99 protein-coding genes and 1 riboswitch (2 of these 100 only partly in view) are annotated in these 115,343 nt (G+C 69.6%); of the genes, 57 read left to right on the top strand and 42 right to left on the bottom strand.

The genetic code is table 11. The features are described from left to right. Positions 1-1,040: the 5' portion of a DegT/DnrJ/EryC1/StrS family aminotransferase gene (locus HRU81_10850; GenBank protein ID QOJ33377.1), read on the bottom strand. Its footprint begins 85 nt before the window's first position; the window shows 1,040 of its 1,125 coding nt (coding positions 1-1,040); it begins with the start codon at positions 1,038-1,040; its stop codon lies beyond the left edge, outside the window. 208 nt (positions 1,041-1,248) lie between these two features. Between HRU81_10850 and HRU81_10845 the strand changes: the two genes are divergently transcribed. Then, entirely contained in the window at positions 1,249-1,911 is a 663-nt protein-coding gene (locus tag HRU81_10845; GenBank protein QOJ32566.1) for an FkbM family methyltransferase, read from the top strand. Between the two features lie 68 nt (positions 1,912-1,979). After that, on the top strand, positions 1,980-3,587 hold the full coding sequence (locus HRU81_10840; GenBank protein QOJ32565.1) for a peptide chain release factor 3: 1,608 nt from the start codon (positions 1,980-1,982) through the stop codon (positions 3,585-3,587). A 13-nt stretch (positions 3,588-3,600) separates the two neighbouring features. On the opposite strand, the gene corA is transcribed toward HRU81_10840, so the two are convergent. Both corA and HRU81_10830 read right to left on the bottom strand, forming a co-directional pair. Then, positions 3,601-4,563 carry a magnesium/cobalt transporter CorA gene (gene corA / locus HRU81_10835; GenBank protein ID QOJ32564.1) on the bottom strand — a complete coding sequence of 321 codons (963 nt, stop codon included), beginning with the start codon at positions 4,561-4,563 and terminating at the stop codon, positions 3,601-3,603. Between the two features lie 14 nt (positions 4,564-4,577). Next, positions 4,578-7,289: a TonB-dependent receptor gene (locus HRU81_10830; protein ID QOJ32563.1), complete on the bottom strand. Its 2,712-nt coding sequence runs from the start codon at positions 7,287-7,289 to the stop codon at positions 4,578-4,580. Between the two features lie 142 nt (positions 7,290-7,431). Here HRU81_10830 and gltS point away from each other — a divergent pair, with 142 nt between their 5' ends. The 11 genes from gltS to HRU81_10775 all read left to right on the top strand — a co-directional run bounded on the left by gltS (position 7,432) and on the right by HRU81_10775 (position 17,355). Further along, positions 7,432-8,652: a sodium/glutamate symporter gene (gene gltS, locus HRU81_10825; GenBank protein ID QOJ32562.1), complete on the top strand. Its 1,221-nt coding sequence runs from the start codon at positions 7,432-7,434 to the stop codon at positions 8,650-8,652. 77 nt (positions 8,653-8,729) lie between these two features. Continuing rightward, complete coding sequence (locus HRU81_10820) at positions 8,730-9,482, top strand: methyltransferase domain-containing protein (protein ID QOJ32561.1); 753 nt, start codon at positions 8,730-8,732, stop codon at positions 9,480-9,482. Between the two features lie 15 nt (positions 9,483-9,497). Further along, positions 9,498-9,860, top strand: a complete 363-nt coding sequence (locus tag HRU81_10815; GenBank protein ID QOJ32560.1) for a hypothetical protein — start codon at positions 9,498-9,500, stop codon at positions 9,858-9,860. Positions 9,861-9,902: 42 nt separating this feature from the next. Beyond that, positions 9,903-10,382 carry a hypothetical protein gene (locus HRU81_10810; GenBank protein QOJ32559.1) on the top strand — a complete coding sequence of 160 codons (480 nt, stop codon included), beginning with the start codon at positions 9,903-9,905 and terminating at the stop codon, positions 10,380-10,382. Positions 10,383-10,408: 26 nt separating this feature from the next. Then, positions 10,409-11,497 carry an efflux RND transporter periplasmic adaptor subunit gene (locus HRU81_10805; protein QOJ32558.1) on the top strand — a complete coding sequence of 363 codons (1,089 nt, stop codon included), beginning with the start codon at positions 10,409-10,411 and terminating at the stop codon, positions 11,495-11,497. Then, positions 11,494-12,207, top strand: coding sequence for an ABC transporter ATP-binding protein (locus HRU81_10800; protein QOJ32557.1), 714 nt, complete (start codon positions 11,494-11,496; stop codon positions 12,205-12,207). The genes HRU81_10805 and HRU81_10800 overlap by 4 nt, the downstream gene beginning before the upstream one ends. Before the next feature lie 12 nt (positions 12,208-12,219). Further along, a complete protein-coding gene (locus HRU81_10795) occupies positions 12,220-13,443 on the top strand; it encodes an ABC transporter permease (GenBank protein ID QOJ32556.1) in 1,224 nt (407 codons plus the stop codon). Positions 13,444-13,462: 19 nt separating this feature from the next. Further along, entirely contained in the window at positions 13,463-14,698 is a 1,236-nt protein-coding gene (locus HRU81_10790; protein ID QOJ32555.1) for an ABC transporter permease, read from the top strand. A gap of 183 nt (positions 14,699-14,881) precedes the next feature. Beyond that, entirely contained in the window at positions 14,882-15,892 is a 1,011-nt protein-coding gene (locus HRU81_10785; GenBank protein ID QOJ32554.1) for an LLM class flavin-dependent oxidoreductase, read from the top strand. A 13-nt stretch (positions 15,893-15,905) separates the two neighbouring features. Continuing rightward, positions 15,906-16,340, top strand: coding sequence for an HIT family protein (locus HRU81_10780; GenBank protein QOJ33376.1), 435 nt, complete (start codon positions 15,906-15,908; stop codon positions 16,338-16,340). A gap of 142 nt (positions 16,341-16,482) precedes the next feature. Further along, positions 16,483-17,355, top strand: a complete 873-nt coding sequence (locus HRU81_10775) for a transposase (GenBank protein ID QOJ32553.1) — start codon at positions 16,483-16,485, stop codon at positions 17,353-17,355. A 25-nt stretch (positions 17,356-17,380) separates the two neighbouring features. On the opposite strand, the gene HRU81_10770 is transcribed toward HRU81_10775, so the two are convergent. Continuing rightward, complete coding sequence (locus HRU81_10770; GenBank protein QOJ33375.1) at positions 17,381-17,734, bottom strand: DUF192 domain-containing protein; 354 nt, start codon at positions 17,732-17,734, stop codon at positions 17,381-17,383. Positions 17,735-17,847: 113 nt separating this feature from the next. Beyond that, positions 17,848-18,405, bottom strand: a complete 558-nt coding sequence (locus HRU81_10765) for a hypothetical protein (protein QOJ32552.1) — start codon at positions 18,403-18,405, stop codon at positions 17,848-17,850. A gap of 235 nt (positions 18,406-18,640) precedes the next feature. Here HRU81_10765 and HRU81_10760 point away from each other — a divergent pair, with 235 nt between their 5' ends. The 3 genes from HRU81_10760 (at position 18,641) to HRU81_10750 (ending at position 21,557) form a co-directional block, all read left to right on the top strand. Continuing rightward, a complete protein-coding gene (locus HRU81_10760; protein QOJ32551.1) occupies positions 18,641-19,843 on the top strand; it encodes a GGDEF domain-containing protein in 1,203 nt (400 codons plus the stop codon). A gap of 131 nt (positions 19,844-19,974) precedes the next feature. After that, complete coding sequence (locus HRU81_10755) at positions 19,975-20,661, top strand: HAD family hydrolase (protein ID QOJ32550.1); 687 nt, start codon at positions 19,975-19,977, stop codon at positions 20,659-20,661. Next, the gene (locus tag HRU81_10750; protein QOJ32549.1) at positions 20,658-21,557 is read left to right on the top strand and encodes a hypothetical protein; all 900 of its coding nucleotides are present in this window, start codon (positions 20,658-20,660) and stop codon (positions 21,555-21,557) included. Before HRU81_10755 ends, HRU81_10750 begins: the two co-directional genes overlap by 4 nt. A gap of 3 nt (positions 21,558-21,560) precedes the next feature. On the opposite strand, the gene HRU81_10745 is transcribed toward HRU81_10750, so the two are convergent. Continuing rightward, positions 21,561-21,941 (bottom strand): OmpA family protein, encoded by a 381-nt coding sequence (locus HRU81_10745; GenBank protein ID QOJ33374.1) that lies wholly within the window; start codon positions 21,939-21,941, stop codon positions 21,561-21,563. A 1,037-nt stretch (positions 21,942-22,978) separates the two neighbouring features. On the opposite strand from HRU81_10745, the gene HRU81_10740 reads away from it, so the two are divergent. The 11 genes from HRU81_10740 (at position 22,979) to HRU81_10690 (ending at position 33,641) form a co-directional block, all read left to right on the top strand. Continuing rightward, entirely contained in the window at positions 22,979-23,176 is a 198-nt protein-coding gene (locus HRU81_10740; protein QOJ32548.1) for a hypothetical protein, read from the top strand. A 139-nt stretch (positions 23,177-23,315) separates the two neighbouring features. Then, positions 23,316-24,329, top strand: a complete 1,014-nt coding sequence (gene lipA / locus HRU81_10735; protein QOJ32547.1) for a lipoyl synthase — start codon at positions 23,316-23,318, stop codon at positions 24,327-24,329. 17 nt (positions 24,330-24,346) lie between these two features. Beyond that, on the top strand, positions 24,347-25,378 hold the full coding sequence (gene sohB / locus HRU81_10730; protein QOJ32546.1) for a protease SohB: 1,032 nt from the start codon (positions 24,347-24,349) through the stop codon (positions 25,376-25,378). A 34-nt stretch (positions 25,379-25,412) separates the two neighbouring features. Next, complete coding sequence (locus tag HRU81_10725) at positions 25,413-26,192, top strand: M48 family metallopeptidase (protein ID QOJ32545.1); 780 nt, start codon at positions 25,413-25,415, stop codon at positions 26,190-26,192. A 47-nt stretch (positions 26,193-26,239) separates the two neighbouring features. Beyond that, a complete protein-coding gene (locus HRU81_10720; protein QOJ33373.1) occupies positions 26,240-27,325 on the top strand; it encodes a L,D-transpeptidase family protein in 1,086 nt (361 codons plus the stop codon). A 32-nt stretch (positions 27,326-27,357) separates the two neighbouring features. After that, complete coding sequence (locus tag HRU81_10715; GenBank protein ID QOJ32544.1) at positions 27,358-28,071, top strand: rhomboid family intramembrane serine protease; 714 nt, start codon at positions 27,358-27,360, stop codon at positions 28,069-28,071. A 62-nt stretch (positions 28,072-28,133) separates the two neighbouring features. Next, positions 28,134-29,681: a hypothetical protein gene (locus HRU81_10710; GenBank protein QOJ32543.1), complete on the top strand. Its 1,548-nt coding sequence runs from the start codon at positions 28,134-28,136 to the stop codon at positions 29,679-29,681. Between the two features lie 140 nt (positions 29,682-29,821). After that, positions 29,822-30,430 (top strand): hypothetical protein, encoded by a 609-nt coding sequence (locus HRU81_10705; GenBank protein ID QOJ32542.1) that lies wholly within the window; start codon positions 29,822-29,824, stop codon positions 30,428-30,430. Positions 30,431-30,437: 7 nt separating this feature from the next. After that, positions 30,438-31,100: a hypothetical protein gene (locus HRU81_10700; protein ID QOJ32541.1), complete on the top strand. Its 663-nt coding sequence runs from the start codon at positions 30,438-30,440 to the stop codon at positions 31,098-31,100. Positions 31,101-31,192: 92 nt separating this feature from the next. After that, positions 31,193-32,149 (top strand): class I SAM-dependent methyltransferase, encoded by a 957-nt coding sequence (locus tag HRU81_10695; protein QOJ32540.1) that lies wholly within the window; start codon positions 31,193-31,195, stop codon positions 32,147-32,149. A 106-nt stretch (positions 32,150-32,255) separates the two neighbouring features. Further along, positions 32,256-33,641, top strand: coding sequence for an MFS transporter (locus HRU81_10690; protein QOJ32539.1), 1,386 nt, complete (start codon positions 32,256-32,258; stop codon positions 33,639-33,641). Between the two features lie 13 nt (positions 33,642-33,654). Here HRU81_10690 and ilvA read toward each other — a convergent pair whose 3' ends face one another. After that, positions 33,655-35,184 (bottom strand): threonine ammonia-lyase, biosynthetic, encoded by a 1,530-nt coding sequence (ilvA, locus tag HRU81_10685; GenBank protein QOJ32538.1) that lies wholly within the window; start codon positions 35,182-35,184, stop codon positions 33,655-33,657. A gap of 93 nt (positions 35,185-35,277) precedes the next feature. Here ilvA and HRU81_10680 point away from each other — a divergent pair, with 93 nt between their 5' ends. Further along, a complete protein-coding gene (locus HRU81_10680; GenBank protein ID QOJ32537.1) occupies positions 35,278-36,456 on the top strand; it encodes an aromatic ring-hydroxylating dioxygenase subunit alpha in 1,179 nt (392 codons plus the stop codon). 22 nt (positions 36,457-36,478) lie between these two features. Here the strand turns inward: HRU81_10680 and HRU81_10675 are convergent, their stop codons facing one another. The 7 genes from HRU81_10675 to HRU81_10645 all read right to left on the bottom strand — a co-directional run bounded on the left by HRU81_10675 (position 36,479) and on the right by HRU81_10645 (position 46,019). Next, the gene (locus tag HRU81_10675) at positions 36,479-36,811 is read right to left on the bottom strand and encodes a hypothetical protein (protein QOJ32536.1); all 333 of its coding nucleotides are present in this window, start codon (positions 36,809-36,811) and stop codon (positions 36,479-36,481) included. A gap of 157 nt (positions 36,812-36,968) precedes the next feature. Continuing rightward, positions 36,969-37,055, bottom strand: a riboswitch (cyclic di-GMP riboswitch). 59 nt (positions 37,056-37,114) lie between these two features. Beyond that, positions 37,115-38,275, bottom strand: coding sequence for a DUF4340 domain-containing protein (locus HRU81_10670; GenBank protein ID QOJ32535.1), 1,161 nt, complete (start codon positions 38,273-38,275; stop codon positions 37,115-37,117). Next, entirely contained in the window at positions 38,272-40,155 is a 1,884-nt protein-coding gene (locus HRU81_10665) for a Gldg family protein (GenBank protein QOJ32534.1), read from the bottom strand. Before HRU81_10665 ends, HRU81_10670 begins: the two co-directional genes overlap by 4 nt. A gap of 8 nt (positions 40,156-40,163) precedes the next feature. Continuing rightward, positions 40,164-40,898, bottom strand: coding sequence for an ABC transporter permease subunit (locus HRU81_10660; GenBank protein QOJ32533.1), 735 nt, complete (start codon positions 40,896-40,898; stop codon positions 40,164-40,166). After that, positions 40,895-41,833, bottom strand: a complete 939-nt coding sequence (locus HRU81_10655; protein QOJ32532.1) for an ABC transporter ATP-binding protein — start codon at positions 41,831-41,833, stop codon at positions 40,895-40,897. Before HRU81_10655 ends, HRU81_10660 begins: the two co-directional genes overlap by 4 nt. A gap of 203 nt (positions 41,834-42,036) precedes the next feature. Then, positions 42,037-43,209 carry an MFS transporter gene (locus HRU81_10650; protein ID QOJ32531.1) on the bottom strand — a complete coding sequence of 391 codons (1,173 nt, stop codon included), beginning with the start codon at positions 43,207-43,209 and terminating at the stop codon, positions 42,037-42,039. An 80-nt stretch (positions 43,210-43,289) separates the two neighbouring features. After that, positions 43,290-46,019, bottom strand: coding sequence for an insulinase family protein (locus tag HRU81_10645; GenBank protein QOJ32530.1), 2,730 nt, complete (start codon positions 46,017-46,019; stop codon positions 43,290-43,292). Between the two features lie 100 nt (positions 46,020-46,119). On the opposite strand from HRU81_10645, the gene pip reads away from it, so the two are divergent. From pip to HRU81_10630, 3 genes are all read left to right on the top strand, one after another. Continuing rightward, positions 46,120-47,100 (top strand): prolyl aminopeptidase, encoded by a 981-nt coding sequence (pip, locus tag HRU81_10640; GenBank protein QOJ32529.1) that lies wholly within the window; start codon positions 46,120-46,122, stop codon positions 47,098-47,100. Continuing rightward, a complete protein-coding gene (locus HRU81_10635; GenBank protein ID QOJ32528.1) occupies positions 47,097-48,443 on the top strand; it encodes a dihydroorotase in 1,347 nt (448 codons plus the stop codon). The genes pip and HRU81_10635 overlap by 4 nt, the downstream gene beginning before the upstream one ends. Before the next feature lie 180 nt (positions 48,444-48,623). Beyond that, a complete protein-coding gene (locus HRU81_10630) occupies positions 48,624-51,023 on the top strand; it encodes a TonB-dependent receptor (protein ID QOJ32527.1) in 2,400 nt (799 codons plus the stop codon). On the opposite strand, the gene HRU81_10625 is transcribed toward HRU81_10630, so the two are convergent. From HRU81_10625 to HRU81_10605, 5 genes are all read right to left on the bottom strand, one after another. Then, positions 51,020-51,418: a RidA family protein gene (locus HRU81_10625; protein QOJ32526.1), complete on the bottom strand. Its 399-nt coding sequence runs from the start codon at positions 51,416-51,418 to the stop codon at positions 51,020-51,022. The genes HRU81_10630 and HRU81_10625 overlap by 4 nt on opposite strands. A 59-nt stretch (positions 51,419-51,477) precedes the next feature. Continuing rightward, a complete protein-coding gene (locus HRU81_10620; protein QOJ32525.1) occupies positions 51,478-52,815 on the bottom strand; it encodes a UDP-glucose/GDP-mannose dehydrogenase family protein in 1,338 nt (445 codons plus the stop codon). 4 nt (positions 52,816-52,819) lie between these two features. After that, positions 52,820-53,947: an NAD-dependent epimerase/dehydratase family protein gene (locus HRU81_10615; GenBank protein ID QOJ32524.1), complete on the bottom strand. Its 1,128-nt coding sequence runs from the start codon at positions 53,945-53,947 to the stop codon at positions 52,820-52,822. 131 nt (positions 53,948-54,078) lie between these two features. Next, complete coding sequence (locus HRU81_10610; protein QOJ32523.1) at positions 54,079-55,407, bottom strand: patatin-like phospholipase family protein; 1,329 nt, start codon at positions 55,405-55,407, stop codon at positions 54,079-54,081. A 47-nt stretch (positions 55,408-55,454) separates the two neighbouring features. Next, positions 55,455-56,531: a nitrilase gene (locus tag HRU81_10605; GenBank protein QOJ32522.1), complete on the bottom strand. Its 1,077-nt coding sequence runs from the start codon at positions 56,529-56,531 to the stop codon at positions 55,455-55,457. 201 nt (positions 56,532-56,732) lie between these two features. On the opposite strand from HRU81_10605, the gene HRU81_10600 reads away from it, so the two are divergent. The 4 genes from HRU81_10600 (at position 56,733) to HRU81_10585 (ending at position 61,792) form a co-directional block, all read left to right on the top strand. Beyond that, on the top strand, positions 56,733-58,544 hold the full coding sequence (locus tag HRU81_10600) for an FAD-dependent oxidoreductase (protein ID QOJ32521.1): 1,812 nt from the start codon (positions 56,733-56,735) through the stop codon (positions 58,542-58,544). Positions 58,545-58,629: 85 nt separating this feature from the next. Then, entirely contained in the window at positions 58,630-60,441 is a 1,812-nt protein-coding gene (locus tag HRU81_10595; GenBank protein ID QOJ32520.1) for a 2-oxoacid:acceptor oxidoreductase subunit alpha, read from the top strand. Continuing rightward, positions 60,438-61,493, top strand: a complete 1,056-nt coding sequence (locus HRU81_10590) for a 2-oxoacid:ferredoxin oxidoreductase subunit beta (GenBank protein QOJ32519.1) — start codon at positions 60,438-60,440, stop codon at positions 61,491-61,493. The genes HRU81_10595 and HRU81_10590 overlap by 4 nt, the downstream gene beginning before the upstream one ends. 47 nt (positions 61,494-61,540) lie before the next feature. Beyond that, a complete protein-coding gene (locus tag HRU81_10585) occupies positions 61,541-61,792 on the top strand; it encodes a hypothetical protein (protein ID QOJ32518.1) in 252 nt (83 codons plus the stop codon). Positions 61,793-62,037: 245 nt separating this feature from the next. Here the strand turns inward: HRU81_10585 and HRU81_10580 are convergent, their stop codons facing one another. Beyond that, positions 62,038-62,205, bottom strand: a complete 168-nt coding sequence (locus HRU81_10580; protein QOJ32517.1) for a hypothetical protein — start codon at positions 62,203-62,205, stop codon at positions 62,038-62,040. 181 nt (positions 62,206-62,386) lie between these two features. Here HRU81_10580 and HRU81_10575 point away from each other — a divergent pair, with 181 nt between their 5' ends. Then, a complete protein-coding gene (locus HRU81_10575) occupies positions 62,387-64,210 on the top strand; it encodes a sigma 54-interacting transcriptional regulator (GenBank protein QOJ32516.1) in 1,824 nt (607 codons plus the stop codon). Between the two features lie 9 nt (positions 64,211-64,219). Here HRU81_10575 and HRU81_10570 read toward each other — a convergent pair whose 3' ends face one another. Further along, positions 64,220-65,314 carry a DUF3187 family protein gene (locus HRU81_10570; protein QOJ32515.1) on the bottom strand — a complete coding sequence of 365 codons (1,095 nt, stop codon included), beginning with the start codon at positions 65,312-65,314 and terminating at the stop codon, positions 64,220-64,222. Here HRU81_10570 and dacB point away from each other — a divergent pair. Continuing rightward, positions 65,289-66,716, top strand: coding sequence for a D-alanyl-D-alanine carboxypeptidase/D-alanyl-D-alanine-endopeptidase (dacB, locus tag HRU81_10565; protein QOJ32514.1), 1,428 nt, complete (start codon positions 65,289-65,291; stop codon positions 66,714-66,716). The two genes, HRU81_10570 and dacB, sit on opposite strands and share 26 nt — an antisense overlap. 78 nt (positions 66,717-66,794) lie before the next feature. Beyond that, positions 66,795-67,133, top strand: a complete 339-nt coding sequence (locus tag HRU81_10560) for a P-II family nitrogen regulator (protein ID QOJ32513.1) — start codon at positions 66,795-66,797, stop codon at positions 67,131-67,133. 30 nt (positions 67,134-67,163) lie between these two features. On the opposite strand, the gene HRU81_10555 is transcribed toward HRU81_10560, so the two are convergent. From HRU81_10555 to HRU81_10535, 5 genes are read right to left on the bottom strand one after another with little or no spacing between them, the layout of a single operon-like run. Beyond that, positions 67,164-67,787, bottom strand: coding sequence for a sulfoxide reductase heme-binding subunit YedZ (locus tag HRU81_10555; GenBank protein QOJ33372.1), 624 nt, complete (start codon positions 67,785-67,787; stop codon positions 67,164-67,166). 8 nt (positions 67,788-67,795) lie between these two features. Further along, positions 67,796-68,755, bottom strand: a complete 960-nt coding sequence (gene msrP / locus HRU81_10550; protein ID QOJ32512.1) for a protein-methionine-sulfoxide reductase catalytic subunit MsrP — start codon at positions 68,753-68,755, stop codon at positions 67,796-67,798. A gap of 30 nt (positions 68,756-68,785) precedes the next feature. Further along, positions 68,786-69,568 (bottom strand): DUF547 domain-containing protein, encoded by a 783-nt coding sequence (locus HRU81_10545; GenBank protein ID QOJ32511.1) that lies wholly within the window; start codon positions 69,566-69,568, stop codon positions 68,786-68,788. A gap of 54 nt (positions 69,569-69,622) precedes the next feature. Further along, positions 69,623-70,663, bottom strand: coding sequence for a zinc-dependent alcohol dehydrogenase family protein (locus HRU81_10540; GenBank protein QOJ32510.1), 1,041 nt, complete (start codon positions 70,661-70,663; stop codon positions 69,623-69,625). Beyond that, complete coding sequence (locus HRU81_10535) at positions 70,653-72,119, bottom strand: TonB family protein (GenBank protein ID QOJ32509.1); 1,467 nt, start codon at positions 72,117-72,119, stop codon at positions 70,653-70,655. The genes HRU81_10540 and HRU81_10535 overlap by 11 nt, the downstream gene beginning before the upstream one ends. Positions 72,120-72,225: 106 nt before the next feature. Between HRU81_10535 and msrA the strand changes: the two genes are divergently transcribed. Next, positions 72,226-72,876, top strand: coding sequence for a peptide-methionine (S)-S-oxide reductase MsrA (gene msrA / locus HRU81_10530; GenBank protein QOJ32508.1), 651 nt, complete (start codon positions 72,226-72,228; stop codon positions 72,874-72,876). Positions 72,877-72,903: 27 nt separating this feature from the next. On the opposite strand, the gene HRU81_10525 is transcribed toward msrA, so the two are convergent. Both HRU81_10525 and HRU81_10520 read right to left on the bottom strand, forming a co-directional pair. Next, positions 72,904-73,707, bottom strand: a complete 804-nt coding sequence (locus HRU81_10525) for a hypothetical protein (GenBank protein ID QOJ32507.1) — start codon at positions 73,705-73,707, stop codon at positions 72,904-72,906. A gap of 109 nt (positions 73,708-73,816) precedes the next feature. Further along, positions 73,817-76,276, bottom strand: a complete 2,460-nt coding sequence (locus HRU81_10520; GenBank protein QOJ32506.1) for a TonB-dependent receptor — start codon at positions 76,274-76,276, stop codon at positions 73,817-73,819. 210 nt (positions 76,277-76,486) lie between these two features. Between HRU81_10520 and HRU81_10515 the strand changes: the two genes are divergently transcribed. The 4 genes from HRU81_10515 (at position 76,487) to HRU81_10500 (ending at position 82,443) form a co-directional block, all read left to right on the top strand. After that, positions 76,487-76,786 carry a hypothetical protein gene (locus tag HRU81_10515; GenBank protein QOJ32505.1) on the top strand — a complete coding sequence of 100 codons (300 nt, stop codon included), beginning with the start codon at positions 76,487-76,489 and terminating at the stop codon, positions 76,784-76,786. A 162-nt stretch (positions 76,787-76,948) separates the two neighbouring features. Continuing rightward, a complete protein-coding gene (locus HRU81_10510) occupies positions 76,949-78,130 on the top strand; it encodes a PD40 domain-containing protein (GenBank protein ID QOJ32504.1) in 1,182 nt (393 codons plus the stop codon). A 93-nt stretch (positions 78,131-78,223) separates the two neighbouring features. Then, positions 78,224-79,348, top strand: a complete 1,125-nt coding sequence (locus HRU81_10505; GenBank protein QOJ32503.1) for an efflux RND transporter periplasmic adaptor subunit — start codon at positions 78,224-78,226, stop codon at positions 79,346-79,348. Continuing rightward, on the top strand, positions 79,345-82,443 hold the full coding sequence (locus tag HRU81_10500; protein ID QOJ32502.1) for an efflux RND transporter permease subunit: 3,099 nt from the start codon (positions 79,345-79,347) through the stop codon (positions 82,441-82,443). The genes HRU81_10505 and HRU81_10500 overlap by 4 nt, the downstream gene beginning before the upstream one ends. A 57-nt stretch (positions 82,444-82,500) precedes the next feature. On the opposite strand, the gene HRU81_10495 is transcribed toward HRU81_10500, so the two are convergent. Next, a complete protein-coding gene (locus HRU81_10495; GenBank protein QOJ32501.1) occupies positions 82,501-82,761 on the bottom strand; it encodes a hypothetical protein in 261 nt (86 codons plus the stop codon). 376 nt (positions 82,762-83,137) lie between these two features. Between HRU81_10495 and HRU81_10490 the strand changes: the two genes are divergently transcribed. Genes HRU81_10490 through HRU81_10480 form a run of 3 tightly spaced genes read left to right on the top strand, consistent with a single transcriptional unit; the run spans position 83,138 to position 87,180 of the window. Next, on the top strand, positions 83,138-84,691 hold the full coding sequence (locus tag HRU81_10490) for an acyl-CoA synthetase (GenBank protein ID QOJ32500.1): 1,554 nt from the start codon (positions 83,138-83,140) through the stop codon (positions 84,689-84,691). Positions 84,692-84,706: 15 nt separating this feature from the next. Beyond that, positions 84,707-86,938: an acyl-CoA dehydrogenase gene (locus HRU81_10485; protein ID QOJ32499.1), complete on the top strand. Its 2,232-nt coding sequence runs from the start codon at positions 84,707-84,709 to the stop codon at positions 86,936-86,938. A gap of 5 nt (positions 86,939-86,943) precedes the next feature. Continuing rightward, complete coding sequence (locus HRU81_10480) at positions 86,944-87,180, top strand: hypothetical protein (GenBank protein ID QOJ32498.1); 237 nt, start codon at positions 86,944-86,946, stop codon at positions 87,178-87,180. 28 nt (positions 87,181-87,208) lie between these two features. On the opposite strand, the gene HRU81_10475 is transcribed toward HRU81_10480, so the two are convergent. The 5 genes from HRU81_10475 to HRU81_10455 form a co-directional block, all read right to left on the bottom strand. After that, positions 87,209-87,955, bottom strand: coding sequence for a cytochrome b/b6 domain-containing protein (locus HRU81_10475; GenBank protein QOJ32497.1), 747 nt, complete (start codon positions 87,953-87,955; stop codon positions 87,209-87,211). After that, positions 87,952-88,311, bottom strand: coding sequence for a NirD/YgiW/YdeI family stress tolerance protein (locus HRU81_10470; protein QOJ32496.1), 360 nt, complete (start codon positions 88,309-88,311; stop codon positions 87,952-87,954). Before HRU81_10470 ends, HRU81_10475 begins: the two co-directional genes overlap by 4 nt. 63 nt (positions 88,312-88,374) lie before the next feature. Beyond that, positions 88,375-89,679: a sensor histidine kinase N-terminal domain-containing protein gene (locus HRU81_10465; GenBank protein QOJ32495.1), complete on the bottom strand. Its 1,305-nt coding sequence runs from the start codon at positions 89,677-89,679 to the stop codon at positions 88,375-88,377. Then, on the bottom strand, positions 89,676-90,332 hold the full coding sequence (locus HRU81_10460; GenBank protein QOJ32494.1) for a response regulator: 657 nt from the start codon (positions 90,330-90,332) through the stop codon (positions 89,676-89,678). The genes HRU81_10465 and HRU81_10460 overlap by 4 nt, the downstream gene beginning before the upstream one ends. Positions 90,333-90,458: 126 nt before the next feature. Next, positions 90,459-92,921, bottom strand: coding sequence for a hypothetical protein (locus HRU81_10455; GenBank protein ID QOJ32493.1), 2,463 nt, complete (start codon positions 92,919-92,921; stop codon positions 90,459-90,461). Between the two features lie 165 nt (positions 92,922-93,086). Here HRU81_10455 and HRU81_10450 point away from each other — a divergent pair, with 165 nt between their 5' ends. Beyond that, entirely contained in the window at positions 93,087-93,476 is a 390-nt protein-coding gene (locus HRU81_10450) for a DUF488 family protein (protein ID QOJ32492.1), read from the top strand. A gap of 57 nt (positions 93,477-93,533) precedes the next feature. Here HRU81_10450 and HRU81_10445 read toward each other — a convergent pair whose 3' ends face one another. Continuing rightward, the gene (locus tag HRU81_10445; GenBank protein QOJ32491.1) at positions 93,534-94,346 is read right to left on the bottom strand and encodes a mechanosensitive ion channel family protein; all 813 of its coding nucleotides are present in this window, start codon (positions 94,344-94,346) and stop codon (positions 93,534-93,536) included. A gap of 15 nt (positions 94,347-94,361) precedes the next feature. After that, positions 94,362-94,691 (bottom strand): glycine zipper family protein, encoded by a 330-nt coding sequence (locus HRU81_10440; protein ID QOJ33371.1) that lies wholly within the window; start codon positions 94,689-94,691, stop codon positions 94,362-94,364. Between the two features lie 133 nt (positions 94,692-94,824). Here HRU81_10440 and HRU81_10435 point away from each other — a divergent pair, with 133 nt between their 5' ends. The 10 genes from HRU81_10435 (at position 94,825) to HRU81_10390 (ending at position 108,792) form a co-directional block, all read left to right on the top strand. Next, a complete protein-coding gene (locus tag HRU81_10435) occupies positions 94,825-96,168 on the top strand; it encodes an HD-GYP domain-containing protein (GenBank protein QOJ32490.1) in 1,344 nt (447 codons plus the stop codon). 9 nt (positions 96,169-96,177) lie between these two features. Further along, entirely contained in the window at positions 96,178-97,479 is a 1,302-nt protein-coding gene (locus HRU81_10430; GenBank protein ID QOJ32489.1) for an EAL domain-containing protein, read from the top strand. A gap of 345 nt (positions 97,480-97,824) precedes the next feature. Next, a complete protein-coding gene (locus tag HRU81_10425) occupies positions 97,825-99,801 on the top strand; it encodes a serine protein kinase (protein ID QOJ32488.1) in 1,977 nt (658 codons plus the stop codon). Positions 99,802-99,818: 17 nt separating this feature from the next. Next, positions 99,819-100,991 carry a DUF444 family protein gene (locus tag HRU81_10420; GenBank protein QOJ32487.1) on the top strand — a complete coding sequence of 391 codons (1,173 nt, stop codon included), beginning with the start codon at positions 99,819-99,821 and terminating at the stop codon, positions 100,989-100,991. Between the two features lie 8 nt (positions 100,992-100,999). After that, a complete protein-coding gene (locus tag HRU81_10415; protein ID QOJ32486.1) occupies positions 101,000-102,367 on the top strand; it encodes a SpoVR family protein in 1,368 nt (455 codons plus the stop codon). Between the two features lie 74 nt (positions 102,368-102,441). Further along, positions 102,442-103,533: a PIG-L family deacetylase gene (locus HRU81_10410; GenBank protein QOJ32485.1), complete on the top strand. Its 1,092-nt coding sequence runs from the start codon at positions 102,442-102,444 to the stop codon at positions 103,531-103,533. Then, positions 103,452-104,267, top strand: coding sequence for a glycosyltransferase family 2 protein (locus HRU81_10405; GenBank protein QOJ32484.1), 816 nt, complete (start codon positions 103,452-103,454; stop codon positions 104,265-104,267). The genes HRU81_10410 and HRU81_10405 overlap by 82 nt, the downstream gene beginning before the upstream one ends. Further along, entirely contained in the window at positions 104,264-105,754 is a 1,491-nt protein-coding gene (locus HRU81_10400) for a hypothetical protein (GenBank protein ID QOJ32483.1), read from the top strand. Before HRU81_10405 ends, HRU81_10400 begins: the two co-directional genes overlap by 4 nt. Positions 105,755-105,908: 154 nt before the next feature. Further along, the gene (locus HRU81_10395; protein ID QOJ32482.1) at positions 105,909-106,598 is read left to right on the top strand and encodes a hypothetical protein; all 690 of its coding nucleotides are present in this window, start codon (positions 105,909-105,911) and stop codon (positions 106,596-106,598) included. Between the two features lie 133 nt (positions 106,599-106,731). Next, complete coding sequence (locus HRU81_10390; protein QOJ32481.1) at positions 106,732-108,792, top strand: elongation factor G; 2,061 nt, start codon at positions 106,732-106,734, stop codon at positions 108,790-108,792. A 15-nt stretch (positions 108,793-108,807) separates the two neighbouring features. Here HRU81_10390 and fusA read toward each other — a convergent pair whose 3' ends face one another. From fusA to HRU81_10360, 6 genes are all read right to left on the bottom strand, one after another. Continuing rightward, on the bottom strand, positions 108,808-110,952 hold the full coding sequence (fusA, locus tag HRU81_10385) for an elongation factor G (GenBank protein QOJ32480.1): 2,145 nt from the start codon (positions 110,950-110,952) through the stop codon (positions 108,808-108,810). A 226-nt stretch (positions 110,953-111,178) separates the two neighbouring features. After that, complete coding sequence (locus HRU81_10380; GenBank protein QOJ32479.1) at positions 111,179-112,387, bottom strand: class I SAM-dependent rRNA methyltransferase; 1,209 nt, start codon at positions 112,385-112,387, stop codon at positions 111,179-111,181. A 45-nt stretch (positions 112,388-112,432) separates the two neighbouring features. After that, a complete protein-coding gene (locus HRU81_10375) occupies positions 112,433-113,173 on the bottom strand; it encodes a hemerythrin domain-containing protein (GenBank protein QOJ32478.1) in 741 nt (246 codons plus the stop codon). Positions 113,174-113,293: 120 nt separating this feature from the next. Further along, positions 113,294-114,127, bottom strand: a complete 834-nt coding sequence (locus tag HRU81_10370) for a hypothetical protein (GenBank protein ID QOJ32477.1) — start codon at positions 114,125-114,127, stop codon at positions 113,294-113,296. A 132-nt stretch (positions 114,128-114,259) separates the two neighbouring features. Then, positions 114,260-114,949, bottom strand: coding sequence for a glutathione S-transferase family protein (locus HRU81_10365; protein QOJ32476.1), 690 nt, complete (start codon positions 114,947-114,949; stop codon positions 114,260-114,262). Between the two features lie 46 nt (positions 114,950-114,995). Next, a protein-coding gene (locus HRU81_10360; GenBank protein ID QOJ32475.1) for a DUF3391 domain-containing protein crosses the window boundary here: on the bottom strand, positions 114,996-115,343 show its 3' portion. 858 nt of this gene lie beyond the right edge of the window; the window shows 348 of its 1,206 coding nt (coding positions 859-1,206); its start codon lies off the right edge, out of view — the gene reads right to left on this strand; its stop codon occupies positions 114,996-114,998.

Here is a 115,343-nt window from a genome sequence, read left to right as displayed (position 1 = left end):
TAGAGGCCCTGGCGGGCGATGCGCTCGGCGACCGGGCAGCTGGTGCTGCCGAACAGACCCATTTTCCGGAACACCGGCTGCTCGTGCATGGGCCAGAAGAACGGCCGCGTGCCGACGCCGCGCGCGGCGAGCCGCCTGGCGAGGGTCTCGGCGTCGAGATCGTCGCGCCGGGACACGAGGCCGAACACCCACCAGATGTTCGCGGCGTATGCCGTGGCCGCCGGCTGCAGCTCTATGTCCTCGCGGTGGCCGAGCAGCTCGCCGTAGAGGCGGCCCATGCGTCGCTTGCGGGCGACGAACTCCTGCAGGCGCTCCAGCTGGGCGATGCCCAGCGCGGCCTGCAGGTTGGTCATGCGCAGGTTCCAGCCGAGCTCCTCGTGGACGAAGCGCCGCGCCGGGTTGAAGAACAGGTTGCGCAGCGAGCGGCAGCGCTCCGCCAGTTCCTCGGAGTCGGTGACGATCATGCCGCCTTCGCCGGTGGTCACGTGCTTGTTCGGGTAGAAGCTGAACACGCTGAGGTCGCCGAAGCTGCCGCAGGGCCGGCCGCGGCAGGTCTGGCCGTGCATCTCGGCGGCGTCCTCGATGACCCGCAGGCCGTGGCGGCTGGCCAGGTCGAGCACCGGGTCCATGTCCGTGGGCAGGCCGTAGATATGCACCGCCATGATGGCGCGGGTGCGCGGCGTCACGGCCGCCTCCAGCCGCGAGACATCCATGTTCCAGGTGACGGGGTCGGCATCCACCACCACCGGCGTGGCGCCGGCGCGCACGATGGCCGCGGCACAGGAAATGATGGTGAAGCTCGGCAGGATGACCTCGTCTCCCGGTCCGAGGCGCAGCGCCGCCACCGCCGCATCAAGCGCCGCCGAGCCGTTGCTGACGGCCACCCCGAAGCGGCGCCCGGCGGCAGCGGCCATGCGCTTCTCGAACTCGGGAATGAACGGGCCTTCGGAGGAAATCCAGCCGGTGTCGATGCACTGGAGCAAGAGGTCCCGTTCCCGGCCGTCGAGCAGCGGTTCGTTTACCGGTACGCGTTGCACGATGCCCTTCCTGCGCCAAAAGGCGGATTCTATGCGTACGGTCTCCCGGGAGCGAGCGGGGCGGAATTGGCCTGCACTGGCGTCGCCGTTACACTCATGGGATGGCGATCATCGTTGCTCTGGCGGTGCCAGTAGAGGCTGTTTCCCGGGTACAGGCCCTGAAGCGGGCAGGGTTGGTGTGTCCTGCGGGGTTCACGCCACCGGCGGGTTCATGATGACCTCCTTCGCTCGACGCTTGTTGCGACGTTTCCAGCGACCGAGCTTCGCGCTCAACGACCTGGATCGAAAGCTCCTGCGGTGGCTGGACCGGCGGGGCGGCTTTTTCATCGAGGCCGGCGCCAACGACGGCATCACACAGAGCAACACGCTGTATTTCGAGCGTTACCGTGGCTGGACCGGCCTGCTGGTGGAGCCGATCCCGGAACTTGCCGAGCGTTGCCGGCGCAACCGGCCGGGTTGCATCGTGGAGAACGCCGCGCTCGTTGCCCGGGGTGACCCGCGCGACGAGGTCTCCATGCAGTACTGCAACCTCATGTCCATCGTCGAGGGGGCGATGAAGTCCGAGGCAGCCGATCGCGAGCATCTGGAGCGAGGCCGTGCCGTGCAGCGGATTGATACCTATGAAGTCAAAGTGCGCGCGCGCACGATGGATGACGTGCTTGCGGAACATTGCATCACGCGGGTCGACTTCCTGTCCCTCGACGTGGAGGGCTACGAGCTGGAAGTGCTGAAGGGCATGACGAGCGTACGGCCTGACTACATGCTCATCGAGGTACGCGATCGGCCAGCAGTGGAAGCTTGGCTGAAGCCGGCCTACGACGCTGTTGCCCTGCTGTCGCACCACGACGTTCTGTTCCGCCGCCGTAGTCGGTAGCAGCGGCGCCTCCGGGTCGCCTATACTGCGCGCCCTGCGACCTCCGCCCCGGCGGCCCCACGCGCCCCATGCCCGACACGACGCTGCAGACCGAAATCGCCCGGCGCCGCACCTTTGCGATCATCTCGCACCCGGACGCGGGCAAGACCACGCTGACCGAGAAGCTGCTGCTCTTCGGCGGGGCGATCCGCATGGCGGGCTCCGTGAAGGCGCGCAAGGCGGCGAGCCACGCCACCTCGGACTGGATGGCGCTGGAGAAGGAGCGCGGCATCTCGGTGACCTCCTCGGTGCTGCAGTTCCCCTACCGCGAGCGCATCGTCAACCTGCTGGACACCCCGGGGCACGCGGACTTCTCCGAGGACACCTACCGGGTGCTGACCGCGGTGGACTCGGCGCTGATGGTGGTCGACGGCGCCAAGGGCGTGGAGGCGCGCACCATCAAGCTGATGGAGGTCTGCCGGCTGCGCGACACGCCCATCATGAGCTTCGTCAACAAGCTCGACCGCGAGGGGCGCAACCCCATCGAGCTGCTTGACGAGATCGAGCAGGTGCTGAAGATCCAGTGCGCGCCGGTGACCTGGCCGATCGGCATGGGCGGGCGCCTGAAGGGCGTCTACCACCTGCTCGAGGACGAGGTGCACCTCTACGAGCCCGGGCGCAACTTCACCCGCCAGGATTCGACCATCTTCAGGGGGCTCGACGACCCGGCGCTGGCCGCCGCCATCGGCGAGGACATGCTGGCCGAGCTGCGCGGCGAGCTGGAGCTGGTGCAGGGCGCCTCGCATCCCTTCGACGCGGCCGCCTACCTGGCGGGCCGGCAGACGCCGGTATTCTTCGGCTCGGCAATGGTGAACTTCGGCGTGCAGCCGCTGCTCGACTTCTTCGTCGACCATGCGCCGCCGCCGCGGCCGCGGCCGACCACCAGCCGCGTGGTGGATCCCGGCGAGGCGGCGCTCAGCGGCTTCGTCTTCAAGATCCAGGCCAACATGGACCCGAAGCACCGCGACCGCATCGCCTTCATGCGCCTGTGCTCGGGCCGCTTCGTGTCCGGCCAGAAGCTGTTCCACGTGCGCTCGGGCAAGGAGTTGCGGGTGTCCGATGCCCTGACCTTCATGGCTGCCGACCGCGGCCATGTCGAGGAAGCCTGGGCCGGCGACATCATCGGCCTGCACAACCACGGCACCATTGCCGTTGGCGATGCCTTCACCACCGGCGAGGAGCTGACCTTCACCGGCATCCCGAGCTTCGCGCCCGAGCTGTTCCGCCGCGTGCGCCTGAAGGATCCGCTGCGCATGAAGCAGCTGATCAAGGGCCTGGGGCAGCTCGCCGAGGAGGGCACCACGCAGTTCTTCCGGCCGCTGCTCGGCAACGACCTGATCCTCGGCGCCGTGGGCATGCTGCAGTTCGACGTGGTGGCTTACCGGCTGCGTGACGAATACGGTGTCGAGGCCGCCTTCGAGGGCGTGGATGTGCAGACCGCCCGCTGGGTCAGCTGCGCGGACGTGAAGCGGCTCGGCGAATTCCGCGACCGCTACCTGACCAACCTCGCCCATGATGCCGGCGGCAGCCTGGTGTACTTCGCGCCGACGATGATCAACCTGCGTCTGGTGCAGGAGAAGTGGCCGGAGGTGAAGTTCGCCGCCACCCGCGAGCACATCCCGCTGCTGGCGGCCTGATCCACGGCGCCGCTCAGCGCAGCCAGCCCTTGCGGCGGAACCAGATCAGCGGGGCGGCCACCGAGGCGAGCATCAGCAGCAGCGCGAAGGGGTAGCCCCAGACCTTGTCGAGCTCGGGCATGTTGCGGAAGTTCATGCCGTAGATGCTGGCGATCAGCGTCGGTGGCAGCAGCGCCACCGACACCACCGAGAAGATCTTGATGATCTTGTTCTGGTTGATGTTGATGAAGGCGACGGTGGCGCTCATCAGGAAGTTGATCTTGTCGAACAGGAACTTGGTGTGTGAATCCAGCGAGTCGATGTCGCGCAGGATCTGCCGGGCTTCCTCGAACTGCTCGGCATTGAGCAGGCGCCGCCGCATGAGGAAGCTGACCGCGCGGCGCGTGTCCATGACGTTGTGGCGGATGCGCCGGTTGAGGTCTTCCTCGCCGGCGATCGCCGTCAGCGCCTCGCCGGCCGCGATGTCGTCGACGTCCTTGCGCAGCACCCGCGCGCTGACCTGCTCCAGCACGTCGTAGATGTCCTCGAGGGCGTCGGCCGAGTACTCGACGTTGGCATCGTAGAGCTTCAGCAGCACGTCGCGCGCATCCTCGATCATCGCCGGGATGCGTCGCGCCCGCAGGCGCAGCAGGCGGAATACCGGCAGGTCCTCGCGGTGCACGGAGAACAGCACGTTGTCCGCGAGGATGAAGGCCACGCGCACGTTGCGCGCGGTGCGGTCGTCGTCGAGGAGGAAGTCCGAGCGGATGTGCAGCTCGCCGTTGTCCTCCTCGTAGAAGCGCGCGGATTCCTCCAGGTCGTCCTCGCCGGCGTCCTTCGGCAGCCGCAGGCCGAAGTGCTGCGCGACCCAGGCTTCCTCCTCGGGCGTCGGCGCATCCAGGTCGACCCACACGGGCCTGGCGGAGCCAGGCGGTGCGGGGACCTGGATGTCCTGCTGGTCGAGGCGGCCGTTGGCCAGCGTGAAGACGTTGAGCACGGGCCGCCGCCGGATCAGCGCTCCGCGCCGCCGAAACGCACCCGCGCCGTCAGGCCGAAGGTCCGCAGCCGCGGCTGGTTGATCGTCAGCCGGATGGGCGGGAAGTCACCCATGGAACTGGTTGGCGGGTTGTCGCGCGAGGACATGTCCTGGGTGTTGCTCCAGTAGATGTCGCGGTAGGCGCCGATCGGGTCGTCGTAGTCCAGCAGGTTGTCGACGTAGGCCTCGACGGTGTAGCGGCCCGACTCCACGCCGAGCTTCAGGTTGACGAAGGTGGAGGCCTCGATCCAGCTCTGGTTGTCGTTGCCGACGAACCACTTGTCCTTCCACAGCACGTCGCCGCGGCCGTAGAAGTCCCAGTCACCGAAGAGCGGGTGGCGGTACTGCAGCGTCGCGTTGACCGTCCAGGGCGAGACGCGGAGCATGTGGTTGCCGGAGATGTCGCCGGAATCGGCGGCGCAGGAGGCCTCCTTGGCGTCGCGCTGGTTCGCCGGCAGGTTGCGGATCTCCGCGGGAACGCAGCTCGGGTCGGTGGTGTAGAAGCTCGGGAAGAACTGGTAGGTGGCCTGCTTGGCCTTGTCCCAGGTCGAATCCGTGTAGGAGACACCGAGGCGGGCGCGCCAGTCGTCGTTGATCAGCAGGTCGGCCTCCAGCTCCCAGCCCCAGACCGTGGCATCGCCGGTGTTGCGCTTCAGGGTGAAGATTTCCGTGGCGGTCTTCAGCACGCCGTCGGTCGGGTCTACGTAGGAGCCGAGCACCTGCGGCAGCACGATATCGGTCCAGTCGATGCGGTAGGCCGAGAGATCGATGCCCAGGCGCTGGTCCGCGGTGCGGCCCTTGAGGCCGACTTCCACGGTCCAGTTCTTCTCCGGATCGTAGGCCTCGATGATCGGTACTTCGGGACCCTCTGCATTGGTGACCGGATCGAGGAACTTGACGGAATCGCCGTTGAAGCCGCCGCTCTTGGAGGCGTTTGCCAGCGAGGTGTAGAGCAGCCAGCCGTTGTCGGTCTTGTAGTCCAGGGTGATGCGGCCGCTCACCCAGTCCCAGCTGTTGCTCTCCTCGCTGGGCGGTTCGACATGGGGCTGGTAATGGCCCATGTCCTCGTACTTGATGTCGGGAGCGGACCACTGGGTGTAGTCCTTCTTCTCCCAGGTGTAGCGGAGTTCGCCGCGGATCTTCCAGCGCTCGAGGAAGTCCTGCTCCACCGAGGCAAAGCCCGCCCAGGAGCGGGTCTTGATGAGCTGCTCCATCGCCTCGTTGGCATAGCCGGGATCGGTGACGAACAGCCCGCTGCCGAAGGGGGCCAGGTACTTGCCGGGCGCGCCGGGGCCGCAGGGGCAGAAGGCACCGCTGCTGAGCAGGGGCTGCAGGTCGGGGGGCAGGGTGCCGGTCAGCAGGTTCTGGCCGGCCCGGCTTTCGTCGCGGATGTCGTAGAAGTAGGCGCCCGCCGACCAGCGGAAGGCCTCGGTCCCCGGGCTGGTGAAGCGCAGCTCCTGGCTGAACTCGCGGGTCTCGCTGCCGGCCTCGCGGTCGATGACGCCCGAGTAGAAGCGCTTCAGCGGGGTCGGTGTATTGCCGTTGTCGCAGATGACGTTGTAGGTGCCGATGCAGTACACGAAGGGCACGCTGTCGCCGAGGCCGCGGCTGAAGTCGAGGTTGCCGTCCTGCTTGGTGTCGGTGTAGCCGGTCAGCGCGCTGATGTCGCCGACGCCGATGTCCCAGTCGATGTTCAGGCTGGTGCGCAGCAGCTCGCGGTTCTCGCCGCCGGCGAAGATGTTCTTGGGGATGTCGTTGTTCGACATCGAGGGAATTTCGCCGCAGTAGTTGCTGTTGATCGGGTTGCGGTAGGGCACGCCGGCCGCATTGCTCAGGCGCGGGTTGTAGAGGGCGACGTTCTCGCAGTTGGCCTGGATCCCGGTGGTGGAGGAATCGGCGATGTCGTCGTTGGAGTAGTAGGCCTGGGTGAGGATGTCGAGGGTGTCGGTCGGCGTCCACAGCAGGCTGCCCTGCACGGTGCGGTAGGTGTAGCCGCCGACGTCATTGCCGTGCAGCGGGTCGTCGTAGGAACCGTCCCAGCCGTCGTAGCTCATGCCGAAACGGCCGTTGAGCGTGCCGTCGATGAGCGGGCCGCTGACCGAGCCGCTGGCGGAGAACTTGCCGCGGTTGCCGGCCGTCATGGCGCTCTTGGCCTCGAACACGTCGCTCGGCCGCTTGGTGACGAAATTGATGGCGCCGCTGAAGGCGTTGCGGCCGTAGAGGGCGCTTTGCGGGCCTTTCACCACCTCGATGCGCTCGAGGTCGAGCTGGCTGAAGTTCAGCCCCTCGCGGCCGGAGATGTAGACGCCGTCGATGAAGATGGCGGCGTTGTTCTCGCGCCCGAGGATGTCGGTGGGCGCCACGCCACGGATGATGGGGGTCGGCAGCGCTTCGCCGAGCGCGTTGTAGAACTGCAGGCCCGGGGTGAGGTTGGCGACATCCTTGAGGTCGGTGATGCCGGCCGACTCGATGGATTGCTCGCTGAAGGCGGTGATGGCCAGCGGCACGTCCTCGAGGCGCTCCTGGACCTTGCGCGCCGTGACGACGATTTCCTCGATGCCGGGGCCCTGGTCCGCGGCCGGTACGGCGATGGGCAGCAGCAGCGCGGCGGCGAGCCCCAGCCTCCGGACGATGGATGCGGGCGATGAGTCAGGGTGCCGGGTGTTCCCGGCCGTTTGCTTGGTCATGGCGTGGATCCTCCCCAGGGTGCGTGGCCGTGTCCCAAGTACGGCCAGCCGACGGATGATACCCATGTTTCGCCGGCAAGGGGACCACGGCGCTTTGCCGCAGCCGGCAGGACGGGCACGAGGCGGTGTAAAGTCCGGCCCCATGCTGGAACTCAGGCTGGACCTGCTGCAGACGCTGACCCTCGCCGCCGTGGTCTACTACGCCGGCGTAAAGCTGCGCCAGAGAGTCAGCTTTCTCGACCGGCTGAACATCCCCTCGGCCGTGGTGGGGGGGCTGGGGTTCGCGCTGCTGGTCTTCATCTGCCGCGACCGCGTGGTCAACCTGTCGCTGGATACCTCGGCGCAGCCGGTGCTCAACGTCGCCTTCTTCACCACCATCGGCATGGGCGCGAGCCTGGCGCTGCTGCGCCGGGGCGGACTGGCGGTGCTGGTCTTCCTGGCCTTCGCGGTGGCGGCCTGCTTTGCCCAGAACGGCGTGGGCATGGCGCTGGCCGCCGCCTTCGGCGAATCGCCGCTGCTCGGCGTCATGGCGGGCTCGGTGACCCTGGTGGGCGGGCCGGCCACGGGGCTGGCCTTCGCCCCGCTGTTCGAGGAGGCCGGGCTGGACGCGGCGGCCGTCATCGCCATCACCTCGGCGGTGTTCGGCATCGTCGGTGGCGGGCTCGCCGGCAACCCGGTGGGCACGCTGCTGATCCGCCGCCACGGCCTGCATGCCCGCCCCGGGTCGCCCCGGGAACTGCGGCAGGAGCTGGAATTCCCGGTGGAGTACCCGCGCCGCGAACTGACCGTGGACATGGAACGCGAGGACTCGCTGGTGATCCGCAACCTGGCGGTGCTGGCCCTGGCCATGGGGGCGGGCAGCGTGCTGAGCCACTGGATCCAGCAGGCCGGCCTGACCCTGCCGGCCTACATCGGCGCCATGGTCGTCGCCTCGCTGCTGCGCAACCTCGACGAGGCCAGCGGCTGGTTCGGCATCGACGAGAACGCCATGGAGTTCGTCGGTGGCGTGGCGCTGAACATCTTCCTGGTGGTGGCGCTGATGGACCTGCGGATCTGGGAACTGGCCGGCCAGGCGCTGCCGCTGTTCGCCATCCTGGTGGCGCAGCTGCTGCTGGTGGCCTTGCTCGCTGCGTTCGGCGCCTTCCGCGTCATGGGTCGCGACTACGATGCCGCCGTCATGGCCAGCGGCTTCATCGGCTTCGCCATGGGCACCACCGCCAATGCCGTGGCCAACATGCAGGCCCTCGTCGGCCGCTTCGGCCCCTCGCCACGGGCCTTCCTCGTGGTGCCGCTGGTGGGCGCGTTCTTCATCGACTTCGCCAACGCGCTGATCATCACGCTGTTCGTCAACTGGCTGCGCTGAGAAAATAAGAAAATATGTCAGGCACCTTTTTGCCGAGAAAATATGTCAGGCACCTTTAAGCGCTTATGATGGGCTGCATGGATGATCGTGCCCACCAGCACTGGGATCCGCGGCAGTACGCCGAGAATGCACGCTTCGTCACCCGGCTCGGCGCGGGGGTGGTGGAGCTGCTGGCACCGCGGCCCGGTGAGCGCATCCTCGACCTCGGCTGTGGCGACGGCCCGCTCACCGCCAGCCTGGCGGCCCTGGGCTGCGAGGTGGTCGGCGTGGACTCGAGCCCCGGGATGGTGGCCGCCGCCCGCGCGCTGGGGCTGGACGCCCGGGTGATGAGCGGCGAGGCGCTGGCATTCGACGCGGAGTTCGACGCGGTGTTCAGCAACGCCGCGCTGCACTGGATGCAGGATGCTGCCACCGTCGTCGCCGGCGTGCGGCGCGCGCTGCGCCCGGGCGGGCGCTTCGTCGGCGAGTTCGGCGGGGCGGACAACATCGCCGCCATCGTCGGCGCCCTGAACGCCGAGCGCGGCCGCCGCGGCCTGCCGGCCGTGCAGCCCTGGTTCAATCCCGGCCCGGCACAATATGCCGCGCTGCTGGAAGGCCATGGCTTCCGCGTCGAGACCATGCAGCACTTCCCGCGGCCCACACCGTTGCCCGGCTCGGTGCGGGACTGGCTCGCCACCTTCGCCGACGCCTTCACCGCAGGACTGGCCCCCGCCGGGGTCGACGGCTTCTTCGACGCCGTCACCGCGGCGCTGAGGCCGGCCCTGCAGCAGCCCGACGGCAGCTGGGTCGTCGACTACGTGCGCCTGCGCTTCGCGGCGCGCCTGCCCTGAACCCCGGGAGGAAGCGTGAGACCGGACACCGGACTGGCCATCACCATCGCACTGCTCGCCGCCACCCTCGGCGCCTGCGTCGCTTTCGACACGCCCGACACCTACAACCGCCACCGCCTCACCGACATCACCGTGCCCCGTGACCGCAGCGACCTGTTCTACTTCGATGCCTCGGTCAACGGCGAATTTCCCGAGGACAGCGCCGCCGCCGAGTCCCAGCGCCTGCAATGGCTGGACGACTGGCTGGAGCTGCGGCAGATGTGCCCGGGTGGCCACGAGGTGCTGAAGCGGCGCAAGTTCGATACGCTGGAGGACAATCCGGCCCACCGCGCGCTGCGCTACGAGGTGCGTTGCAAGCCGCAGGCCGCCGGTTCCTAGGCGCCAGGGCATCACATCGTCCAACACCAGGGAGAATCCGCGATGATCCACAGAACCGCATCCGTGCTCGTACTCGTGGCCAGCCAGCTGCTGGTTGCCGCCGCCATCGCTGCCGCCCCCGCCGATTTCAGCGGCAACTGGGCGCTCAACACCGACAAGGGCCAGAACCTCGGCATGGTCAAGGCGATCACCGAGACCGTGGCGATCAGCCAGTCGCCGGAGCGGCTCACCCTGGATTTCAGCACCACCTTCATGGGGAAGACCACCGCCCGCAAGGTCAGCTACGACCTCACCGGCAAGACCAGCGTGCCGAACGAAGGGCCCATGGGCGACAAGTCCGAGACCCTGGCGAAGTGGGACGGCAGCAAGCTGGTGGTGACCTGGACCGCGGAGGGCGCGGTGGCCGGCACCAGGACGGTGAAGACCGAGACCCGCACGCTGTCCGCCGACGGGAAGACCATGACGGTGCGCACCGAGCGCGCCGGCAAGGACCCCATGGAACTGGTGTACGACAAGAAGTAGGCGGTGCCTGCGGAGAAGCCGATCCGGTGAAGACAGGCGCAATCGTCGCGGGTGTGGTCGTCGCCCTCGGCCTGGCCGGGGGCGCCTGGTATGCCTACAGCCGTGCGGGTGCGACCGCCGAGGCCGGCGAACGCGTGTTCGCCACCCCCGAGCGGCGCACCATGGCGGCCAGCGTGCTGGCCACCGGCGTGCTGCGCCTGCGGGTCGGCGGCGAGGTGCGCGTCGGCGCGCAGCTCTCGGGCATCGTCGAGAAGCTCAATGTCGAGGTCGGCTCGAAGATCCGCAAGGGCGACATCATCGCCGAGATCGATGCCAGCGGCCTGGAGGCGCGCCTGGCGCAGGCCCGCGCCCAGGTCGCCGTCGAGGAGCAGGGTGTGCGCCGCGCCGAGGTGGAGCTGTCCCGCGCCCGGCAGCTGGACGAGCGCAAGCTGGTGGCGCGGAGCCAGGTCGAGGACGCGCAGATCGCGCTGGACGAGGCGCGGGCGATGCTGGTCAAGGCCCGCCGCGACATGGAGGTCGTGCAGACCGACCTGTCCTATGCGGTGATCCGCTCGCCCATCACCGGCACCGTGGCCTCGGTCGCCACCCAGGAGGGCGAGACGGTGGCGGCATCGTTCAACACGCCGACCTTCGCCACCGTCATCGAGGACGGCGCGCTGGAGCTCATCGCCATGGTCGACGAGACCGACATCGGCAATGTCGCCGTCGGCAACCCGGTGATGTTCACGGTGGAGGCCTACCCGAGCCGCGAGTTCGAGGGCCGCGTGGCGCGCATCGCGCCCAAGGGCAGCATCATCTCGGGCGTGGTGAATTTCGAGGTCATGATCCGCATCGACTCGCCGGCGGAGCTGCTCAAGCCCGACATGACCGCGAACGTCTCCATCCGCACCGCCGAGCGCGAGGCGCTGGTGGTGCCCAATGCCAGCGTCCAGCGCGAGGGCTCCGAGCGCTACGTCTGGGTGGAGCAGGGCGGCGAACTGGTGCGCAAGGCCGTCAGCATCGGCACCCGCGATGCGAGCTTCACCGAGATCCGCCAGGGCCTCGGCCCGACGGACCGCGTCCTCGTCAGCCCGCAACCGCAGTCCGGCGCCGCCGGCCAGGCAGGGAGATCATGATCGAAGCCAGCCACCTCGCCAGGACCTACACCCGGGGCGATGGCACGCCCGTGCCCGCCCTCAGGGACGTGTCGTTCACCATCCGCCAGGGCGAGTTCGTCACCATCCGCGGCGCCTCGGGCTCCGGCAAGTCCTCGCTGCTCAACATCCTCGGCTGCCTCGACACGCCGACTTCCGGCAGCTACCGGCTCGATGGCGAGGATGTCTCGCACCACAGCGACCAGCAGCGCTCGCACATCCGCAACCGCAAGATCGGCTTCGTCTTCCAGTCCTTCAACCTGCTGCCGCGGACCACGGCGGCGGAGAACGTGGAGATACCCGCGCTCTACACCGGCGGGCCTGTGGACCGGGCGCGGGCGCTGGCCATCCTCGGCAAGGTGGGCCTCGGCGGGCGTGCCGAACACTACGTCACCGAGCTCTCCGGCGGCGAGCAGCAGCGGGTGGCGATCGCCAGGGCACTGATGAACGACCCGCCGCTGCTGCTGGCCGACGAGCCGACGGGCAACCTCGATTCCGCCTCCGGCGATGCGGTGATGGCGCTGCTCACGGAACTGCATCGCGAGGGCCGCACCATCGTGCTGGTCACCCATGACGAGGGCGTGGCCGCCTACGCCCAGCGCGAGATCCTCATCCGCGACGGCCAGGTTGCCGCCGACCGCCCGCAGCCCGGCCGCGGCAGTGCCGCCGGTGCCGTGGCGACCCCGGCCTGAGGAGGCCTGCCCATGAACATCAGCCGCACCATCGGCCTGGCCCTGCGCACGCTGGCGCGCAACCGCCTGCGCAGCTTCTTCATGATGCTCGGCGTCATGATCGGCGTTGCCTCGCTCACCGCGCTGGCCTCGGTCGGCGAGGCGACCAAGCAGGAGACCCTGCGCCGCTTCAAGCGCATGATCGGCACCTTCGACGTGGTGATCATCAACCCCGGCGGAGCCAGCACCCGCGGCATGCCGTCGCTGACCAGCTCGCCGCCGGTGCTGAAGGAGGGCGACGCCCTGGCCATCGCCCGGGAAGTGGCGCAGGTGAAGCAGGTGGCGGTCACCCAGTTCGCCTTCGACGTCGACGTGAAGTACGGCGACCGCACGGCGAGCCCGTCGATCATGGGCGTGTCGCCCAACTGGACCGAGGTGCGCGGCGAGGAGATTGCCCTCGGCGAGGGCATCACCACCGCGGACAACGAGGCCATGGCCCGCGTGGCGGTGATCGGCGAGGACCTGCGCAAGACGCTGTTTCCCGCCGAGGACCCGATCGGCCGGCAGATCCGCATCGCCGACGTGCCGTTCCAGGTCAAGGGCGTCATGGCGCCGCGGGGCGTGGGGCCCGGCGGAGCCAGCATGGACAACACGCTGGCCATTCCGGTGGCGACGGCCTCGCGCCGGCTGTTCAACCGCGACTACTACACGGGCATGCTGGCGCAGCTGCGCGATCCGGCGCAGGCCGACCGCGCCATCGCCGACATCACCGCGCTGCTGCGCGAGCGCCATGGCATCGTGCCGCCTGGCGAGGACGACTTCACCGTGACCAGCCCGGCGGCACAGGTGGCACGGGTCACCGATGTCGGCTCGACCCTGTCGAAGGTGATGCTGGGCGTCGCGGTGATCGCCACGCTGATCGGCGGCGCCGTGATCATGAGCCTGATGCTCATCGCGGTCTCGGAGCGGCGCAGGGAGATCGGCGTGCGCCGTGCGGTGGGCGCGACCCGCCGGGACATCCTCGTGCAGTTCCTGGTCGAGGCAGCGGCGGTCTCCTTCCTGGGCGGCCTGCTCGGCATCGGCCTCGGCCTGGGCGGCACGCTGTTCGCGGCGTCGTTGACGAAGCTGCCGCCCGCGATCCTGTGGAGCGCCATTGGCGGCGCGGCGCTGATGTCCGTCGCCGTGGGGCTGGTGTTCGGCCTGCAGCCGGCCTGGCGGGCAGCCAACGTGGATCCGATCCAGGCGCTGCGTTCCTGACGGGCGGCCGGGCCGGGCGATGCAGGTCTCCTGGATCACCTGGCGGCACCTGGCGCGCGGCTGCCTGCGGCAGATCTGGCGCTCGCGGCTGCGTTCCACGCTGGTGGTGTTCTGCGCGGCGCTGGGCGTGGCCGGCGCCGTCACCTCGGTCAACTATGCCTCCGGCGGCCGCGCCCAGGTGCTGGAGAAGATCCGCCGGCTCGGCACCAACGTCGTGGTGATCAACGCCGCGCAGAGCCGCGCGGTGGCGGGCCGCGCCCGCACCGGGCAGATCGTCACCACGCTGCAGGAGCCCGACTACCAGGCGCTGCGGCGCGAGGTCGACGGCCTGCAGCGCTCCTCCGCGGTGGTCAGCGCCGCGTTGCGCCTGAAGGCCGGCTTCAGTTCCAAGGTGTCGCCGGTGCTCGGCGTGGAGCCGGAGTTCTTCCGCATCAAGTCCTGGGCCGTGGCCGAAGGCCGCCTGCTCGACGACGAGGACCTCAGGCGCTCGGTGCGTGTCGCGCTGCTCGGCCACGGCGTGGCCCGCGACCTCTATGGCGGGGAGTCGCCGGTGGGACAGCGGCTGTTCATCAACCGCGTGCCCTTCGAGGTGGCCGGTGTGCTCGACGAGCGTGGCCAGGGCCTGGATGCCATCAACGAGGACCAGCAGGTCTACGTGCCGCTGACCACCGCCATGCGCCGGCTGCTCAACGTCGACCACTACAACGCCATCCTGCTGGAACTCGAGGACTCCGCGCGGATGGCGCAGGTCTCGGCGCAGGTGGACGAGCTGCTGCGCGTGCGCCACCGCATCTCGGAGTTCCGCCCGGCGGATTTCACGGTGGGCAACCAGATGGAGCTCATCGAGACCCAGATCGCCTCGGCCAACCGTCTCGGCTTCCTGGTGCGCTGGATCGGCCTCTCGGGGCTGCTGGTCGCCGGGCTCGGCGTGCTGGCCATCGCCTGGATCGCCGTGCGCGACCGCACCACGGAGATCGGCACCCGCCGCGCGCTCGGTGCCACCGCGGCCGATGTCTTCTTCCAGTTCGCCTTCGAGGCGATGGTGCTCGCCAGCCTCGGTGCCACCCTCGGCCTCGGACTCGGCTGGATCGCCTCACGCATTACCGCGCAGCAGGCTGCGCTGCCCTTCATCTTCGAGACCGGCAACGCACTGCTCGCGCTCGCCATGGCGCTGTTGCTCAACCTGGTCTTCGCCAGCTGGCCGGCCATCCGTGCGGCGCGGCTCGATCCCATCCATGCGCTGAAGCATGAATAGGCCGGGACGGCGCCTGGCCAGCCCGCCCTGCGGGCCCGCCGCATCCGTCGAGCTCCCCCCGCGACTTGGGTAAACTGTCGCCCCGATCCGGTTGCCGGCCTGCAGGCGCCTGTCCCAAATCAAGACCCTTGCCGCAGGCCACCCTAGACTGGCCCATCGATTTCCTGCCCTGGAGCACAGCCCATGCGCGTAGACGTCCTGCTGGAACCCGACCAGACACCCGAGCAGCTGGTGGAGCTGGCCAGGCTATGCGAGAGCCACGGCATCGGCCGCATGTGGCTGCAGAACTACGTGTCCTGGCGCGACCCGTTCATGTCGCTGGTGCCCGCGGCGCTGGCCACGCAGCAGGTCGGCCTCGGCGTCTGCGTCATCAGCCCCTGGGAGATGCACCCGGTGAAGATGGCGAGCGCGCTGCTGACCCTGCAGGAGTACAGCCGCGGGCGCGCGGCGCTGGTCATCGGCGGCGGCGGCGAGTGGCCGGCGCGCCTCGGGCTGACCATCACCAAGCGCGTGCGCTGCGTGCGCGAGGCGATCGAGCTGGTGCACGGCGGCGTCTCGGGCAAGCCGCTGACCTACCAGGGCGAGATGTTCAAGGTGTACGGCTACAAGCCGCCTTTCGGCAGCGGCACGCCGCCGCTGGTCTACGCCGGCGCCAACCAGCCGCAGATGCTTCATGCGACCGTGCCGGCCGCCGATGGCGTCATGTACAGCGACATGACCCGCAGCCGCATCGTCGAAACCGTGCAGCGCACGCGCGGCGCGCTGGCGGACAAGGGCAAGGTGGAAGCGGGTTACCGCATCAGCAACATCTGGGCCTGGCACGTGAAGCCGGACCGCGAGGTGGCGCTGCGCGAGGCGCGCCGCGAGCTGCTGTTGCGCGGCCTGATGGACCGCTGGTACCTGGAGACCTTCCTGTCTCCGGAGGAGATCGCCATCGTCGAGAAGCGCAAGGATGCACTGTTCAAGGCCTACCGCAACCGCAGCGGTGTCATCGAGGGCATTCCCGCGCAGATCATCGACACCTGCCTCGCCAACTTCACCTTCACCGGCACGCCGGCGGAGATCGGGCCGCGCCTGGCGGAACTCACCGCGTTCCGCGATGCCGGCGTGAACGAGATCTGCTTCCGGCTGCACGATGACCCGGCGGATGCCATCCGCCTGATCGGCGAGCACGTCGTCCCGCGCCTGGGCTGAATCCGTGCAGCCCGTGGCCGGGGAGGCCGGTTGCCCGCTGTGTCTGGCGGCGGAGGAGCCCGCGCTCTGGCGCGACGCGCGCTGCCGCGTCGTGCTCGCCGGCGATGCCGATTACCCCGGCTTCTGCCGCGTGGTCTGGCAGGCCCATGTCCGCGAGATGAGCGACCTCGCGGCTGCCGACCGCGCCCACCTGCTCGCCGTGGTGCTGGCCGTCGAGGCCGCGCTGCGGGACCTGCTGTCGCCGCACAAGATCAACCTCGCCTCGCTTGGCAACCAGGTTCCCCACCTGCACTGGCACGTCATCCCGCGCTTCACCGACGACGCGCATTTCCCCGACGCCGTGTGGTCCGCACGCCGCCGCCCCGGCCACCCGCACTCCCTGGACATCCCCACCCTCCAGGCCCGCCTGTCCCAATTTGGTGCCAGGTCGGGCTTTTCGGGGGTTTGACATCGGTGACATCGGTGCCAGGTCGGGCTTTTCGGGGATTTGAGGGGCGCGCCGGTCCGGACGCGGAGGGACTTTCAGGGCCTTCCGCGCAGATCGCGGGCTCGCACAGCGGTGCCGGGGACCGGAACATGCATCCTCAACCATGGCCCGCCCGCTTCGAATCCACGTTCCTGGCGCTTTTCATCACGTCACCCTGCGGGGCAATCACCGGCAACCGGTGTTCTTCCAGGCCAGTGATCGCGAGCTGCTGGGCCGCCTTCTCGCGGCGGGCATCGCGGACTGCGGGGCGCGAGTCCACGCCTACTGCTGGATGACGAATCACGTTCACCTGCTCGTGCAGGTGGGCGATGTGCCGCTGGGCGTCCTGATCCATCGCGTGGCGAGCCGCTACGCCCGCACCGTCCAGGCCGGGCTGCAGACGACAGGGCACCTGTTCGAGAACCGCTTTCACGCGGTGATGGTCGCCGCCGATGCCCAGCTGCTCGCGCTGCTTCACTACATCCATCTGAATCCCGTGCGGGCCGGCATCGTGGACCACGTGGCGGCGTACGAGTGGTCCAGTCATCACGCTTACGCGGGCACGCGGGCCGAGCCCTGGCTGACGACCGCGTTCCTCCTTGGCATGCTCGATCCCCGCCCGGATCGGCAGCGCACGGCGTATGCGCTATCGCTGGGCGGAGAGCCTGCGGATGGCATCACCGCGGCTGTTGCACCGGCCGACGTGGAGACCGTGGTCGATCAGCATCCCGGTTGCCAGGCAGCCAACCCCACGGTTCCCTGCCGCCAGACGCTGTCCGACCTCCTCGATCAGGCGACCGAATGCTTTGGCGTCACCCGCGAGTCGATGCTGTCGCCATTACGGACGAGGGCGGTCACCAGCGCCCGCCAGTGGATCGTGCGCACGGCCCTCGATCGCGGCATCGCCAGCGTGTCGGAGGCAGCGCGATTCCTTGGGCGGCACGAGTCGAGCCTCCGCAAGGCCCTGGCTCGCCGGAGCCCGCGTCACGACCAATAAGCCCGAATCCCCCGACCTGGCACCATCATTCGATGAGGGAGAAGCGGTGGCCGGGGTGGACGCGGTGGCGGTCGGTGAAGCCGCCGTTGAGTTCGAGGACGGCGCTCACGGGGCCGGGCGAGGTGATGGTCGTCTCCGAGAGCGGTGTCGTGCGGGCGGTGATGCCGGCGATATGGCCGTCGGCACCGAGGAACAGCATGTCCAGCGGGATGTAGGTGTTCTTCATCCACATGCGCAGCACGGCGGGCTCGCGTCCCGGGAACAGCATGCCCTGGTGTTCGCCGAGCTCGTGGACGAACATCAGGCCCTGCGCGCGCTGTTCCGGGGTCACGGCGATCCAGATGTCGAGGAACTCGCAGGCGCGGGATGTCTCGATCATGGCGCTGGCGCGTGCGAAGCCCGCCAGCAGGCGGTCGGTGTCGCCGGCGGCGGCGACTGCGCTCCACGTCATCAACGCCAGCGATGCCGCGGCGAGCGAGGCGCGCAGCCTCCTCATGGCGCCTCCATCTCCAGGCGGCCTGCGTAGCGCGCATCGCCCAGCGTCACCGCGCGCTCGCCGGACACCGCGCCGATGGCGCCGGCGCAGAACAGCTCGCCGGTGACCCGGAACGCGCGACGCCGGGTGTCGAGCGGCGTGAGTTCCGTGACCTGCGTGAAGCAGCGGCCGGGCGCACTGTGGTAGATGCCGCTGCCGGCCTCGTCGATGACGGTGACACTGACCGGCCACTCGCGGCCGGGCAGTTCGGTGGCGCCGGCGGCGATGCCGAGCACGATGACCAGGCGATGCGCGTCGCCGCCGGCGGGCCCGGCGAAGAACAGGCGCAATCCCCGCCCGTCCGGCCTGCTGCTGCCGGCGCAGGCCAGCCCGGCACCGCTCCAGTCCAGCGCCAGGGGTTCCGATCCCGTGATGCTGCCGTGCCAGTAGCCGGCAGGATCCAGATCACAGGAAGCCAGCACCGGCGCGGCGGGCAGGCCGGTGCCCTCAGCCGGAGCGGCGGCCCGGGGCCGCGGCTGCAGGGCCAGCACGGTGCTGCCCAGGGCGAGTGCCACCACCAGGCCTGCGAGGGACGCCAGGCGATCCGGCCAGGGAGAGCGGGGCGGGTTGTGGGGCGGCATCGGTGTCGGGTGGGCTGTCCGGGTGGCGCGCAGCATAGCCGAGAGGCCCTGCCGCCGCGCGCCTTATGTAGAAGTGTGACCCCGGACGCAGCCCGGTCCGGCGCAGCGGGCTAATTTTCCGGTGTTTGCTGCGTTGGCGCGGCGCCGCGGGGGCCTGGTCCAGGTGACGGTGCAGGAACAACATTGGAGCACGCTGGTTGGTGAGCAGCGCCGGCGCGGGTTCTCGCGCCTGCGGTTCTCCGCGTTCGTCGAGGAGCAGTTCCGGCAGCACTACGCCAGCCTCAGCTATCCCAAGGTGCGCCCGCTGCTGGTGCTGGCGGCGTTCGCCGTCATCGTCATCACCGGCCTCGGCGTCGCCGAGCACAATGTCTCGGCGGTCACGGCGACCTTCGGCCTGGCGGTGATGATGCCGCTGCTGATGGCCACGCTCATCGCCTCCTACCAGCCCGAGCGTCACCTGATCTACCAGCATCTGCTCGCGGTGAGCACGCTGTGCGTCGGCCTGATCGTCACCTCGGTGACGCTGCGGGCCAGCCTGCACGGCACGCCGTATTTCTTCGGCGCCGAGATCGCCTGGATCTTCACCGTCTGGGCGATCCTCGGCCTGCGTTTCTGGCATGCGGCAACGATAAGCGGCGCGATCTCCCTTGCCTACGCCTGGGGCCTGGTGCACTGGAACTTCGGCAGCCAGGAGGCGCTGTTCACGGCCGTGATGCTGGTGGGCGCCAATGGCATCGGCGCGCTGGCCTGCTTCGAGTTCGAGGCCGTCTCCCGCCGTTCCTTCCTCGAGTCGCGACGCCTCAACGACCTCGCGGACCGCGACGGCCTGACCGGCCTGTACAACCGCCGGGCCTACAACAACTACATGGAGCGGATCTGGCGGCAGTCGCGTCGCGACGAGGGCCAGCTCACGATCATGCTCATCGATATCGACCACTTCAAGGCATTCAACGACTTCTACGGCCACCAGGCCGGCGACGACGCGCTCAAGCGCGTGGCCGAAGTGATCGCCATGGGCGCGCAGCGGCCGCTGGATTTCGCGGCGCGCTTCGGCGGCGAGGAGTTCGCGCTGGTGCTCTACGGGCCGGCGCAGGATTTCGGCCGCGACCTGCCCGAGCACATCCGCCGCCGGGTCGAGGAACTGGCCATCGCCAATGCACAGTCCGGCTGCCATGGCAGCCTCACGGTGAGCATCGGCGTGGCGATCGTCATGCCCGGCGCCGAACGCAGCCTGGCCGGCGCCATCCAGATGGCCGACGAGGCCCTCTACCAGGCCAAGGAAGACGGCCGCAACCGCGTGGTCGTCAAGGAATCCCGGCTCACCCACATCGAGACCGGGCGCTTCCGCGCCTCGCGCCGCGCCGTCGGCTGAAGGGCTGCCCGCCGCGGCCCCGTCCGCCTGCGGCAGGGGCCGCCGGCGCCATCGCTTGCCAAGTGAGGGGCCGCTCGGGGAAGCTAGGCCGTTGGTTCCAGCGGCCGCAGTGCCCGCGGTGATCCTGCTGCATGAAGCACATCCGGGCGATCTGCCTCGACCTCGACGACACCCTCTGGGACCTCGGTCCGGTCATCGGCCGGGCCGAGCAGGCCTTGCAGGCCTGGTTCGCCCAGCGCTACCCGCGGGTCACGGCGCGCTACAGCATCGAGGACATCCGCGAGCTGCGCTGGCGCATCGAGGCGCGATTCCCCGGCCGCGAGCACGACCTGGCGCTGCTGCGGCAGGCGACGTTCGCGCAGGTCGCGCGTGATTGCGGCTACCCGGAATCCATGGGCGAGGCGGCGTTCGCGGCTTTCCAGCAGGTGCGCAACCAGGTGACCCTGTATGCGGATGTGCGCCCGGCACTGGGCCGTCTGGCGCGCCGCCTGCCGCTGGTGGTCCTCACCAACGGCAATGCGGACCTCGGCACCATCGGCCTGCGGCACTACTTCAGCGCGGTCCTTGGCGCCGCGGCCCTCGGCGTCGCCAAGCCCGATCCGCGAGCTTTCGAGGCGGTGTGCGCGCGCCTGTCGCTGCGGCCCGCCGAGATTGCCCATGCGGGCGATCACCCGCAGAACGACGTGGCCGCGGCGCGCGCCATGGGCATGACGGCGGTCTGGGTGAACCATGGCCATCACGCCTGGCCGGACGGCCTGGCACCGGCCGAGCACGTGGTGAGGGACCTCGGGCAGCTGGTCCGGCTGGTGGGTGCGTGAGCGGCCCGGCCATCATCTACGTACCCGGCATCAAGCCGAAGCCGCCCGCGGCCGTGCACCGCGCGGCGCTGTGGCGCTGCCTGCTGGAGGGCGTGCGCCGTGCCGATCCGGGGGCTGCAGCGGAGATGGCGCGGTACGCCGGCTGCTTCAACCTGGTGTCCTGGGCCCACCTTTTCTACGACACCCAGCGCGACATCGCCCTGGACGAGCCGGGCATCGAGCGGCTGCTGGCGTTGCCGGGCCCGGAGGAGCGTGACCTGCGGGAAGCGGTGTCCCTGCGCCGCCGGCTGCTGCGCTCGCTGTACCTGCTGAGCGACCGCTTCCCGCCGCTGTTCGACCTGGTGGGCGAGCCGGAAATGCGCGCCGCGATCGCCGACACACGCCGCTACTTCGGCAACCAGGATGGCGTGGCCGTGGCGGTGCGCCACCTCGTCGCCGATGCGCTGCTGGAAGCCTGGCGTGACCAGCGCCGCGTGCTGCTGGTGGGCCACAGCCTCGGCTCGGTCATTGCCTTCGACGTGCTCTGGGAGCTGTCGCACCGCTTCGCGGAACCAGGCCGCGTGGACCTGTTCCTCAGCGTCGGCAGCCCGCTGGGATTGCGCTTCGTGCGCAGCCGGCTGCTCGGCGCGCGCGAGCAGGGCCGGCGGCGCTACCCCTGCAACATCCGCCGCTGGCTCAACCTGGCGGCGGTGGGCGAGATGACGGCGCTGGACCGGCCGATGGCGGCAGCCTGGGAGGAGATGCGCGCACTCGGCCTGGTGGAGAGCATCGGCGACCGACTCGACCTGCAGACCTATTTCCGTGGCCCGGAGGGACTCAACCTCCACAAGTGCTACGGCTATCTCGCCAATGCCGTGGTGGGCGGAAACCTCGCGCAGTGGTGGCGCGAGGGCTGAGGTTCAGGGAGTCGCCCCGGGTGGGGTGAAGACGAGCTCGATGCGCCGGTTCTGCCGCCGGCCCTCGGCACTGGCATTGCTGGCGACGGGCCGGGTGTCGCCGTAGCCGACTGCCGTGAGGCGACCCGGCGCGACCTGCAGCTGGCTGACGAGGTAGTTGCGCACGGCTTCGGCGCGCCCCTGCGACAGGCGCTGGTTGGCGGCGCTGTCCCCGCTCGAATCCGTGTGGCCCTCGATGGCGATGGCCGCACCCGGATAGAGCGCCACCGCGGTCGCCAGCCGCTCCAGCACCGGCTTTGCCGACGGGGCCAGGCGCGTGCTGCCCGGGGTGAAGCCCAGGCCCGGCAGTCGCAGCACGACGGCATTGCCCTGGCGCAGCGCCATGCCCTGGTCGGGCGGGAACGCGGCAGCCAGCCGGTCGAACTGCGTGCGCGCGTGATCATCCGCATCGAGTTTCTCGGCGAGGCTGCGGGTCGTGTCGCTGGCGCCGGCGAGCCGCGTGTCGAGATGACGGATCTCCTCCTCGAGTCCGGCGACCTGAATGTTGCGCTGGCGCAGCTCCTCGGCCTGCTGGTCGGCGCGTTCCTTCAGCACGCCCACGCCGGTGGCGAGCGCCTCGCCCGCGGCATCGGGCCCCGGCGGCAGGGCCTCGAGGCCGGCGGCCGCGGCGGCGCGGGCCAGTGTCGCCTGCCACTGCAGGGCGAGGTCCTCCGCCGTCGCATCGCGCTCGTCGGCCGCGCGCAGCAGCCGTGCCAGCGCCTGGGCCTGCGCCGCTTCGGCGATGGCCTGCCTGGCCAGGTCCGTGGCGGCCGCCACCTGCCGGCGATCGGTGTCCAGGGTCGCTTCGGCATTGCCCAGCAGCTCCTGCGCCCTGGCGGTGGTACGCGGCGCGAAGCGCGCGGTGCCGGCCGACTTCAGTGCCAGCACCCGCTCGCGCGCGACGGTGAGCAGTGCCGCTTTGATGGCGGTGAGCTCCGCTCCGGCGTACAGCGTGCGCGCCTTCTCGCCGTCCTTCGCCGCGGACCTGGCATCGCCTTTCTCCAGGCGCCGGGTGGCCGCCTGCAGGCGCTCCTCGGCCTGGATCCAGGGGGCGGTGGCGAGGCGGGGCGCTTCGGCATCGAGTGCCGCCTGGCGCGCTGCCCTGGCGGCCTGCAGCGGATCGTCCGCGGCGTGGCCGGCCGTGGCCATGAGGATGAGGGCGCATAGCGCGAGGAGGGCAGGAGCAGGTCGGCGGGTCATGGGTTCTGGTCGCTGTCCGGGGTGCCGGGCCGGACATATAGCACAGACGGCCGCCGCAGCGCCCGGCCCCCGGCAGCCACTGGCACCGCGGCAAAAGCCGTCGATCGCCGCGGATTCGCGGCCTCGTGATTCTGTGGCGCCCCTCACAGAATGACTGCCGGGCCGGGCGGTATGTTTGGGCCATGCACGCGAAGTACTACACGCGCTTCATCCTCAGGGCCGGTGAACCCGGCTGCGCCGACGAGTACACCGGCGTGGTGGAGCTCAACCAGCCCGCCAACTCGGTGCTCGACCCGCAGGAGATCGAGGCGATCCTCGCCCGCAACTTCAAGGTCGAGGCCAACGCCGTGGAGCTGCTCAACTGGTCGCGCGTGCACTGATTTCAGCAGATGTCGACGGGGCCCGAGCTGGCCCTGGATCGTGAGAGTCTTCCCCCTGTATTGCCCGGCCTCGTGCCGGGCTTTTTTTCGCCTGCGGGAACGGGCAGCGGCGGGAGGTCCGTGCCAGAATAGCCACCCCATGAGCGACTCCCGCCGCAGCGCCGCCAGCGATCCCAGCCCGAAGAGCGGCGAGAAATACCGCACCGCAGCCGGCTTCACGGCCATCCGGAACGGCATCAAGGCGCAGGCCGGGCGTGAGGGCCAGGCCGGCATCGACCTGTCCGCCGGGCCCAAGCCACCGTGGCTGCGCGCGCGTGTGCCGGGCGGCGGCCGCTACGGCGAGCTGCGCGCCACCGTGCGCGAGCACCGGCTGGCCACGGTGTGCGAGGAATCCCTGTGCCCCAACATCGGCGAGTGCTGGGGCAGCGGCACCGCCACGCTCATGCTCATGGGCGCCGTCTGCACCCGTGCCTGCCGCTTCTGCGCGGTGGATACCGGCAACCCGCGCGGCTGGCTCGATCCCGCGGAACCCGGCAATGCCGCGCGCACCGTCGAGCTGATGCGCTTGCGCTACGTGGTGCTGACCTCGGTCGATCGCGATGACCTCGACGACGGCGGCGCCGCCCACTACGCCGCCTGCATCGCCGCCATCCGCGAGCGCAATTCCGGCACGGCGGTGGAGGCCCTCACCCCGGACTTCCGCGGCGACGCCGCGGCGGTGCGCACGGTGGTGGCAGCCGACCTCGCGGTGTTCGCCCACAACCTCGAGACCGTCCGCCGGCTGACCCCGGGCGTGCGCGACCCGCGCGCCGGCTACGACCAGTCGCTGGAAGTGCTGCGCATCGCCCGTGCCGCGCGCCCGGACCTGCTGACCAAGAGCAGCCTGATGCTCGGTCTCGGCGAGGAACCGGCGGAGATCGTCCAGGCCATGCGCGACCTGCGCGCCGCCGGCGTCGACATCCTCACGCTCGGCCAGTACCTGCGCCCCACGGCGAACCACCTGCCGGTGCACCGCTACGTACCGCCAGAGGAGTTCAGCGCGCTGCGCGACCAGGGCCTCGCGCTGGGCTTCACCGAGGTGGTGGCCGGCCCGCTGGTGCGCTCGAGCTATCGAGCCGAACGCGCCCTCGAGCGCAACAACGTCGGGCTGTAGGAGCGCCAGCACGGGCCATGGCCGAGTTTTTCTTCCAGTACGGGCTGTTCCTCGCCAAGGCCGTCACCTTCGTGATCGCGGCGGGTGTCGCCACGGCGGTGGTCGTCGGCCTGTCGCGCAAGGGCGCGGCGCCCGGTGGCCTCAGCGTGGAGAAGCTCAATGACCGCTTCCGCGAGACGGCCAGCGAACTGCGCCGCGCCGTGCTCGGCAAGGCCGGGTGGAAGAAGATCGCGAAGCAGGAGGCGAAGGAGCGCAAGGCCCGCGACAAGGCGGTGGCCAGCGGCGCCGAGCAGCGGCAGCGCGTCTTCGTGCTGGACTTCAAGGGGGACATCCGCGCCACCGCGGTGGCCTCGCTGCGCGAGGAAGTGAGCGCCGTGCTGGCGGTGGCCACGGCCAGCGACGAGGTGGTGCTGCGGCTGGAGAACTTCGGCGGCGCCGTCCACGAGCACGGGCTGGCGGCCTCGCAGCTGGCGCGGCTGCGCAGCCGGGGCATCCCGCTGACCGCCATCGTCGACAAGGGCGCCGCCAGCGGCGGCTACATGATGGCCTGCGTGGCGAACCGCATCATCGCCGCGCCCTTCGCCGTGGTGGGCTCGATCGGCGTGGTGGCGCAGATCCCGAACTTCAACCGTGCGCTTGCCGATCGCGGCGTGGATTTCGAGCAGGTCACCGCCGGGCGCTACAAGCGCACGGTGACCATGTTCGGCCGCACCACCGAGGAGGACCGCGCCAAGCTCAGGGAGGAGCTCGAGGAGGTGCACGCGCTGTTCAAGGGCATGGTGGCGCAGAACCGCCCGGCGCTCGACATCGAGGCGGTCTCCACCGGCGAGCACTGGTACGGCACGCGGGCGCTGGAACTCGGGCTGGTGGATGCCCTCGGCGCCAGCGACGACTACCTGCTCGCTGCGGCCGCGCGCGCCGACGTCTTCCGCGTCAGCTACCGTGCCCGGCACAGCCTGCCGGAGAAGATCATGGCCGCGGTGCGGGCGACCGCCGAGCAGGTCGATCTCTGGATCGGCCAGCGCCGGCAGGAGCGCTCGCTTCCCTGACCAGGCCGCTATAATCCGGCCCGTGGGTTATCGCATGTTGTCCGCATCCAGGCGCCTGATGGCCGTGGCGACGCTGCTGACGTCGCTGTCGGGCCTCGCGGGCTGTTCGCTGCCGCTCGCCAGCAGCAGCGAGATCGATAGCCAGGGCGATGCCGAATTCCAGAAGATCCGCGCGAAGACACCGGTGAGCGCGGATGCCGGCGAGCGCGCCTACGTCGACTGCGTGGCCAGGGCGATCATCGCCCAGCTGCCGCCACCGTTCGTCGACAAGGACTGGGAGATCGAGGTGTTCGACAGCGAGCAGATCAACGCTTTCGCGCTGCCGGGCGGGCACATCGGCGTGTTCAACGGCATCTTCAAGGTGGCCGAGAACCAGGACGAGCTCGCCACCGTGATCGGCCACGAGGTGGCGCATGTCACCCAGGAACATGCCCTGAAGCGCTACAACCGCGAGGCCACGACGCAGATCGGCGTCGTCGGCGTCGCGATCGCCACCGGCACCGGCCAGGCGGGGGCGGACCTGCTCGGCATGGCCACCAGCCTCGGCATGTCGCTGCCCTTCAGCCGCGGCGAGGAGAGCGAGGCCGATACCGTCGGCCTGCGCTACATGGCCGCCGCCGGCTTCGACCCGCGCCAGAGCGTGGCGCTGTGGAAGAACATGCAGAAGAAGGACAAGCTCGGGCCGCCGGAGATGCTGTCCACGCACCCGTCCTCGGAGCACCGCATCGACGACCTCGTGGCGCAGTTCCCCGAGGCGCTGGCGCTCTACAACACCGCCCGGGCAGCCGGCAGGAATCCGCAATGCCAGCGCTGAAGCGACCCGCCCTGGCAGGTCGCGCGCTGGCGGCGCTGCTGCCGGCCCTGCTGCTGCCGGGTTGCGCGCTGCTGCAGGCACCGGAGCCGCCCGCGCCGCCGCCGGCTCCGCCGCCGTTGCAGGAGCCGCTGGAGACCACGCGCTTCGTGCTGCCCGATGCCGCGACCAGCGTGGTCGGCGAATTGCAGGTGGTGCGCCTGCGCGGGAAGGACACCTTCATCGACGTGGCCCAGGCCTATCACCTCGGCTTCGACGAGCTGGTGGAGGCCAACCCGGGCATCGATCCCTGGCTGCCCGGCGAGGGCCGGGAAATCGTGCTGCCGAGCCGCTTCGTGCTGCCCGACGTGCCGCGCCAGGGCATCGTGCTCAACGTGCCGACGAAGCGGCTGTTCTACTTCCCGAAGCCGCAGAAGGGCGAAGCGGCGGTCGTCTACACCTTTCCGATCAGCATCGGGCGCGAGGGCTGGGCCACGCCGCTGGGCCTCACGCGCATCGTCTCGAAGAAGAAGGACCCGGTCTGGCGGGTGCCGGCCTCCATCCGCAGGGAGCATGCGGAGAACGGCGACCCGTTGCCGCCGGTGGTGCCGCCCGGCCCGGACAATCCGCTGGGCGCCTATGCCATGCGCCTGGCGATCCCGGGTGACTACCTCATCCATGGCACCAACAAGCCGGCCGGGGTGGGCATGCGCATCAGCCACGGCTGCATCCGCATGAATCCGGCCGACATCGAGTGGCTGTTCCAGCAGGTGCCGGTGGGCCTGCCGGTGCGCATCGTCAACCAGCCGCTGCTGGTGGGCGTGGCGGGCGGCGAGCTGTTCCTCGAGGCGCATCCCGCGCTCGAGGAAGACAAGACGCGGCGCAATGCGGCGCTGTTGCGCGATATCGAGAAGAAGCTGGCGAAGTCCGCGGCGAAGGGCGCCAGGGTCGATTACGAGCGGGTTGCCCGCGCGGGCAGCGAGCAGCGCGGCATGCCGGTGTCCATCATGGCGGGGGCCCCGGACCTGGCGGCAGCGGTGGCGGCGGCACCGCGGGTCAGCAATATCGTCAGCTACGACTGGTTCGAAGAGGGCGAGGCCACCCGCGAGGCGGCGGCGCCGGCTGCCGGCGGCGCGGCACCCGCCCGGGCGCGCTGAACATGGCGTCCTGGCCCGGCTGAGGGCGCGCCGTGCTGCCTGTCGCCGATGACCGCATGCTGCGCCACGCGCCGGTGGCCAGCCGCACCATCATCCTGGTCTGCTGCCTGGTCTACCTCTGGCAGGTGCTCGCCGGCCCCTGGGGTGTGCTGGCCACCCAGGCCCTCGGCTTCTCGCCGGCGGATTTCTTCGCCGGCGGCACGCAGGATCCGCTGCGCGCCTGGACGCCGTTCGCCGCCACCATCATCACCTACGCCTTCCTGCACGGCGGCTGGCTGCACCTCGGTGGCAACATGCTGTTCCTCTGGATCTTCGGCGACGACGTCGAGGACGCCTTCGGCCAGCCGGGCTTCATCGTCTTCTACCTGCTGGCCGGCATGGCCGCCGCGCTGGCGCAGGCGCTGCCCGGACCCGGGTCGGCCGGAGCGATCGTCGGCGCCAGCGGTGCCGTATCCGGCGTGCTCGGCGCCTACCTCGTGCTCCACCCGCGGGCGCGCATCAACGTGCTGGTGCCGGTGTTCGTCGTCATCGACCTGGTGAGCCTGCCGGCATTCGTGGTGCTGCTGTTCTGGTTCGCCGTGCAGCTCGCCTACGAATTCCTCGCGCCCGGCCTCGCCGGCAACGTCGCGCTGCGGGCACATATCGGCGGCTTCGTCGCCGGCATGGCCATGGCGCCGGTGTTCGGTTTCATCGCGCGCCACTCGCAGCCACGCCTGTCCGTCGCTGCATCGACGCTGCTAAGATGACGGCGTGGTGATGAACAGCGCTGGTCGCCGGTGATGCCGGCTGCCGGCAGGGGCGACGAGGATTGGATCCACGCACTGACGGCATCTCGGTGATCGAGATTCCAGCCCGCGGCCAGGCCATCCCGGCCTCGCGCGAAAGCGTCACCGCCTTCATCGGGCCCGCTCCCCGCGGTCCGGTCAACATTCCCGTCGCCATCCGCAGCCTGGAGGAATTCCTCGCGCGTTTCGGCGTGCCCGGCTACCTCAGCCGCATGGAGTTCCTGCTCTACCAGTACTTCGAGAACGGCGGCACGCTCGCCATCGTCGTGCGAGTGTGCCGTTCGGGCCACCGCAACCGCATCACGCTGCCCGGCCCGGAGGGCAGCCTGCTGCTTGACGCGCTGAATCCGGGGCCGCTGGAGTACCTGCGCGCCGCCGTCGACTACCAGGATATCGGCGCCGACGAGCCCCAGCGCTTCAACCTCGTGATCCATCGCTGCCGCGCGCCGTCGCAGCCGCTGGTGGAGGAGCAGGAGAGCTTTGCCGGGCTCTCGGTCGATCCGCAGGCGCCGGAGTACGTGGGCGATGTGCTCGCCGGCTCGTCGCTGGTGCGGCTGGCCGCGGCTGCGCCGGCCGCGCGCCCCGCGCCGACGCAGGAGGGCTGGCCGGGCGTGCGCTACGTGTACAGCCGCGCCACCTGGCAGGGCGACAACACGCCGACCGACTACGACCTCATCGGTTCCCGCGAGGACTGCACCGGGCTGTTCGCCCTGGAGCAGGTGCCCTGGGTCGACTTCGTCTGCCTGGTGCCCGGCGTCTCCGGCGCAGCCCTGGGGCCGGTGGCGCTGTTCGCCGCCGATCGTTACTGCCGCGAGCGGCACGCGCTGCTGCTGCTCGATCCGCCGCCCTCCTGGGGCGGGATGCGCGACGTGGTGCGCGCCCAGCGCGAGCGCGGCTTTGCCAGCGCCAACGCCCTCACTTACTTCCCGGGGCTGGAGAGTCCACCCCATGCCGCGCCGGCGGGCATCCTCAGCGCGGCCGGCGCCATCGCCGGCCGGCTCTGCGCGGCGGGCCTGGAGCTGCGCGACCCACCGATGCTGTCGCTGGGCCGGACGCGGCCCTGCCTGGAACTCGAAGCCGACGAGGTGCGCGGCCTCGCGCATCTGGGCGTGAACGCGCTGCTGCGTGCCGGGCCCGCTGCGGCCATCGAACTCGCGGGCCTGGTCACCATGGCCCGCGGAGGTGGCGTGGCCACGTCCTGGAACAGCCTGCGGCGCCGGCGGATTGCGCTGTTCGTGCTGGACAGCGTCGGGCGCCATACGCGCTGGGCCGCCTACGAGTCGCCGTCTCCCGCCCTCTGGCAGGAGGTGCGCGACCAGGCCGCCACGTTCCTCGGCGCCCTGCAGGCACGCGGCCTGCTCGCCGCGGAAGCCGGCGGCGAGGCCTTCTACGTCAAGTGCGACGTGGACACCCACGGCGGCGCGCGCAGCGGAGGTCCGCGACTGGTGCTCGTGCTGGGCCTGGCGCTCGCGCGGCCCGGCGAGTTCGTGGCCTTCGAGATTGCCCACGACGCCGACGGCTGCCGGGTGGCGGAGCTCGGCTGGCAGCCCGGACTGGCACTGGCCAGCTGAGCCGGATGGCCGTTGCTGGCAGCCGCGTCCGCTGGCTGCCAGTTGCGACCGCGTGACGCCCTTCACGGCCAGGCCGGCCGCGGGCGTCATAGATTCGGAAGCGGGAGGCCGATGTGAACCAGCGCCCAGCATCCGGTGGCATGCCCCTCGTGCCGGTGGCCAGCCTCGAGGAGTTCTTCCGCGACTCCGTCGATGCAGCCCTCGCTGCCAACCATGTCGTCGTCGACCACGGCACATCGCACTACGTGGTGCGGCTGCTGACGCTGTTCGCGCGCGCCGACGCCTGCTACGACGCCGGCGAGGGCGCGGGGCACCGCCCGCTGGCACTGATGCTCGCCGATGCGCTCGATGCGCCGGGCAGCGAGGAGCGCGCCGTGGCGCTGCAAAGGCTCGGCGACGTCTCGCTGTTCACCGCCGGCTTCTTCGCCGAGACCCTGCGCGAGCGCAGCGTCGGCCTGGACTACTACATCAGCATGGGTGGCGGCGCCTACAGGACGCTCGCCTGCAGCGGACGGGTCAGCCCGCGCCTGGAGGCGCTGGCGGCGATCTTTGCCGAGCTGGCCGCCAAGTTCCTCGCCATGGTGGATGTGCTCCACGAGGTGCGCGATTCGGCGCGTGGCGCCACCGACCACGACATCCTGCGCCTGTACGAGACCTGGCTGCGCACCGGCAGCCCGCGGGCGGGACGGCTGCTGCGGCAGGTCGGCGTCGAGCCCAGCCAGCAGGCGCGCACGCCCTGGGCCCACTGATCCGGCCGTGGAACCGCGCGACCTGCAATGCCTGCTCGGCGCGCTCTACGGCATCGACCTGCAGGTGGATGTCCGCGACTTCCTCGTCACCGACCGCCGCGCGCTCTCGCCCTGGCAGGCGGATGATTCCCGCGGCGATACGCGGGAGGAACTGCTGATCGAGGAGGGCGGCAGCGAGCTGGGCGTCGCCCTGTACCTGGATGCGGCCCTGGTGCGGCGCCTGGCCTGCATGGATCCGCGCGAGCTGCTCAGTGGCCGGAACTTCGCCGACTACTGCACGGCGATCGAGGGCGTCAGTCACTTCAACTACGTCGCCTGGAACGCGGCCAGGGAATGCCAGGTGACCCTGCTCGAACTGGAAATGCAGGCCGAGGTCGACAAGTACGCGAGCGCCCGCCTGCTGCTGGCACAGCTTGCCGGCGACACGTCGGCCCGGAAGCTGCTGCCACGGTTGTTCGCCGACGCGGCATTCGATCCGGCACTGGCTCCCGCGGCTCTGCGCCGCTACGAGGATGCCTGGGGCCTGGCCGCCCGCTACTGCCTCAGCCTGGATGCGCGTTACCCGGCAGGGGTTCCCGCCGGGGCGATGTTGCGGGAACTCCGGCAATTCTTCCGCGCGCCGCGGCCGGCGAAGGTCAGCCACATCCATACAGTGGTGCTGGCTTCCTGAGGGACGCGGGGCCGGTTGCGATTTGCTAGAGTGGCGGCCGGGCAGGGCCCGGGTCCGGTGACCCGGGTGCCCGATACCCGGGGAGGGCCACCATGGCAAGTCGCCAGGCCAGACTGCTGATCGTTTCCGCCCTGGCCGGATTGGCCGCGGCCTGCAGCGGTGGCGAATCGCCCACCGCCACCACCCCGCCACCGGCGGCCGCGCCCGCCGCGCCGGCTGCAGCCAGCGTCGCGCCGCAGGCAGACGCGGCCCTGCAGGCCGCCATCGCCGGCGATTGGCGCAGCCCCGAGAACCGCGCTCGCGACACCTATCGCCATCCGCGCGAAACGCTGGAGTTCTTCGGCATCCGCCCGGACATGGCAGTAGTGGAGATCTGGCCGGGTGCGGGCTGGTACAGCGAGATCCTCGCCCCCTACCTGCGTGATGACGGCCGCTACATCGCCGCCCACTGGGATCCCGAGGCGAAGCAGGAGTTCTACCGCAAGGGCGTGCAGGCGTTCAGGGACAAGCTGGCGGCACGCGCGGATCTCTACGGCAAGACCGAGGTCGTGGTGCTGGCCCTGCCGGACAAGGCCGCGATGGTGGCGCCGGAATCGGTGGACATGGTCCTCACCTTCCGCAACATCCACAACGCGATGATGAGCGGCCAGGCGCCGGCGATGTTCGCGGCCATGTACCGTGTGCTGAAGCCGGGCGGCGTGCTCGGCGTGGTGGAGCACCGCGCCGGCACGGATCTGCCGCAGGATCCGCAGGCGAAGTCCGGCTATGTGCGCCAGGATTTCGCCATCGCCCTGGCGGAGCAGGCCGGTTTCGTCTTCGAGGCCGCCTCCGAGGTCAACGCCAATGCCAGGGACACCAGGGATTACCCGGGCGGGGTCTGGACCCTGCCGCCGACCTTGCGCGACGGTGACAAGGACCGGGAGAAGTATCTCGCCATCGGCGAGAGCGACCGTTTCACGCTGCGCTTTCGCAAGCCGGGCTCGGTGGCCGGTGTCGGCGAGGGCGCCGCACCGGTGAGCGACGAGGAGCCGTCCGCACCGGGCCCATAGCGGCACCCGCCGGCCCACCCGTTCCCTGCCGCTGCGGCGGGGGCGGGCCTGCTCGCGTCACGCGGGCCGGGCGGATCCGCCGCCGCTCCCTACCGGATACCCTGCCTTGAGTCCCAGCCAGTCCAGAGCCCTGCTTCCCCTGCTGTTCGTCGGCGTGCTGATGGGCGCCCTCGACCTGGCCATCGTCGGCCCGGCACTGCCGGTGATCAAGGCGGACCTGGCGATGGACGACCGCCAGGCCTCGGTGCTGTTCAACGCCTACGTGCTGCTGCAGATGATCGGCACGCCGCTGCTGGCGAAACTCTCCGACCGCTCCGGGGCGCGGCTGGCCTACCTGGTCGCCATCGGCTTCTTCGCGCTCGGCTCGCTCGTGGTGGTGGTGGCCTACGATCCCCTCACCCTGTACGTCGGCCGGGCGCTGCAGGGCTTCGGGGGTGGCGGCATCCTGCCGGTTGCCGCCGCGGTCATCGCCAGCACCGTGGCTCCCGAGAGGCGTGGTCCGGCACTCGGCACCCTCGGCGCGGTATTCGGCCTGGCGTTCCTGCTCGGCCCGGTGCTGGGCGGCCTGCTGCTGCCCTACGGCTGGCACTGGTTGTTCCTGATCAACCTGCCGATCAGCGCCGTGCTGGGCTTCGGTGCCGTGCGGCTGCTGCCTTCGGAGGGCCATCCGCAGCGCCATCCGCTCGACGTCGCCGGCATCGTCACGCTGTCGGTACTGCTGGTGGCGCTGGTGTACGGCCTGAGTGTCCTCGACGTCCAGGCCCTCGGCAGCAGCCTGGCCGAGTGGCCCACCGCGATCTCGCTGCTGCTGGTGATCGTGCTGGTACCGGTGTTCTGGGTGCTGGAGAAGCGCGCCGTGGATCCCATCGTCCGGCCGGGCCTCGTGGCCTCGCGACCGGTGGCGATCGCCGCCACGATCAGCGCGGGCGCGGGCGCCATCCAGTCGGGCGCCGGCTTCTATCCGGCGCTCGCGGTGTCGGCCATCGGGGTGTCGGCGAGCACCGCCGCCTGGATGCTGCTTCCCGGGGTGGTGCTGGCGACGATCGCCGCGCCGGTGGCCGGACGGCTGGTCAACGTGTTCGGCGCGCGCAGCCTCATCCTGGCCGGCATGGTGCTGGTGGTGGTGAGCCTGCTGATCTACGGCCTGGCGCCCATGAGCATCCCGGTGTTCATTGTCGCCGGCATGATCGGCAGCGCCGGCATGGCCAGCGTCATGGGCGCACCGCTTCGCATCATCGTGCTGGACCACTGCGAGAGCAGGGAGCGCGGCTCCGCGCAGGGCCTGCTCAGCAATTTCACCTCGGTCGGCCGCCTCATGGGCGCCGCGGCCGTGGGCGCCATCGCCGCCTCTTTCGGCGGCGGCGGCCCTGGCTACCAGAAGGCGTTCGTGGTGCTCTCGGTGCTGGGCCTGGCGCTGGCGGCGCTGGGGCTCTCGCTGCGCCCGGCGGTGAAGGCCGCTCCAGCCGCCAGGACGGAGACGCGCGAGGGCTGAGTCCCGCGGGGCCTCAGCGGGCCGCGTCGGCCAGGAACATCCGGTAGGCCGGATTCGCCGACTCATCCCACCAGGGGTAGCCGAGGTCCGCGAGGTGGCGTTGGAACTCGCCGAGCTCCGCCTCGGGCACCTGCACGCCCGCCAGCACCCGGCCGAAATCCGAGCCGTGGTTGCGATAGTGGAACAGGCTGATGTTCCAGCGCGTGCCGATGGCGCGGAGGAAATCCAGCAGGGCACCCGGCCGCTCCGGGAATTCGAAGCGGCACAGGCGCTCGTCGGCGATCGCGGCCAGGCCACCCACCATGTGGCGCACATGGAGCGCCGCCATTTCGTCGTCGCTCATGTCGAGCACGCCGTAGCCAGCCGCCTCGAGCCGTCCCGCGATCTGCTGGCGCTCGGCCGCCCCGCCGCGCAATGCCAGGCCGACGAAGATGCGTGCCCGGCGGTTGTCGCCATAGCGGTAGTTGAACTCGGTGACGCTGCGGCTGCCGATGGCCTGGCAGAACGCCAGGAAGCTGCCGGGCGTCTCCGGGATTTCCACCGCGAACAGCGCCTCGCGTTCCTCGCCGACGGCGGCGCGCTCCGCGATGTGGTGCAGGCGGTCGAAGTTCAGGTTGGCGCCGCTGTTGATCGCCACCAGCACGCGGTTGGCGGGACCGCCGGCGGCGACGTGGCGCTTGAGGCCCGCCACGGCCAGGGCGCCGGCCGGCTCCATGATGCTGCGGGTGTCCTCGAAGATGTCCTGGATGGCGGCGCAGATCTCGTCGGTGCTGACCAGCACCAGGTCGTCGAGCAGCTCGCGGCAGATGCGGTAGGTCTCATCGCCGACACGGCGTACCGCGACGCCGTCGGCGAAGATGCCGACATGCCCGAGCGTCACCGGCCGGCCGGCGGCGAATGCCTGCTGCATGCTCGGCGATTCCGCCGCCTCGACGCCGATGACCTGCACCTGCGGGTACAGCGCCTTGATATAGAGGGCGACGCCGCTCGCCAGGCCGCCACCGCCCACCGGGACGAACACCGTATCGATGGGCTCGCGGCACTGGCGCAGCATCTCCACGGCGACGGTTCCCTGCCCGGCGATCACCGCGGGATCGTCGAAGGGGTGCACGAAGCTCAGGCCCTCGTGGTCCGCCAGCGCACGGGCATGCTCGTAGGCGTCGTCGTAGGCATTGCCGTGCAGGATGACCTCGGCGCCGAGCGCGCGTACCGCCTCGATCTTGATTTCCGCCGTGAGCGCCGGCATCACCACCACGGCGCGCACGCCGAAGTGCCTTGCCGACATCGCCAGGCCCTGGGCGTGGTTGCCGGCCGAGCTGCAGATGACGCCCCGCGCCCGCTCGGCGGCCGGCAGCCCGGCCAGCTTGTTGTGGGCGCCGCGCAGCTTGAAGGAGAACACCGGCTGGAGGTCCTCGCGCTTGAGCAGCACGCGCTGTCCGAGCCGCGCCGAGAGGCGCGGCGCAGCATCCAGCGGGGTCTCCACCGCGATGTCATAGACCCGGGCACGGAGGATTTCCCGGAGATAGTCGTGGGTGGCGGCCATGGGCGAATGGTAGCGTACCGGCCTATACTCGGGGGCAGGCACAGCAGGCGGCCGCGGTTGTCGCAGCCGCCTGGCAATCGAGGACGGGACGCCATGTACATCAATTTCTGGTATCCGGCCGGCCTGAGCGCCGACATCGGCTCCACGCCGGTCCGCCGCCGCATGCTCGGCCAGGACTTCGTGCTCTGGCGGGATTCCGCCGGCCAGGTGCACTGCCTCGCCAACACCTGCTGCCATCGCGGCGGCGCCCTGGCGGGCGGCAAGATCGTCGAGGACGAGGTGCAGTGCCCGTACCACGGCTGGCGCTTCGCCGGCGATGGCCGCTGCACGCGGATCCCGTCGCTCGGCAGGGAGGCGCGGGTGCCGGCGCGGGTGCGCGTCGATGCCTATCCCGTCGAGGAGCGCTATGGCCTGGTGTTCGCCTTCCTCGGCGACCTGCCCGAGGCGGAGCGCTGCCCGATCATGGACATCCCCGAATACCCCGGCAACGTGATCGCGCCAGGCTGGGCGGCGACGATCCAGCACTTCGAGTGGGACTTCAACTTCCAGCGCTCGATCGAGAACGGCATCGACGGGGCCCACAACGAGTACGTGCACCCGACCCACGGCTTCTCCGGCGACCGCGAGGATATCCGCATCGCCACCGAGGACTACCGCTGGCTCGACACCGAGTGGGTGACCGGCTTCTTCAGCAGCCGGCGCGCGCCACCGCTGGCCGACGCGAAGATGCGCGAGGCCTCGGGCCGCAGCACCGATGCCGTGATCAGCGGCGGCACCGGGCACCATGGCGTGTCGTCGCTGTGGACGCTGATCCATCCGACGCCGCAGATGAGCATCCACCAGTACCTGTTCGAGGCGCCGGTGGACGAGGGCAAGACCAGCCTCTACCTGGTCAACCTGCGCAACTTCCTCATCGACCCGTCCGAGGACGAGCGCATGAAGACGCGCAACGCCGTGGTCGCCGGGCAGGACCGCGACGTGCTCTACGAGGTGCGGCCCGTGCTGACGCCGGAAAGCCGCGCGAAGGAGTTCTTCACACCCTCCGATGCCGCCATCGGCAAGTACCGCGACAAGCTCAAGCGCTGGGAAGCCCGCGGCTGGCGCATCGACATGGACGAGGTGAACCGCAACGCCCGCAAGGTCGCCTACGCCATCCCCAGCCCGGCGCGCCGCGAGCACAAGGGCTGGATCCTCGACGCGGTGCCGCTGTACCCGGCGCGGCCGGAAGCGGCCGCGGCCGCGCCCGCGCAGGCGACCGGGCCTGCCGCCTAGGCAGGCTGCGCCGCCTGCCGCGTCAATTGCCCCAGCACAGGCGCTCGTCGTAAGCCGTCCAGCCGCCGGGATCCAGCTTCAGCACATTGCCCAGGCTGGCGCGCTGGCCTGGCTGCAGGCCGGTCAGCGCGGAATTGAAGCTGGTCCTGGAGAACTTCAGCCCATAGCGCTGGCTGCCATCCGACCAGCACAGGTAGTAGCGGGAGCGGTTCTTCGGGTCACGCACGATCTGTGTCTGGGGAACGCCCACCATCACCGCTTCCAGCAGCCAGTTCGTTGCCTGTGCCTGCACCCGCGGCAGCGCACAGATGCAGATGGACAACAGCATCATCGCGATCGTCATTCGCCTGCTCATCGATCACCCCTCCCTGGGCAACAACGGCGTATCGGCGCCGGCGTGCCATGCCGGCGGCTGACTCGTCGCACCGAAGGGGGAGAAGCGTTCCGCGCAGCGGACCGCCGGGATCGCCCCGGGGGAGGGACGATCGTGGTGATGGACAGTTGCCTGCCCCGCCGGCGGCCCCGCTGTCGTGGAGTCGGACTCCCTTAGACCGGTGGCTTTGCGTCCCCGGCTTTCGCCGGGTTTGCCCTTGTCAGCGGCTCGCAGTCTAGACGCAGTGCGTGCCCGGGAAGGCGGGTATTCACATAAGTGCCGGCATCAGCCGGACCCGGCGCCGCCAGCAGCCGGTCGGCCGGTGCCAGCCGCGGGCGCCGCGGCCTTCTTCGGTGCCAGCAGGTCGTCGAGCCGGTGGGTGAGCTGGTCCACCTTGTACGCCGGCACGGTGTAGACCCAGGCGCCGGCCCGGGCATCGAGCTGCTCGGCCTCGGCCTGCACGCCGGCGAGGTCCTTGCGGGTGGAGCTGGCGATGGCATCGGCAGCCGGCCCGGACTCCGGTGTGGTGCCGGGCGGGGGCGCGTGGCGCGCCGCCAGTGCCGCATCGGCATGCGCCGCGAGGCGCAGCCGCGCGCCGGCCGGCAGCTTCCAGGTGCTGACCTCGACCACGAGGCCGTCGAAGGTCTCGAAACGCGCCACCGTGGGTCGCACATTCCCCGGCGCGAAGCCCGCTGCCGGCTCGACCGCGTCGAGGCTGAGGTCGGCGAGCGCGGCGCCGATGTTGTTGCCGGCGCCGGGGAAGGAGAGTTCCCGGCCGGCCGGGATGCCCGAGACCTGGAAGTCGGCTTCGCCGGCACGGGCCTTGTCGATCTTCAGCGTGGCGCCGTCGGGCTGGGTGATGCTCACCGCGGCGATGCGGCTGGCGGGGATGCTGGTGATGGCCTTGTCGAGCCAGCCGCTGGTCTCGCGCGGCAGGTCGAATGCGCCCCGGACCAGCCAGCTCTGCGCCTCGCCGGCACGGCGCACGTAGGCGCTGTCGCTGCCGGCCACCGCGGTGCTGCCGACGATGACGCTGGCGACCGTCTTGCCGCCAATGCCGATATCCAGGCGCAGGCCGGCGGCGCTGTCCTTGTCGATATCGTCCACGCGCAGGCGTTCGTAGAACGCGGGGTTCGAGGTCTTCTCCTCGGTGATGGTGGCCTCGGCCAGCGACACCAGGTTCTTGCGCAGCCGGCCGAGGTCCGCCGGGTAACCGTCGCGTTCCCTGACGGTCCAGCCGGCCTTGCCCCGCTCCAGCGTGGCGACGACCTTGTTGCCGCCGCTGCGGACCACCACGCTGTCCACCTCGTCCAGCTGGTCCCTGAGCCCCGGGTACAGCAGGGCGCCAGCGGTGCTGCCCGGGCGCTGCGATACCGACACGGCGATGGCCAGCGCCACCAGCACTGCCAGCGCGGCCAGCAGGATGACGAGCGTGCGGCTTTTCATGACGGGTGGCCTCCGCTGCGGCGATGCCGGCGCACCAGCACGACGATGATGCTGGCGATGGAAATGAGCAGCGGCACCAGGCCGATGTTGATGACCTTGAGGATGGTTCCCAGCCGCTCGATATCCTGGTCGAGGTTGCGCTGCACCTGGCGCAGCTCCTTGCGGATGTCGGCGCGCTGGTTGCGGAAGCGCTCGATCTCCTGCTGCTGCTCGGGCGTCATGATCAGGGTATTGCCGTCCTTGCGCCCGGCCTGGATCCCGGCGAGCTTCTGCTCGGTATCGCGCAGCTCCTGCTGCAGTCGTTCCTCGCTGTCGCGGAAGCGGACCTCGGCATCCCGGCGCAGGTCGCGCACGCGGGTGAAGGGCCGGCTGAAGGTGGCGCGGGCGCGGATGCCGATGAGGTCATTGCTGCCGAGCAGGTTGTCCAGGGCGTTGACGACGAAATCGCCGTTGTTGGCGAAGGCATTGGCGACGCGCTGGCCGAAGAAATTCTGCGTCTGCACCCAGAGACGGTCCGTGAGCAGGTCGGTGTCGGCAACCACCACGATGTTGACGGGTTCGGCGGACTCCCTGATCTGCGCCGGGCCACCGGCCGGCATCCCGGGTGGCGGCCCGTCGGGGAAGGCGGTCGGCACCTTGCCGGACAGCCTCGCGGCCAGCGTGTAGCGCTGGCCGGTGGGCTTGAAGTTCTCGAGCAGCACCGTCGGGTCCTGCATGAAGGCCAGCGCCGCGGTGCCCAGCGGTGCCGCGAGGTCGCTCGAGCGCACCAGCGGCGTGACCGTCACCGGCGCCTTGTCGCGGATGCTGATGGCCCCGGCGAAGCCCATGTTGACCAGGCTCAGCCCTGAGGTGACGACGTCATCCTGGTCGAGGCCGTCCTGGCCGATGCCCAGCAGGCCGATGTCGCGCACCGGGCGGCCGTCGGGCCCCATGACCTGCAGGGCAAAGCGGTTGTCACCGACGAAGCTGTCGCTGGCGACGCTGATGCCCCAGGCGTTGAACAGCCGCTCGAGGTTGGAGCTGCGCTGTCCCGCGGCCCCGGTCGGGTCGGCTGGATCGGGCGCGCCCGGATCGGCCTCGGCCCAGGGATCGACGAACACCATGAGGCGCCCGCCGCGCAGCACGAACTGGTCGAGCGCGTAGAGGGCCTGGTCGCCGAGGTTCTTCGGGTGCACCAGCATGACCACCTGCACGTCGTCGGCGATCTTCGTCAGCCCGGGCTCCAGCTGGCGGATGTCGAACACCTGGCGCAGCTGGTTGACGACGGCCCAGGGCTGGCGGATCTGCTGCGTCATCGGGTCGAAACCCGCGCTGATCGGCAGGCTGCTCAGCAGGCCCACCACCGGGTGCTTCGGGTTGGCGAGCGAGTACACCAGCTTGGCGAGGTCGTACTCGAGGAATGCCTCCTTGCGCGGGTCGACGAAGGGGATGACCTGGTCATCGCCGACGCTGTTGGTGCCGGCGATGCCCATGAAGATCGGGTCCGCGCTGTTGTCCAGGCGGATGCCCTGGAGGCCGAACTGCGTGGCACGGTCTTCCTCGTCCGAGAACGGCACCGGGTCCACCTCGGTGACGGTGATCCTGCCGTTCGACCGCTGGGCGAAGTCCTGCAGCATGTCGCGGACGCGCCCCGCATAGGTGCGGAAGAACGGCGTCTTGCCGGTGGCGGTGCCGGAGAAGAAGAAGTACAGGTGGATGGGCTCGGGGATGTTGCCGAGGATGTGGATGGTGCCGGGCGAGAGCGTGTAGAGCTGGTTCTCGGTGAGGTCGACGCGGGCGCCGCGGAGGATGACGTTGGCGAGCGGCACGGCCACCAGGAAGATCACGGCCACGGCCACCAGACCCAGGTGGCCGAAAGCGGTACGCGATTTGCTGCTCATGGATGCTCCTAGTCGGCCTTCTTCAGCTCGATGACCACCACCGTGGCGTAGAGCCAGGCAGCGATCACCATGGCGAAGTAGACGACGTCGCGCAGGTCGATGATGCCCTTGCTGATGGATTCGAAGTGGGTGCGGAAGCTCAGGCTGGCGATGGTGTCCACCAGCGCCTGTGGCGCCCAGCCGGCGAAGAAGTCCAGCACCAGCGGGAAGCCGGCCAGCAGGAACAGGAAGCAGATGACCACGGTGACGATGAAAGCGACCACCTGGTTGCGGTTGGCCGCGGAGATGCAGGAGCCGATGGCGAGGAAGCCTCCGGCCATGAGCAGGCTGCCGACGTAGGCGGCGAGGATCACGCCGTTGTCCGGGTCACCCAGGTAGTTGACCGTGAGCCAGATGGGGAAGGTGAGCGCCAGCGCCACGGCGGTGAAGGCCCAGGCGGCCAGGAACTTGCCGACCACCGCCTGCCCGGTGGAGACCGGCAGCGTCATCAGCAGCTCGATGCTGCCGCTCTTGCGTTCCTCGGCCCACAGCCGCATCGAGATCGCTGGCACCAGGAACAGGTACAGCCAGGGATGGAAGTTGAAGAACGAGCTGAGATCGGCCTGCTCGGCCTCGTAGAAGCCGCCGATGTAGAAGGTGAAGACACCCATCAGCGCCAGGAAGATGACGATGAACACGTAGGCCAGGGGCGTGGCGAAATAGGCGCGCAGTTCCCGCAACGCGATGCTGCTGACACCATTCATCGGGCGGCCTCCTGCTCGGTGATGCTGCGGAAGACTTCATCCAGGCGGCCGGACTCCAGGTGCAGCTGCTCCAGCGGCCAGCCCTCGGCTCCGGCCAGGTCGGCCACCGCGGTGATGATCATGCTGCCGCCCCTGGGGAAGGCGGTGATGCTGCGGCCCGCCTCGTCCGCCTCGATGTGATCCACGTCCGGCAGGGCGCGCAGGCGGGCGCTGGCGGCCTTCAGCGCGCCCGCCGCCTCGAACCGCAGCGTCACCGCATTGTGGTAGCGCGAGCGGCGGACCAGGGCGTCAGGGGTCTCGTCGGCGACGATGCGGCCGGCGGCAATGATGATGGCCCGCGTGCAGACGGCGTTGACCTCCTCGAGGATGTGGGTGGAGATGACGATGATCTTGTCCTTCGCCATGGCGTTGATCAGCTCGCGCACCTCGTGCTTCTGGTTGGGGTCCAGGCCGTCGGTGGGTTCGTCGAGGATCAGTACCGGTGGATCGTGGATGATGGCCTGTGCCAGGCCGACGCGCCGGCGGAAGCCCTTGGAGAGCGTCTCGATGCGCTGGTCCATGACGCCGGCAAGGTGCAGCCGGCCGACGACGTCGTCGAGACGGCTCCTGCGCCGCTCGCCTTCGAGTTCGCGCACCCGGGCGATGAATCCGAGGAACTGCCGCGGCGTCATCTCGCCATAGGAGGGAGCGCCCTCGGGGAGGTAGCCGAGGCGGCGCTTGGCCTCCAGCGGCTGGTCCTCGACGGAGAAGCCGCAGATCTCCGCCCTGCCGCTGGTGGGCGCGACGAAGCCGGCGAGCATGCGCATGGTGGTGGTCTTGCCGGCCCCGTTGGGGCCGAGGAAGCCAAGCACCTCGCCAGGCTGCACGGTGAAGCTGATGTTGTCGACGGCAGTGAGCGGGCCGTACTGCCTGGTCAGCGACTCGGCTCTGATCATGCTGGATCCTCTGCTGGCTTGCGTGCCCGGTGGCCAAGCGCCCGGGGGCGCGCCGGTATTGTGCATGGGGCAGGGGGGCAATCAAGCATTGTTGCGCCGGCCGGAATGCACCGGCTCCGGGCGGATTTCCCGGGCGAATTTCCGTTGACCACGGCCGGCGCGGAAAAGTTCGCCGTCGCCTGGCGGTGGCCGCGCGGGGCCTGTCAGTCCGGTCGCACCGGACGGATGAGCAGCACGTTGGCGACGGCGATGAGCGCCACCAGTGTGACCACGGCGAACGGCGCCAGGTAGGACCCGGTCGAGGTGGCGAGCTGCCCCGCCACGGCCGAGCCCGCGCCGCCGCCGAGGGCATCGATGAAGGTCACCACGCCGAGGATCTTGCCGAGGTCGCGCTGCCCGAAGCTCTCCACCACCGTCAGCTGGATCATGGTGAAGCTGCCACCGAAGCCGAGGCCGAACACCACGGCAAACAGCCGCAGGCGGCCGGGATCGGTCACCAGGCCGGGGCCGTCGCCGCCGGGCTCGAACAGCAGCAGGCAGCCGGCCAGCAGCGTCAGGCTTGCCGCCAGCATGATCCGCCGCTTGGTGAACCAGTCGCTCACCGCCCCGTAGAGGAGCTTGCCGGCGAAGCTCATGGCGAACATCAGCGAGAACAGGCTGGTCGCCGCTGCCGGCGTGAACCGTGCCTCGTGCTCGAGGAAGATGGTGGCCTGGCTGATGACGGCCTGGATCGAGAACCACAGGCAGGCGGAGCCGAGCGCGAGGCACCAGAGGGTGCGCGAGCGCAGCGCGCGGCGCAGCGCCACGCCGTCGGTGGCCCTTGCCCCGCTGCCGGGCGCGCTGGCTGCGCCATCCGCGTGCTGGCCCACCGCGGCGGGGCTTTCCCGCAGCACCAGCAAGCCGGGCAGCAACGCCAGCAGCAGGAATGCCGCCGCCAGCATGCCATAGCCCCAGCGCCAGCCGAGCGCGGGATCCGTGACCAGCGGCGAGATGGCCAGGGGCAGGGTTGCCCCCGCCAGGCTCGAGCCCGATGTCAGCACGCCCACCACCAGCCCGCGGCGGGCCACGAACCAGCGGGACAGCAGCACCACGTTCACCAGCAGGCCGCAGAGGGCGAGCCCCGCGCCGAATGCGGCGTGCAGGACGTAGAGCTGCCCGAGGCTGCGGGCGAAGGGGTAGGCCGAGACGGCGAGGGCCAGCACCAGCAGGCCGGCGCGCAGCACGCGCAGGACCCCGAAGCGGTCCACCAGCCCGCCGGCGAACGGTGCCAGGCAGGCTGCCACCGTGAAGGTGATCAGCGAGCTCCGGCTGATGCCGGCCGCGGTGGTGCCGAAGGACTCCATCAGCCGCGGCGCCAGGCCCTGCGGCACCATCACCGTGAGGCCGTTGCTGAAGAAATAGATGGCCAGCGCGGTGGCGGCGATCCACCAGCCGTAGAAGAACGGCCGGCGTTCGCTCAGGGCGTGTCCCCGTCCGCGTTGATGGCGCTGATGCGCGCGAAGCCGAGCTTCGACAGCGCGGGCTCGATCTTCGCCCGGTCGCCGACCACCACGAAGACCTCGCGGTCCGGCCGCAGGTATTCGCGCGCGGCGCGATCGACGTCGGCGAGGCTCACCGCGCGGACCTTGGCGGCATAGGTCTGCCAGTAGTCATCCGGCAGGCCGAAGCGCACGCTTTCCGCCAGCGCACCGGCTACCGCGCTGGCGGTTTCCCAGCGGCCGGGCAGCTGCAGCACCTCGGTGTTCTTCACGCGATCGAGTTCCGCGGCGGTGGGCGGGCGGCTGCCGGCGATGGCCTGGAGCTCGCCGCGCAGCTCGCGCAGGGCTTCGGCGGTCTTGTCGGTCTGCACCGGCGCATAGGCGAAGAACGGCCGCTGGCCCCGTGCATCGCGCAGCACGCTGTAGGCACCGTAGGACCAGTGCTTGTCCTCGCGCAGGTTCATGTTGATGCGCGCCGAGGACTGGCCGCCGAGGATGTTGTTCATGGCCTGGATGGCGAACTCGTCCGGGTTGTCCTTCGGCGGCATGAGCTGGCCGACGAAGATCACCGACTGGTCGGCACCCGGACGGTCGAGGATATGGAGCACGTTGTCCGCCGTGCCGCGGGCAGGGCCGACCTGCCGCACCGGCACGCTGCCCGCCTGCCAGTGCCCGAAGAGCCGTTCGAGCAGGGGCTGCAGCTGCGCCATGGTGGTGTCGCCGGCTACCACCAGCGTGGCGTGGTTCGGCCGGAACCAGGCGTCGCGGAACGCCACCAGCTCGTCGCGGGTCATGGCCTCGATGGCCGCTTCGGTGCCGGTGCCGGTCAGCGGCTGCGCGTAGGGGTGTCCGGCGCCGTAGAGCAGCTTGGGCAGCACGCGCAGCGCCATGGCGTTGGGGCGGTTCTTTTCCTGTCGCAGCCCGGCCAGCGCCAGTCCGCGCAGGCGCTCGAGTTCGGACTGCGGGAAGCTGGCATTCAGGATGACGTCGGCGAAGATGTCGAAGGAGGGCGCGAGCTTGTCGCTCAGCGCCGAGAGGCTGACCGCCGCGTTGTCGAGGCTGACCGAGGTGCCGAGGCTGGCGCCGAGCAGCGCCAGCTCCCCGCTGATCTGCATGGTGCTGCGCGAGCGCGTGCCCTCGTCCAGCATCGCCATGGCGAGGCTGGCGGTGCCGGGGTGGCCCGGCGGATCGGTGGCGAAGCCGCCGTCGAGCACCAGCTGGGCCTGGACGAAGCCGATGCCGGGCCGTGGCACCAGTTCGATCTTCAGGCCGTTGGCGAGGCTCGCCCGCTCCACCGCGGGGAAGCCGACCGCCGGTGCCGGACCGGGTGCCGGCATCCGGCTGCGATCTGCACCGCCGGCGTCCGCCACCGGCTTCCCGTAGGGCAGCACGCGCAGCGTGACCGAACCGCCGCCAAGCCACTCCCGCGCCACGCGCCGCAGGTCCTCGGGGCTTGCGGTATCCAGTACCGCCAGGTCCTGCTTCCAGGCGTCCGGGCTGCCGCCGAGCGTCATGCTTTCGGCGAGGATGCCGGCCTTGCCGTTGAAGCCGCCGACCTGCTCGATGCCGTGGAGGAAACCGGCGCGATACTGCGAGGCGACGCGTTCGAGTTCCTTGCGGGTCGGGCCCTTGCCCATGAAGGCGTCGAGTTCCTCCTGGATCGCGGCCTCGATGGTGGCGGGCTCGACGCCGGGCTGGGCGGTGACCTCGAGGTCGGTGATGCCGGCCATCTCCAGCGGCAGCACCTCCAGCGCCACGTCGCTGGCGATGCGGTCCCGGTAGACGAGGCGCTGGTAGAGGCGAGAGTTCTTGTCGCCCGCCAGCACCGCCGCCGCCAGCGTCAGGTGGCGCGAATCGGCCGTGCCCCAGTTCGGGCCGGTCCAGGCGCGGTAGATGCGGGCCTGCGGCACGCGATCCTGCATGGTGATCAGGCGGTTCCCCGCCAGTCGCGGGATCCACACGCCGGGACGCGTGATGGGTGGCACGGGCGCCAGGTCGCCGAAGTAGAGCTTCGCCTTGGCGAAGGCCTCCTCGGCGGTGATGTCGCCGGCGATGGCCAGCACCGCGTTGTTGGGCCCGTAGTAGGCCTTGAACCAGTCGCGGACGTTGTCCAGCGTCGCGGCGTCGAGGTCCTCCATGGAGCCGATGGTCTCCCAGGAGTACGGGTGCTGCGGCGGGAACAGCGCCGGCTGCAGGTAGTCCCAGACGCGCCCGTAGGGCTGGTTGTCACCCTGCCGCTTCTCGTTCTGCACCACGCCACGCTGCTCGTCGAGCTTGGCCTGGGTGATGGCGCCGAGGAAGTGTCCCATGCGGTCGGATTCGAGCCAGAGGATGGAGTCGAGGGCGTTCTTCGGCACGGTCTGGAAGTAATTGGTGCGGTCGAACCAGGTGGTGCCGTTGAAGTCGGTGGCGCCGAGGTCCTCGAGGGCGGTGAGGAACTCGCCGTCGTGGTGCTCGGAGCCCTGGAACATCAGGTGCTCGAACAGATGGGCGAAGCCGGTGCGGCCGCGCACCTCGTTCTTCGAGCCCACGTGATACCAGATGTTCACGGCCACCACCGGTGCCTTGTGGTCCTCGTTGACGATGACCGTGAGGCCGTTGTCGAGCACCTGCATGCGGTAGGGAATGTCGATGCCGGCGGCAGCGGGGGCGGCATTGCCCAGGGCGGCGAGGAGACAGACGAAGGCGATGCGGGCGGTGGGTTTCATGTGCACACTCGGCCTGGGCGGGGAAAGAGGCGGCGATTCTAGCAGGCGCGCCGCCGGCGCCCGCGGCCGCCGCGCGGGGGATGCGGCTATACTGCCGGCGATGTCTTCCATTGCTGCAGATGCCCGCACCGTGCGCCGTGGCCTTTATCCGGAACTCGAGCCCTGCCGGAGCGGCTACCTGCGCGTCTCGCCGCTGCATGACCTCTACTACGAGGAGTGCGGCAACCCGCATGGCAAGCCCGCGATCTTCGTCCACGGCGGCCCCGGTGCCGGCGGCGATCGCAATGCGCGGCGCTTCTTCGACCCCGCCCGCTATCGCATCGTCCTGCTCGACCAGCGCGGCTGCGGCCGCAGCCGCCCGCACGCGGAGCTGCGCGACAACACCACGGCGGCGCTGGTGGCGGACATGGAGCGCCTGCGCGAGGCGCTCGGCATCGACCGCTGGCTGGTGTTCGGCGGCTCCTGGGGCAGCACGCTGTCGCTGGCCTACGCCGAGGCGCACCCGCTGCGTGTGACGCAGCTGGTGCTGCGCGGCATCTTCATGCTGCGTCCCGCGGAACTTGCCTGGTTCTACCAGCACGGCGCGAGCGAGCTGTTTCCCGACCGCTGGCAGCAATACCTGGCGCCCATCCCGCCCGAGGAGCGTGGCGACCTGCTTGCCGCCTATCACCGGCGCCTCACCGGCGATGACCCGGCGGTGGCGCAGGCGGCGGCGCGGGCCTGGTCGGTCTGGGAGGGCGCCACCAGCCACCTGTTGGAGTCGCCGGCGACGGTGGAGCGCTTCGGCGCCGACGACTTTTCGCTGGCATTGGCGCGCATCGAGGCCCACTATTTCGCCCATGGCGGTTTCCTCGACGCTCCCGACCAGCTGTTGCGGGACGTCGGACGCATCCGCCACATCCCGGGCGTCATCGTCCAGGGGCGCTACGACGTGGTGTGCCCCATGACCACCGCCTGGGACCTGCACGAGGCCTGGCCGGAGGCCGACTTCCGCCTCGTCCCGGATGCCGGCCACTCGGCCTTCGAGCCCGGCATCACCCACGAACTCATCTCAGCGACGGACCGCTTCGCCACATCATGACCGGCAAGACCCTGCTCATCGTCAACGCCAGCATCGTCAACGAGGGACAGATCACCCAGGGCGACGTGCTCGTCCGCGACGGCCACATCGAACGGGTGGGCTTCGGCTTCACCGGACAGCAGGTCGACAGGGTCATCGATGCCCGCGGCCGCCACCTGCTGCCCGGCATGATCGACGACCAGGTGCACTTCCGCGAGCCCGGCCTGACGCACAAGGGCGACATCGCCACCGAATCGTCCTCGGCGGTGGCCGGCGGCATCACCAGCTTCATGGACATGCCGAACACCATCCCCAATGCCACCAGCCGGCCGGCGCTGGCGGACAAGTACCTGGCGGCGGCCGGCCGCGCCCGCGCCAATTTCGCCTTCTACCTCGGCGGCGCCAACGACAACATCGACGAGATCCGCGCGGTGCGGCCGGAGCAGACCTGCGGCGTGAAGGTGTTCATGGGCGCATCCACCGGCAACATGCTGGTCGACGACCCGGCGACGCTGGAACGCATCTTCGCCGAGTGCCCGGTGCTGATCGCCACCCATTGCGAGGACAACGCGGTGATCCGCGCCAACGAGCAGCGCCTGCGCGGGCAGTACGGCGACGACGTGCCGGTGAGCGCGCACCCGCTGATCCGCTCCGCCGAGGCCTGTTACCAGTCCTCGTCGCTGGCCGTCAGCCTGGCGCGCAAGCACGATGCGCGCCTCCACGTCCTGCACCTGACCACGGCCAGGGAGATGGAGCTGTTCACGCCGGGTCCGGTGCAGGGCAAGCGCATCACCGCCGAGGTCTGCGTCCACCACCTGTACCTGGACGACAGCCGCTACGAGGACCTGGGCAACCTCATCAAGTGCAACCCGGCGGTGAAGACCGCCGCAGATCGCGCGGCGCTGCTGGCCGCGCTCCAGGAAGACCGCATCGACGTGGTGGCGACCGACCACGCGCCGCATCCGCTGCGCGAGAAGGAGCAGCCCTACCTGCGGGCGCCGGCGGGCCTGCCGCTGGCCCAGCACGCCCTGCCGCTGATGCTGGAGCACTTCCACGATGGCACGCTCGGCCTGGAGACCATCGCCCGCAAGACCAGCCATGCGGTCGCCGACCTGTTCGGCATCCGCGACCGCGGCTATGTCCGCGAGGGCTACTGGGCCGACCTGGTGCTGGTCGACCTGCAGCACGGGGAGGAGGTCCGCGGCGACGACCTGCTCTACAAGGTGGCCTGGTCGCCGTTCGAGGGCATGCGGTTCCGCTCCCGGGTGGCGATGACGCTCGTCAACGGTGTGGTGGTCTGGGAGGATGGCGCGCTGACCGGCGAGATCCCCGGGCGGCGGCTGGAGTGCCACGCCGCCCGCTGAGGCCTGCGCCGCCCTGCCCGGCCCCCCCGCGGAAAATACCTATCCGGCCCCCGCTGGAAACCTCCTGTTGTCATGTCAATATGCCAACCGGCCATTCCCGGTGGGCCGCCTGCGCGCGGCAGCGGCCGGGGATGCAGCCGGAATCACAGGGGATTCTTCGCCAGACCGAGGGGGTTCGCCTTGAACGCAGACAACAGCCGTGCCAGCAGCCACGCCGCGCGTGCCAGCATCCTGGCCCTTGCCATCGCATCGGCCTTGCCGCTCTCCGCGCAGGCAATCGAAGAGGTCATCGTCACTGCCAAGCAGCGCGAGCAGGACCTGCAGGAAGTGCCGCTGTCGATCTCGACCATGAGCGAGTCCCAGCTCGAGCACGCACGGGTCACCGAGCTGCGGGCGCTGGCGGAGATCACGCCCAACCTGGTGTTCACCTCCGGGCAGGGCCGGGAGTCCCCGAGCACGCTGGCCATCCGCGGCGTGGCGCCCAATACCGGCGACATCCGCCTGCAGGGCGTCAGCGTGTTCCTCGACGGCGTCTATGTCGGTGGCGCGGTGCAGAGCCTGGACCTGACCCAGCTGCAGCGCGTGGAAGTCCTGCGTGGTCCGCAGGCGACGACCTTCGGCCGCCAGACCTATGCCGGCGCGCTGAACTACGTGACCCGGTCGCCGCGCACGGAGTCCTTCACCGGCGTCGTGAAGATGAGCTACTCGGGCAACGATGGTGCCGACGAGGACAACTGGCAGCTCACCGGCAGCGTGCAGATGCCATTGCTGACCGACCGCCTGTGGCTGGAGATCGGCGGCACCAGCAAGGTGATGGGCGCGATGTCCGAAAGCGGCTCGATCGTCGGCCGCAACACCGCGAGCCAGTACTACCGCGAGGTCGACATCGGTCGCGAGGAAACCCGGTCGCTGACCGCGGCCCTGCTGTTCGAGCCCACCGAGAACCTGTCGATCAGGCTGCGGGGAATCATCAGCGAGGACCGCGACGGCCCGCCGCTGACCGTGGCGCTGCACCCGCAGGAGTGGGCCGCGGCCGGCCTCAACGTCGTGCAGCGCGGCGCCGGCATCGTCACGCCGACGGATGCCGGCCTGCTCTGGCCGGCGGATGACCTGGTGGCGCCATCGGCCCGGGCCGGCAGCTGCGATGCCACCAGCGGCCGCCCCATCAAATGCGGCGTCGACCGTGACCGGAACTTCTTCTCCTCCAACATCACCTACAGGCTCAACGACTACCAGCTGACCTACCTCGCCGGCTGGGCGGATGACCAGCGCTGGAGCAATTCAGACCTGTATTTCCGCGGTGCGAGCCCCGACCCGTTCTTCGGCAGCGCGCCCTACAACCGCCCGGTGCCGCCGTCCGGGTCGCCGCTGGCGAAGAACGCGAGCTTCTTCTCGGCGCAGGAGCAGTACTACACCAACCAGAGCCACGAGTTCCGCGTCCTCTCGCCCGTCGGCGACGTGCTGACCTGGCGCGCCGGCCTGTACTACTTCTCCGAGAAGGAGCGCTTCTACCTGCAGACCATCAAGAGCCCGGCCAACCCCAAGGGCAGCTTCCGCGGCCCGCAGGAAGTGGAGAACTACGCGGTGTTCGGCGGCCTGACCTACCAGTTCGCCGAGCAGTGGTCGGTCGAGCTCGAGGGCCGGCTGCAGCGGGAGAAGAACCGCCTCGAGGAATGCCCGCCGGGCCGCTGCCAGGCCTCCAACGCCCGCAGCTGGACCACCACGGAGGAGGATGACGATTTCCTGCCGCGGGTGACGCTCATGTACCGGCCGGATGCCGGCATGATGTACTACGCGCTGTTCTCGCAGGGCACGAAGGCAGGGCGTTTCAACACCAGCATCGCCACCAACTTCCTCTACGTCGAGCCGGAGGAGCTGAGCAACTACGAGATCGGCGCCAAGACCGAGTGGCTGGACGGCCGCCTGAAGCTCAACGGCGCCGCCTACATGCTCGACATCAAGGACCAGCAGTTCTCGGTGGTGTTCCTCGACACTTCGGTGGATCCGGCGGTGCCGCGCACTGCCTACCAGAACATCGGCAAGTCCGAGGCCTGGGGCTTCGAGTTCGACGCTGCCTTCCAGATCGACGATCGCTGGAGCGCCGCAGCCGGCATCGGCTATGCGACGCACGAGTACAAGAACAACTTCTATCCGGACGACACCAACCTGCGGCGCCTGTTCAACGGCGAGGGTTTCGAGGGCAAGACCTCGGTGAACCTGCCGGAATGGACCGCTTTCCTGTCGACCCAGTACGTGCTGCCGCTGGGCGAGGGCAGGGACCTGATCCTCGACGGCAACCTCACCTATACCGGTGATTCCTATGCCGACCAGGCCAACCTCGCCAAGGTCCCGGACATCACCCGCGTCAACCTGCGCAGCACCTATGCGACCGGCCACTGGGAGTTCGCGGCCTTCGTGCGCGACCTGTTCGACAACAACAGTCCGGTCGCGGGCCTGACCAACGCCACCAACACCTGCACCTACCTGCCGGTGCCCAATGCCTATCCCAGCCAGCGCTGCGTCGGCGTGGTGCTGGACCGCGGCCGCGAGGTGGGCGCGCAGGTGAACTACCGCTTCTAGCGGCCGGCGAGCGCCACCGCGTCGATCTCGATCTTCAGCTCGGGCAGCGCGAGCTGCCCGACCTGGACGATGGTGTCGGCCGGGTAGGGCCGGGAGAAATGCTTCTCCCGCAGCCTGACGATAGTCGGGAAGTTCGTCATGTCGGTCACGTAGATCGTGACCTTGACCACGCGGGCAAGGCTCGACCCGGCGGCATCGAGGACGGTCGCGAGCATGGCAAATGCCTGCTCGGCCTGCGCCTCGAAGTCATCGCCGCCGACCAGCCTGCCCTGCAGGTCGAGCGCCGCCTGGCCGGAAACGAAGACGAAGCCGCCCGCTTCGATGGCCTGCGATATGCGGAAGGGGGCGTAGGGGTCGGGTTGCGTGGCGACCTGGCGCAGGGGATAGGCGGGCATGCAGCTCTCCGGGCTGGTGGGCAGCCGATTATGCCACCCGGCCCGGCCGGAGCCTCTGCCTACAGGCCAATGCCCTCGTAGCGGGCGACCGCGTGCTTTGGCAGCATGCGCCTGCCGTCCACCACCACGGGTTGCGAGGGCAGCTTCTGCAGCAGCGCCGGCAGCCCGAGGAACTCGTCCCAGCGCGTCACCAGGATGATGGCGTCGACGTCCCGCACGACCGCCGCCAGCGAGGCGGCGTACTCGATCGGCAGGCCGGCGAGGATCCGGCGCGCTTCGTCCATGGCCGCGGGATCGTAGGCCTTCACGCGGGCGCCTTCGGCCACCAGGCCCCGGGCGACGGGGATGGCGGGCGACTCGCGCATGTCGTTCGTGTCGGGGCGGAAGGCGAGCCCGAGCAGCGCGACGCGCAGACCCTCGAGCTGCGGATGGTGCTTCTTCAGCAGCTCGATCAGTTGCGCGGGTCGGCCCTGATTGACGCGCAGCACGGCCTCCAGCAGCGGCATCGGCGTGCCGGCCTGCGAGCCGTGCACCGCCAGGGCGCTGACATCCTTGGGCAGGCAGCTGCCGCCGAAGCCGCAACCGGCGTCGAGGAAGGAGACGATGCCGGGGCGGTAGTGGCCGCCATCCTTGCCCTCGGCGGTGAGGTAGCGGCTGGCATGCACGCCGGCCATGACATCGACAACATCGATGCCGCCGATGCGCGTGCAGAGGTTGGCGATCTCGTTGGAGAAGGAGATGGCGGTGGCCAGCAGCGAGTTGGCGGTGTACTTGATCATCTCCGCCGTGGCGTTGTTGGTGCGGATCACCGGCACGTTGCTGAAGCCGGCGTAGAGTTCCGCCTGGGCATCGAGCGTGCGCGCATCGATGCCGCCGATGACGATGCGGTCCGGGTTCATGAAGTCCCCGACCGCCTCGCCTTCGGTGAGGAACTCGGGGTTCATGCCGACGCCGAAGTCGCGGCCGGCCTGCCGGCCCGATGCTTCCTCGAGGATGGGCCGCACGACGCCGTCGGTGGTGCCGGGCACCACGGTGCTCTTGACCACCACCACGTGGTAACCCGGCTTGCGGCGCAGCGCGGCGCCGATCTGCCGGGCAACCTCGCGGATGAAGCCGAGGTCGATCTCCCGGCCGTTGAACGGCGTGCCGACCGCGATCAGCGACAGGTCTGTGGCGACCACCGCGCCGGCGAGGTCGGTGCTGGCGGTGAGGCGGGTGCCGAGCTGGGCGCGCAGCAGCTCGTCCAGGCCGTTCTCGTAGATGGGCGAGCGGCCCTGGTTGATCATGTCGACCTTGGCCTGGTCGACGTCGACGCAGGTCACCTCGTGGCCCTTCGCGGCGAGGCAGGCGCCGGACACCAGTCCCACGTAGCCGGTGCCGATCACGGAGATCTTCATGGGTTCAGGCGTCCTCGGCGATGCGGTTGTCGCCGTACCAGATCATCGAGCGGCGCAGGCCCTCGTCGAGCGGCACCACCGGGTCGTAGCCCAGGTGGCTGCGCGCCTTGGCGATCACCGGGCAGCGGCGGTTGGGGTTGTCGACGAGGTAGGCGGCTTCCTGGCTGGTCTGGCGCACCACGCGGCCCTGGTAGCCGAACAGCTCGCGGCCCAGTTCCGTGAGTTTCCCGGCCAGGTCGGCCATGGAGATCTCCGGCTTTTCCACGCCGATGTTGTAGGCCTCGCCGGGCTGGCCCTTCACCAGCACCTTGAAGTAGCCGGTGACCGCGTCCGCCGAGTAGCAGAAGGTGCGCTTCGGCGAACCGTCCGAGAGCATGACGATGTCGCGGCCTGCCATGATGTCGCGGGCGAAGTCGGGGATGACCCGGCGGTCGCTGATCTTCAGGCCCGGGCCGTAGTTGTTGAAGGGCCGCGCCACCTTGACGGGTACGCCGTGCTGGGCCGCGAAGTTGACGCAGAGCGTCTCGCCATAGCGCTTGGCCTCGTCGTAGCAGGCCCGCGGGCCGGTGCAGGACACCAGGCCGCGGTAGGTCTCGGGCGTGGGAATCGCATCCGGCGAGGGGTCGCCGTAAATCTCGCTGCTGGAGAAGAACAGGAAGCCCTCGACCGGCCTGCCGGCATCGGCCTGCCGTCGTGCGTATTCGAGCAGCATGCGCAGGCCGTTGACGTTGGCATCCATGGTGCCGATGGGATCCTTGCGGTAGTAGGTCGGCGAGGCGATGGATGCGGCATGGATGATGAACCGGAAATCGCCGAGGTCGGCCGGCAGCGGGTCGCGGATGTCGTGGCGGACCAGGCGCAGGTGGCGGTTGCCTTCCAGGCGCGAGAGCCAGGCCGGCATGCCGCGCACGAAGCTGTCGTAGACCACGACGTCGATGGGTGCCGAGCGCCCGAGCCCGTTCCAGTGCAGGGCGGCCTGCACGAAATAATGGCCGAGGAAGCCGGCACCGCCGGTCAGCATCAGCCGCTTGCCGGCCATGCGGCCGAATTCCTCGCCGAGGTGGCTGCACATGGTGTCCAGGTCCAGCCTGACGACATCCTGGGCGTTCAAGGGGTTTTTCGTGCCTGTCATGGTGTTGAAGCGACCGCCGGCGTGGGCCGGGCCGCGGTTATCGTTGGTGACGGGCCGACATTAAAGCAGCTTTGTCCTGCCAATTCCTTGACCGGCCGCACGGATCGCCCCCGGCCCGGGGGCGGCGTGCCTCAGGGGGCCTGCATTTCAGCCAGCAGGCGCCTGAAGCCCGGTGCCTCGCGCAGCAGGCGGCCACCGACCTCACGGAGCTTGTCGACTTCTTCCGGTGGCAGCGCCAGGCTGGTCTTCACGCCGTCGAAGTAGCGACGCTCAGCGGGGTTCTTCAGGGCATCGAAGGTCACCTGCGCGAAGTAAGCCTGGCGTGGCCTGCCATCGGCAGCTGCTTGGCGTTGCCAGTCCGCCAGCCGGTCGCGTACCTGCTCGACGGTGTCGAGCGAGATGCGATCCACCGGGATGGACCACATCTGCTCCTCGAGCGTGCCGGTGCCCGGTGGCGCCGCCGAGCCGTCCCAGTCGACCCTGGGGAAGCGCAGGGCATTGACTGCAATGACCACCAGCCTGTGGGCCTTGCCGAAGGCCGGCAGCACCGCGTCATCGGCGGCCACCTTGCGCAGTTCCATGGCGCGCAGCAGCTCCGCCAGGCCCAGGTTCTCCGACAGCCCGCCGTCGAAGACGTGCACGAAGGGGCGGGCCGGATCTGCATAGGACTGCAGGGCGCGGGCGCGGAGCAGGGCGCGGCCGGGCGACTCCGCGTTGGCGCCGGCTGCGGCCGCGGCCAGCTCCCAGGGCGCCGGCTTGCGGGCGCAGGTGCCGCCCCGGTTCTCGAAGGTGACCGGCGTGAGCAGCGGCGGCAGCGCGGTCGAGGTGGCGATGGCCCGGCCCAGGCTGACCTGCGAGAGATCCCCGCAGAGCGCATCGAACTGGTCCTGGGTGAAGGTGAAGCGGGCGCCGGTGGTGACGTCGGTGCCGTTGATGATCAGGAACGGACCGCCGGCCTGCTGCAGCTCCGCGAAGCGGGCATGGTCGAACACCGTCTCGTCGTAGAGCTCGGCGAACAGGTCGGACTTGCCGAAGGTCGACGATGGCAGGCGAAACCAGTTGGCGGGCGAGAAGATGCGCAGCGCCAGTTCCCGCTCGAAATTGCGGGCCAGCACCTGCTGCGGGAACTCGTCGAACACCCGCTCGCCACGCCAGGCGTAGTAGGTGGCAGGCAGGGTGCCGCCGGAAACGGCGGAGATCACGTCCACCTCGTCGAGCAGGCGGCGCCGGCGGCCGTCGACCACAATTTCCGTGCGACGCAGTTCCTCGAGTACGCCGAAGCCCAGCGCGGCGGCGCGCATGCCGCCACCGGAAATCGCCAGCACCACCAGCAGGTCGTCGGAGCGGCCGGCGGGCGCGGAGTCGGCGAGGCGGTAACCGGGCTGGCCCGCCTGCTGCAGGGCCGGCGTGGCCGGCCAGTGGGCGCAGCCGCCGGCCAGGGTGACCAGCGCAGCCAGCACGACGCAGGCCGCAAGGCCGGTTTGGCGCCCTGGCTGCGGTTCGCGGCTCAGATCAGGCCCCCCTTGTCCAGCCGCTCGATGTCGGCGAGCTGCCAGCGGGTGGTCTCGCCTTTTTCCGGCAGGCGCACCTGGCCGTCACGCAGCAGCAGGTTCGCGGGATGGAAGACGGTGCGGGCATAGTTGTCGGCGTAGATCTGGAAGGGCTGGCGCACCAGCATGTTGGTGAGCCCGCCCTTGCGGCGGGCGGCGCGCAGCGCCTCGATGTCGATGGTGGCGGTGGCGACCATGGATTCGCCGCCGGCAGCGGCCTCGGCCAGCACGTCGCCCTTGTAGTCGATGATCTTCGACATGCCCGTGGACGATTCCGCCGGGATGGCGATGTGCTCGAGCCGCGCGGAGTTGGCCGAAATGACATAAGCGAGGTTCTCGGCGGCCCTGGCCCGGCGCGCGATCTCCTTGCCGGTCATGAGCGGGCTGCCCACCTCGCTGGTCGGATGCAGGAACACTTCGGCGCCGCGCATGACATGGCAGCGGGCGATCTCCGGGTACTGGATCTCCTCCGAGGCGATGGCTGCCAGGCGGCCGATAGGCGTGTCCGCCACCGGGAAGACCTTGTCGATGCCGTGGACCTCCAGGTAACGGTCCCAGACGTCATAGGGCGTGGGAGCACTCAGCGACACCAGTCGCCGATACCGCAGGATCACCGCGCCGCTGGGCTCGATGATGAAGCAGCACTGGAAATAGAGGTCCGGGAAATGCGGATCCACCTCGTAGGCATTGCCGGCGAGGTACAGGTCCAGGTCCCGGGCGATGGCGCCCAATGCCTGGTACTCGGGGCCGTCGATCTGCAGCGCGGCCTTGTCGCGCCATTCCGGCACCGACTCGCCCATCGGGAAGCCCGTGAGGAAATATTCCGGCAGCACCACCAGGCGGGCATCCATGCCGCTGTACTGGCGCAGGAAGGCCTTGCTGCCGGCAACGGCCTGGCGGACCCGGCGGATGCTGTCCGCCATGCGCTGGCGTGCGGTGGCGCGATCGGCACAGTCGTTGACGCAGGCGGTGGCGAGTTGCAGGGCGATGGCTGCATAACGCGGGATCGGCGTGGACGGAGTATTGTTTGACATCAAGGTTTCTTCCCGGGAGGGCGATGCGACGGGGCTGCCGCGTTGCCGCCGGCGGATTCTTCACCGTCCGGCGAGGCGGTGCAAGCCACGATTTGCTTTGCAGGACCGGTATGTATAATCCGGTGCAATTCCGCAGCCAGTCACTTTCAACCTGACCGTTTTCATCGGGCCCGGAGCCTCCGGGAAGCGCATCCCCTCGCCATGCAGCCCACCGATACCAAGAACCCGGACTACTTCCACAAGGTCGTCGATTGCCAATGGGGCTGTCCCGCCCACACCGACGTACCTGGCTACATACGCCTCATCGCCCAGGGACGCTACACCGACGCCTACATGCTCAACCGGCAGGCCAACGTGTTCCCGGGCATCCTCGGGCGCGTCTGCGACCGCCCCTGCGAGCCGGCCTGCCGCCGCGGTCGCGTGGAGGAAAAGCCGGTGGCGATCTGCCGCCTCAAGCGCGTCGCGGCCGACCTGCGTGACGATGTCGCCGCGTTGCTGCCCCGGGCGCCGGCGCAGAAGAACGGCAAGCGCGTCGCCCTGGTGGGTGCCGGCCCCGCTTCGCTGACGGTCGCCAACGATCTGCTGCCGCTCGGATATGAAGTGGTGATCTACGAGGCCCTGGGTGTGCCCGGCGGCCTGATGCGCAGCAATATTCCCTCGTTCCGCCTGCCCGTGGAGGTGCTGGACGAGGAGATCGACATGATCATCGGCATGGGCGCGGACCTGCGCCTCGGCACGCCGGTGGAGAGCATGCGGGCGCTGCTGGCGGAGAACTACGACGCGATCTTCGTCGGCAGCGGCGCGCCGAAGGGCAAGAACCTGCGCCTGCCGGGGCGCGAGGCGGCAGCGGCCAACATCCACATCGGCATCCAGTGGCTGGAGTCGGTGGCCTTCGGCCACGTCGAGCGGATCGGCGAGAAGGTGCTGATCATCGGCGTGGGCAACACCGCCATGGACTGCTGCCGCACCTCGCTGCGGCTGGGCGCGAAGAGCGTCAAGGTCATGGCGCGCAAGCCGCGCGAGTTCTTCAAGGCCTCGCCCTGGGAGCTGCAGGATGCCGAGGAGGAGACGGTCGAGATCGTGGTGAACCACGCGCCGAAGTCCTTCGTCGTCACCGGTGGCAGGCTCACCGGCATGATCTTCGAGAAGATGGCCTACGAATTCGACGCCCGTGGCCGCATCACCAGCGAGAAGGTCATCGGCGAGGAGCTGTTTCCCTGTGATGACGTGGTGCTGGCGATCGGCCAGGAGAACGCCTTCCCCTGGATCGAGCGCGATATCGGCATCGAGTTCGACAAGTGGGACGTGCCGGTGGTGGACGCCGGTACCTACCAGGGCACGCGGCCGGGCGTGTTCTTCGGCGGTGATGCCGCCTTCGGCCCGAAGAACATCATCTGGGCGGTGGAGCATGGCCACCAGGCCGCGATCTCCATCCACCGTTACTGCCACGGCGAGGACATCGCCAGCCGGCCGCCCTACGGCATGAACCTGGCCACCTCGAAGATGGGCATGCACGAGTGGGCCTTCAGCAACGCCTACGATGCCGCCGAGCGGCGCCTGGTGCCGCACGTCGCGCTGAAGGAGCGCTTCCAGAAGCTCGATCTCGAGGTGGAACTTGGCTTCACCGCCGAGCAGTACACCCGGGAAGTCGAGCGCTGCCTGAACTGCGACATCCAGACGGTGTTCACCGACAAGCTCTGCATCGAGTGCGATGCCTGCGTGGACATCTGCCCGACACGCTGCCTGACCATCACCCCCGACGGGGCCGAGGACGAGCTGCGCCAGCGCCTGTCGGCGCCGTCGGCCAACCTGGAGCAGGCGCTGTTCGTCTCCGGCCCGCTGCCCCAGACCGGTCGCGTCATGGTCAAGGACGAGGACCTCTGCCTGCACTGCAGCCTCTGTGCCGAGCGCTGCCCGACTGGCGCCTGGGACATGCAGAAATTCACCCTCAAGGTGCCCTACGCACGCGATGAGCCCGCTCCGGCCCTGCCCCGGGTCAAGACCGGAACCTGAACCCGCTGGCGCCAGCGCCCGCCGCCGGCCCCGGCCGGCGGCCATGGCAGCCGGCTGAGCCTGACAACCAGCTGCAACGAGCCCCATGAGCCACACACCCCGAGACAACGACTTCACCGTCAAGATCGCCAACGTCAACGGCACCGGCTCGGCCAGCGCCAACACCCTGCTGATGAAGTCCTTCTTCCGCATGGGCATCCCCGTGGCGGGCAAGAACTACTTCCCGTCCAACATCCAGGGGCTGCCCACCTGGTACGAGATCCGCGCCAGCAGGGATGGCTACATCTGCCGCTCCGGTCGCGTCGATGTCATGGTGGCGATGAACGCCCAGACCTACCGCAAGGACCTGGCGGAAGTGGCGGCGGGCGGCTACCTCATCTACGACTCCACCTGGCCCCGGGACCGGCAACTGGCCCGCGAGGACATCACGGTGCTCGGCGTGCCCCTGGCCCGCATGTGCAACGAGCGCTTCAGCAGGGCGCGCGAGCGCGTGCTGATGAAGAACATCGCCTATGTCGGCGTGCTGGCGGCCCTGCTCGACATCGACATGGGCGTGGTGCGCAGCCTGCTCCAGGAGAGCTATGGCGCCAAGCCGCAGCTGCTCGATTCCAACCAGGCCGCCTTCGACCTGGGCTACCACTATGCGAAGGAGCACTTCGCCTGCCCCCTGCCGTTCCGGGCGCAGGTGATGGACGAGACCGGCGGCCACATCATGATCGACGGCAACTCCACCGCCGCGCTCGGTGCGCTGTTTGCCGGGGCCACGGTGGTCGGCTGGTACCCGATCACGCCCTCGACCTCCGTGATCGACTCCTTCAAGCGCTACGCCGAGCGGCTGCGCAAGGACCCGGAGACCGGGCGCAGCAACGTGGCCATCATCCAGGCCGAAGACGAGCTCGCGGCGATCGGCATGGTGCTCGGGGCAAGCTGGAACGGCGCGCGATCCTTCACCTCGACCAGCGGGCCCGGCATCTCGCTGATGGGCGAGTTCCTCGGCTACGGGTATTTCACCGAGATCCCGGCGGTCCTGATCAATGTGCAGCGCTGCGGGCCCTCCACCGGCATGCCGACGCGCACGCAGCAGGCCGACATCATGGCCTGCGCCTACGCATCCCATGGCGACACGCGCCACGTGCTGCTGTTCCCGGCCAACCCGGAGGAAGCCTTCTATCTGAGCGCCGAGGCCTTCAACCTGGCCGAACGGCTGCAGACGCCGGTGATCGTGCTGACGGACCTCGACATCGGCATGAACGACTGGATGTGCCGCGAGCTGAAATGGGATGCCGGCTACCAGCCCGACCGCGGCAAGGTGATGAGCGCCAGCCAGCTGGAGGCGATCGAGAAGTTCCACCGTTACCTCGACGTCGACAACGATGGCATTCCCTGGCGCAGCCTGCCGGGCGTGCACCCGAAGGGCGCGTACTTCACCCGCGGCTCCGGGCACAACATGTACGGCGCCTATACCGAGGACGCGAAGGAATACCAGCATGTGGTGGACCGGCTGCGCCTCAAGTGGGAGACCGCGAAGACGCTGGTCCCCGGGCCGGTGGTCGACCAGGCCGGGCACCACCGCATCGGCATCCTCTCGGTGGGCAGCTGCGACGGCGCGGTGCGCGAGGCGCGCGACCGGCTCGCCGCGTCCGGCGTCGGCACCAGCTACCTGCGGGTCAGGGCATTCCCGTTCGGCAAGGCCGTGCAGGAGTTCCTCGACGCCCACGACCGCATCTACGTGGTCGAGCAGAATCGTGACGCCCAGCTGCGGGCGCTGCTGCTGCTGGAAACACGGGTCGAGCAGGACAAGCTCGTTCCCGTGCTCCACTACGACGGCTTGCCCGTCACCGCGGCGAGCATCGTCGACGGCATCAACCAGGACATGGCCAGGGGCAAAGCCGCATGAGCTACATCGCCAAGCCGAAGGTGGTCCACCCGGGGCTGCCGCGTAACGAACTCGGGCTCTCGCTGCGCGACTACGAGGGCGGCATGTCCACCCTCTGCGCCGGCTGCGGCCACGACTCCATCACCGCCGCGCTGGTGCAGGCCGCCTTCGAGCTGTCCATTCCGCCGCACCGCATGGCGAAGCTCTCCGGCATCGGCTGCTCCTCGAAGACCCCGGCCTACTTCGCCTCGGCATCGCATGGCTTCAATTCGGTGCACGGGCGCATGGCCTCGGTGGCCACCGGTGCCAGTGCCGCCAACCGCGACCTCACCTACATCGGTGTCTCCGGCGACGGCGACACGCTGTCCATCGGCCTCGGGCAGTTCTGTCATGCGATCCGCCGCAACCTCGACATGCTGTATGTCATCGAGAACAACGGCGTGTATGGCCTGACCAAGGGCCAGTTCTCGGCCTCGGCCGATGTGGGCAGCAAGGCGAAGAAGGGCGAGGTCAACCAGCAGCCCCCCATCGACCCCTGCCTGCTGGCGCTGTCGATCGGCTGCACCTTCGTGGCCCGCAGTTTCTCGGGTGACAAGGAGCACCTCGTGCCGCTGCTCAAGGCCGGCATCCGGCATCGCGGCTTCGCCATGATCGACGTGATCTCCCCCTGCGTGACCTTCAACGACCACGAGGGCTCGACCAAGAGCTACGACTTCACCCGCAAGCATCGCCAGGCGGCGATTTACGCGGACTACGTGCCCCCGGCCAGGGAGATCCGCAGCGAACAGGTGGCCGGTTCCGTCCAGTCCGTGACCCTGCATGACGGCAGCCGCGTGCTGCTGCGCAAGGTGGGTGCCGACTACGACGCGAGAGACCGCATGGCGGCATTCGGCTACCTCTCGCAGCGCCAGGCCCAGGGCGAGATCGTCACCGGCCTGCTGTTCATCGACGAGGGCCAGCCGGACATGCACGAAGTCCAGGCGACGCCGGCACAGCCGCTCAATGAAGTGCCCTATACCCGCCTGAATCCCGGCCAGAAGGCGCTCGATTCCATCCAGACGCGCTTCCGCTAGGCCATGAAGGGTGATCAGCGGCGGCGCGCTGGTCACGGGATGCGGCAGTGTTCGCGGAACTAGGCAGGCGCGGTTACCAGCTGGCCCGGCGCATCGTGGTCGCGGTCATCGGCGGAACCGTGGTGCTTGCCGGTGTGGTCATGCTGGTGACACCCGGTCCCGGGCTGGTGGTGATTCCGCTCGGCCTCGCCATCCTCGCGCTGGAGTTCGCCTGGGCAAAGCTCTGGCTGGAACGCCTGAAATCCCGCCTCACCAGGGAGCAGCTCAACGGGCTGCTGGAGAAGACCCGCAAGTGGTAATTCGGTGCCGGTGTTACGGTTTCGGTAACACGTGCTGCGAATCCGGTGCGTTTGTGCCGTTACCGAAACCGTAACACCGGCACCAAAAAACAAAAAAAAGGGCTCGCGAGGCGAGCCCTTTGGCGGCAGGATCCTGGAGGGGGGGAGCCTGCGGCTGACGGCATGTCCTGCCGTCGTTTCCTGGTCGTGCCGCCGAGGGGGGGAGGGACTGCGGCGCGACCGGGAAGTTCGTTGCTGTTGTGGCCCTACAGGCTGAGCGGCGATGCACCCAGCACACGGCTGGCGACGTGAGCCGCATGCGGCGTGAAGCCGGCATTGATGGCGGCAAAGACCATCACCGTGGCGGCAACGGCGAGGAGCAGCGCCGACAGGCGCTCGCCTGAAAAGTGGAAGTGTCCGTTCCTGGTGTCCATACGCTTGCCTTTCCTGCGTCATTCGGGCCCACCCTTGGGCCTACCCAGCTATTGCAGGATCCATGCCAATTCGTCATTGTGTTTACAAACAATGAATTAGAACATCTCAGGTCATTACGAAAAAACGTAATACACGAATTATCGTGACTTCAGTACACGGAATACCGTAAACTCTCTCCCCGTGACCGACCCCAACGAACAGAACACGGTGCTGATTCGCAGCCTGCCGGTGCTGCTCGCCCTGCTGGATGGCGAGGGGCGCTTCCTCGACGTCACCGATGAATGGGAGCGGCGCATGGGTTACGGGCGGGCCGAGTTGCGCGGCCGGCGACCGGATGACCTGGCGACACCGCCCAGCGCCAGGCGGATCCTCGAGGAGCACCTGCCCCGGTTCCGGCGCACCGGCCGCCTGGACCACGTCCCCGTCGAGTTTTTCACGAAGGACGGCCGCGCCCTGCCGCTGCTGGCGACCACGGTGGCGGTGTATGCGCCCGATGGCGGCAGCCTGCGCTACTCCGTTTCGCTGTTCGAGGAGCCCTCCGACCGCGAGCGGCTGGAGCGGCGCTACCTCGATCTCTACGAGTCCACGCCGGCGATGCTCCATACCATCGACGCCGACGGGCGTATCACCGCGGTCAGCAACCACTGGCTCGCCAAGCTGGGCTACCAGCGCAACGAGGTCATCGGCCGCTCGATCCTCGAGTTCATTGCCGATGAATCGCGGCGCGCCCTGCTGGACGGCAAGCTGCGCGAGCTCATCAGCCAGGGGGACGTGCAGAACGTGCCCCGGCAGATGGTCTGCAAGAACGGCGACGTGATGGACGTGCTGCTCTCCGCCCGGGCGGAACGCAACGAGCAGGGCCAGGTGATCCGCCTGCTGGTGGCCAGCAAGGACGTGACCGAGCGCAATCGTTCCGAGGCCCGCCTGCGCGATGCCTACGGGGAGATCGCCCGGCTCAAGGAGGAACTCGAGCGCGAGCGCGACTACCTGCGCGAGGAGGTCAACGTCTCGATGAACTTCGGCCGCATCGTCGGCCAGAGCCCGGCACTGGCGGCGATGATGGCGCGCATCGAGGCCGTGGCGGCCACCCCGGCCAGCGTGCTCATCATCGGCGAGACCGGCTCCGGCAAGGAACTCGTGGCGCACGCGATCCACGCCCGCAGCCAGCGGGCCAGTGGGCCGCTGGTGAAGGTCAATTGCGCGGCGATCCCCCACGAGCTGTTCGAGAGCGAATTCTTCGGCCACGTGCGTGGCGCCTTCACCGGCGCCCACCGCGATCGCGTCGGCCGCTTCGAGCTGGCCGACGGCGGCACCATCTTCCTCGACGAGGTCGGGGAGATCCCCCTGTCCCTGCAGGGCAAGCTGCTGCGCGTCCTGCAGGAGCGGGAGTTCGAGCGCGTCGGCGACGACCGCACGCGCAAGGTGGATGCGCGGGTCATCGCCGCCACCAACAAGGACCTCGAGAAGGCCGTCGAGGCCGGCGAGTTCCGCGAGGACCTGTACTACCGCCTCAGCGTGTTCCCGGTGCAGGTGCCGCCGCTGCGCAAGCGCGGCGACGACGTCATCCAGCTGGCGGCCCACTTCCTCGAGCAGGTCTGCCGGCAGTTCGGCCGGCCGGTGCCGCAGTTTACCCAGGGCCAGGTGGAGGCCCTGCGGCGCTACGACTGGCCCGGAAATGTCCGCGAGCTCAAGAACGTGATCGAGCGCGCCGTGATCCTCTCCCGCGGTGCCAGCCTGCGCCTGGACCTGTCGCTGTCGGAGGCCGGTGTCTCCCCGGCTGCGGCCGTGCCCGAGGCAGCACCGGCGGCGGATCCCGCCACGGGATTCATCACCGAGGAGCAGATGCGCGACCTGCAGCGGCGCAACCTGCTCTCGGCGCTGCAGGCGGCGGGCGGGCGGGTGTCCGGCAAGGGCGGTGCCGCCGAGCTGCTCGGCATCAAGCCGACCACGCTGGCCGATCGCATGCGGGCGCTCGGCGTCGAGCGGCCGCGCCGCAAGGCCTGAGCTGCCGGCTCAGGGCCGGTAGGCGAGCGCCAGCTCCAGGCCGAAGTCCGGCGCGCTGTCGACGCGCAGGTCCTCGAACACCCCGAAGCGCAGGCCGAAGCGCTCCGCGAAGCGCCAGTCGCCACCGAGGCCGAGTTGCAGCGAGTGGCCGCCGAGCATCCTCAGCTCGCTCTGCCAGGCACCGCTGTGCCCCATCGCCTGCATCACCAGGTCCAGTGCCGGCACCAGCCGCCAGGAGAGCGAGCCTTCGTAGTAGTAGACCTGTCCGGCCGCAGCGGGCAACGGCGCATCCACATCGCCAGGCCAGAGGATGCCGGCACGCAGCGACCAGCCCAGCCGCTCGCCGGCGACGCCACTGGCAGCGAGGCCGGCAGCGATGTCGGTCGAGCCGCTGCCGGTGAGATCGCGGGCATCGCCGGTGCCCCACTGGATGTCGGTGGTCAACTCGACCAGGGGCAGGGCCGGGTCCGCGTCAGCACCGGCCAGCACCCAGGCCGCCGAGGTGGTCACGTCGCCCAGGCCGGCCACCTGGCTGTGCAGGGCCAGCGATGGCGTGTCGCCGCGTCCGTAGTCGTAGCGCAGGTCCCCGGTGGGCAGGGACGGACGGATGCCCGGATCGAGCCCGAGGCCGTCATGCCAGGTGTCGATGAAGCGGTCGAGGAAACCGCCACCGTGGCTGATCCAGGGCAACTCCACGCCGAGGCTGAGCCGACTGCCGAAGCGCCGCCCCGCGCGCAGCGTCAGCACCTGCGTCTCCCCGTCGAAGAGCAGGAATTCCGCTGCGGACTCCTGGCCCACCGCATTGTTGGCCACCGACCAGGCCAGTTCGGCGGCGGGCATCGTGGCGCCGGTCCAGCCGGTGGGCACGCCGATCACGCCGGTGAGCGGGCCGCGGTCCGTCATGGGCAGGTGTGCGACGGGGCCGGCATCGCTGCCTGCCGCCGCCACCGGTCCTGCCAGTCCCAGCAGCAGCACGATGAGCCCCGCGTGCCTGCCGCGCCTGCGTGCTGGACCCGTGCGCCCGGGTTTCGGCACAATCACCGCCTTTGTTGTGTCCTCATCCCAGGCATCGCGATTCATGCGCTCCACACTACTGTGGCTCATGGCCCTCCTGCTGTGGCCCGCAGCACAGCCTGCTGCAGCCGGCCAGGCCACCGGCCTGCCGGATACGGTGAGTGCCGCGCTGGCACGCGCGAAGATCCCGCAGGAGCGCTTCAGTGCGTACGTGCAGGAAGTCGGCCACGACAAACCCATCCTCGCCTTCAATGCCGATACGCCGCGCAATCCCGCCTCCGCCATCAAGCTGGTCACCACCTACCTGGCGCTGGAAACGCTGGGGCCCACCTACACCTGGAAGACCACGGCACTGGCCTCCGGCGCGCCCCACGGCGGCGTGCTCGACGGCGACCTCTACCTCAAGGGCCAGGGCGATCCCTATCTCGTGCTGGAGCGCTACTGGCTGCTCATCCGCGAGATCCGCCTGCGGGGCGTGCGCGAGATCCGCGGCGACGTGGTCATCGACAACAGCTATTTCGATGTCGGCGACGCCGATCCCGGCGATTTCGACGGCCGCCCCTACAGCACCTACAACGTCATCCCCGACGCGCTGATGGTGAACTTCCAGGCCGTGAATTTCATGTTCAGGCCCGACGCGGCGCGCAACCGGGTGGAGATCGCTGCCGACCCGCTGCCCGCCAACCTGCAGATACGCAACCAGGTGCAGCTCGTCAACGGCAGCTGCGGCGGCACCCGCAACCGCATCAATTTCTCGGTGGCGACCGTCGGCAACCACGACGAGGCCACCTTTACCGGCCGCTTCAGCCGCCAGTGTGCCGAGTACCGGGTGACACGCAGCCTGATGAAGGCGCCCGAGTATGCCTACGGGCTGTTCCGCGCCCTGTGGGAGGAGAGTGGCGGCACCATCCGCGGCCGTTTCCGCCGCGCCACCACCCCATCGAGCGGCATGCGCACCCTGGCGACCCTGGAGTCCGTGCCGCTCACCGAGGTCATCACCGCGACCAACAAGCACAGCAACAACATCATGGCCCGCCACCTGCTGCTGACGCTGGGCGCACAGCGCTTCGGCGCCCCGGGCACGGTGGAGAAAGGGCAGCGCGCGGTCCAGGAGGAACTGGAGCGCCTGGGGCTGGCATTCCCGGAACTGGCCATCGGCAACGGCTCCGGCCTCACCCGCGACACCCGCATCTCCGCGCGCAGCCTGACGCGCCTGCTGCTGGCTGCCGAGCGTGGCCCCTACGGCTCGGAGTTCGAGTCCTCGCTGGCGCTCGCCGGGCTGGATGGCACCGCGCGGCGCCGCTTCGGCGGGGCCGAGTTCACCGGCCACATGCACCTCAAGACCGGCACGCTGAACAACGTGCACGCCCTGGCGGGCTACGTGCAGACACCGGGCGGGCGCAAGTTCGCGGTAACCATGATGCAGAACTCGCCCGGCTGGGCCGACGAATCCCAGCAGGCCCTGCTGCGCTGGATCTATCGCCAGCCCTGAACCCGCCCCCCGGCGGCGCGGCGCAACCTGCTAGAATCCCGGCAGTCCGTGCAGCGCAGGAAGCGGGAGAGGCCACGCATGAAACTGATCACCGCCATCATCAAGCCGTTCCGGCTGGACGACGTCCGCAACGCCCTCGCGGAGGTTGGCGTGAACGGCATGACGGTCACCGAGGTGAAGGGCTTCGGCCGGCAGCGCGGCCACACGGAACTCTACCGCGGAGCCGAGTACGTGGTCGATTTCCTGCCCAAGGCCAAGGTGGAAGTGGCGGTGGCCGATGAGCTGGTCGAGCGCGCCATCGAGGCGATCTCCACAGCCGCACGCACCGGCAAGGTGGGCGACGGCAAGATCTTCGTCATCGACCTCGAGCAGGCGCTGCGTATCCGCACCGGCGAGACGGGCGACGGCGCCCTCTGACGCGGGTAGCAGCCAGCCCACCCGGAAGTCTCAGGCGGCATCCGCCGCCTGCAGCGCCCGCGCCCGCCAGGCGCGCCATCCAAGCAGCACCAGCAGGATCAGGCAGTAGACCAGCGGCTCGGTGAAGTCCTTCTTCACCTGCCACCAGAAGTGCCAGCAGACCAGCAGCGCGGCCGGGTAGATCGCCTGGTGCAGCAGCTGCCAGCGCCGGCCCAGGCGCCGGCGCCAGCCGGCGGTGGAAGTCACGGCCAGCGCGGTGAGCATCAGCAGTGCCGTGGCGCCGACGATGATGTAGGGCCGCCGTGTGAGGTCGCCCAGGATCTCGTTGGTATCCAGGGCCCGGTCCAGCAGCAGGTAATTGGCGAAGTGCAGGGCGGCGTAGGTGAAGGCGAACAGCCCGAGCATGCGCCGGAACCGCAGCGGCCAGGCCTGGCCGCTGGCCTGGCGCAGCGGCGTCACGCACAGTGTCACCAGCAGCAGGCGCAGCGCCCAGAGGCCGGTGCTGTCCTGGATGGTCTCCACGGGGTTGGCCCCGAGCCCGGTGCCGCCGAGGCCCGTGGCGCCGGCAACCAGCCGCAGCAGCGGCAGCAGCGCGGCTGCGAACACCAGCGGCTTCCAGTACAGCCGCAGCTGCCGCAGGGTCGGCACGGCCAGCTCCCGGCCTAGAAGTTCCGCACCAGGTCCAGGCCCGTGTAGAGCGAGGCGACCTGCGCGGCGTAGCCGTTGAACGGCAGCGTCGGCTGCTTGGGCGAGAACAGCGCGGAGCCGATGCGCCTCTCGGTCGCCTGGCTCCAGCGCGGATGGTCCACCTTCGGGTTGACGTTGGCGTAGAAGCCGTACTCGTCGGCGGCAGCCGCCGACCAGGTGGTGCGCGGCTGCCTGGCGGTGAAGCTGATGCGGACGATGGACTTGATGCTCTTGAATCCGTACTTCCAGGGCACGACCAGCCGCAGCGGTGCGCCGTTCTGGCTGGGCAGTTCGACGCCATAGAGGCCCACCGCCAGGATGGCCAGCGGGTGCATGGCCTCGGCCATGGTCAGCCCCTCGACGTACGGCCAGTCGAGCACCGGGCTGCGCTGGCCCGGCATCTCGGCGGGCCGCAGCACGGTCTGGAAGGCGACGAACTTCGCCTGCGAGGTTGGCTCGAAGCGCCTGATCAGGTCGCCCAGCGGAAAACCCACCCAGGGGATCACCATGGACCAGGCTTCCACGCAGCGGAAGCGGTAGATCCGCTCCTCCAGCGGGTGCGGTTTGAGGATGTCCTCCAGGGTGAAGCGGCCCCTGATGCCGGCCTCGCCGTCGATGGTGACGGTCCACGGCTTCGGGCGGAAGTCGCCCGACAGCTCGGCCGGGTCGGACTTGTCCAGCCCGAACTCGTAGAAATTGTTGTAGTGGGTGATGTCCTCGAAGCTGTTGCCGGCTTCGCGGGTGCTGAGCGGGCTCTGCCTCACGCTGGTCAGGCGCCGGTACTGGCCCGGGATGTCCCCGGCCGGGGCCCCGCGGCCGAGCAGCAGTCCGGCACCGGCGAAACCCGCGGCGGCCAGCAGCCGGCGGCGGCTGCGGTAGACGGCTTCGGGCGTGATGTCCGAGGAACGGACAGGGCCAGGGCGCCTGATCAGCATGGCATGGGTGCTCCCGGGGTCGTGTGTCGCCTATGGCCTCGCCGGGCCTGCGTATCGGCCGTTCAGGTCCCAGTCGAAATCCAGGTAGCGCAGGGCCAGGCGCCCCTCCAGCAGCGCGGCGCGGCTGGCGGGCTCATCGACATGGCGCGCCAGCCAGCCGGGCAGGCTGCCGGCCGCGGCTTCGAAGTCGCTGCGGTGCCAGTCGAAGAGCGGCGACAGGAATGCCGTCCTGCGCGCGATGTCGAAGCGGTTGCGGCTGACGTCGTTGACGAAGCGCCTGCTGGCGGCATCGAGCTGCGCGTCCAGCGTCCCGGGCAGGTAGGCGTGGCTGGACAGGCGTGGGCCGGACAGCGCGGCGCGGGCCAGGGCAAGCTGCGCGCGGGGATCACCGAAAGGGCGCAGGCGCTGCTGCTCGATCTCCTCCAGCGTCACCTTGCCGCCGCCCAGCCCGAACTTCAGCGAGCCGAAGAAGCGCCGCCGGCCGGAGCTGGAATCGGGCGTATGGCCCTGGAGGATGCCCTGGATGGCGAAGGCGTTGTAGGCATTGATGTAGAAGGCCAGCGCCTCGTTGCGTTCCGTGGGTGCCTGCGCGGTCGCCAGGTCCGTGACGAAGCGGGCGAACTTCGGGTTGTCCGCGATGCCGTCGTAGTCGACGTAGCCGTCGCGGACGTTCTGCAGCAGCGCTTCCTCCAGCAGTGCGTAGTCGGGCGCGGCAGCCCTCCCGGCCGGCGCTGCCAGGGCCAGTACCAGCACCGCCAGCAGGCCGAGTGCCCGCATGAACCCGCGGCCTGCAATGATCTGTCCCCGTGGCATGTCACCCGTCCGTTGCGCGATCACCGCAAGCATAAACCTTCCGTGGCGACGCGTTCACCGGCCCGCCTGCTGTGGCGTGGCGGATGACGGTTCGCCGCAGAGGAGCACGGCCGTGCCGTGGACGGCGCCGGCGCGCAGGTCGTCCAGCGCCTCGTTGGCCTGCTGCAGCGGGTAGGTGCTGATGCGTGCCGTGACGCGGGCAGCGGCCGCGGCCCGCATGAACGACACACCGTCCTCGCGCGTCAGGTTGGCCACCGAGCGTACCTGGCGCTCGCCCCACAGCGTGGCGTAGGGAAAGGCCGGGATGTCGCTCATGTGGATGCCGCCGCAGACCACCGTGCCGCCCTTCCTGACGTCGCGCAGCGCCTTGGGCACCAGCGCGCCCACCGGGGCGAAGATCAGCGCTGCGTCCAGCGGTTCCGGCGGGGACTGGTCGGAACCGCCGGCCCAGTCGGCGCCGAGTTCGCGGGCGAAGTCCTGTGCCGTGCGGTCTCCCGGCGAGGTGAAGGCCAGCACGCGGCGGCCCTCATGGCGGGCGACCTGGGTGACCAGGTGCGCGGCCGAGCCGAAGCCGTAGATGCCGATGCAGCGCGCGTCGCCCGCCATGCGCAGCGCGCGCCAGCCGATCAGCCCTGCGCAGAGCAGCGGCGTGGCCTGCGCGGCAGCCAGCGTCCGCTCGAGCGGTATGCAGTAGCGGGAGTCGGCCAGCATGTGGCTGGCGTAGCCCCCATCCACATGGCAGCCGTGGAACGTGGCCTGGTCGCAGAGGTTCTCGCGGCCGCTGCGGCAGAACAGGCAGGTGCCGCAGGTGCCCGCAAGCCAGGCAGCACCGATCCATGCCCCGAGAGGCAGCACCGCCCCGGGTCCCCGCGCCACCACCTCGCCCACGGCCTGGTGGCCGGGCACCCGCGGATAGCTGGCGGCCGGCAGTTCGCCGTCCTGCAGGTGCAGGTCGGTGCGGCACACGCCACAGGCGTGGACGCGGATCAGCACCTGGGTGCCGCTGCAGGCGGGCAGGTCGCAGTGTTCCTCGCGCAGGCGCGCGCCCGGGCCATCGAGGACCATGCGGCGCAGGACTTCGGCCTCAGGTCCCATCGTGGCGGTCCCCATCCGACCCCGGGTAGGCGAGCGGGCCGCCCGGTGCGCCGCTTCCTGGGCCGGGCGACTGCAATGGCACGTCGGGGTGGCCGGGTGCCGGGCGCGGATAGCGGAAGGCATGGCGCAGCTGCACGTCCGGGCGGTCCACGGGCTCCCCCTCCGCCATGGCCGGGCGGAACGCCGCGGCATCCAGCATCCGCAACATCTGCCGGTCCATCAGCCCGGGCGGCGTGGATTCGATGATCCGGGCGCCATCGGCGCGACCGTCCGCGGTGACGGTGAGCATGGCGACGACCACGCCCTCGTCCTGGCCGGCCGTACCGCGGGCCGAGGCCTTGAGTTCCTTGCCTTCCACGTCCACCACGTCGGGCAGCTGCGGGCCGCCGATGCGCGAGGGCTGCGCGAAGTAGCGGTCGCGGTCCGCGAGCAGCGCATCGTCGCCGGACAGGTCGCGCCAGGCCTCCGCATAGCGCTGGCGCGCGGCCCGGGGCTGGCGCGCGACGATGTAGAGATCGCCCAGCGCGACCAGCAGCTGGGCCCGCTTGCGGTGGTCCACCACCTCCTGTGAGTCGATCAGGTCGAGGCCGCGCTTGAGCACGGCAGCCGAGGCAGGAATGGCGCCTTCGTTGCCATAGGCCAGCGCTTCGCCGAGATAGCTGTCCACCATCGCCGGGTCCTTGTCGCCGCCGCTGGCGCGGATGATGCGGCGGGCTTCCTGGAAAGCGGACTGCGCCTCCGGGTACTGGCCCGTCCGGTTGTACCAGCGGCCGAGCTTCTGCAGCGCTTCGGCCAGCGCCGCACTGTCCTCCGGTGCGTGGCGCTTGTGGATCGTCAGCTGGATGCGCTGCTGGCTGTTGGCCTTGGCCAGCTCTCCGATGCCCAGGAAGGTCTCGGACAGGCCGTCGCGGATCCTGAGTTGCTCGAGGTTGTAGAAGCCGGCACTCGTGTGATTGGCGTGCAATGCCTGGTGGTAGGTCTCGGCGGCCTGCTGGTAGAGCCCGCCGCGCGCGTAGGTGGCGGCGAGGCCGACCAGCGGGTTCACCAGGCGCGGCGACACCAGGCCGTCGCGCCGCTCGACGATGGCGATGGCCTGGCGGTAGCTGGACTCGGCGGCCAGCAGGTCGCCGTGCTGCATCTGCGCCGTGCCCAGGTTGGTGAGCGGCGTCACCATCTCCATGCTGTCCTGGCCATGCATGCGTGTTGTCAGGTCCACGACCTGGGCAGCGATGGCGATGGCTTCCTCGTAGCGTTTCTCGTCGATGAGACGCAGGAAGGTCTGCTGGGCCGCGTCGCGCAGGGCGGCCGCGTCCACTGCGGCTGCAGGTGCGGGTGCTGTCGCGGCAGCGGGGGGCGGGCTGGCTTCCGGAACCTGGCCGGACGCGGAGAGCACCACCGCCAGCAGGCAGGTGGCGGACCGTGCCGGAGCGCGGCCTGCCGATGGCTTGCGGGTCATGGTGGAGGAGGCGGACACAGGACCGTAATGTAGCACCGGTGCCGGCGCTGGCCGGATGACGTCGGCAGGCGCAACATGTTTGCCCTGGTGGCAGACGGAGCAGCCCATGCTGTGGCGCGAGAAGCGGACACTCATGCCGGATCCGAAGGAGGCGCTGCCGGGGCGCGCGATGCGCATGCCGGTGCCGGCCCGCCATGCCGTCAACGGCAATCCCCTGCAGCCGCCGTTCCCGGAGCGGATGCGACAGGCGCTGTTCGGCCTCGGTTGCTTCTGGGGTGCGGAGCGCCGCTACTGGCAGCTGCCTGGCGTATTCAGCACGGCGGCCGGCTATGCCGGCGGCTACACGCCCAATCCGACCTACGAGGAAGTCTGCAGCGGGCTCACCGGCCACAACGAGGTGGTGCGGGTGGTCTTCGACCCGGCGGCGATCAGCTACGACGAACTCCTGCGCAGCTTCTGGGAAGGCCACGACCCGACGCAGGGCATGCGCCAGGGCAACGACGTGGGCACGCAGTACCGCTCCGGCATCTACTGCTTCGACGAGGCGCAGCGCGAGGCAGCGCCGCAGTCACGGGACCGCTACGCCGGGGCCCTGCGCGCCGCCGGCCATCCGCCGGTCACCACCGAGATCCTGCCGGCGCCGGAGTTCTACTACGCCGAGGCGTACCACCAGCAGTATCTGGCAAAGAACCCCGGTGGCTATTGCGGACTGGGCGGCTGTGGCGTGCCCTTCCCGGGCGCGCTGGCGCGGAGCTGAATCCGCCGTCCACTGGCCTTGCGGTGCTCAGGCGACGCGGCGCCGCTGCCTTCCCAGCAGCGCGAGGGCGCTGGCGAACAGCCAGGCAGCGCCGGGCAGGGGCACGAGGGCCGGCGGTGCACCGCTGCTTGCCGCAACGTCGTCCCAGAACGCATCGCCGGTGAGCATCAGGTACTGCGACAGCGGCCCGGAAGCCGTGTAGTAGCGGCTGAAGGCGAAATCGACGTCGTCGCCGCGGATGCTGAAATCGATGCAGCGCCCGGCGATGCCCTGGCCGCAGTCATCCGCGGTGGAATCGTGGGCCATCTGCACCAGCACCCACCGGTCGAGGACGCTGCTGCCGAGCGAGGGCAGGCTGGCGGGTGGCTGGCCGGGGATGGCCGACTCCAGCGATGGCGTGCCCGCCCCGGAGATCTGCAGGTACCAGCCCCAGCTGGGCATCGCCAGGCGGGCGCCCGCGCCGCCCGAGTCCACGCGCACCCAGGCCTGTACCCACCAGTCGGACGCATAGCCGGTGGGAAACGTGACCGAGGCCGACGGGTAATCGCCCTGGTTTGCAGGATCGAGGGAATGGGTGGCGCCGAGGGTGAGGGATCCGCCCGCGCGCAATGACTGCGTGCCGCCGTGCGCCTGTGCATCGGAGATGGCGCCGGCCGAGTAGCCGCCCCAGCCGCCCTGGCCGGCGCTGTACGGCGGATTGCCGCCGATCGCGCCGATCGCAAAGTCTGGTGATTCGAAACCGACGGTGAGCGTCGTCACCGTCGCAGCCTGCGTGACGGCGCTGGGCGTGACAACCACGAGTACCAGCACGAGTAAAGCAATGTGCTGCATGGCCGGCCTCCATTCGGGCCACGAGGGCCCTGCGAGCTACGCTACGCCGCTGCAGCAAACGCCGCAATGCCGCTGGGGGCGGGGGTTACATAATCCCGGGCAAGCCGGCCTAGAAGTTCACCCTCACCGTCATGCCCCAGGTCGCCGGATCGCCCAGGAAGGCGTTGAAGGTCTGCGTCGAGCCCGGTCCGGTGCCGGTGCCCTGGAGCGGGGCGTCGAACACCACCTGCGCGTAGTCGCGGTCGAAGATGTTGTTGCCCCAGACCTCGAATACCCAGCGGTTGTCGTTGGTGCGGAAGCCCAGGCCCGCGTCGACCACCGCGTAGGAACTCTGCTCCTTCTCGATGTCGAGGTCCGAGCCGGTGTTCATGTCGCTGTTGAAGCGGAAGTTGCCGTGCACGAACCCGGTGAGCATGTCCGAAATCGGCTGCTCCCAGGTGGCCGCGGCGGTCACCACCCAGAACGGCGCATTGGTCAGGCGCTGGCTGCGCAGCGCGGCGGGCGTATCCGTGCCGTCGTCGTAGCGGGCGTCGGTGTAGGCCGCGCCACCCTGCAGCCGCAGGCTGTCCGTCAGCTGCGCGAGCACCTCCAGTTCGACGCCCTTGGAGGTCACCTTCGGCAGGTTGCTGACGGTGAAGCCGGTGCCGGTGAAGCTGTTGAGCTGGAAGTCGTCGAACTCCTCGTAGAACGCCGCGACATTGAGGGTGAGGAAGTCCCACAGCCGCGACTTGCTGCCGATCTCGTAGGCATCCACGGTCTCGTTGCTGAACTCGAGGTCCCTGGCCGAGGGCGTGATCACCGGCCGCGGCGGCGGGAAGGCCAGCGCCATCAGGGGGTTGGCGAATCCCGCCCGGTCGAGGTTGAAGCCTCCGGCCTTGTAGCCCCGGCCGTAGGAGACATAGGCGAGCCAGTCCGCGGTGATGTCGTAGGACAGGGCGATGGTACCGCTCCATTCCTCGTCGTCATGGGTGCCGGCATAGCTGCCGTCCACCAGCGAGTTGTAGAGCGGTGTGCAGACCAGCTGCGCGGTCGCCGTGAGGTAGGGCAGCAGAGCCGGCACGGCGGCCAGTCGCGCGGCGGCGGCCGTGCACGCCGGGTTGTCGGCGACCAGCCTGGCGTCGAGGTCCTTGCTCTCGTCGGTGTAGCGCAGGCCGATGGTGAGCCGCAGGTCGTCGCTGATGTTCCAGATGTTGTGCGTGAACAGCGCCCAGCTGTCGGCATCCTGCTTGAAGTGGTCGCTCTGCGCGCCGCGGCCGTCCACGAAGACGGAGCCGGGCGCCATCCCGGTGATGGTGCTGAGCTGGGTCAGGCCACCGCCGGGATTGAGGCCGTACAGCAGGAGGTTCGCATAGCCTTCATAGGCGTTTCCGGTGCGCACCGCATCGATGAAGGTCAGTTCCTCGTTGATGTAGTAGGCGCCCAGCAGCCAGTCCACCGGGCCGGTGGTGCCGGCGAGCCGCAGCTCCTGGCTGAAGGTCTCGAAGTTGTTCTCGTAGGTGCCCGGGGCGCGGTAGAGGATGTCGGCGTTGGTGAAGTCGATGTCCTGCGAGCGGTCGGAATCCCATTTCCGGTAGGCGGTGATCGAGGTGACCGTGCCGATGCCGATATCCCAGTTCACCTCCGCCGAGGCGCCCCATTCCTCCACGTCCTGGTCGTAGCCGCGCTGCGGGTTGCTGTACATCTGGCGCGCGTAGGGATCGGGCGGATTGACCACCTTGCCGCCGACGGCGGCGATGGCGGCCGCTGTCGGGCCGACCACGCGGCTGACGGAGGCGCAGCAGGTCTCGTCGCGGTTGGCGTAGTCGACGATCAGGCGCAGGTCCAGGTCATCGCTGATCGGCCCGCCGAGCTGGGCACGCAGCAGGTAGCGGTCGCGGTCGTTGTACTCGCTGCCCGAGGCCAGATCATCGATGAAGCCGTCGCGCTTGGTGAAGGTGCCATCGAGCCTGAAGCCGAGGCCGCCGAAGGCCGGACCGGTGGCGCCGGCGCTGAGGTTGTAATAGTCGTAATTGCCGAAGCTGGCATCGGCATGGGCGCTGTACGCGTCCAGGTCCGGCGACTTGGTGATGATGTTGATGACGCCCGCCGAGGCGTTCTTGCCGAACAGCGTGCCCTGGGGGCCGCGCAGCACCTCGATGCGCTCGATTTCCCCTAGGTCGGTCAGCGCCACGTTGTTGCGGTTGCGGTAGACGCCGTCGATGAACACCGCCACCGAGGATTCCAGGCCGAGGTTGTCGCCGGTGGTGCCGATGCCGCGGATACGGGCCACGGTGCCGGCGGTTTCCGACTGCGAACTCGACAGCACCAGGCTCGGCGACAGCACCGCCAGGTCGCGGATGTCGCGTACCCCGGCTTCACTCAGCGAATCGGCGCCATAGGCGGAGATGGCGATCGGCACCTCCTGCAGCGACTGCTCGCGCTTCTGCGCGACCACCACGATCTCGTCGATCTCGGCGGCTGCCGGGAACGCCGCCAGGAGGGCGGCCACGGCCAGCCCTCCCGCAGCCCTGCCTTGGGCGATGGTCGCGGGCTGGTGCTGTACGGCAAGGAATGCGCGGGTGCGTCGCATGGCACGACCTCCTGTTGACCGTGGGACCGGAAAGAGACGGGGGATCGCGGTGGCCGTCCGCATCAGCATCCCGATGCGGAGGTGTTGACCATGTTCAGAGGACCTGAGCGCATGGTGATCCACGATGTGGCCGACCATAACACAGGGCGATGCGGTTCAGGCAAGCGCAGGTGCCCGTTCGGTTGCCTGGGTTACACTTGCCGCTGCCGAATGACCCCATCCCGGAACCGCATCGCCAGGCAGCTGACCGCAGCGCTCGTCGCCACGGTGGCCATTAGCCTGCTAATGCTGGGTTTCGACGGCTTTCTCCGGAGCATGCACACGCTGACCCGTATCTACTTTGCACCCCGCGCGGCGCCGCCGCCGCCAGCCACCGAAGTGGTTACCGGGCCAGGCGTGGTACCGGCCTTCGTGGTACCGCCGGAAGATGTCGCAGCACCTGCGGCTGCGCCGGCCGACCCGGCCGGGCTGACCGGCCCGGTCCGGAAGGGCGGCGAGCCGCGCCGCTGACCGGGTCGTCATGCCGCCGGCGGGCGCCGGCACGGCCTTCGTGATGCCGGGCCTGGCAGCGGCCGTCCCTGCCTCGCACGGGGAAAGTTCCTGGAGTATGGTTGGGCGCAGGCGCGCCGCACCCCGCGGCGCTGCATGAAGGTCAAGTGCAGGAGGTGCACCATGGCCGGATTGTCTTCAGCCTCGCAGGGCGCAGGGGGATGCCTGCTGCTGGCCGTGCTCGCGGCCTGCTCCCCGGCACCCTCCCCGCAGCAATCGGCCGATACCGGCCCGGCGGCCAGCCCGGCCGCGGCAGCCACACCCGTGCCAGGCGTCGAGTTGCCGGTACGCAAGGTGCCCAACCTCCCGCCGGGCGGCGAAGCCTACTACGCCGCAGACAGCCTGCATCTGATCGCCAACATGGACGACCCGCAGGCACAGCGCGCCGAGGGTTCCGGTGGCGGTGGCTCCCTGACCTACGTGTTCACCGACGATGGCAGCGTCGTCCGCCGCATCAATGACCACGGCCAGGATGCCTGCTCATACTTCTTTCCCGACATGAAGCAGATCGTCTGGACCTCCACCCGCGACAACATGGACATGCCCTTCGGCAACTGGTTCGACGATGCCGACTATCCGCGCGGCGCGGAGCTCTATCTCTCCGACCCCGAAGGCGGGAATGTCCGGCGCCTCACCCATAACCAGTGGTACGACGCGGAGGTGTCCGTATCGCCGGACGGCAAGTGGATCGTCTTCGGGCGCCAGACCGACGGGCGCATGGATCTCTGGCGGATGCGCGCCGACGGCAGCGGGGAGCAGCAGATCACCCGCACCGATGACTGGCAGGAAGGCGCCCCGTTCTACATGCCGGACAACGAGACCATCATGTTCCGTGCCTGGCAGAGGAGCGTGAAGAACGAACTGCGCAAGCAGCAGCCGCAGGGGCAAAGGCGGTGGATCACGCCGATGACCGTCTTCACCATCCGGCAGGACGGCACGGGCCTCACCCAGCGCACTTTCGACCGCGACATGAACTGGGCGCCGTATCCGGCGCCGGATGGCCGTCACTATGTGTTCGTGCGCGTGGTCGACGGCAACAACTGGGAGGTCTTCCTCGGCGACCTCGCGGGCGATGCGCCCCGGCGCCTGACCTACAGCCCGGGATTCGACGGCTTGCCGTCGCTGTCACCGGATGGCCGGAAGATGGTCTTTGCAAGGCAGGCGGCAGGATTCTCGGTGTATGTGATGGATGTGTCTTCGCTCGGACTCGGGCCCGGGAACTACAAGGGCATCCCGGCCACTCCGGTACCCGACAATGCGGTGATTGCCGACATGCGCCCCGCCGCCAGCACATTATCGGAGTAATCCGCGCCCGTCCCGGCCTCGTCGCCGTTCCACAGGCGGCCAACGGCATGGCCCCGCATTTGCAGTGGCATGGGCAGCCCGTAGAATCCGGGCATGAACCGACGTGCCCTGCTTCTCATCGTCATCACCCTGATTGCCGTCGTTGCGGCACTCGGCAGCTACAAGTACTGGCGCGTGACCGCGGCGATCGCGGCGGGTGCCGCATTCGCCAATCCGGCGGAGTCGGTGAGCGTGGCGGTGGCGCACCCCATCAACTGGCAGGTCGCCGCCAGCGCCCCGGGCACCGTGGTGGCGCGCGAATTCGTCACCCTGAGCAACGAGCTGCCCGGAACGGTCGCGCGCGTCAGCTTCCATTCCGGCGAGGTCGTCGAGGCCGGCCAGGTGTTGCTCGAGCTCGACACGCGTTCCGAGCGCGCGGAGCTGCGCAGTGCCGAAGCGGACATCACGCTCGCCCGCCTCACGGCCGAGCGCACCCGCAAGCTGGTCGAGCAGCGCGCCGGCACGCAGGCGGAGGTGGACCGCGCCGAGGCGCAGCTGGCCCAGGCGGAGGCGCGCCGCGACGTGATCGCCACCACCATCCAGCGGCGCACCGTGCGCGCGCCGTTCCGCGGCCGCATCGGCCTGCGCGACGTGCACCCGGGCCAGTACCTCGCCGCGGGCAGCGAGCTGACGACGCTGGAGAGCGTGGCTGAAAGCGTGTTCGTCGACTTCCGGCTGCAGCAGGAAATCGCCGCGCAGCTGGCACCGGGCATGGAAGTGCGCCTGGCCGGCGCGGGCCTGCCTGCCGGCGCCACCGCCGTGGTCCGCGCCATCGACGCGCGCGCCGACGAGGCGTCGCGCACCGTGCGCGTGCGCGCCGAGGCGCCGGTCGCCGCCGGCCTGACACCGGGCGCCTTCGTCGAGGTGACGGTGGCGGCCGCCGCAGCCCGCGAGGTGCTGGCGGTGCCGCAGGCAGCGGTGCGCCGTGCGGCCTTTGGCGATCATGTCTACGTCATCCGCGAGGATGCCGGCGACGCGAAAGGCCCGACTGCCGAGCAACGCTTCGTGCGTACCGGGCCGACGCTCGATTCCGAGGTGGTGATCCTCGATGGGCTCGCCGCCGGCGAGCGCGTGGCAACCGAAGGCTCCTTCAAGCTGCGCCAGGGGTCGCGTGTGAAGATCATCGAGGCGGACGGGAAGGCGGGGGCGCCGGCGGCCGGGGCGCCGCGCGGCTCGTGAACCGGCTGCTCGAAGCCTTCGTCCGCAAGCCGGTGCTCGCCCTGGTGGCGAGCCTGGCCATCCTGCTGGTCGGCGGGCGGGCAGCGCTGAACCTGCCCATCCAGCAGTTCCCGCGCATCGAGAGCGCGGCGATCATCGTCCAGACCACCTACATCGGTGCCAGCGCCGACGTGGTGCGCGGCTTCATCACTACGCCGATCGAGCGCGCCGTCGCCACCGTGACCGGCATCGACTACGTCGAGTCGCAGAGCATTGCCGGGCTGTCGACGGTGACGGTACGGCTGAAGCTCAACGCCGACGCCAATGTGGCACTGACCGAGGTCGGCGCGCGGCTCGACCAGATTCGCGCCGAGCTGCCCGGCGATTCCGAGCCGCCCACCGTCGTCGTGCAGCGGGCGGACCGCCCCTACGCCAGCTTCTACATCAGCTACAAGTCCGACCGCCTCAGCCGCGCGCAGGTAACCGAGTGGCTGACACGCGCCGTGCAGCCGGCCCTGTCCACGGTGCCGGGCGTGCAACGCGCCGACATCGCCGGCGGTACGCCGCTCGCCATGCGCATCTGGCTCGATCCGGAGCGCATGGCGGCGCTCGGCGTCAGCGCGCGCGAGGTCTACGACGCGCTCCGCCGCAACAACTACCTGGCGGCGCTCGGCCGCACCGAGGGGCAGTCTGCGCAGGTGGACCTGCTGGCGAACACCGACCTGCGCTCACCGGAGGAGTTCGCCGATCTCATCGTGCGGCAAAGGGCGGGCGCGACCCTGCGGCTGCGCGACGTGGCCCGGGTGGAACTCGGCGCCGAAGAGGCTGCCTCCGAGACGCGGGAGAACGCCGAGCCCACGGTGTTCATGGCCGTGTGGACCCTGCCGGGGGTGAACGAGATCGAAGTGGCCGATGCGCTGTACCGCCGCCTCGCCGAGCTGGAGCCGTCACTGCCTGCGGGCATGCGGGTGCTGGTCGGCTACGACGGCACCCTCTACATGCGCAATGCCATCCGCGGCATCTTCACCACGCTGGCCGAGACGGTGGCCATCGTCGCGCTGGTGGTGTTCCTGTTCCTCGGCTCGCTACGCACCGCACTGGTGCCGCTGGTCGCCATCCCGATCTCGCTGGTCGGCGCCGCCATCTTCATGTACCTGCTGGGCTTCTCGCTGAACCTGCTGACCATGCTGGCGATCGTGCTCTCGGTCGGGCTGGTGGTCGACGATGCCATCGTCGTCGTCGAGAACGTGCAGCGGCTGGTCGACCAGGGGATGAGCCGGATCGACGCGGCGCTGGCCAGCGCCCGCCAGCTGTTCGCGCCGCTGGTGTCGATGACCATCACGCTGGCCGCGGTCTATGCGCCGATCGGCTTCCTCTCCGGTCTCACCGGGGTGCTCTTCAAGGAGTTCGCCTTCACGCTGGCGATGGCGGTGATCATGTCCGGCATCGTCGCCCTGGTGCTCTCGCCGGTCATGAGTTCGCAGCTGGTGCGCGAGCGCAGCGAGCGGCCACGGCTGGCGGCATTCGTCGAGGCACGTTTCACGCGACTGCGTGAACGCTACGCCCGCGTGCTGGACGCCACCCTCGCGCAGCGCAATACCACGCTGGTGGCCGGTGGCGCGGCGCTGCTGCTTCTCGCGCCGCTGTTCCTGCTGTCGCCACGGGAGCTGGCGCCCACCGAGGACCAGGGCGAGATCAGCATCTTCGTCGAGTCGGCGCCCGACGCCTCGGTGCGCTACACCGCCGAGCGCACGGCCGACGTCGTCCGCAGGCTGCTGGAACTGCCGGAGGCCTACCTGAGCTGGGAGGTGTCGCGGCGCAACGTCGGCTTCGGCGGCATGGCGCTCAAGGACTATTCGCAGCGCGAGCGCAGCGCCATGGAGATCCTGCCGCAGGCCTATGGCCTGGTGCGCGATATCACCGGTGCGCGCGCCTTCGTGTCGCTGGCAGCGGCGCTGCCCGGAGCGGGGCAGTTCGACGTCGAGATGGTGGTGACTGCCGCCGATGACATCGAGCGCATGCTGCCCGTGGCGCAGAGCCTGGTGAAGGCGGCGCGCGCCTCCGGCCGCTTCATGTTCGCCGACACGGACCTGAAGGTGGATATCTCGCAGGCCAGCGTGGTGATCGACCGCAACCGCGTGGCCGACCTCGGGCTCGACCTCACCCAGGTCGGCCAGGAACTCGGCGTGCTCCTCGGCGGCGCCTACGTCAACCGCTTCAACCTTGACGGGCGCAGCTACAAGGTCATCCCGCAGATGGGCGAGGCCGAGCGCCGCGATGTCAGCCGCCTGCTCGACCTCAAGGTCATGGGCCCTGGCGGGCAGCTGATTCCCGTTTCGAGCTTCGCCCGCGTCGAGAGCAATGCCGCGCCGCGCTCGCTCAACCGGTTCCAGCAGCGCAACTCGTTCCGCATCAACGGCGGCATCTTCCCGGGGCTGACCAAGGAGCAGGGTCTGGCGGCGCTCGAGGCGGCGGCCGCCGAGGTCCTGCCGCCAGGCTATGCGATCGACTACGCCGGTGAGTCACGCCAGATCCGCACCGAGGGCGCGACCCTGAGTGGCACGCTGGCCTTCGCCGTGGTGCTGATCTACCTGGTGCTCACCGCGCAGTTCGGCAACTTCCGCGACCCGCTGGTGATCCTGCTGGCTTCGGTGCCGCTGGCGCTGACCAGTGCGCTGGTGTTCACTTTCCTCGAGTTCACCACCATCAACATCTTCACCCAGGTGGGGCTGATCACCCTGGTCGGCCTGATCGCCAAGAACGGCATCCTCATCGTCGAGTTCGCCAACAAGCTGCGCGAGGCTGGGCAGGAGCGCATGGCGGCGATCCGCGAGGCCTCGCTGGAGCGGCTGCGCCCGGTGCTGATGACCACCGCGGCGACGGTGTTCGGCCACCTGCCGCTGGTGCTGGTCAGCGGGCCGGGCGCGGCGGCACGCAACAGCATCGGCATCGTGCTGGTCTCGGGGATGGCGATCGGCACGCTGTTCACGCTGCTGATCCTGCCCGCGGTGTACCTGTGGCTGTCCGGGGCGCATGAGGCCGGGCCGGCCGCGGCCGGCAGTGCCGCTGGTCGCGACGGCGCACCGGGGCGGACGGCGGCTTCAGCGAACTCGTAGCCGCACCGGGTGATCCATCATGCCGCCTGCCTGACGGCAGGGGGCCGAGCCATGGGACTAACGGGACCCTGGCGGCTGGAAGCCAGACTCGTTCTGCTTGCGCATCTGCCTCAGCTCCTGGCAGACATCATCCAGCTTGTCATTCGTCGATGCCTGCAGAGAGGCCAGAGTGCTTTGCTGGTCAACCAATCTTTCAAGCATCGCCAGGCGCTTGTTGATCTTCCAGTACCAGCAAACGGCTTCCCTGCATACGAGGAATACGGCGATCACGCCCACCAGAACGATCAAGACCATGATCAGGTTGGAACTGTCAGTCATGGCTTCCTCCTGCGGCGCCGGCAAGGCGCCTCGATATGCCCCGCGAGGTGGCTCCTGGCTACCACTCGGCGTGCAGCACCCGGCGGAGTTTCCCGCAGAGATCTCACCGGCTCACTGGCTCCATCATCGCTGAATCCCGACTCCGCAGCCCATCACGGCCAAGCGATTTTTGGTTCTTCCATCGCCGATCGCAAGGGATGGACCGCGGCCTGAAAGTGGCAGTTCGCACCGCTTCCGGTCCCGCACCCTCATCAGCCCGGAGCCCTTGCAACGCCCGCGCCCGGCAAAGATGATGGGTTGGCAGGTAGAAGCAAGGTTTCCGTAACCGTAAGCCCGGCACCCGGCACGGCCCGGGCACCCGGCAGGAGGACCGGCGATGTATCCAGGCAACTGGGCCCGCAAGTTTCCGCGGAAGGCGGCGTTCATCGATGCGGCCAGCGGCGCGACGGTGACTTATGGCGAGTTCGATGCACGCTCGAATCGCCTGGCGCAGCTGATGTGGCAGCGGGGCCTGCGGCCCGGCGACCATGTCGCGCTGTTCATGGACAATGACCTGCGCTATTTCGAGGGCATCTGGGCGGCGCTGCGCTCGGGGCTCTATGTCACGCCGATCAACCGCTACCTCACGGCGGAGGAGGCGGCGTACATACTCAATGACTGCGAGGCGCAGCTGCTGGTGGCGTCGGGCACGCTGGCCGGCGTGGCGCGGGAGCTGCCGCGCCTGGCGCCGCGTTGCCATACCTGGCTGGCGATCAACGGGGCGATCGAGGGCTACGAGGACTACGAGGCGCAGCTGGCGGTCCAGCCGGCGCAGCCGCTGGCGGCGGAGCCGGAGGGCCGCTTCATGCTCTACAGCTCGGGCACCACCGGGCGGCCGAAGGGCATCCTGCGCCCGCTGTCGGGGCTGCCCATCAGCGAGGGTGCGGCCCAGCTCGCGGGGCCGCAGCGCACGCTCTGGGGCTTCGACGAGGACACCGTGTTCCTGTCCACCGCGCCGCTGTACCACTCGGCGCCGACGGGCTTCGGCGTGGCGGCCACGGTGCAGGGCGGCACGGTGGTCGTGATGCCGCGCTTCGAGGAGATCGAGGCGCTGCGCGCCATCGAGAGGTTCCGCATCACCCACAGCCAGTGGGTGCCGACGATGTTCGTGCGCCTGCTCAAGCGCCGGCTCGCCGAGCGCAGCGGCTTCGACCTGTCCTCGCACCGGGTCGCCGTGCATGGCGCCGCGCCCTGCCCGGTGGTCGTCAAGCAGCAGATGATCGAGTGGTGGGGGCCGATCCTCTACGAGTACTACTCGGGCAGCGAACTGCATGGGCTCACCCACTGCGATTCCCGGGAGTGGCTGGCGCATCCGGGCACGGTCGGCAAGGCCGTGATGGGCATCCTGCACGTCTGCGATGAGGAGGGGCGCGAGCTGCCGCCGGGCGAGTCCGGGCTGGTCTACTTCGAGCAGTCCGGCAATCCGTTCGAGTACCACAAGGACGCCGACAAGACCCGCTCGGCGCGCCATCCGCAGCATGGCAACTGGAGCGCGCTCGGCGACGTCGGCCACGTGGATGCGGACGGCTTCCTCTACCTCACCGACCGCGCCACCTTCATGATCATTTCCGGCGGGGTCAATATCTATCCGCAGGAGATCGAGGACCGGCTGGTCCTGCATCCCGCCGTGGCCGACGTGGCCGTGTTCGGCGTGCCGGATCCCGGGATGGGTGAGGCGGTGAAGGCGGTGGTGCAGGCGGCGCCGGGCGCCACGCCGGGCGAGGCGCTGGCGGCCGAGCTCATCGGCTATGCCCGCGAGCACCTGGCGCATTACAAGTGTCCGCGCAGCGTCGATTTCGTCGACGAGCTGCCGCGCCTGCCCACCGGCAAGCTCTACAAGCGCATCCTCAGGGACCGCTACTGGGGCAATGCCGGCTCACGCATCGTCTGAGGCGGGGAGGGCGGCATGAACCTGCAACTGTCCGCCGAGCAGCTGCTGCTCGAATCCAGCCTCGAGCGCGTGTTCCAGGAGCACAGCAGCGGCGCGCGCATTCGTGCCACCGAACCGGTCGGCTTCGATCGCGAACTCTGGGACATCCTCGTGGACCTGGGTATTCCGGCGCTGCGGGTTCCCGAGGACCAGGGCGGCAGCGGCATGAGCCTGATGCACGCGCTGCTGGCGGCCGAACAGGCCGGGCGCGCGCTCGCCCCGGTGCCGCTGGTCGAGGCGGTGGTGGCCAACCGCCTGCTGGCACTGGCCGGTGGCAGCGAGGCTGCCGCATTGCTCGATGACTGCCTCGCGGGACGGGCCATCGCCACGCTGGCCCTGCACGATGCCGGCACCCGGCCGCGGCAGCTGGTGCCGGCGGGCGCGGTGGCCGATGCGGTGCTCTGCCTGCAGGGCGATGCGCTGTCGATACGTCGCGGCGTGGCGCGACTGCCGATGCCGGCGGATGGCGCCGGCCAGACACAGCATGGCGCGATCGCGGCGCAGCTTCTGGATCTCGATGCAAGCGATTCCCGGGTGGACCTCGCGGGTACCCGCGAAGCCTTCGCCGCGGCGCTCGCCGAATGGCAGCTGCTCGGCGCGGCACAGCTCGCGCTCATCGCGCGCCGCGCGATCGACAGCGCGGCGGAGTACGCCTGCGAGCGCGAGGCCTTCGGCCGGCGCATCGGCGAGTACCAGGCGGTCTCACATGTGCTGGCGGAGGCCTTCACCCGCGTCGATGGCGCGCGGCTGCTGGCCTGGCGCACGGTGGATGCCATCGCGCGCCGCGAGCCGGAGGCGGCGGCGCTGCTGGCGATGCTCTGGTGGTGGGCGGCGGTGAACGCCCACGAGGCGACGCTCGGCGCGCTGCGCATCTTCGGTGGCTACGGCACGGCGCTGGAGTACGACGCGCAGCTCTGTTACCGGCGCGCCGGCGCCCAGCTGCTGGTCGGCGGCGACCCGGAGAAGCAGCTGCTGCTCGCGGCGGACCTGCTGTATGGCCCGGCGACGGGGCGGGAGGCGCCCGTCGTGGCGCTGCCGGACGCGGGCGAGGTGGCGATCGATTTCGCCTGGGGCGCCGAGGCCGATGCGGCGCGCGAGGAAGCCCGTGCCTTCCTGCGCCGGCATGGCAGCGAGGCGCGCCGGCGCTTCATGCGCGATTCGCTGGACGGTTTCGACCCCGGGCTGCAGCAGGCGCTCGCCGCCGCGGGCCTGCTGTACCCGGAGCTGCCGCGGGAGTACGGCGGCCCCGGCCGGTCGCCGCGGGCCGCAGCGGCGATCCGCGAAACCCTCGCCGAGGCCGGCTGGCACATGCTCATGCCCGGGATCACCGACATGCTCTGGAAGGTGATCCACCACGCCGGCAGCGACTGGATGAAGCAGGAGCTGCTGCCGAAGATCGCCGCCGGGGAGGTCTACCTGGCCATGGGCTACACCGAGCCGACCAGCGGCTCGGACATCTTCGCGGCCCGGACGGCCGCCACCCGGAAGGGCGACGGCTGGCTCATCAACGGCCAGAAGATGTTCACCTCCTCGGGCCACCGCTCGGACTACAACCTGATGGTGACGCGCACCGCGCCGGACAAGCACCGCGGCATCACCCTGTTCCTGGCCCCCGTGCGCCAGGCCGGCTACTCGGTGACCGAGATCCGTACCATCGGCGACGAGCGCACCAACGTGACCTTCTACAACGACCTCGAGGTGCCGGACCGCTACCGCATCGGCGAGGTGAACGGCGGCGTGAAGGTGCTGGCCGCGGCGCTGGCGATCGAGCAGTCCGGCGGCGACCTCTATGTCAACTGGTTGCGTGAGCTCGGCAGGGCGGCGCTCGAATGGGCGCGCGAGCCGGGCGCGGAGGGCCGGCCAATCGACGACCCGCGGCTGCGGCTGGCACTGGCCGCAACCGCCGCGCGCATGCAGGTCACCGATGTGCTCTCGCGGCGCAGCCTCTGGGCCTTCGAGCATGGCCAGGCGCGCAAGCACGAGGGCCCGATGGTCAAGCTCATGGGCAGCGAGTCCTGGATGAACTGCAGCCAGCAGCTGCTGCGCCTGGCGGCGCCGGACACGCTCCTGCGCGGCTACACCGGTGCCGGCCTCATCGAGTGGTCGGCCCGGCGCAGCATTTCCAGTACCATCTTCGCGGGCACCAGCGAGATCCAGCGCAGCATCATCGCGGAAGCCGGCCTCGGGCTGCCGCGCACCCGGAGTTGAGGCCCATGACAGCAATCATCCTTCGTTCGGCCCTCGTCCTGGTCGGCATCTGGCTGCTGTTCGAGGCGCTGCGTTCCCTGGCCAGCGGCGAGACGGTTGGCCGCGAGGGGCGCAAGGAAGGCCCGCGATCGGTGGTGCGGCGCGGGGAAATGCCGGGCTACTTCCGCTTCCTGGTGGTGGTGCGCCTGGTGCTGGGCATTGTGGCCATCGCCGCGGGCAGCTACGCGCCGGCCGGCGCCTGAAGTCGATCGTGCAGCCCAGCCTCTGCGGCTACGGCTGATCCACCGGCGGCCGGTCGAGGGTCTTGCGGCCGTTGAGCATGGCCGAGACCAGCGAGCCGCCTTCGCGCAGCTCGGCCCTCACCACGGCAGCGATGTGCAGCAGGGCGGCACCGAGCAGCAGGTAGAAGACGACCTCGTGGGCCTGGATGAAGGGCTTGCGCAGTGCGCGCATGTCGGCCCAGGCGGTGGCGTCCACCAGGGTCTTGTCGCCGGGCACCAGCGTGGCCGGGTCCACGCCCGCGGCCGCCACCCAGCCGGCGATCCAGGCGCCGAGCGGCGGGTAGTAGATGTCGGTGCCGGCCAGCACCAGCCCGCTCACGGCCTGCACGGTCATGAGCAGCAGCAGCGCGGCGACCATGATGCGGCCGAGCGGGTTGTGGCCTAGGTAACGTGGCGCATCACCCGCGGCGCTGCCGGCCAGGTAGCTGCGCAGCGAGTCGACATAGCCGCGGCCGAACGGCAGCATGGCGCGCCAGCGGCCGAAGGGGCTGCCGACGAAGGCCCAGCCGAGCCGCACCGCCAGGTTCGCCGCGAACACGTAGCCGAACCAGACATGCACGGTTTTCAGCAGGACCTTGCCTTCGGCCGAGACGCCGAGCTCCTTGTCCCAGAGTATGGCCGTGCCGATCGCCACCAGCGCCAGCACGCAGCCGACGTTCAGCCAGTGGAACAGGCGCTGTACCGGGTCCCAGACCCGGTACAGCCGCAGCCCGATCGCCGCATCCGTCGTGTTCATTGCACGAGCCTCACGCCGTCGACTTCCACTTCCACCCCGGACCGGTACCAGTCCTTGTCGATCTCGCCCTGGATCTCGACCAGGGTGTCAGGTGTTGCTTCGACCCCGTTCCACTTCTCACGCTCTATTTCGACGGTGATCGTGCCGGTTTCGTCCCTGAACTCGTACTTTTCGTCGCCCAGCGCCTTGACGATGTGTCCCTGCAGCTTCACCGCGGTGTCGTCGCCGAGCTGACCCGCCTCGGCCACGGTCACGAGCCGCAGCGAGTCGGGTCCCCTGAAGCCGCCAGCCGGTTCCGCGGCGATGGCGCCGGAGGCGATGAGGGTGAGGGCCGCGCCGGCCAGGATCTGTTTCATCTGCAGTCTCCTCGATGAGTGATGGTACGACTGCAGTGTGGCGGCGTGCGCATTACGATTACCTTACGAGGCGAAACCGAGCCGGATTTTCAGTCCGGGCTGGCCATCGTCGTTGGCCAGGAACTCCAGGCTGGCGCCATGGACCTGGGCGATCCGCTGGCAGATGGCCAGCCCGATGCCGAGGCCGGTGCTGCGGCTGTCGAAGCGGCTGAAGCCCTGGCCCATCTGCTGGCGTTGCGGCTCTGCGAGTCCCGGGCCGTTGTCGCTGACATCCAGCACCGCGTGGCCCGCTTCCTGCCGCAACCGTACCAGCACCCGCGTGCCGGGCGGGCAGTGTTGCAGCACGTTGTTGAGCAGGTTCTGCAGCAGCGACTGCAGCAGCGTGGCCTCGCCGCGGACCGTCGCCGGGGCCAGTTCACTGACCAGTACCATGCCTGCGCGCTGCATCCGCTCGCGGTAGCGCTCGAGCTCCGGCGCATACAGGGCGTGCAGGTCGACGATCGTGAAGGCGTCCCGCCAGCGGCCCTGCTCGAGCCGGGCCAGGGTCAGCAGCTGTTCCACCAGGCGGGCCAGCCTGTCCACTTCGGCCTTCAACGCCTGCGCGTCCGGATTGGCTGTGGCGAGCTCGATCTTCAGCGTCGTCAGCGGCGTGCGCAGCTCGTGCGCCACATCGCTGGCGAACTGGCGCTCGCGCTTCAGCACCAGGTCGACGTCGGCAAACATGCGATTGAGCGTGTCGCGCAGCACGGCGATTTCCGCGGCGACCGTCGGCCTCGCCAGCGGCGCCAGGGAGTCGGCGCTGCGCGCGCCGATCTCGCGCACCAGCCGCGACAATGGCCAGAGGCTGAGGCCGATCAGCGCCGCCAGCAGCGCCAGGTTCACGGCGCTTCCGGCCAGCACCGGCAGGATGATGTCATCGAGGATGTCCGCGCCGATCTCGCCATGGCGATCCGCCCTGCGCAACAATTGCACCACGAGATGGCCCTCGCGATGCTGGTAGCCCGTCCACTCATGGCTGCCGAGCCGCAGGCTCAGCTGACGGGCCTGCGGGTCGGCAAGGGGCAGGGCATGCGGCAGGTTGCTGGCAAAGCCGCCGTCGGCGGTGTCGTAGACATTGACCCAGAGCGTGTCCTCGTCGTCCTCCCTGAAGGTCGCCCGGAGCAAGGTGCCCAGTTCCGCGGCCGGCAGCCCGTCATGCGTGGCGGCGAGCAGGCGCGCCAGCAGGCGGCACTGGCTCTCGAGGTCATCGTCGAGCACGTCGCGCAGCTCTTCGCTGGCTTCGTGGTAGGTGGCGACGACACCGGTCACGGCGGTGATGACCGTGGTCGCGGCCAGTGCCGCGGCCACCCAGGTCAGGCGCAGCTTCACTGTGCCACCAGCCGGTAGCCAAGGCCGCGCACGGTCTCGATCCGGTCCTTGCCGAGCCGGCGGCGCAGGCCGTGGATGCGCACCTCCAGCGTGTTGGAGTCCACGCCATCACCGAGGCCGTAGAGCTGCTGCAGCAGCCGCTCGCGACTGACGGGTCTGCCTGCGGCCTGGATCAGCACCGAGAGGATGCCGCGCTCCTGCGGGGAGAGGCCCAGGGGGACACCGTCGAGGTAGAACTGCTGCTCATCGGGCGCGTAGCTCAGGGGTCCGGCCTCGAGGCGTGGCTGCGCAGTGCCCGCCCTTCGACGCAGCAGCACGCGGATCCGCGCGAGCAATTCCTCGGGCTCGAACGGCTTGACCAGGTAGTCGTCCGCGCCCAGGTCGAGGCCCTTCACCCGGTCGTCCAGCCGGTCCCGGGCGGAGACGATCAGCACTGGCGTCTGGCAGCCCCCGGCGCGCAGCGCCTCGAGCCACTGCACCCCGTCGCCATCCGGCAGGCCGAGGTCGAGCAGCAGCACATCGTATGCGGCGGCGCCGAAGCGCTCCCGTGCCGCAGCCAGCGTGCGTACCCAGTCGACCTTGAAATGGTCGTGGAGGAGCTTGTGCAGCGCTTTGCCGAGGTTCAGGTCATCTTCCACCAGCAGCAGATACATTGGCGAGCCCGTGTTGCGCCCAGCCATTGTCCGTGCCGGGACCTGACAAACAGATTAACGCCGTGCGGGTCGCGCTGCCTGGCCGGCGCGGAGCGCCACGTGCCGGGTGGCCGAGGTGAGCGGTGGTCAGGCGCGGCGGCGACGTGCGCGCAGCAGCAGGGCGGCCAGCGCGGTGCCGGCCAGCGGCCAGGCTGGCGGCAGCGGCACCTCGGCGACGGTCAGCACCACCGAGTGGTCGAGGTACAGCACCTCGAACAGCAAGGCGGGGTCGAAGCCGGTGGCGGTGAGGCTGCCGAAGGTTCCGGTCAGGTCGGTGGCATCCGCGACCGCGTCATCGAAGGTGATGATGGTGAATCTGTCGCCGAGTACCGGGTTGTAGCCGTCGAGGCTGGTCACCTGCAGCACGCCCGCCAGCGCCAGGTTGCCGAGCACGTCCATGGAGTCGAACGCCGGCAGCGAGGCCAGGTTCACCTGGAACAGGCCGCCTGCGGTCTGGGTGTAGTTGCCGGCCATCGTCAGGCGGCCCACCGTCGTCGCGCTGCCCGGCCGCACTTCGCCGGCATTGATGACCGCGCGGCCGGCCGCAGGGTCATAGGTGCCGGTGCCCTGCAGGATGCCGTGGTTCTGCAGGTCTACGGAAGTCCCGGTCGTGGCGAACGTGCCGGCATCGGCGGTGGTGATGGTGCCCAGGTTGTCGAAGGCGTTGAAGACCTGGACAGTACCGGCATTGACGTTGAACTGGCCGGTATTGTTGAGGTTGACGCCCAGGTCGAACAGCGTCACCGAGTTGCCGTTCTTGTTGTAGGTGCCGGTGTTGTTGAAGTTGTGCGGCCCGCCGACATTGTGCTCGACGAAGGCGTTGAAGGCATTCTCGTCGTTGAACGTGCCGTTGTTGTTGAGGGTCGCGCCGTTCCAGAAGCGGATGGCGTTGTTGTTGGCTGCCGTATTGCCGGTCCAGGTGGTGGTGGCGTTCAGGTTGATCGTGCGCCCGCCGATGATCGACTTGGTGTTCGGGCCCGAGATCGTCACGTTGTTGGTGAACGTGGTGCTCGCGGCTCCGGAGATCGCGCCGCCCGTCCAGGTGGCCGGACCCTGGAAGACGTGATCGCTGCCGGTGAGCGTGCTGCCGGAGAGCAGGAAGGCCGTGGTGTGCGTGCCGCCATTGACGCTGACCGTGGCGTCCGCCCCGATGTTGTCCGAGGTGATGGCGAACGTGCCAGCGCCGGCCGTCGTCACGTTGTTCAGCACGTTGGCACCGTCCTGGAACTGCAGCGTGGCGCCGGCGGCGATGTTGAATGTCCCGGTGCTGGTCCCGCCCGAGGGCCGCAGCGTGCCGGCGTTGATGTTGACGGTGCCGCCGTTGTTGAAGGCGACGCCGCCGTCGACGACCGTCACCGAACTGCCGTTCTTGTTGTAGGTGCCGACGTTGTTGAAGTTGTGCGGCCCGCCGACATTGTGCTCGATGAAGGCCTGGAAGGTGTTGTTGTCGTTGAACGTGCCGTTGTTGTTGAGGGTGGCGCCGTTCCAGAAGCGGATGGCGTTGTTGTTGGCCGCCGTATTGCCGGTCCAGGTGGTGGTGGCATTCAGGTTGACCGTGCGGCCGTTGACCATGGCCTTGGTGTTGGCACCGGAGATCGTCAGGTCGCCGTTGAAATCGGTGACTTCGAAATCGCCGGCCGCGTCACCGACGATCGATCCACCCGTCCAGGTGGAGGTGCCATTGAAAGCCTGCGCGCCGCCGTACAGTGGCCCACCGCTGAGCAGAAAGGCCGAGCCGATGGCACCGCCGGTGATGGTCGCGGCGCCGTCTGCGCCGACGTTGTCCGTGCTGACGATCAGCGTGCCGGCGCCCGTGGTGGTGGCGCCGTTGAGCTGGTTGGTGCCGTTGCGGAACTCGATCGAGGCGCCGTTGGCGAGGTTGATGGTGCCGCTGTGGGTGCTGGCGGTCATGTTCATCGAGCCGGCGTTGACGTTCAGCGTGCCCGTGTTGTTGAAGACGGCCGTCACCGTCGTCGTGCCGGTGGAGCTGACGTCCTTGGTGTAGGTGCCGGCGTTGTTGAAGGCGTTGACACCGGTGCCGGTGAGCGCATTGCCGAAGCTGTTCTGGTCGGTGAAGACCGCGTTGTTGTTGATGGTGCCGGTGCTGAGGGCGATCGTGTTGTTGGCGCCCGTGTTGCCGCTCCAGGTCGTGTTGCCGTTGAGCGTCACCGTTCGGCTGGCCGAGATGGTCTTGGCACCGGGTCCGCTGATGGCGAGCGGGCCGTCATACTGCGTCACGGCGGCGCCGGTCTGCGTGCCCATGGTCCATGTGGAGGAACCCGTGACGGTGAGGTTGCCCGTGCCCGACAGCACGCCGCCGCCCTGGTTGAAGCCCAGGATGGTGGCCGGTGCATTCAGTTGCGCGTTGCCGCCGTTGACGACCGCGACATCGCCTGCTGCCGGCGGGCCCGCCGGTGTCCAGTTGCCGGCGATGTTCCAGTCGGCGGTGGTGTTGTTCCAGGTCAGCGTGGCCGCGGTTGCCGGTCCCAGGGTGGGCAGTGAGAGGGCGGTGGCCAGGACGGACGGAAGGAGGCGGTGACGGCGGTGCATGGCGACGCTCCTTATGAGTAGTTCTTGGTAGCGACGGCGTTGCGGAGCCGATCATGCGCGCAGCTTGCTGCAGGTGCAAGAAGCGATCGGGCGGTCGACGGCCGGATTATGTCCAGTGCGGGTAACATCGGATATCGCCCCCAGATCACGTCAACCGGAGGATCCATGACCATCACCGTGAAACGGGCCTACGAGCCGGTGTCGGGCAGCGACGGCACCCGCCTGCTGGTCGAACGGCTGTGGCCACGCGGCCTGACGAAGGAGAAGCTCCATGTGGTCGCCTGGCTGAAGGAAGCCGGACCCAGCACGGCACTGCGCAAGTGGTTCTCCCACGACCCGGCGAAGTGGGATCGCTTCCGCGAGCGCTACTTCGGCGAACTCGATGGCCATCCCGAGGCCTGGCAGCCGATCCTGACCGCGGCGCGGCGCGGGAAGGTGACGCTGGTCTACAGCTCCCACGACGAGGAGCACAACAACGCCGTGGCGCTCAAGGAATATCTGGACAGGAAGCTGCGGCGCCGGCAAGCCGCCGCCAGGCCGCGCAAGCTGAAGTGAGCCGCGGCCAGGGTGCGATTGCCGGTCTCGTGCCCGGCAGGACCTGACCGAGGCCGTTCAGCTTCCGCCCTGCTTCACCCTCATGTGCTGCTCGGGCACCGGGTAGCCGGCCGCACCGAAGGTCTCGGCGATGACGCGGTTGGTGTCGAAATACACCTGCCAGTAGTGGTCGTTGTGGCAATAGGGGCGAACGGCGAGCACCGGCCCCATGGGCGTGAAGTCGATGATCTCGACATCCGGCGCCGGTGTTGCCATGACGTTGGGGATCTTCGCCAGCGCGGCCTTGAGGCGCATCGTGGCGTCCTTCGGGTCGACGCCGTGGGCGAGCTGTGCCAGGCGGTCCACCCTCCGCCAGGGATTGACGGTGAAGTTGCGGATGTTGTCGCTGAAGATCTTGTTGTTGCCGACGATGGTGTGGACGTTGTCGCCGCTGTTGATGGTGGTGCCGAACAGGCCGATGGCTTCCACCACGCCCTCGACGCCGCCCGCGGCGATGAAGTCACCGACCTTGAACGGTCGCAGGATCACCAGGAACACGCCGGCGGCGAAGTTCGCCAGCAGCCCGCTCCAGGCCGCGCCGATGGCGATGCCCGCCGCGGCCAGCAGGGCCGCGAAGGATGTGGTCTCCAGGCCGAAGTAGCCGAGGATGGCGATGACCAGCACCACGTTCAGGGTGACGGCGATGATCGAGCCCAGGTAGCGCTGCAGGGTCGAGTCCACCTGCTGGCGCGTGAGCGCCGCGCTGGTCAGGCGGATGGCCAGGCCGATGAGCCAGCGGCCGACGATCCACGCCGCCAGCGCGCCGAGGATCTTCAGGCCGATGCCGAGCGCGAGCGTCGCGCCGGACTGGAGCAGGTTCTCGAAATCCATGGTGTCGTCCCCCCGTCAGTTGAGCACCTTGTAGCCGCGGCCGCGCAGGCAGTTGCGTACCACGTCCGCCTTCTCGCGATCGGACATGCGCGCCGACTGTGCGCCGCCGGTCACCGCGCCGATCCCTGCACCCTTGCCGGCACTGCCGCCGGCGATGGCGCCCACCGCGGCGCCGACGACCGCACCACCGGTGGCGCCCTTGGCGACGGCCGTCCCGGTTGAAACCTGCGTGGCATAGGCCTCGCATTCGGCGAGATCCTGCTGGTAGTGCGCCATGTCCACGCCCTTGGTGTCGATGATGGGTCCGGTGGCGCCGGAGCAGCCTGCCAGTCCCAGCACCACCATCACCAGACCTGTAGCCTGAGTTCTCATCAGCATTCCCTCCACCCCGGAGTGTGACCGCGGCCACAGCGGCACGGGCCGCGGTCGCTATTATGACCGAGCGTTCGTGCTTGCGGTGCCAACCCCGGGGCTTCCAGTGCTGTTCAAGCGTCAGAAGATCGAGACCGCCAACCTCGAGCGGGGCATGTTCGTGGCCCAGCTCGATCGCCCGTGGCTCGAGACACCCTTCCTGTTCCAGGGCTTCGAGATCCGCGAGGACAGCGAGCTGAAGCTGCTGCGCAAGTTCTGCCGGCACGTCTATATCGATGTCACGCGCAGTTCCCTGCCCAGGGAGAAGGTCCTGCAGGCCCTGCAGCCGCGCAACCACGAGGCTGTCATGAACGGGCGTGCCCAGGCCGGGGCCCGGGTTGCGGCCGAGGCTGATCCCTCGACCCTGACGGGCCGGGTGATGCGTGTGGTCACGAGGCTGGACCCGACCGGCGCCCTGGCAGCGAAGATCGACGGCCACCGCCAGTACCGCAACCAGGTGCCCACCGCCCGCGAGGCTCCCCAGGCCATACGCGCCTACGACGCGGCGGTCGCCACCATGAACGATGTGCTGGTGCACATCCGCAAGGGCGCGGGCGTGGACGTCGAGAAGGTGCAGACCGCCGTCAAGCCCATGATCGACAGCGTGCTGCGCAACCAGGATGCCATGGCCTGGCTGGTCTACCTGCGCAAGCGCGACGAATATGCCTATCACCATTCCATCGCCTCCTCGGTCTGGGCGGTGATCCTCGGGCGGCACCTCGGCTTCGACCGCCAGGGCCTGGACACGCTGGCCATGGGGGGCATGCTCCTCGACATCGGCAAGGCCAAGCTGCCCGAGAGCCTGGTCGGCAAGGACGGCAAGCTCTCGCCGGCCGAATTCGACGCCATCCGCAAGCACGTGGCCTACGGGCTGGACATGCTCAAGCTCAGCCCCGGCATCAATGCGGATGTGCTGGCCATGATCGAGGGCCATCACGAGCGCGCGGATGGCTCGGGCTACCCCCGCGGGCTGAAGGGTGCGGACATTCCGGTCTTCGCCCGCATCGGCGGCCTGGTGGACTGCTACGACGCCATGACCAGCCACCGCCCCTGGGCGCAGGCGAAATCGCCCTACGACGCCATCCGCGAGATCAACAGCCTGTCTGGCGTGCAGTTCCAGAAGGAGATGGTCGAGCAGTTCGTGCAGGCCATGGGCATGTTCCCCACCGGCAGTGTCGTGGAGATGAATACCGGCGAGGTCGGCATCGTGGTGGAGCAGAACCGCATCCGGCGCCTGCGCCCCAAGGTGCTGCTGGTGCTCGATGCGGACAAGCAGCCCTTGCGCGAGTACCGCAGCCTCGACCTGCGCAAGTGCCCGAGCGACCAGAGCGAAGGCAACGCCTACTGGATCGCCAGGGGCCACGAGGCCGGCGCCTTCGGCCTGGATCCGAAGAACTACTTCATCGGCTGAGCCGCCGTCATGAGCGCCAGGCTGCAGGCTCCCACGGCAACCCGGTTCCGCTACTCGTTGCTGCTGCGCGAGATCGACGCCTTGCGTTCGCGCAGCGGATCCTCCGCCATGGCGCTGATGCTCGTGCAGCTGTCCGGCCTCGGGGAGATCAACAGCCGCTTCGGCTACCTCGGCGGCGACCGCGTGCTCGAGGAAATCACCAGCCGGCTCAATGGCGTGGCCCGCGAGCAGGACCGCGTCTTCGAGATCAACAGTCGCAGCTTCGCCTTGCTCATCGACAACCCCCTGCACGAAGGCCATGCCGTGCTGGCCGCCGACAAGGTGGCGCGGGCGGTCACCGAGCCGGTGGTCATCGGCGCCGGCCATGCCCGGGTCCGTGCCAGGACGGGCATCTCCCTGCTGCCGGATCCGGCGCGCACGGGCGAGGAACTGCTGCAGCAGTGCGAGATCGCCCTGGAGGCGGCCCGCAGCCGGGACGAGCCCCATGTGCTGTTCACGCCATCGCTGCTGGATGCGCCGGAAGCCGCCAGCCAGTACACCTGGTTCGAGGTCGAGGAGGCCCTCAAGGCGGGTGAGTTCGAGCTGCACTACCAGCCGCAGGTGGACCTGCGCAGCGGCCGTCTCCACGGCGCGGAAGCGCTGGTCCGCTGGCGCAGGCCGCAGAGCGGACTGGTGCCGCCCGGGCATTTCATGGCAGCCATAGAACAGTCCCGGAGCATGCGTTCGCTGCTGTGGTTCGTGCTGAACTCGGCGCTGCGCCAGGCGGCTGCCTGGTCCGGACGCCAGCCGGGATTCAACATCTCGGTGAACCTCGCGGCCGGCAACCTCGCCGACCCCGATCTCGTCGATCTCGTCGAGGATGCGATCAACGTCTGGAACCTGCCCGCCGGGCAGCTGACGCTGGAGCTGACCGAGAGCTCGCTCATGCAGAACCCCGCGGCCAGCGCGCGGATCATGGGCCAGCTGCGCGGTCTCGGTGCCCGCACCTCCATCGATGACTTCGGCACGGGCTATTCCAGCCTCGCCTACCTGCGCGACCTGCCGGCCGATGAACTCAAGGTCGACCGCGCCTTCGTCGCGCGTGTGCTCGCCGCGGAACGCGACCGCGACATCGTCGCGTCGATCATCCAGCTCGCCCATGCCGTGCAGCTCGAAGTGGTGGCCGAGGGCATCGAGGAGCCGGCGACGCTTGCCGCCCTTGCAGCCATGGGTTGCGACCTCGGCCAGGGCTTCCATTACGGCGCGCCGGTGGCGCCGCCGGAATTCGAGAATGCCTGGATCGGGCGCGATGTCCTGCGCGTCCCGGCCTGAAGACCGGCGCCAACCCGGCTGACCTCGTCCCCGTCCGCGGCCGCCACGGCCATGTCGTCCTTGCATGGCAGCAAGCGATGCCTGGCACGCTGCTGCCTTCCTTGATCGATCCCTGCTGTTATGTATAAAAGATAGGCGTACTGTGAATGTGCTCACAGACTTCTGTCCAATGGAGGGCGAGTCTGGGATCGCAAGGCAGCGGACCGGCACCCAGGCGCCGGCGGATCCACTACAAAGCCAGAGGCAGAGGTTCAAGGGAAGCACGCGGATCGGTCGGCGACAACAACAACAGCAAGCGAGGGCACGGGCTTCTTCGGCGGATCTCTCCGGTCAGGGAGATTGAGCATGACGGGCTTGACGGACTCCAGGCACGAGGCTGTTCCAGGGCGCAATGGCGACAGCCTGATCGAGGAGCTGGCGAATTTCGCCACCCACCACAAGGCCTCGCGGTGGCGCGGCAGCTTTGCCGAATTCCTGCGCGACATTTTCCCGGCGGCGGCCCCGCGGCTCGTCCGCTCCAGCCACCAGTATCTATACGACATGCTCAGCTGGTACCGGGCGGAACGTCCCGATGCCGCGGCGGACACCGCGTCAGGCAACCCCAAGGACCTGTTCACCAGCGAGCTCTACGGCATCGACGAGGCACTCGACCGCGTGGTCGAGTACTTCAAGGCGGCCAGCGCCGGTTCCGATGTCGGCCGCCGCCTGCTGCTGCTGCTCGGTCCGCCGTCGGGTGGCAAGTCCTCCGCAGTGATCCTCATGAAGCGCGGGCTGGAGGAATACAGCCACACGGATGCTGGTGCGCTGTATGCCCTGCAAGGCTCGCCGCTGCACGAATCGCCGCTGAACCTGGTGCCCGCCAGCCTGCGCGGCAAGTTCCGCGAGACCTACGGCGTGGAGATCAGCGGCGAGCTCTCGCCCTACAGCCGCGCGCGCCTCGACGAGGAATTCCGCGGCGACTTCATGCAGTTCCCGGTCGAGCGCATCTTCCTCTCGGAGGCGGCCCGCGTCGGCGTCGGCACCTACGCCCCGCACGACCCCACCACGGCCGACATCGCCGACCTCGTCGGTTCGGTGGACCTGTCGAAGGTGGCCGAGATCGGCGACGAGGGCGATCCGCGCGCCTGGTCCTGGAGCGGCGCCGTCTATGCCGCCAGCCGCGGCATGCTGGAGATGATCGAGATCCTCAAGGTGAAGCGCGAGTTCCTCTACCTGCTGCTGACGCTCACCCAGGAGAAGAACGTCAAGGTGTCGCGCTTCCCGCTGATCCACCTGGACGAGACCATCGTCGCGCACACCAACCTCGCCGAGTTCAACCGCTTCCTCCAGGAGAAGGAAAACGAGGCGCTGCTCGACCGCATGGTCATCGTCAAGGTGCCGTACACGCTGTCCTACCCCGACGAGGCGCGCATCTACCAGAAGCTGGTGTCCAACGCCCCGGCCTTCCGCGCCGTGCACCTGGACCCGCATGTGCTGCCGCTGGCCGCGGTGTTCGCCATCCTGACGCGGCTGACGAAGCCGGAGAAGGAGGGCCTGGACCTGTCGCGCAAGCTGCGGGTCTACGCCGGCGAGGACGTCGAGGGCGTCTCCGCCAGCGAGGTGGAGCGGCTGCGCGCCGAGAGCCCCGACGAGGGCCTGTCCGGGGTCAGCCCGCGGTTCGTCATCAACGCCATTTCCAACGCCATCACCCGCAGCGACCGGCGCAGCCTCACCAGCATGGAGATGCTGCTGGCCCTGAAGGATGCGATCCAGAGCGATGCGCGCATGGATGCCGCGCAGAAGAAGGCCTGGGTGGATTTCCTGGTGACGGCACGCAAAGACTTCTACAACCGCTGGGTGAAGGAGGACGTGCACCGTGCGCTGTTCGCCTCATTCGAGGACGAGGCGCAGCAGCTGCTGGAGAAGTACCTGGACGAGGTGGAGGCCTCGCTGGACCAGCGCGAGGTGAAGGACCCCATCACCGGCGAGGCGCGGCCGGCCGACGAGCGCTTCCTGCGCAAGGTGGAGGAGAAGATCAAGATCTCCGAGTCCGGCAAGCAGTCCTTCCGCCAGGAGGTGGTGCGCAAGGCCATGGTGGCCTTCAAGGCCGGCGACCGCTTCACGCTCGACAGCCATACGCGCCTGCACGAGGCCATCGAGCAGTACCTGTTCGAGGAACGCCGCGACGTGCTGCGGCTGGTCACCTCGGCCGCCCGGCCGGACGACGAGGTGCGGCAGAAGATCTCCGCCGTGCAGGAGCGCCTGGTCATGGAGTACGGCTACGACGAGCACAGCGCCCGCGAGGCCCTGAGCTACGTCACCACGCTGCTGTCGCAGGAATAGGCGGGGGCCCGGGGACGATGGACCTGCCCTCGACATTCTCCGGCTGCAGCGCGGGCGGGGAGGACTGGTACGAGCTGTTCTCGCGCGGCGCGCGCGACTGGCTGCGACACAACGAGAAGCTTCGCCGCGCGGTGCGCGAGAAGCTGCCCGAGGTACTCGGTAATGCCGAGATGTCCGGCGCCGATCCTGGCCGTACCGTGCGGGTGCCGGTGCGCTTCCTCGAGCATTACCGCTTCCGGCTGCGCGATGCGGAGGAAGCGGTGGGCGCCGGCCAGGGCGATGTCAGGCCCGGTGACAGGCTGGCGCAGCCGGGGGCGGCTGGCCAGGGGCAGGACAAGGGCGAGGGCGGAGACGGCGAGGGTGGCCTGCAGCTGGTGCTCGAGCTCAAGGTGGACGACATCGTCGACTGGCTCTGGGAGGAGCTCGAGCTGCCCAACCTGCAGCCGCGCGCCGGCGTGACGCAGGACGAGGAGTACCAGCGCGAGGGCTGGAGCCGACGCGGCGTGCGCTCGCGCCTGGACCGGCGGCGATCCATGAAGGAAAGCCTCAAGCGCCGTGCCGTCGATCCGGCCGGACCGGCGTTCACCGACGAGGACCTGCGCTTCCGGCAACTGGTGACGCGCCGCCAGCCGGCCACCCAGGCCGTGGTGTTCTTCGCCATGGACGTGTCCTCCAGCATGCGCGACCGTGACCGCCAGCTCGCCAAGACCTTCTTCTTCTGGGTAGTGCAGGGCCTGCGGCGACAGTACTCGCGGCTCGAGCTGGTGTTCGTCGCCCACACGGTCAAGGCCTGGGAATTTCCCGAGGCGGAGTTCTTCCAGGTGCGCGGATCGGGCGGCACGGTGGCTTCCTCGGCGTTCTCGCTGGTCAGCGATGCCATCGCCGAGCGCTACGACCCGTCACGCTACAACGTCTACTTCTTCTACGGTTCCGACGGCGAGAACTTCAAGGACGACCACGAGGCCGCCGGTGCCGCCCTGGAGGGCATCACCGCGGTGGCGAGCTTCACCGGCTACGTCGAGACACCGGCCTCCGAGGACCGCGGCCTCGACACCGAGACCGCCGGGCTGTTCAGGGCGCAGGCCGATGCCGGTCGCCCGGTGGGCAGCTACGCCCTGACCGGCAGCGAATCGGTCTGGGCCGCGATCCGCGCCTTCTTCCGCCAGCAGGTCGCGGCGGGAGCAGGCTGAGCACGGCCGTGGCCGCCGCCATCGAAACCTACGGGCGCCAGCTCGAGGAACTGGCCCGTGCACAGGGCCTCGACTACTTCCCGGTGCAGTTCGAGGAAGTGCCCGACAGCTTCATGATGGAGGTGGCCGTATACGGGCTGCCGGTGCGGATGCCGCACTGGTCCTTCGGCGTGCGCTACATCTACCAGCTGATCCAGCATCGCATGGGCCACTCGCGCCTGTTCGAGGTGGTATTCCCCGGCAACCCGGGACGCGCCTACCTGGCACGGGGCAACAGCCTGCCGGAGAACACGCTGGTGGTGGCCCATGTGCTCGGCCATGCCGATTTCTCCCGCCACAACGAACTCTTCCGCCGCAGCCAGCAGGAAGTCGGCTACCGCATCGTCGACCAGGCCGCGGACCACGCCCGCCAGATCGCCGGCGCCATCGAGGAGCACGGCGCCGGCCGCGTCGAGCAGGTGCTCGACGCGGCGCTGGCACTGGAAGCGCACATCGATGTCTTCCGGGGATTGCGCCGCGAAGCCTACCCGGAGTTCGCCAGCGACCCGCCGGTGAGCGACGACACCTTCCGCCAGCGTTTCCATCAGCTGCCCGGGGACGAGCGTGCCGCGCCGGCCGCGGAGCCGCGGCGACGAGCGCCCTTGCCGCCGCACCCGGAGAAGGACCTGCTGTGGTTCATTGCCCGGTATGCGCCGGAGCTGGAGGGCTGGGAGCGCGACATCTTCCTGGCAGTACGCGAGGAATCGTTCTACTTCTATCCCGTGTTCGCCTGCCAGATCATGAACGAAGGCTGGGCCTCGTACTGGCATGCGCGCCTGCTGCGGGAAGCGGATTTCATTCCGCAGCACGAGTACCTCGATGCCATCAAGACGCATTCCGACGTGGTGCGCCCGCATGCCGCCGACCGGCAGGCCTCGCTCGCCATCAACCCGTATCACCTCGGCTTCCGCATGTGGGAGGCCATCATGGACAACCTCGGGCCGCGGAAGGCCTTCGAGATCCGCGCGCAGGATGACGACTTCAGCTTCGTGCGCAACTACCTCACTGCGGAGCTGGCCGAGGAACTGAAACTGTTCCGCTACACGGCGTCGGCGAACGGCACCGTGGAAGTGGCCGACCGGGACATCAACGCGCTGCGCGACGCCATCCTCGCGCCGAAATACAACTTCGGCGCCCCGGCCGTGGCGGTGCGTGGCGTGGCTACCGACGGCACGCTGCATCTCGGCCATGACCACGGCAGCGACGGCCGGGGCCTCGACGCCGACCGCGCCGCCCGCGTGCTCGGCTACGTGCAGCGCGTCTGGCGCCGGCCGGTGCGCCTGGAGACGGTCGATGGCCGGGGCGAGCCCTGCGTGATCGAGGCACCGGCTGCCTGAGCGATGGCCGGCCGGCCGCCGCCGGCAGCCACGGATGAGCGGTTTCGCCCCGCAAGCGCTAGGATGCGCCCCGCATGAGCGGTGGTGGCGCCATGACCGTTGCGGATGCTGCATATCCCGGCCCGGGCGGCCCGGGAAGGCCGGCATTCGGCCCCCTGTCGCGGCTGCTCGTGGTCGCGCCCCATCCCGACGACGAAACCATCGCCGCTGCGGGCCTCATGCAGGCCGCACGCCAGGCAGGGGCCACGGTGCGCGTGTGGCTGCTCACGGATGGCGACAACAATCCCTGGCCGCAGCGCTGGGTGGAGCGACGCTGGCGGATCGACGACGGGGCGCGCCGGCGATGGGGCCGGCGCCGTCGCGCGGAATCCATGGAGGCGCTGCAGCGGATGGGGTTCGATCCGGCCGCGGTCCTGCAGCCCTTCGGCTGGCCGGACGGGGGCCTCACCGATCGCTTCATTGCGGATCCCGGCGGCCTGATGATCTTGCTGCAGCGCGAGCTGAGCGCGTTCTCACCCACCGACCTGGTGATCCCGGCCGTGACGGACAGGCACCCGGACCATGGGACGGCGGGGCTGCTGATGACCCTGGCAGCCCGCCAGGCGGGGCTCGCCCAGCGCGTGCTGTCCTACCGTATCCACGGCGGGCGGCCAGCGGAGGCCGCCCTGGCATGGGAGCTGGACGACAGCCAGTGGGCGTCGAAGCAGCGGGCGATGACGGCTTATGCCACCCAGTCGGCCCTGTCGGCTTCCCGGCTGCGCCGCATGGCCGGCCGCCGGGAAGTCTTCCGGTCTGACCCGTTCTGGCCCTGGCCGGGCCGGGTCCCGGTCACCCGCCTGGAGCCGGGACCCGGTGGCGGCAGCCTGGTCTTCGACCTGGGATGGCCAGCCCGGGTCCTTGCCCGCCAGCGCCTGCTGGTGGTGGCTGCCCCGCCCGGTGGCACGCCGACCGTCCGCGTGATCGCCGGCCCGGCGCTGGCCGCCCTGGCCCGGCGCCAGGCCGGCGGAATCCGGTTGACGGTGCAGGGACTCGCCACGGAAAATTGTCATACCTTCCTGAAACTCGAGCCGCTGCGGCGTGGTCCATGGATCTTCGACCGCTGCCCGTGGCTCGGGCTTCCGGCGCAAGGCGCGCCAACGACAGATACCAGAGACCCTATTCCGTGAAGCTGACCCTGGTGATTCCCGCACTGAACGAGGCGGCGACGCTGCGTGCGCTGCTCCTCGACATCGGTGCACTGGATCTGGACGTCATCGTCGTGGACGACGGCTCCACCGATGGCACCCTGGACAGCATTGCCGACCTGCCGGTCCGGACCCTGCGGCGCGCGCAACGTGGCGGCAAGGGCGCCGCGCTGCATGACGGCTTCGCGCTGGCGCTCTCGCTGGGTGCCGACGCGGTGATGACCATGGACGCCGACGGCCAGCATGCGGCGGCCGACATCCCGCGGCTGATGGCGGCGGCGCGCCAGCACCCCGAGCGCATCGTCATCGGCGCGCGGCTGATCGGTCGCGAGCGCCAGCCGCGCTCGCGTCGACGTGCCAACGCAGTGGCGGACTGGTTCCTCTCCTGGGCCTGTGGCCACCGCGTCATCGACACGCAGAGCGGCCATCGCGTGTATCCGCGCCGGGCTGCGGCGCTGGCGCGCGCCTGCCCGGCATCCGGCTTCGACTTCGAGGCGGAGATCCTCATCGAGGCAGCCGCCCACGGCATCACCACGGTGGCGGTGCCGATCGAGGCCCGCTATGCGCCTGGCCTGCGGCCGAGCCATTTCGCCCCGGTCGCCGATGTGCTGCGCATCACGCGGCTGGTCGCCGGCCGCATCATCCGCGGCGGCCTGATGCTCGATCATCTCTGGCGGCTTCGCGGCCAGCACGTCGAGATCACCTCGCCGCCATGATCCAAGGCAACGCCGCAACCGGTGGCGTGACCGCGCCGCCACGGGATCCTGTGGCCGGGGCCCTGCCTCCGCGGTGGCGTCGCGAGCTGTGGACGGTGCTCGCCGTGGTGCTGGCGGTGAAACTTGCGGTGCTGGCAGTGGATCACGTGCCGCGGGTGTTCCTCGGCGACTCGGTCACCTACCTGCACGGCGCCCTGGATGGCGTCATCCCGCGCGATCGGTCCTTCGTCTACAGCATGCTGATCGCCCTCACGGCGGTGCCCGCCCATTCGTTGCTGGCGCTGGTGCTGGCGCAGACCGTCGCCGGGGCCCTCGCGGCGACGATCGTCTACGCCATCGCGCGCGGGGGGCTTGGCCTGGGGGCGTTGCTGTCCGGGGCGCTGGCGGTGCTGACTGCGCTGGAGCCGGCGCAGCTCTTCTACGAACGCATGGTCATGGCCGAGGCCTTTGGAGGGCTCGCCTGGTTCGGCTTCATCGGCTGCGCCGTCGCCTACTTCCGGGATGGCGACTGGCGCTGGTTGCCGGCCGCGGCAGTGTGCGGGCTGGCCGCTGCCTCGCTGCGCATGAACGGGCTTGCGGTCCTGCTCGCGGTCGGCGGCCTGCTGCCGGCCTGGCGGTGGCTGCTCCATGCCCCGGCGCGGGCCTGCGGCCGGCGCTGCCTCGGGGCACATCTGGCGCTGGCGATCGCCTGTACCTCGATCCTGCACGTCGGCTACCGCCATCTCGTCGGCCACCTTACCCATGCACCGCCCGGCTATATCGGCATCGCCGGCGTGTTCGAGCTCGGCATGGTGGCGCCGCTGGTGCAGCCTGCGGACTTCGAAGGGACTGGTTGCCCGCCCGACATCCTGCGCCGCATCGGCGTGCCGCTGCGCGACGCCACCATGCGCGAGAGCCAGATCTGGCGCGACGATGGCTTGTGGCCGGTGATGCGCCGGACCTGCCGCAATGCCGAGCAGGCCGCGGCCATCGTCGCCGAACGCGCGCTGTCGGAGCGCCCCTGGGGCCTGCTGCCCATGGCCGCGGCGATCATCGGCCAGTATTTTGATCCGGTGGCCGAGCGCTGGCGCATGGACAGCGATCTTGGCCGCCTGGACCTGGGCGCGGATTTCGCGGCACTGCTGCGGCAGAACTTCAACCTGGATGCCCGCGGGATTCCCCATCAGGTCACGCTGGCCAGTTCATGGTTCGAGCATGCACGCGAGTGGTTCACGCTGACCTTCCTGTTGCTGCCGTTCCTCGCTGCCACGGCCCTGCTTCGCGCCCGCGACGAGGCCCCCGCGGCAACGGCGCTGGCGTTGATGTCCCTGGTGCTGTCTGTCAGCGCGCTGCTGTTCCAGCACATCATTTCCTATCGCTACCTGCATCCGTATCCGCCGCTGTTTCTGCTGCTCATCGCCTGGCTCGCCATCGCCCGGCCCGGGCGACGCCGGCAGGTGCCTGCAGCCGGTGTGATGAAGGTATCGCCAGAGACGCGCAGCGGCTGAAACTCCCGCGAATTTCTCCGCATTATTGTCAAGGCGCCGTTGAGCGGCCTGCGGCACGAACGGTAAGCTGTCGACACCGGTGCAGCGCATGCATGCACGGTGCAGCGCAAGAATTCCCGGCCCTCGTTTCCTGCAGAAAGCAAACCCTGTGTCCTTGTCGTTCACGAGACCGCTTGCCGTCATCGGATTCCTCGTCACCTCCCTGCTGGGCGCCGTACGCGCCGACGCCATGGTGGTCGACTGCGGGCCGAATATCTGCTTCCAGTACGATGAAACGCAGTCCGCGGTTGCGGTGTTCGGGCTGCCGTTCCGCGTTGGCGACACGCTGGAGTTCCTGCCGCCTGCTGCGGCGGCGGTGGCTGCCGGCGGCAGCGGGCCGGCAAGCCTGTCGGCCACCTTCGTCATCGACCGCATCTTCAGCGGCCTGGGCAACCTGGCTGGCCTGCATCTGTCCGTCGAAGGCGACCACGATGCGACCGCCGGCGGCAGTGTCGGCAGCCACTTCGGCCTGCAGCTGTTCGACAACGCAGGCCCGGGCAGCGGTGCCGTCGGCGTCAGCCATGATGCGACGGGCGATGGCAGCCAGCCGCGGATATGGCGGCTCGAGGCCGCCACCAGTCCGGAGGAGCTGTTTGCGGCCCCGTCCGCAGACCTGAGGCTGCAGCTCACGGGCATCCTGTCCGCCAGCGCGGAGGGAGCCGGCGCCGGCGCCTGGATCGCGACCAAGTACATCGCCATCAGTGCCACGGCCGTGCCGGCGCCGCCGGCCATGGCCCTGTTCCTCAGCGCGGCCGCGGCCCTCGCGGCACGAACCCGCCGGCGCAGCCACCCGCCGGCACGCTGACGCCGGCCCGGCAACGCCGCTCGCCGCATCCCGGCCCCGGTGCGCCTGCCCGCGGGGCGACCTGCTATATTTGCCGCATGGATCGAGGCCCCGGCGGGCTCGCCCCCGGGAACAACCCGAACAAGGGGGCGCCATGGCAGTCAGCCAGGAGCTTCACGCCACGCACCAGCTGCGCAACATCGCGCTGCTGGGTCCGACGGGTGCCGGCAAGACCACGCTGCTCGAGGCCATGCTGGCGCACACCGGCATGATCCGCGAACCCGGCAGCCTCGGCCGCGGCACCACGGTCTCCGACTTCACGCCCCAGGAGCGCCGCCTCGGCCATTCGCTGGACACGGCCGTGTGCCACCTGCGCCATGACGGCGTGCTGATGAACCTCATCGATACGCCGGGCAACCCGGACCTCATCGGTCGGGCGATCAGCGTGCTGGCGGCCGCCGATACCGCAGCCCTGGTGCTCAACGCGCAGGCCGGGGTCGATACCGTGGCGCGCCGGCTGATGGACCTGGCCGCGAGCCGGCGACTGTGCCGCCTGGTGATCATCAACCGCATCGACGCCGATGGCGGCCAGCTGGCCGCCATGCTCGAGCAGGTGCGCGCGGCTTTCGGCCGAGAATGCCTGCCGCTCAACCTGCCGGCCGATGGTGGCAGGGCGGTTGCCGACTGCTTCTTTTCCCTGTCCGACAGGCAGCCGGACTTCTCCAGCGTGGCAGCGGCGCACACCGCCATGGTCGACCAGGTGGTGGAGCTCGACGAGGACCTCATGCGCCTGTACCTGGAACAGGGCGAGGCCATCGATGCCGGGCAGCTGCACGATCCCTTCGAGCGCGCCCTGCGGGATGGCCACCTCGTTCCGGTCTGCTTTGTTTCGGCGGTGACCGGCGCGGGGCTACGCCAGCTGCTGCAGATCCTCGCGCGGCTGATGCCCGATCCCACCGAGGGCAATTCCCCGGAGTTCCTGCAGGGCGAGGGTGGCCAGGCGCGGCCGGTGCGCGTGAGTGCCGATCCGCAGGCTCATTTCATCGGCCATGTGTTCAAGGTGAAGATCGATCCCTACGTAGGCCGTCTCGGCGTGTTCCGTGTCCACCAGGGCCGGGTGCGGCCAGGCGACACGGTGTTCATCGGCGATCGGCGCAAGGGCTTCAAGGTCACGCATCTCCTGCGGCTGCAGGGCAGCCAGGCGATGGAGATCCCGCAGGCCGTGCCCGGCGACATCGCCGCGGTGTCGAAGATCGACGACCTGGCGTTCGACGTGGTGCTGCATGCCAGTCACGACGAGGACCAGTTCCACCTGCGCCCGACTCTGCTGCCGGCGCCCATGCACGGCCTGGCCATAGAGCCGGCGCGGCGTGGCGCGGAGAAGAAGCTCGCCGATGCGCTGCACCGGATCACCGCCGAGGACCCGAGCCTGCGGCTGGAGTTCGTGGCCGGCGGCAGCGAGACGGTGCTGCGTGGCCTCGGCGACCTGCACCTGCGGCTGGTGCTGGAGCGGGTGCAGGAGGAGGCCGGCATCGAGGTGAAGACACGCCCGCCGCGCATTGCCTACCGCGAGACCGTGACGCGCGCGGCGCAAGGCCACTGCCGCCACAAGAAGCAGACCGGCGGCGCCGGCCAGTTCGGCGAGGTGTTCCTGCGCGTCGAGCCGCTGGTGCGCGGCAGCGGCTTCGAGTTCGTCGACGAGGTGGTGGGCGGTGCCATTCCCGGCCAGTTCATCCCGGCGGTGGAGAAAGGCGTGCGCCAGGTGCTGGCGGAGGGTGCCCTGTCTGGACATCCCATCGAGGACCTGCGGGTGACCGTCTACGACGGCAAGCACCACAGCGTCGACTCCAAGGAGGTGGCCTTCATTGCCGCGGGCCGCAAGGCCTTCCTCGACGCATTTGCAAAGGCGGGCCCCATCGTGCTGGAGCCGGTGGCGCGGGTGGAGATCACCACGCCGCCCGAGTTCGTCGGCGATATTTCCGGCCACCTGGCGGGGCACCGCGGGCGCATCAACGGCAACCAGGCCGCCAGCGGCAGCGAGATCACCATCGCCGCCGAGGTGCCGGAGGCGGAGCTCCTCGACTACCAGGCGCGGCTGAAGTCCCTGACCGGCGGCAAGGGCAGCTTCACGCTGCGCTTCGATCACTACGCCATGGTGCCCCCCGCCGTGCAGAAGACCCTGGTGGAGGTCTTCCGCCCGCGGGCGGAGGAGTGAGGCGGCGCCTGCCGCTCAGGACTTCCTTGCCGCCGCGACTTCGGCGATCACCGCGTCGGCGACGTTCTTCGGCACCGGATCGTAGTGCGAGAACTCCATGGTGAACGAGGCGCGGCCGCTGGTCATGCTGCGCAGCTGGCCGATGTAGCCGAACATCTCCGACAGCGGCACGTTGGCCACCACGGCGATGTTGGTGCCGCGCTCGACCTGTTCCTGGATGGCGCCGCGGCGGCGGTTCATGTCGCCGATGACGTCGCCGAGGTAGTCACCCGGGCTCACGGTCTCCACCTTCATCACCGGCTCGAGCAGGATCGGGCTGGCCTTGCGCACCGCCTCGCGGAAGCAGGCCTTGGCGGCGATCTCGAAGGTGAGCGCGTTGGAGTCCACGTCATGGTAGCTGCCGTCGGTGAGGCGGGCGCGGAAGTCCACGGTGGGGAAGTGCGCCAGCACGCCGTCCTCCATCTGCATCCGCAGGCCCTTCTCGACCGAGGGCACGTATTCCTTGGGCACGGAGCCGCCGACGGTTTCGTCGACGAACTCGAAGCCGCTGCCGCGCGGCAACGGCTCGAAGGTGATCCAGACCTCGGCGAACTGGCCGGAGCCGCCGGTCTGCTTCTTGTGGACGTACTGCTCGGCGATCGGCTTGGTGATGGTCTCGCGGTAGGCGACCTGCGGCTTGCCCATCTCGCCCTCGACCCCGTACTCGGTGCGCATGCGGTCCAGCGTCACGTCGAGGTGCAGTTCGCCCATGCCGCGCAGGATCGTCTGGCCGGTCTCGCGGTCGGTTTCCAGGCGCAGTGACGGGTCGGCACGCACCATCTTGCCGAGCGCGTTGCCGAACTTCTCCTGGTCGCCCTTGACCTTGGGCTTGACCGAGACACTGATGACGGGATCCGGGAAGCGCATGCGCTCGAGCACCACCGGGTGGGCGGCATCGCACAGCGTGTCGCCGGTGTCGGTCTCGGCCAGCGAGACCAGGGCGATGATGTCCCCGGCGCGGGCCTCCTCGATGGGATTGGCCTCCTTGGCGAACATCTCGACCATGCGGCCGATCTTCTCGCGCTTGCCGCGGGTGGTATTGGTGACGGACATGCCTTTGGTCAGCACCCCCGAGTACACGCGGCAGAAGGTCAGCGCGCCATAGGCATCGTTGATGACCTTGAATGCCAGCGCGGCGAACGGCGCGTCATCGGAGTTCTGGCACTCGCCGGTGGCGTTGCCGTCGGCATCCACGGTCTTGATGGCAGCGACATCGGTCGGCGCCGGCAGGTAGTCGACCACGGCATCGAGCACCTGCTGCACGCCGCGGTTCTTGTACGAGGAGCCGCAGAGCACCGGATTGAAGGCGCCGGTGATGGTGCCCTTGCGCAGGCACTTCTTGATGGTGTCGATCGAGGGGTCCTCACCTTCGAGATAGGCCTCCATCGCCGCGTCATCCATCTCCAGGCAGGTGTCCACGAGCTGGGTGCGGTACTTGCCGGCGTCGGCGATGATGGCGCGGTCGCTGGGCACGGTAATGCCGAGCTTGTCGGCGAGGTCCGGAGTGACGTCGAGGACGTCCCACTTGGCGTCGCGGTCCTCGGAGGTCCAGACCAGTGCCTTGTTCTGCACCAGGTCGATCATGCCCTTGAAGTTGTCCTCGGAGCCGATCGGCAGGTAGATCGGCAGCGGGCGCGCGCCCAGGCGCTTCCTGATCATGTCGACGCAACGCAGGAAGCCCGCCCCGCTGCGGTCCATCTTGTTGACGTAGCAGATGCGCGGCACGTTGTAGTTGTCGGCCAGGCGCCAGTTGGTCTCCGATTGCGGTTCCACGCCGGCCACGCCGTCGAAGACGACGATGGCGCCGTCGAGCACCCGCAGCGAGCGGTTCACCTCGATGGTGAAATCGACGTGCCCGGGGGTGTCGATGACGTTGAGCTTCTTGCCCTTCCAGAACGCCGATACGGCGGCGGACTGGATGGTGATGCCGCGCTTCTGCTCCTGCTCGAGGTAATCGGTGGTGGTCGAGGACTTCAGGTCCTTGGTGTCGTGCACGTCGACCATGGTGTGCTTGCGTCCCGTGTAGTACAGGATGCGCTCGGTGGTCGTGGTCTTGCCGGCATCGACGTGGGCGATGATGCCGATGTTGCGGATGTCGGACAGCGGTGTTGTACGGGGCATGGCAGGCTTCCATCAGGCCGGACGTGATCGGCGCCTTTGCACTGCGACAGCCGGCCCTGCCCGGCCCGGCTGGGGGGCGGGTCGGGCCGACTGACGGGGTGCGGCGCGCCGGAAGGGCGCGAATTCTACCTGTTTCCGGGGCGGAATGTCCCGGATCTTGGCTGCCGGTGCCCCGGCCCGGAGACCGGCCCGGTACCGGGCCCGCTGCGGATGGCCGTGGCGGTGGCTACTCCTGCACGGCCCGGCAGAAAAAGGCCTTCAGGTACCGGGTCTCGGGGATGGCGGGGTGGACCGGATGGTCGGGCGACTGGCCGCCGGCTTCCAGCAGCTGCACGAAGCGGCTGCTGTGGCGCGCGGCCTTCTGGATCACCGCCAGCAGGCTGTCGGCGGCCAGGTGATAGGAGCAGGAGCAGGACACCAGGATGCCGTCGCGCGCGAGCAGCTGCAGGCCCAGCTGGTTGAGCCGCCGGTAGGCGGCCTCGCCCTTCGGGACCTGCTTCCTGCGCTTGATGAAGGCCGGCGGGTCGAGGATGACCACGTCGTAGCGTTCGCCACTCCGGTGCAGTTCCTCCAGCGCATCGAAGGCGTCTCCCCTCAGGGTGCGCACGCCGAGGCCCTGGTCTGCCGCAGTGCGCGCGACGGCGGCGAGCGCCGTGGCCGAGGCGTCCACGCAGGTGACCTCGCTGGCGCCAGCCCTGCTGGCGGCCAGGCCCCAGGCGCCGACATAGCTGAAGACGTCGAGCACGCGCGCGCCGCCGACATACTTGAGCAGCGCACGCCGGTTGGTCGCCTGGTCGAAGAACCAGCCGGTCTTCTGGCCTTCCGCCAGGGGCACGTGAAAGCGGATGCCGTTTTCCTCGACCAGCACCTCGGCGGGCACCTCGCCGCCCTCGGCCTCGACGCAGGAGGCCAGGCCCTCCAGCTCGCGCGCGGCGCTGTCGTTTTTCCAGACGAACAGCCGCGGGGCCAGCACCTTGCGCACCGCCGCGGCGACATCCGCCTTCATCGCCTCCATCCCGGCGGTGCCGGCCTGGCCGACGACCACATCGCCGTAGCGGTCGAGCACCAGGCCGGGCAGCGCATCGCCCTCGCCATGGACCAGCCGGTAGAACGGGCGCGGGAACAGGCGCTCGCGCAGCGCCAGCGCCACCTTCAGCCGGTGCACGAGCAGCGAGCGCGACGGCGGATGCTGCGGATCCCGGCCGAGGATGCGGGCGCAGATCAGCGTATGGGGATTGACGAAGGCGTAACCGAGGAAACGGTCCCGGGCCGAAACCAGGCGCACGGCCGCGCCCCTGGCGAAGCCGGTGAGCGGGGTCCGCTCGTTGTCCACCTCGTTGGAGTAGACCCAGAGGTGGCCGCCCTCGATGCGCCGCTCCTCGCCGCGCTTGAGGCGCAGCTCGGGCAGCGTGGCGCTGTCGGCGGGGCTCGACATGGGCGCGGAGTCTACACGCGGGCGCCACGCCGCGCCCGGGGGGCTTCAGGCGCTGGCGGCCTGCGGCTGGCCGCGCTGCGCCTCCAGGGCCCGCGGGAACAGCACGTCGTTCTCCTTGAAGATGTGCTCCTGCATGTCGCGGTCGAAGTGCTCGAGCGCGGCCATGGCCTCGCGCCAGGCGGTGCTGGCGTCCGCTGCGACGGCGTAGCTGCCGGTCAGCTCGCGCAGCTTCGCCAGGCCACGCAGCGTTTCGGTGTGCTCGTTCTCCATGCAGGCGATCGGGCCGCCGACCGTGCCGCCGCAGCGCGTGGGCTTGATGGCCGTACTGGCGGCGAGGTCACGCACCATGGCGAACAGCGACTCTTCCTCGTGGCGGATATGGGCATCGAGCTCGGTGGCCATGCGGCGCACTGCGTCGCGCAGCTCGATGGTGCTTTCCGTCGCGCCGGCCTCGAGCGCCAGGGCATCCACGCTGGCGGCCAGGCGCGGCAGTTCAGCGCGAAGGTAGGCGTGGTGGGTGCTCTCGATGTGGTCCACCAGTTCGCCGAGCGGCATGGCGCGGAACGGCGCCGCATCCACGGGGGCCACCACCTCGGGGACGTTGGCGCCCTCGAGCATCATCAGCAGGATGCCCGGGTTGAAGCCGAAGGCCCAGCAGAGCTGGCCCAGCATCACCTCGGGGTCGTCGCCGTCGCGGAACAGGCCGGTGGATTTCAGCGTGGTGTAGAGCGCGGGCGGGCCCGCCATGAGTTCGGAAACCCGGGTGCGTGCGCTGAGCTTGATCATGTGGGTGACTCCCGTCCTGGCCCGGCGCAACCACGCGCCCGGCCGTCCATTCCGGGTCGAAGGTGCCGAAGACGGCGGCGCGGGTAAATAGGGACTTGTACGGTGGAGCCGGCTGCGCGCTCAGCGGGCGGCGGATTGTGCAGGGCGCGGCGCGGAGGCGAGCATGGCGCGCGCCTGCTCGACCCAGTGCTCGCGCGCCGGGCGGGTGGCCGCGATGCCGATGCGCCCGGCGAGGTTGGCGAGCTCGGCGGGGGACAGGCCGGCGAGGTCACCGACGCTGCGGATGCCGGCGGCGTGCAGCCTGCGTTCCAGGACCCGGCCGATGCCGCGGATCCGCCTGAGCTCATCGTGGCCGCGTGCTGTCCCGGGTTTGCCGGGGCGGACCGGCCGAGCGCGCTCGCGCTGCAGCCTGGCATGCAGTGCGATGGGCGCGATGCGGTACTTCCAGGTGTGCAGGCTGGATTCGAGCTCATCGATGCGGGAGTTGCTCTCGCGCAGCTGGCACTCCAGCTCGTGGATGCGGGCATCGCGGGCGGCGAGCCCGGCCCGCCTCGTCTCGTCCGCCGGGCCTGGCGGCGCCGGTGCTCCGGTCGTCGGCGGAGCCTCCAGGACGCGCAGTCGCTGGGTGCGTGCCATGAGCTCGTCGCGCTCGATGCGCATCAGGCCCTGGTTGTTCTCCAGTACGGCGACGCGTTCACGGGCATCGCGCAGCGCCTCCGCCAGCTGCGTGGCGCGTGCCTCGGCGGCAGCCATCGCTGCCCTTCGCGCATCGCGCAGCGCCCGGCGCCGTTGCCGATAACGCCGGCGCAGCGCTGCCAGCACGGCACGGTGCCGCGCCAGCGGCATCTGGCCGGCGCGCAGGCGCCGCTGCAGCCAGGCGCAGCCGGCGAGGAAGCCGGTCACCAGGGCGAGGGCGCCGAGCAGGACTGCGGCAGCGGTTGGCAGTGTCGGCATGGGAGCGTGGTCTTGTGCGAGGGCGGCAGCGGGGCCAATCGCCCATGCTAGGCGGCATCGGCCGGCACGGTCGCAGCGGCCGGTCACGCTTCCGCGGCAACCGGCCTGACATAAGCCGCGCAGCGCGCGGGATCAGCTGCTGGCGGGTCGTGCCGCGGCCGCCGCCCGCAGTTCCTGCAAGCGGCGCTGTTGCGCGAGGTGGAAGTCGAGGGTGTGCCGCGTCTCGATGAAGCTGGGCCGCTGGCCCGCCGTCTCGTACCACTGGCGCAGCCGCGTGCAGTCGTCGGGCCACTCGGCACCGGCGAGTTCCTGGTAGACCGGGAAGCGTTCGAAGAACGGCAGGTAGTGGAAGTCGACCAGGGTGGGTGCCGTACCCAGCCAGTACGGGCCGTCGCCGAGCTTGCGCAGCCCCTCGTGCTCCATGAAGCGCATCACCGCGGCGAGCTTCTCCCGTGCCTCGGCCAGCCGCTGCGGCTGGCCGCGCTCCGCCATCAGCTTGTGGGCTGCCGGCAGGTAGCGGGTATCGCAGTAGTCCATCCAGATCCGCGCCAGGGCACGCCCGTGGCTGTCCGCCGGCATCAGCGGCGGCGTGGCGAAGGTCTCGTCGACATACTGGTTGATGATGGCCGACTCGTAGACCACACGGCCTTCGTGGCGCAGCACCGGCACCTTGCCGTAGGGGGAGACGTCCTTGAACCAGGCGGGCCGGTCGTGGATGTCGATCTCCACCAGCTCGAAATCGAGGCCCTTCTCGATCAGCACCATGCGCGAGCGTTGCGCGTAGGGGCAGGCGGCAAAGCTGAACAGTTCGATGGCGGGCATGCGGGGTCTTCCGTTGCCCAGTCTAGCAGGGACGGCCGGCCCGGGCTCAGCCAGCGGCGGGGCGCTCGCGCTCCAGCGCGGCGGCGAGGACGTCCGTGCCGATGATCAGCGCGCTGGGTGGCAGCGAGCGGAAGATGCCGGTTGCGCCTGCAGCGCTGACCAGCACCGGGAGCGGCAGCGGCTGCCGTCGTGCGTCGTGGGTCACCAGCACCTCGGGCTGCAGCGGATGCCCCGGACGTGGCGTCCACGCCAGCCCCACCCGGCCATCGTCGAGTTCGACCAGCGTGCCGCAAGGATAGACGCCAAGTGCCTGCACCAGCTCGTCCACCAGCGCGGCGTCGTACTTCTCCCCGGCCAGGCCCTCCAGCTGGCGCAGCGCCGCGTGCGGCGACAT

The sequence above is a fragment of the Gammaproteobacteria bacterium genome (assembly GCA_015709695.1).
Lineage (GTDB): Bacteria > Pseudomonadota > Gammaproteobacteria > Steroidobacterales.
This window is presented reverse-complemented; position numbering and strand designations above follow the sequence as displayed.

What these genes read in the sequence shown, in the direction of transcription:
- HRU81_10480 (QOJ32498.1), top strand. Translation starts at nt 86,944, where the DNA reads ATGACAGCAATCATCCTTCGTTCGGCCCTCGTCCTGGTCGGCATCTGG.
- HRU81_10525 (QOJ32507.1), bottom strand. Translation starts at nt 73,707, where the DNA reads ATGCAGCACATTGCTTTACTCGTGCTGGTACTCGTGGTTGTCACGCCC.
- HRU81_10505 (QOJ32503.1), top strand. Translation starts at nt 78,224, where the DNA reads ATGAACCGACGTGCCCTGCTTCTCATCGTCATCACCCTGATTGCCGTC.
- HRU81_10655 (QOJ32532.1), bottom strand. Translation starts at nt 41,833, where the DNA reads ATGATCAGAGCCGAGTCGCTGACCAGGCAGTACGGCCCGCTCACTGCC.
- HRU81_10620 (QOJ32525.1), bottom strand. Translation starts at nt 52,815, where the DNA reads ATGAAGATCTCCGTGATCGGCACCGGCTACGTGGGACTGGTGTCCGGC.
- lipA (QOJ32547.1), top strand. Translation starts at nt 23,316, where the DNA reads ATGAGCGACTCCCGCCGCAGCGCCGCCAGCGATCCCAGCCCGAAGAGC.
- HRU81_10680 (QOJ32537.1), top strand. Translation starts at nt 35,278, where the DNA reads ATGTACATCAATTTCTGGTATCCGGCCGGCCTGAGCGCCGACATCGGC.
- fusA (QOJ32480.1), bottom strand. Translation starts at nt 110,952, where the DNA reads ATGCCCCGTACAACACCGCTGTCCGACATCCGCAACATCGGCATCATC.
- HRU81_10380 (QOJ32479.1), bottom strand. Translation starts at nt 112,387, where the DNA reads ATGTCGAGCCCCGCCGACAGCGCCACGCTGCCCGAGCTGCGCCTCAAG.
- HRU81_10560 (QOJ32513.1), top strand. Translation starts at nt 66,795, where the DNA reads ATGAAACTGATCACCGCCATCATCAAGCCGTTCCGGCTGGACGACGTC.
- HRU81_10520 (QOJ32506.1), bottom strand. Translation starts at nt 76,276, where the DNA reads ATGCGACGCACCCGCGCATTCCTTGCCGTACAGCACCAGCCCGCGACC.
- msrA (QOJ32508.1), top strand. Translation starts at nt 72,226, where the DNA reads ATGCTGTGGCGCGAGAAGCGGACACTCATGCCGGATCCGAAGGAGGCG.
- HRU81_10420 (QOJ32487.1), top strand. Translation starts at nt 99,819, where the DNA reads ATGGACCTGCCCTCGACATTCTCCGGCTGCAGCGCGGGCGGGGAGGAC.
- HRU81_10455 (QOJ32493.1), bottom strand. Translation starts at nt 92,921, where the DNA reads ATGCACCGCCGTCACCGCCTCCTTCCGTCCGTCCTGGCCACCGCCCTC.
- HRU81_10660 (QOJ32533.1), bottom strand. Translation starts at nt 40,898, where the DNA reads ATGAATGGTGTCAGCAGCATCGCGTTGCGGGAACTGCGCGCCTATTTC.
- HRU81_10800 (QOJ32557.1), top strand. Translation starts at nt 11,494, where the DNA reads ATGATCGAAGCCAGCCACCTCGCCAGGACCTACACCCGGGGCGATGGC.
- HRU81_10645 (QOJ32530.1), bottom strand. Translation starts at nt 46,019, where the DNA reads ATGAAACCCACCGCCCGCATCGCCTTCGTCTGTCTCCTCGCCGCCCTG.
- HRU81_10375 (QOJ32478.1), bottom strand. Translation starts at nt 113,173, where the DNA reads ATGATCAAGCTCAGCGCACGCACCCGGGTTTCCGAACTCATGGCGGGC.
- HRU81_10820 (QOJ32561.1), top strand. Translation starts at nt 8,730, where the DNA reads ATGGATGATCGTGCCCACCAGCACTGGGATCCGCGGCAGTACGCCGAG.
- HRU81_10545 (QOJ32511.1), bottom strand. Translation starts at nt 69,568, where the DNA reads ATGCCACGGGGACAGATCATTGCAGGCCGCGGGTTCATGCGGGCACTC.
- HRU81_10450 (QOJ32492.1), top strand. Translation starts at nt 93,087, where the DNA reads ATGACCATCACCGTGAAACGGGCCTACGAGCCGGTGTCGGGCAGCGAC.
- HRU81_10790 (QOJ32555.1), top strand. Translation starts at nt 13,463, where the DNA reads ATGCAGGTCTCCTGGATCACCTGGCGGCACCTGGCGCGCGGCTGCCTG.
- ilvA (QOJ32538.1), bottom strand. Translation starts at nt 35,184, where the DNA reads ATGGCCGCCACCCACGACTATCTCCGGGAAATCCTCCGTGCCCGGGTC.
- HRU81_10535 (QOJ32509.1), bottom strand. Translation starts at nt 72,119, where the DNA reads ATGACCCGCAAGCCATCGGCAGGCCGCGCTCCGGCACGGTCCGCCACC.
- pip (QOJ32529.1), top strand. Translation starts at nt 46,120, where the DNA reads ATGTCTTCCATTGCTGCAGATGCCCGCACCGTGCGCCGTGGCCTTTAT.
- HRU81_10745 (QOJ33374.1), bottom strand. Translation starts at nt 21,941, where the DNA reads ATGGCGCTGCGCCAGGGCAATGCCGTCGTGCTGCGACTGCCGGGCCTG.
- HRU81_10595 (QOJ32520.1), top strand. Translation starts at nt 58,630, where the DNA reads ATGAGCCACACACCCCGAGACAACGACTTCACCGTCAAGATCGCCAAC.
- HRU81_10705 (QOJ32542.1), top strand. Translation starts at nt 29,822, where the DNA reads ATGCCCCTCGTGCCGGTGGCCAGCCTCGAGGAGTTCTTCCGCGACTCC.
- HRU81_10510 (QOJ32504.1), top strand. Translation starts at nt 76,949, where the DNA reads ATGGCCGGATTGTCTTCAGCCTCGCAGGGCGCAGGGGGATGCCTGCTG.
- HRU81_10670 (QOJ32535.1), bottom strand. Translation starts at nt 38,275, where the DNA reads ATGAAAAGCCGCACGCTCGTCATCCTGCTGGCCGCGCTGGCAGTGCTG.
- HRU81_10590 (QOJ32519.1), top strand. Translation starts at nt 60,438, where the DNA reads ATGAGCTACATCGCCAAGCCGAAGGTGGTCCACCCGGGGCTGCCGCGT.
- HRU81_10665 (QOJ32534.1), bottom strand. Translation starts at nt 40,155, where the DNA reads ATGAGCAGCAAATCGCGTACCGCTTTCGGCCACCTGGGTCTGGTGGCC.
- HRU81_10475 (QOJ32497.1), bottom strand. Translation starts at nt 87,955, where the DNA reads ATGAACACGACGGATGCGGCGATCGGGCTGCGGCTGTACCGGGTCTGG.
- sohB (QOJ32546.1), top strand. Translation starts at nt 24,347, where the DNA reads ATGGCCGAGTTTTTCTTCCAGTACGGGCTGTTCCTCGCCAAGGCCGTC.
- HRU81_10570 (QOJ32515.1), bottom strand. Translation starts at nt 65,314, where the DNA reads ATGAGCCACAGTAGTGTGGAGCGCATGAATCGCGATGCCTGGGATGAG.
- HRU81_10370 (QOJ32477.1), bottom strand. Translation starts at nt 114,127, where the DNA reads ATGCCGACACTGCCAACCGCTGCCGCAGTCCTGCTCGGCGCCCTCGCC.
- HRU81_10840 (QOJ32565.1), top strand. Translation starts at nt 1,980, where the DNA reads ATGCCCGACACGACGCTGCAGACCGAAATCGCCCGGCGCCGCACCTTT.
- HRU81_10425 (QOJ32488.1), top strand. Translation starts at nt 97,825, where the DNA reads ATGACGGGCTTGACGGACTCCAGGCACGAGGCTGTTCCAGGGCGCAAT.
- HRU81_10810 (QOJ32559.1), top strand. Translation starts at nt 9,903, where the DNA reads ATGATCCACAGAACCGCATCCGTGCTCGTACTCGTGGCCAGCCAGCTG.
- HRU81_10460 (QOJ32494.1), bottom strand. Translation starts at nt 90,332, where the DNA reads ATGTATCTGCTGCTGGTGGAAGATGACCTGAACCTCGGCAAAGCGCTG.
- HRU81_10600 (QOJ32521.1), top strand. Translation starts at nt 56,733, where the DNA reads ATGCAGCCCACCGATACCAAGAACCCGGACTACTTCCACAAGGTCGTC.
- HRU81_10430 (QOJ32489.1), top strand. Translation starts at nt 96,178, where the DNA reads ATGAGCGCCAGGCTGCAGGCTCCCACGGCAACCCGGTTCCGCTACTCG.
- HRU81_10775 (QOJ32553.1), top strand. Translation starts at nt 16,483, where the DNA reads ATGGCCCGCCCGCTTCGAATCCACGTTCCTGGCGCTTTTCATCACGTC.
- HRU81_10785 (QOJ32554.1), top strand. Translation starts at nt 14,882, where the DNA reads ATGCGCGTAGACGTCCTGCTGGAACCCGACCAGACACCCGAGCAGCTG.
- HRU81_10515 (QOJ32505.1), top strand. Translation starts at nt 76,487, where the DNA reads ATGACCCCATCCCGGAACCGCATCGCCAGGCAGCTGACCGCAGCGCTC.
- HRU81_10495 (QOJ32501.1), bottom strand. Translation starts at nt 82,761, where the DNA reads ATGACTGACAGTTCCAACCTGATCATGGTCTTGATCGTTCTGGTGGGC.
- HRU81_10540 (QOJ32510.1), bottom strand. Translation starts at nt 70,663, where the DNA reads ATGGGACCTGAGGCCGAAGTCCTGCGCCGCATGGTCCTCGATGGCCCG.
- HRU81_10740 (QOJ32548.1), top strand. Translation starts at nt 22,979, where the DNA reads ATGCACGCGAAGTACTACACGCGCTTCATCCTCAGGGCCGGTGAACCC.
- HRU81_10440 (QOJ33371.1), bottom strand. Translation starts at nt 94,691, where the DNA reads ATGGTGGTGCTGGGACTGGCAGGCTGCTCCGGCGCCACCGGACCCATC.
- HRU81_10405 (QOJ32484.1), top strand. Translation starts at nt 103,452, where the DNA reads ATGGATCTTCGACCGCTGCCCGTGGCTCGGGCTTCCGGCGCAAGGCGC.
- HRU81_10675 (QOJ32536.1), bottom strand. Translation starts at nt 36,811, where the DNA reads ATGAGCAGGCGAATGACGATCGCGATGATGCTGTTGTCCATCTGCATC.
- HRU81_10410 (QOJ32485.1), top strand. Translation starts at nt 102,442, where the DNA reads ATGAGCGGTGGTGGCGCCATGACCGTTGCGGATGCTGCATATCCCGGC.
- HRU81_10795 (QOJ32556.1), top strand. Translation starts at nt 12,220, where the DNA reads ATGAACATCAGCCGCACCATCGGCCTGGCCCTGCGCACGCTGGCGCGC.
- gltS (QOJ32562.1), top strand. Translation starts at nt 7,432, where the DNA reads ATGCTGGAACTCAGGCTGGACCTGCTGCAGACGCTGACCCTCGCCGCC.
- HRU81_10470 (QOJ32496.1), bottom strand. Translation starts at nt 88,311, where the DNA reads ATGAAACAGATCCTGGCCGGCGCGGCCCTCACCCTCATCGCCTCCGGC.
- HRU81_10695 (QOJ32540.1), top strand. Translation starts at nt 31,193, where the DNA reads ATGGCAAGTCGCCAGGCCAGACTGCTGATCGTTTCCGCCCTGGCCGGA.
- HRU81_10485 (QOJ32499.1), top strand. Translation starts at nt 84,707, where the DNA reads ATGAACCTGCAACTGTCCGCCGAGCAGCTGCTGCTCGAATCCAGCCTC.
- dacB (QOJ32514.1), top strand. Translation starts at nt 65,289, where the DNA reads ATGCGCTCCACACTACTGTGGCTCATGGCCCTCCTGCTGTGGCCCGCA.
- HRU81_10365 (QOJ32476.1), bottom strand. Translation starts at nt 114,949, where the DNA reads ATGCCCGCCATCGAACTGTTCAGCTTTGCCGCCTGCCCCTACGCGCAA.
- HRU81_10580 (QOJ32517.1), bottom strand. Translation starts at nt 62,205, where the DNA reads ATGGACACCAGGAACGGACACTTCCACTTTTCAGGCGAGCGCCTGTCG.
- HRU81_10770 (QOJ33375.1), bottom strand. Translation starts at nt 17,734, where the DNA reads ATGATCGAGACATCCCGCGCCTGCGAGTTCCTCGACATCTGGATCGCC.
- HRU81_10445 (QOJ32491.1), bottom strand. Translation starts at nt 94,346, where the DNA reads ATGGATTTCGAGAACCTGCTCCAGTCCGGCGCGACGCTCGCGCTCGGC.
- HRU81_10830 (QOJ32563.1), bottom strand. Translation starts at nt 7,289, where the DNA reads ATGACCAAGCAAACGGCCGGGAACACCCGGCACCCTGACTCATCGCCC.
- HRU81_10755 (QOJ32550.1), top strand. Translation starts at nt 19,975, where the DNA reads ATGAAGCACATCCGGGCGATCTGCCTCGACCTCGACGACACCCTCTGG.
- HRU81_10605 (QOJ32522.1), bottom strand. Translation starts at nt 56,531, where the DNA reads ATGTCAAACAATACTCCGTCCACGCCGATCCCGCGTTATGCAGCCATC.
- msrP (QOJ32512.1), bottom strand. Translation starts at nt 68,755, where the DNA reads ATGCTGATCAGGCGCCCTGGCCCTGTCCGTTCCTCGGACATCACGCCC.
- HRU81_10390 (QOJ32481.1), top strand. Translation starts at nt 106,732, where the DNA reads ATGGCAGTCAGCCAGGAGCTTCACGCCACGCACCAGCTGCGCAACATC.
- HRU81_10725 (QOJ32545.1), top strand. Translation starts at nt 25,413, where the DNA reads ATGTTGTCCGCATCCAGGCGCCTGATGGCCGTGGCGACGCTGCTGACG.
- HRU81_10625 (QOJ32526.1), bottom strand. Translation starts at nt 51,418, where the DNA reads ATGCCCGCCTATCCCCTGCGCCAGGTCGCCACGCAACCCGACCCCTAC.
- HRU81_10400 (QOJ32483.1), top strand. Translation starts at nt 104,264, where the DNA reads ATGATCCAAGGCAACGCCGCAACCGGTGGCGTGACCGCGCCGCCACGG.
- HRU81_10845 (QOJ32566.1), top strand. Translation starts at nt 1,249, where the DNA reads ATGATGACCTCCTTCGCTCGACGCTTGTTGCGACGTTTCCAGCGACCG.
- HRU81_10615 (QOJ32524.1), bottom strand. Translation starts at nt 53,947, where the DNA reads ATGACAGGCACGAAAAACCCCTTGAACGCCCAGGATGTCGTCAGGCTG.
- HRU81_10490 (QOJ32500.1), top strand. Translation starts at nt 83,138, where the DNA reads ATGTATCCAGGCAACTGGGCCCGCAAGTTTCCGCGGAAGGCGGCGTTC.
- HRU81_10635 (QOJ32528.1), top strand. Translation starts at nt 47,097, where the DNA reads ATGACCGGCAAGACCCTGCTCATCGTCAACGCCAGCATCGTCAACGAG.